104 protein-coding genes, 3 tRNA genes and 1 pseudogene (2 of these 108 only partly in view) are annotated in these 113,771 nt (G+C 70.5%); 65 read left to right on the top strand and 43 right to left on the bottom strand.

Annotated features, from left to right (window positions below; all coding sequences use genetic code 11):
* Both Q0Z83_RS11440 and Q0Z83_RS11435 read left to right on the top strand, forming a co-directional pair.
* Window positions 1–1,404, top strand: partial view of a hypothetical protein gene (locus Q0Z83_RS11440; RefSeq protein WP_317793836.1) — the 3' portion only. 129 nt of this gene lie to the left of the window's left edge; the window shows 1,404 of its 1,533 coding nt (coding positions 130–1,533); its start codon lies beyond the left edge, outside the window; its stop codon occupies window positions 1,402–1,404.
* A 22-nt stretch (window positions 1,405–1,426) separates the two neighbouring features.
* Window positions 1,427–1,831, top strand: coding sequence for a hypothetical protein (locus Q0Z83_RS11435; RefSeq protein ID WP_317793835.1), 405 nt, complete (start codon window positions 1,427–1,429; stop codon window positions 1,829–1,831).
* Window positions 1,832–1,854: 23 nt separating this feature from the next.
* Here Q0Z83_RS11435 and Q0Z83_RS11430 read toward each other — a convergent pair whose 3' ends face one another.
* Complete coding sequence (locus tag Q0Z83_RS11430) at window positions 1,855–2,895, bottom strand: ComEC/Rec2 family competence protein (RefSeq protein ID WP_317793834.1); 1,041 nt, start codon at window positions 2,893–2,895, stop codon at window positions 1,855–1,857.
* Window positions 2,889–5,573 carry a hypothetical protein gene (locus Q0Z83_RS11425; protein WP_317793833.1) on the bottom strand — a complete coding sequence of 895 codons (2,685 nt, stop codon included), beginning with the start codon at window positions 5,571–5,573 and terminating at the stop codon, window positions 2,889–2,891. The genes Q0Z83_RS11430 and Q0Z83_RS11425 overlap by 7 nt, the downstream gene beginning before the upstream one ends.
* A gap of 125 nt (window positions 5,574–5,698) precedes the next feature.
* On the opposite strand from Q0Z83_RS11425, the gene Q0Z83_RS11420 reads away from it, so the two are divergent.
* Window positions 5,699–9,298 carry a trypsin-like peptidase domain-containing protein gene (locus tag Q0Z83_RS11420; protein WP_317793832.1) on the top strand — a complete coding sequence of 1,200 codons (3,600 nt, stop codon included), beginning with the start codon at window positions 5,699–5,701 and terminating at the stop codon, window positions 9,296–9,298.
* A gap of 261 nt (window positions 9,299–9,559) precedes the next feature.
* Window positions 9,560–10,213 (top strand): hypothetical protein, encoded by a 654-nt coding sequence (locus tag Q0Z83_RS11415; RefSeq protein WP_317793831.1) that lies wholly within the window; start codon window positions 9,560–9,562, stop codon window positions 10,211–10,213.
* Between the two features lie 432 nt (window positions 10,214–10,645).
* Here the strand turns inward: Q0Z83_RS11415 and Q0Z83_RS11410 are convergent, their stop codons facing one another.
* The 3 genes from Q0Z83_RS11410 to Q0Z83_RS11400 are packed head-to-tail and all read right to left on the bottom strand — an operon-like array spanning window position 10,646 to window position 11,810.
* Window positions 10,646–10,954, bottom strand: coding sequence for a hypothetical protein (locus Q0Z83_RS11410; protein ID WP_317793830.1), 309 nt, complete (start codon window positions 10,952–10,954; stop codon window positions 10,646–10,648).
* Window positions 10,954–11,448, bottom strand: coding sequence for a LysR substrate-binding domain-containing protein (locus tag Q0Z83_RS11405; RefSeq protein WP_317793829.1), 495 nt, complete (start codon window positions 11,446–11,448; stop codon window positions 10,954–10,956). Before Q0Z83_RS11405 ends, Q0Z83_RS11410 begins: the two co-directional genes overlap by 1 nt.
* Window positions 11,400–11,810 (bottom strand): LysR family transcriptional regulator, encoded by a 411-nt coding sequence (locus tag Q0Z83_RS11400; RefSeq protein ID WP_317793828.1) that lies wholly within the window; start codon window positions 11,808–11,810, stop codon window positions 11,400–11,402. The genes Q0Z83_RS11405 and Q0Z83_RS11400 overlap by 49 nt, the downstream gene beginning before the upstream one ends.
* A 71-nt stretch (window positions 11,811–11,881) precedes the next feature.
* Between Q0Z83_RS11400 and Q0Z83_RS11395 the strand changes: the two genes are divergently transcribed.
* Window positions 11,882–12,478 carry a short chain dehydrogenase gene (locus Q0Z83_RS11395; RefSeq protein ID WP_317793827.1) on the top strand — a complete coding sequence of 199 codons (597 nt, stop codon included), beginning with the start codon at window positions 11,882–11,884 and terminating at the stop codon, window positions 12,476–12,478.
* A 23-nt stretch (window positions 12,479–12,501) separates the two neighbouring features.
* Window positions 12,502–13,530, top strand: a complete 1,029-nt coding sequence (locus Q0Z83_RS11390; protein ID WP_317793826.1) for an FAD-dependent oxidoreductase — start codon at window positions 12,502–12,504, stop codon at window positions 13,528–13,530.
* A gap of 15 nt (window positions 13,531–13,545) precedes the next feature.
* On the opposite strand, the gene Q0Z83_RS11385 is transcribed toward Q0Z83_RS11390, so the two are convergent.
* From Q0Z83_RS11385 to Q0Z83_RS11375, 3 genes are all read right to left on the bottom strand, one after another.
* A complete protein-coding gene (locus tag Q0Z83_RS11385; RefSeq protein WP_317793825.1) occupies window positions 13,546–14,025 on the bottom strand; it encodes a VOC family protein in 480 nt (159 codons plus the stop codon).
* Window positions 14,026–14,074: 49 nt separating this feature from the next.
* Complete coding sequence (locus Q0Z83_RS11380) at window positions 14,075–15,112, bottom strand: lysylphosphatidylglycerol synthase transmembrane domain-containing protein (protein WP_317793824.1); 1,038 nt, start codon at window positions 15,110–15,112, stop codon at window positions 14,075–14,077.
* Between the two features lie 63 nt (window positions 15,113–15,175).
* Entirely contained in the window at window positions 15,176–16,048 is an 873-nt protein-coding gene (locus Q0Z83_RS11375; protein WP_317793823.1) for an NAD-dependent epimerase/dehydratase family protein, read from the bottom strand.
* A gap of 87 nt (window positions 16,049–16,135) precedes the next feature.
* Between Q0Z83_RS11375 and Q0Z83_RS11370 the strand changes: the two genes are divergently transcribed.
* From Q0Z83_RS11370 to Q0Z83_RS11360, 3 genes are all read left to right on the top strand, one after another.
* Complete coding sequence (locus tag Q0Z83_RS11370; RefSeq protein ID WP_317793822.1) at window positions 16,136–17,056, top strand: AraC family transcriptional regulator; 921 nt, start codon at window positions 16,136–16,138, stop codon at window positions 17,054–17,056.
* Between the two features lie 41 nt (window positions 17,057–17,097).
* Window positions 17,098–17,811 carry an AraC family transcriptional regulator gene (locus Q0Z83_RS11365; protein WP_317797065.1) on the top strand — a complete coding sequence of 238 codons (714 nt, stop codon included), beginning with the start codon at window positions 17,098–17,100 and terminating at the stop codon, window positions 17,809–17,811.
* 61 nt (window positions 17,812–17,872) lie between these two features.
* Window positions 17,873–18,733 (top strand): ATP-grasp domain-containing protein, encoded by an 861-nt coding sequence (locus Q0Z83_RS11360; RefSeq protein ID WP_317793821.1) that lies wholly within the window; start codon window positions 17,873–17,875, stop codon window positions 18,731–18,733.
* Here the strand turns inward: Q0Z83_RS11360 and Q0Z83_RS11355 are convergent.
* From Q0Z83_RS11355 to Q0Z83_RS11330, 6 genes are all read right to left on the bottom strand, one after another.
* Window positions 18,730–20,460: a polysaccharide deacetylase family protein gene (locus Q0Z83_RS11355; RefSeq protein WP_317793820.1), complete on the bottom strand. Its 1,731-nt coding sequence runs from the start codon at window positions 20,458–20,460 to the stop codon at window positions 18,730–18,732. The genes Q0Z83_RS11360 and Q0Z83_RS11355 overlap by 4 nt on opposite strands.
* A 324-nt stretch (window positions 20,461–20,784) precedes the next feature.
* A complete protein-coding gene (locus Q0Z83_RS11350) occupies window positions 20,785–22,875 on the bottom strand; it encodes a M14 family zinc carboxypeptidase (RefSeq protein ID WP_317793819.1) in 2,091 nt (696 codons plus the stop codon).
* A 68-nt stretch (window positions 22,876–22,943) separates the two neighbouring features.
* Window positions 22,944–23,570: a hypothetical protein gene (locus Q0Z83_RS11345; protein WP_317793818.1), complete on the bottom strand. Its 627-nt coding sequence runs from the start codon at window positions 23,568–23,570 to the stop codon at window positions 22,944–22,946.
* 58 nt (window positions 23,571–23,628) lie between these two features.
* Window positions 23,629–24,303, bottom strand: a complete 675-nt coding sequence (locus Q0Z83_RS11340; RefSeq protein WP_317793817.1) for a response regulator transcription factor — start codon at window positions 24,301–24,303, stop codon at window positions 23,629–23,631.
* 4 nt (window positions 24,304–24,307) lie between these two features.
* Window positions 24,308–24,706, bottom strand: a complete 399-nt coding sequence (locus tag Q0Z83_RS11335; RefSeq protein WP_317793816.1) for a hypothetical protein — start codon at window positions 24,704–24,706, stop codon at window positions 24,308–24,310.
* A 35-nt stretch (window positions 24,707–24,741) separates the two neighbouring features.
* Window positions 24,742–25,962: an RNA-guided endonuclease InsQ/TnpB family protein gene (locus tag Q0Z83_RS11330; RefSeq protein ID WP_317793815.1), complete on the bottom strand. Its 1,221-nt coding sequence runs from the start codon at window positions 25,960–25,962 to the stop codon at window positions 24,742–24,744.
* A gap of 38 nt (window positions 25,963–26,000) precedes the next feature.
* Here Q0Z83_RS11330 and tnpA point away from each other — a divergent pair, with 38 nt between their 5' ends.
* The 5 genes and pseudogenes from tnpA (at window position 26,001) to Q0Z83_RS11305 (ending at window position 29,425) form a co-directional block, all read left to right on the top strand.
* On the top strand, window positions 26,001–26,204 hold the full coding sequence (gene tnpA, locus Q0Z83_RS11325; RefSeq protein ID WP_317793814.1) for an IS200/IS605 family transposase: 204 nt from the start codon (window positions 26,001–26,003) through the stop codon (window positions 26,202–26,204).
* Window positions 26,205–26,323: 119 nt separating this feature from the next.
* Window positions 26,324–27,217, top strand: coding sequence for an IS982 family transposase (locus Q0Z83_RS11320; RefSeq protein ID WP_317793813.1), 894 nt, complete (start codon window positions 26,324–26,326; stop codon window positions 27,215–27,217).
* Between the two features lie 30 nt (window positions 27,218–27,247).
* Window positions 27,248–27,436 (top strand): annotated as a pseudogene (locus Q0Z83_RS11315) (IS200/IS605 family transposase); the annotation flags it as partial.
* Window positions 27,437–27,603: 167 nt separating this feature from the next.
* Window positions 27,604–28,047: a hypothetical protein gene (locus Q0Z83_RS11310; RefSeq protein WP_317793812.1), complete on the top strand. Its 444-nt coding sequence runs from the start codon at window positions 27,604–27,606 to the stop codon at window positions 28,045–28,047.
* 28 nt (window positions 28,048–28,075) lie between these two features.
* Complete coding sequence (locus tag Q0Z83_RS11305) at window positions 28,076–29,425, top strand: sensor histidine kinase (RefSeq protein ID WP_317793811.1); 1,350 nt, start codon at window positions 28,076–28,078, stop codon at window positions 29,423–29,425.
* Here Q0Z83_RS11305 and Q0Z83_RS11300 read toward each other — a convergent pair.
* On the bottom strand, window positions 29,400–30,479 hold the full coding sequence (locus tag Q0Z83_RS11300; protein ID WP_317793810.1) for an alpha/beta hydrolase: 1,080 nt from the start codon (window positions 30,477–30,479) through the stop codon (window positions 29,400–29,402). The genes Q0Z83_RS11305 and Q0Z83_RS11300 overlap by 26 nt on opposite strands.
* Window positions 30,454–31,350, bottom strand: coding sequence for a hypothetical protein (locus Q0Z83_RS11295; RefSeq protein WP_317793809.1), 897 nt, complete (start codon window positions 31,348–31,350; stop codon window positions 30,454–30,456). The genes Q0Z83_RS11300 and Q0Z83_RS11295 overlap by 26 nt, the downstream gene beginning before the upstream one ends.
* Window positions 31,351–31,486: 136 nt before the next feature.
* On the opposite strand from Q0Z83_RS11295, the gene Q0Z83_RS11290 reads away from it, so the two are divergent.
* Genes Q0Z83_RS11290 through Q0Z83_RS11265 form a run of 6 tightly spaced genes read left to right on the top strand, consistent with a single transcriptional unit; the run spans window position 31,487 to window position 36,291 of the window.
* The gene (locus Q0Z83_RS11290) at window positions 31,487–33,193 is read left to right on the top strand and encodes a phosphatidylglycerol lysyltransferase domain-containing protein (protein WP_317793808.1); all 1,707 of its coding nucleotides are present in this window, start codon (window positions 31,487–31,489) and stop codon (window positions 33,191–33,193) included.
* Between the two features lie 23 nt (window positions 33,194–33,216).
* A complete protein-coding gene (locus Q0Z83_RS11285; RefSeq protein WP_317793807.1) occupies window positions 33,217–33,870 on the top strand; it encodes an SGNH/GDSL hydrolase family protein in 654 nt (217 codons plus the stop codon).
* Between the two features lie 16 nt (window positions 33,871–33,886).
* The gene (locus tag Q0Z83_RS11280; RefSeq protein WP_317793806.1) at window positions 33,887–34,222 is read left to right on the top strand and encodes a hypothetical protein; all 336 of its coding nucleotides are present in this window, start codon (window positions 33,887–33,889) and stop codon (window positions 34,220–34,222) included.
* Between the two features lie 36 nt (window positions 34,223–34,258).
* Window positions 34,259–34,480 carry a hypothetical protein gene (locus Q0Z83_RS11275; RefSeq protein ID WP_317793805.1) on the top strand — a complete coding sequence of 74 codons (222 nt, stop codon included), beginning with the start codon at window positions 34,259–34,261 and terminating at the stop codon, window positions 34,478–34,480.
* Between the two features lie 16 nt (window positions 34,481–34,496).
* The gene (locus Q0Z83_RS11270) at window positions 34,497–35,312 is read left to right on the top strand and encodes a class I SAM-dependent methyltransferase (RefSeq protein WP_317793804.1); all 816 of its coding nucleotides are present in this window, start codon (window positions 34,497–34,499) and stop codon (window positions 35,310–35,312) included.
* A gap of 1 nt (window position 35,313) precedes the next feature.
* The gene (locus Q0Z83_RS11265) at window positions 35,314–36,291 is read left to right on the top strand and encodes a Gfo/Idh/MocA family protein (RefSeq protein ID WP_317793803.1); all 978 of its coding nucleotides are present in this window, start codon (window positions 35,314–35,316) and stop codon (window positions 36,289–36,291) included.
* Window positions 36,292–36,297: 6 nt separating this feature from the next.
* On the opposite strand, the gene Q0Z83_RS11260 is transcribed toward Q0Z83_RS11265, so the two are convergent.
* From Q0Z83_RS11260 to Q0Z83_RS11250, 3 genes are all read right to left on the bottom strand, one after another.
* Window positions 36,298–36,370: transfer RNA gene (locus tag Q0Z83_RS11260), tRNA-Val, on the bottom strand.
* Window positions 36,371–36,379: 9 nt separating this feature from the next.
* A tRNA-Val gene (locus Q0Z83_RS11255) sits at window positions 36,380–36,452 on the bottom strand.
* 6 nt (window positions 36,453–36,458) lie between these two features.
* Window positions 36,459–36,529, bottom strand: a tRNA-Gln gene (locus Q0Z83_RS11250).
* A 234-nt stretch (window positions 36,530–36,763) separates the two neighbouring features.
* Between Q0Z83_RS11250 and Q0Z83_RS11245 the strand changes: the two genes are divergently transcribed.
* The 18 genes from Q0Z83_RS11245 to Q0Z83_RS11160 all read left to right on the top strand — a co-directional run bounded on the left by Q0Z83_RS11245 (window position 36,764) and on the right by Q0Z83_RS11160 (window position 58,312).
* Window positions 36,764–37,102 carry a hypothetical protein gene (locus Q0Z83_RS11245; protein WP_317793802.1) on the top strand — a complete coding sequence of 113 codons (339 nt, stop codon included), beginning with the start codon at window positions 36,764–36,766 and terminating at the stop codon, window positions 37,100–37,102.
* A 187-nt stretch (window positions 37,103–37,289) separates the two neighbouring features.
* Window positions 37,290–37,838: a molecular chaperone GrpE gene (locus Q0Z83_RS11240; protein WP_317793801.1), complete on the top strand. Its 549-nt coding sequence runs from the start codon at window positions 37,290–37,292 to the stop codon at window positions 37,836–37,838.
* A 3-nt stretch (window positions 37,839–37,841) separates the two neighbouring features.
* Entirely contained in the window at window positions 37,842–39,449 is a 1,608-nt protein-coding gene (locus Q0Z83_RS11235; protein ID WP_317793800.1) for an Hsp70 family protein, read from the top strand.
* A 13-nt stretch (window positions 39,450–39,462) separates the two neighbouring features.
* A complete protein-coding gene (locus Q0Z83_RS11230) occupies window positions 39,463–42,105 on the top strand; it encodes a fibronectin type III domain-containing protein (RefSeq protein WP_317793799.1) in 2,643 nt (880 codons plus the stop codon).
* 2 nt (window positions 42,106–42,107) lie between these two features.
* Complete coding sequence (locus Q0Z83_RS11225; protein ID WP_317793798.1) at window positions 42,108–43,313, top strand: hypothetical protein; 1,206 nt, start codon at window positions 42,108–42,110, stop codon at window positions 43,311–43,313.
* 2 nt (window positions 43,314–43,315) lie between these two features.
* Window positions 43,316–45,691, top strand: a complete 2,376-nt coding sequence (locus Q0Z83_RS11220) for a GTPase-associated protein 1-related protein (RefSeq protein WP_317793797.1) — start codon at window positions 43,316–43,318, stop codon at window positions 45,689–45,691.
* A gap of 29 nt (window positions 45,692–45,720) precedes the next feature.
* Entirely contained in the window at window positions 45,721–47,256 is a 1,536-nt protein-coding gene (locus tag Q0Z83_RS11215) for a TRAFAC clade GTPase domain-containing protein (protein ID WP_317793796.1), read from the top strand.
* Window positions 47,256–47,438 (top strand): hypothetical protein, encoded by a 183-nt coding sequence (locus Q0Z83_RS11210; protein WP_317793795.1) that lies wholly within the window; start codon window positions 47,256–47,258, stop codon window positions 47,436–47,438. Before Q0Z83_RS11215 ends, Q0Z83_RS11210 begins: the two co-directional genes overlap by 1 nt.
* The gene (locus Q0Z83_RS11205) at window positions 47,435–48,532 is read left to right on the top strand and encodes a TerD family protein (RefSeq protein ID WP_317793794.1); all 1,098 of its coding nucleotides are present in this window, start codon (window positions 47,435–47,437) and stop codon (window positions 48,530–48,532) included. Before Q0Z83_RS11210 ends, Q0Z83_RS11205 begins: the two co-directional genes overlap by 4 nt.
* 8 nt (window positions 48,533–48,540) lie before the next feature.
* Entirely contained in the window at window positions 48,541–51,204 is a 2,664-nt protein-coding gene (locus Q0Z83_RS11200; RefSeq protein ID WP_317793793.1) for a CHAT domain-containing protein, read from the top strand.
* Between the two features lie 12 nt (window positions 51,205–51,216).
* Window positions 51,217–53,085 carry a hypothetical protein gene (locus tag Q0Z83_RS11195; protein WP_317793792.1) on the top strand — a complete coding sequence of 623 codons (1,869 nt, stop codon included), beginning with the start codon at window positions 51,217–51,219 and terminating at the stop codon, window positions 53,083–53,085.
* Between the two features lie 145 nt (window positions 53,086–53,230).
* Window positions 53,231–53,884 (top strand): hypothetical protein, encoded by a 654-nt coding sequence (locus Q0Z83_RS11190; protein ID WP_317793791.1) that lies wholly within the window; start codon window positions 53,231–53,233, stop codon window positions 53,882–53,884.
* An 82-nt stretch (window positions 53,885–53,966) separates the two neighbouring features.
* Window positions 53,967–54,242 carry a GNAT family N-acetyltransferase gene (locus Q0Z83_RS11185; protein ID WP_317793790.1) on the top strand — a complete coding sequence of 92 codons (276 nt, stop codon included), beginning with the start codon at window positions 53,967–53,969 and terminating at the stop codon, window positions 54,240–54,242.
* Between the two features lie 4 nt (window positions 54,243–54,246).
* A complete protein-coding gene (locus tag Q0Z83_RS11180; protein WP_317793789.1) occupies window positions 54,247–54,636 on the top strand; it encodes a protease complex subunit PrcB family protein in 390 nt (129 codons plus the stop codon).
* A 40-nt stretch (window positions 54,637–54,676) separates the two neighbouring features.
* Window positions 54,677–55,324 carry a DUF4291 domain-containing protein gene (locus Q0Z83_RS11175; RefSeq protein ID WP_317793788.1) on the top strand — a complete coding sequence of 216 codons (648 nt, stop codon included), beginning with the start codon at window positions 54,677–54,679 and terminating at the stop codon, window positions 55,322–55,324.
* Between the two features lie 20 nt (window positions 55,325–55,344).
* Window positions 55,345–56,763, top strand: a complete 1,419-nt coding sequence (locus tag Q0Z83_RS11170) for a Fic family protein (RefSeq protein WP_317793787.1) — start codon at window positions 55,345–55,347, stop codon at window positions 56,761–56,763.
* Between the two features lie 35 nt (window positions 56,764–56,798).
* Window positions 56,799–57,719 carry a hypothetical protein gene (locus tag Q0Z83_RS11165; RefSeq protein ID WP_317793786.1) on the top strand — a complete coding sequence of 307 codons (921 nt, stop codon included), beginning with the start codon at window positions 56,799–56,801 and terminating at the stop codon, window positions 57,717–57,719.
* 50 nt (window positions 57,720–57,769) lie between these two features.
* Window positions 57,770–58,312, top strand: a complete 543-nt coding sequence (locus tag Q0Z83_RS11160; protein WP_317793785.1) for a hypothetical protein — start codon at window positions 57,770–57,772, stop codon at window positions 58,310–58,312.
* A 3-nt stretch (window positions 58,313–58,315) separates the two neighbouring features.
* On the opposite strand, the gene Q0Z83_RS11155 is transcribed toward Q0Z83_RS11160, so the two are convergent.
* Entirely contained in the window at window positions 58,316–58,747 is a 432-nt protein-coding gene (locus tag Q0Z83_RS11155; RefSeq protein WP_317793784.1) for a hypothetical protein, read from the bottom strand.
* 163 nt (window positions 58,748–58,910) lie between these two features.
* Between Q0Z83_RS11155 and Q0Z83_RS11150 the strand changes: the two genes are divergently transcribed.
* The 5 genes from Q0Z83_RS11150 to Q0Z83_RS11130 all read left to right on the top strand — a co-directional run bounded on the left by Q0Z83_RS11150 (window position 58,911) and on the right by Q0Z83_RS11130 (window position 62,223).
* Window positions 58,911–59,915 (top strand): hypothetical protein, encoded by a 1,005-nt coding sequence (locus Q0Z83_RS11150; RefSeq protein ID WP_317793783.1) that lies wholly within the window; start codon window positions 58,911–58,913, stop codon window positions 59,913–59,915.
* A 56-nt stretch (window positions 59,916–59,971) separates the two neighbouring features.
* Window positions 59,972–60,304 carry a hypothetical protein gene (locus Q0Z83_RS11145; protein WP_317793782.1) on the top strand — a complete coding sequence of 111 codons (333 nt, stop codon included), beginning with the start codon at window positions 59,972–59,974 and terminating at the stop codon, window positions 60,302–60,304.
* Window positions 60,305–60,395: 91 nt separating this feature from the next.
* Window positions 60,396–60,857 carry a GNAT family N-acetyltransferase gene (locus Q0Z83_RS11140; protein WP_317793781.1) on the top strand — a complete coding sequence of 154 codons (462 nt, stop codon included), beginning with the start codon at window positions 60,396–60,398 and terminating at the stop codon, window positions 60,855–60,857.
* Window positions 60,858–60,894: 37 nt separating this feature from the next.
* A complete protein-coding gene (locus tag Q0Z83_RS11135) occupies window positions 60,895–61,602 on the top strand; it encodes a hypothetical protein (protein WP_317793780.1) in 708 nt (235 codons plus the stop codon).
* Between the two features lie 3 nt (window positions 61,603–61,605).
* Window positions 61,606–62,223 carry a hypothetical protein gene (locus Q0Z83_RS11130; RefSeq protein WP_317793779.1) on the top strand — a complete coding sequence of 206 codons (618 nt, stop codon included), beginning with the start codon at window positions 61,606–61,608 and terminating at the stop codon, window positions 62,221–62,223.
* A gap of 8 nt (window positions 62,224–62,231) precedes the next feature.
* Here the strand turns inward: Q0Z83_RS11130 and Q0Z83_RS11125 are convergent, their stop codons facing one another.
* Window positions 62,232–62,852, bottom strand: coding sequence for a hypothetical protein (locus Q0Z83_RS11125; RefSeq protein WP_317793778.1), 621 nt, complete (start codon window positions 62,850–62,852; stop codon window positions 62,232–62,234).
* A gap of 59 nt (window positions 62,853–62,911) precedes the next feature.
* On the opposite strand from Q0Z83_RS11125, the gene Q0Z83_RS11120 reads away from it, so the two are divergent.
* Entirely contained in the window at window positions 62,912–63,304 is a 393-nt protein-coding gene (locus Q0Z83_RS11120; RefSeq protein WP_317793777.1) for a TIGR03668 family PPOX class F420-dependent oxidoreductase, read from the top strand.
* Window positions 63,305–63,385: 81 nt separating this feature from the next.
* Here Q0Z83_RS11120 and Q0Z83_RS11115 read toward each other — a convergent pair whose 3' ends face one another.
* A complete protein-coding gene (locus Q0Z83_RS11115; RefSeq protein ID WP_317793776.1) occupies window positions 63,386–64,012 on the bottom strand; it encodes a TetR/AcrR family transcriptional regulator in 627 nt (208 codons plus the stop codon).
* A 71-nt stretch (window positions 64,013–64,083) separates the two neighbouring features.
* Here Q0Z83_RS11115 and Q0Z83_RS11110 point away from each other — a divergent pair, with 71 nt between their 5' ends.
* Both Q0Z83_RS11110 and Q0Z83_RS11105 read left to right on the top strand, forming a co-directional pair.
* A complete protein-coding gene (locus tag Q0Z83_RS11110) occupies window positions 64,084–65,097 on the top strand; it encodes a hypothetical protein (protein ID WP_317793775.1) in 1,014 nt (337 codons plus the stop codon).
* A 137-nt stretch (window positions 65,098–65,234) separates the two neighbouring features.
* Complete coding sequence (locus Q0Z83_RS11105; protein ID WP_317793774.1) at window positions 65,235–65,957, top strand: hypothetical protein; 723 nt, start codon at window positions 65,235–65,237, stop codon at window positions 65,955–65,957.
* 28 nt (window positions 65,958–65,985) lie between these two features.
* Here the strand turns inward: Q0Z83_RS11105 and Q0Z83_RS11100 are convergent, their stop codons facing one another.
* Both Q0Z83_RS11100 and Q0Z83_RS11095 read right to left on the bottom strand, forming a co-directional pair.
* On the bottom strand, window positions 65,986–67,011 hold the full coding sequence (locus Q0Z83_RS11100; RefSeq protein WP_317793773.1) for a LacI family DNA-binding transcriptional regulator: 1,026 nt from the start codon (window positions 67,009–67,011) through the stop codon (window positions 65,986–65,988).
* Between the two features lie 86 nt (window positions 67,012–67,097).
* Window positions 67,098–69,113 (bottom strand): cellulase family glycosylhydrolase, encoded by a 2,016-nt coding sequence (locus Q0Z83_RS11095; RefSeq protein WP_317793772.1) that lies wholly within the window; start codon window positions 69,111–69,113, stop codon window positions 67,098–67,100.
* Between the two features lie 242 nt (window positions 69,114–69,355).
* Here Q0Z83_RS11095 and Q0Z83_RS11090 point away from each other — a divergent pair, with 242 nt between their 5' ends.
* A complete protein-coding gene (locus tag Q0Z83_RS11090) occupies window positions 69,356–69,823 on the top strand; it encodes a GNAT family N-acetyltransferase (RefSeq protein WP_317793771.1) in 468 nt (155 codons plus the stop codon).
* Between the two features lie 50 nt (window positions 69,824–69,873).
* Here Q0Z83_RS11090 and Q0Z83_RS11085 read toward each other — a convergent pair whose 3' ends face one another.
* Window positions 69,874–70,338 (bottom strand): SRPBCC family protein, encoded by a 465-nt coding sequence (locus Q0Z83_RS11085; protein WP_317793770.1) that lies wholly within the window; start codon window positions 70,336–70,338, stop codon window positions 69,874–69,876.
* A 199-nt stretch (window positions 70,339–70,537) separates the two neighbouring features.
* Between Q0Z83_RS11085 and Q0Z83_RS11080 the strand changes: the two genes are divergently transcribed.
* Window positions 70,538–71,548: a carboxypeptidase-like regulatory domain-containing protein gene (locus tag Q0Z83_RS11080; protein ID WP_317793769.1), complete on the top strand. Its 1,011-nt coding sequence runs from the start codon at window positions 70,538–70,540 to the stop codon at window positions 71,546–71,548.
* 4 nt (window positions 71,549–71,552) lie between these two features.
* Here Q0Z83_RS11080 and Q0Z83_RS11075 read toward each other — a convergent pair whose 3' ends face one another.
* Window positions 71,553–71,783, bottom strand: coding sequence for a hypothetical protein (locus tag Q0Z83_RS11075; RefSeq protein ID WP_317793768.1), 231 nt, complete (start codon window positions 71,781–71,783; stop codon window positions 71,553–71,555).
* A 91-nt stretch (window positions 71,784–71,874) separates the two neighbouring features.
* Here Q0Z83_RS11075 and Q0Z83_RS11070 point away from each other — a divergent pair, with 91 nt between their 5' ends.
* A complete protein-coding gene (locus Q0Z83_RS11070) occupies window positions 71,875–72,468 on the top strand; it encodes a GrpB family protein (protein WP_317793767.1) in 594 nt (197 codons plus the stop codon).
* A 2-nt stretch (window positions 72,469–72,470) separates the two neighbouring features.
* On the opposite strand, the gene Q0Z83_RS11065 is transcribed toward Q0Z83_RS11070, so the two are convergent.
* Window positions 72,471–74,660 carry an AAA family ATPase gene (locus Q0Z83_RS11065; protein WP_317793766.1) on the bottom strand — a complete coding sequence of 730 codons (2,190 nt, stop codon included), beginning with the start codon at window positions 74,658–74,660 and terminating at the stop codon, window positions 72,471–72,473.
* A gap of 147 nt (window positions 74,661–74,807) precedes the next feature.
* Here Q0Z83_RS11065 and Q0Z83_RS11060 point away from each other — a divergent pair, with 147 nt between their 5' ends.
* Window positions 74,808–78,464 (top strand): S8 family serine peptidase, encoded by a 3,657-nt coding sequence (locus Q0Z83_RS11060; RefSeq protein ID WP_317793765.1) that lies wholly within the window; start codon window positions 74,808–74,810, stop codon window positions 78,462–78,464.
* On the opposite strand, the gene Q0Z83_RS11055 is transcribed toward Q0Z83_RS11060, so the two are convergent.
* Window positions 78,465–79,643: a hypothetical protein gene (locus Q0Z83_RS11055; protein ID WP_317793764.1), complete on the bottom strand. Its 1,179-nt coding sequence runs from the start codon at window positions 79,641–79,643 to the stop codon at window positions 78,465–78,467. It abuts the gene before it with no gap.
* Window positions 79,644–79,894: 251 nt separating this feature from the next.
* Here Q0Z83_RS11055 and Q0Z83_RS11050 point away from each other — a divergent pair, with 251 nt between their 5' ends.
* Together Q0Z83_RS11050 and Q0Z83_RS55760 are read left to right on the top strand one after the other, a co-directional pair.
* Window positions 79,895–81,535, top strand: a complete 1,641-nt coding sequence (locus Q0Z83_RS11050) for a glycoside hydrolase family 9 protein (protein WP_317793763.1) — start codon at window positions 79,895–79,897, stop codon at window positions 81,533–81,535.
* 112 nt (window positions 81,536–81,647) lie between these two features.
* Window positions 81,648–83,120: a M20/M25/M40 family metallo-hydrolase gene (locus Q0Z83_RS55760; protein ID WP_378079043.1), complete on the top strand. Its 1,473-nt coding sequence runs from the start codon at window positions 81,648–81,650 to the stop codon at window positions 83,118–83,120.
* 9 nt (window positions 83,121–83,129) lie between these two features.
* Here the strand turns inward: Q0Z83_RS55760 and Q0Z83_RS11035 are convergent, their stop codons facing one another.
* A complete protein-coding gene (locus Q0Z83_RS11035) occupies window positions 83,130–83,975 on the bottom strand; it encodes a helix-turn-helix transcriptional regulator (protein WP_317793762.1) in 846 nt (281 codons plus the stop codon).
* A gap of 147 nt (window positions 83,976–84,122) precedes the next feature.
* On the opposite strand from Q0Z83_RS11035, the gene Q0Z83_RS11030 reads away from it, so the two are divergent.
* Window positions 84,123–84,668, top strand: a complete 546-nt coding sequence (locus tag Q0Z83_RS11030) for a YbhB/YbcL family Raf kinase inhibitor-like protein (protein ID WP_317793761.1) — start codon at window positions 84,123–84,125, stop codon at window positions 84,666–84,668.
* A gap of 11 nt (window positions 84,669–84,679) precedes the next feature.
* Here the strand turns inward: Q0Z83_RS11030 and Q0Z83_RS11025 are convergent, their stop codons facing one another.
* Window positions 84,680–85,282, bottom strand: a complete 603-nt coding sequence (locus tag Q0Z83_RS11025) for a TetR/AcrR family transcriptional regulator (RefSeq protein ID WP_317793760.1) — start codon at window positions 85,280–85,282, stop codon at window positions 84,680–84,682.
* A gap of 73 nt (window positions 85,283–85,355) precedes the next feature.
* Between Q0Z83_RS11025 and Q0Z83_RS11020 the strand changes: the two genes are divergently transcribed.
* The 3 genes from Q0Z83_RS11020 (at window position 85,356) to Q0Z83_RS11010 (ending at window position 91,044) form a co-directional block, all read left to right on the top strand.
* Complete coding sequence (locus Q0Z83_RS11020) at window positions 85,356–86,783, top strand: MDR family MFS transporter (protein ID WP_317793759.1); 1,428 nt, start codon at window positions 85,356–85,358, stop codon at window positions 86,781–86,783.
* Window positions 86,784–86,856: 73 nt separating this feature from the next.
* Complete coding sequence (locus Q0Z83_RS11015) at window positions 86,857–90,714, top strand: NACHT domain-containing protein (RefSeq protein WP_317793758.1); 3,858 nt, start codon at window positions 86,857–86,859, stop codon at window positions 90,712–90,714.
* 39 nt (window positions 90,715–90,753) lie between these two features.
* Window positions 90,754–91,044 (top strand): GNAT family N-acetyltransferase, encoded by a 291-nt coding sequence (locus Q0Z83_RS11010; protein WP_317797064.1) that lies wholly within the window; start codon window positions 90,754–90,756, stop codon window positions 91,042–91,044.
* A 43-nt stretch (window positions 91,045–91,087) separates the two neighbouring features.
* Here the strand turns inward: Q0Z83_RS11010 and Q0Z83_RS11005 are convergent, their stop codons facing one another.
* The 6 genes from Q0Z83_RS11005 to Q0Z83_RS10980 form a co-directional block, all read right to left on the bottom strand.
* Complete coding sequence (locus Q0Z83_RS11005) at window positions 91,088–91,801, bottom strand: hypothetical protein (RefSeq protein ID WP_317793757.1); 714 nt, start codon at window positions 91,799–91,801, stop codon at window positions 91,088–91,090.
* Window positions 91,802–92,533, bottom strand: coding sequence for a hypothetical protein (locus Q0Z83_RS11000; protein ID WP_317793756.1), 732 nt, complete (start codon window positions 92,531–92,533; stop codon window positions 91,802–91,804). It abuts the gene before it with no gap.
* Entirely contained in the window at window positions 92,523–93,587 is a 1,065-nt protein-coding gene (locus Q0Z83_RS10995; RefSeq protein ID WP_317793755.1) for a hypothetical protein, read from the bottom strand. The genes Q0Z83_RS11000 and Q0Z83_RS10995 overlap by 11 nt, the downstream gene beginning before the upstream one ends.
* Window positions 93,587–96,895, bottom strand: coding sequence for an acetate and sugar kinases/Hsc70/actin family protein (locus Q0Z83_RS10990; protein ID WP_317793754.1), 3,309 nt, complete (start codon window positions 96,893–96,895; stop codon window positions 93,587–93,589). Before Q0Z83_RS10990 ends, Q0Z83_RS10995 begins: the two co-directional genes overlap by 1 nt.
* A 1-nt stretch (window position 96,896) precedes the next feature.
* A complete protein-coding gene (locus Q0Z83_RS10985; RefSeq protein WP_317793753.1) occupies window positions 96,897–99,311 on the bottom strand; it encodes a hypothetical protein in 2,415 nt (804 codons plus the stop codon).
* 152 nt (window positions 99,312–99,463) lie between these two features.
* Complete coding sequence (locus Q0Z83_RS10980) at window positions 99,464–99,661, bottom strand: hypothetical protein (RefSeq protein WP_317793752.1); 198 nt, start codon at window positions 99,659–99,661, stop codon at window positions 99,464–99,466.
* Window positions 99,662–99,907: 246 nt separating this feature from the next.
* Between Q0Z83_RS10980 and Q0Z83_RS10975 the strand changes: the two genes are divergently transcribed.
* The 3 genes from Q0Z83_RS10975 to Q0Z83_RS10965 all read left to right on the top strand — a co-directional run bounded on the left by Q0Z83_RS10975 (window position 99,908) and on the right by Q0Z83_RS10965 (window position 105,080).
* Window positions 99,908–101,227, top strand: a complete 1,320-nt coding sequence (locus Q0Z83_RS10975) for a helix-turn-helix transcriptional regulator (protein ID WP_317793751.1) — start codon at window positions 99,908–99,910, stop codon at window positions 101,225–101,227.
* Window positions 101,224–104,040, top strand: coding sequence for a TIR domain-containing protein (locus Q0Z83_RS10970; RefSeq protein WP_317793750.1), 2,817 nt, complete (start codon window positions 101,224–101,226; stop codon window positions 104,038–104,040). The genes Q0Z83_RS10975 and Q0Z83_RS10970 overlap by 4 nt, the downstream gene beginning before the upstream one ends.
* A gap of 449 nt (window positions 104,041–104,489) precedes the next feature.
* Complete coding sequence (locus Q0Z83_RS10965; RefSeq protein WP_317793749.1) at window positions 104,490–105,080, top strand: hypothetical protein; 591 nt, start codon at window positions 104,490–104,492, stop codon at window positions 105,078–105,080.
* Between the two features lie 114 nt (window positions 105,081–105,194).
* Here Q0Z83_RS10965 and Q0Z83_RS10960 read toward each other — a convergent pair whose 3' ends face one another.
* Window positions 105,195–105,665 (bottom strand): RipA family octameric membrane protein, encoded by a 471-nt coding sequence (locus tag Q0Z83_RS10960; protein ID WP_317793748.1) that lies wholly within the window; start codon window positions 105,663–105,665, stop codon window positions 105,195–105,197.
* A gap of 233 nt (window positions 105,666–105,898) precedes the next feature.
* Here Q0Z83_RS10960 and Q0Z83_RS10955 point away from each other — a divergent pair, with 233 nt between their 5' ends.
* A complete protein-coding gene (locus tag Q0Z83_RS10955; protein WP_317793747.1) occupies window positions 105,899–106,363 on the top strand; it encodes a DUF6924 domain-containing protein in 465 nt (154 codons plus the stop codon).
* Window positions 106,364–106,448: 85 nt separating this feature from the next.
* Here the strand turns inward: Q0Z83_RS10955 and Q0Z83_RS10950 are convergent, their stop codons facing one another.
* Complete coding sequence (locus Q0Z83_RS10950; RefSeq protein ID WP_317793746.1) at window positions 106,449–107,312, bottom strand: AraC family transcriptional regulator; 864 nt, start codon at window positions 107,310–107,312, stop codon at window positions 106,449–106,451.
* 122 nt (window positions 107,313–107,434) lie between these two features.
* On the opposite strand from Q0Z83_RS10950, the gene Q0Z83_RS10945 reads away from it, so the two are divergent.
* Genes Q0Z83_RS10945 through Q0Z83_RS10935 form a run of 3 tightly spaced genes read left to right on the top strand, consistent with a single transcriptional unit; the run spans window position 107,435 to window position 109,409 of the window.
* Window positions 107,435–107,731: a putative quinol monooxygenase gene (locus Q0Z83_RS10945; protein WP_317793745.1), complete on the top strand. Its 297-nt coding sequence runs from the start codon at window positions 107,435–107,437 to the stop codon at window positions 107,729–107,731.
* Window positions 107,731–108,651 carry an alpha/beta hydrolase gene (locus Q0Z83_RS10940; RefSeq protein WP_317793744.1) on the top strand — a complete coding sequence of 307 codons (921 nt, stop codon included), beginning with the start codon at window positions 107,731–107,733 and terminating at the stop codon, window positions 108,649–108,651. The genes Q0Z83_RS10945 and Q0Z83_RS10940 overlap by 1 nt, the downstream gene beginning before the upstream one ends.
* 2 nt (window positions 108,652–108,653) lie before the next feature.
* Entirely contained in the window at window positions 108,654–109,409 is a 756-nt protein-coding gene (locus tag Q0Z83_RS10935) for an SDR family NAD(P)-dependent oxidoreductase (RefSeq protein ID WP_317793743.1), read from the top strand.
* A 111-nt stretch (window positions 109,410–109,520) separates the two neighbouring features.
* Here the strand turns inward: Q0Z83_RS10935 and Q0Z83_RS10930 are convergent, their stop codons facing one another.
* The 3 genes from Q0Z83_RS10930 to Q0Z83_RS10920 are packed head-to-tail and all read right to left on the bottom strand — an operon-like array spanning window position 109,521 to window position 111,487.
* Entirely contained in the window at window positions 109,521–110,087 is a 567-nt protein-coding gene (locus Q0Z83_RS10930) for a hypothetical protein (RefSeq protein ID WP_317793742.1), read from the bottom strand.
* Window positions 110,088–110,099: 12 nt separating this feature from the next.
* Window positions 110,100–111,014, bottom strand: a complete 915-nt coding sequence (locus tag Q0Z83_RS10925) for a pyridoxamine 5'-phosphate oxidase family protein (protein ID WP_317793741.1) — start codon at window positions 111,012–111,014, stop codon at window positions 110,100–110,102.
* 29 nt (window positions 111,015–111,043) lie between these two features.
* Window positions 111,044–111,487, bottom strand: coding sequence for a VOC family protein (locus Q0Z83_RS10920; protein ID WP_317793740.1), 444 nt, complete (start codon window positions 111,485–111,487; stop codon window positions 111,044–111,046).
* A 140-nt stretch (window positions 111,488–111,627) separates the two neighbouring features.
* Here Q0Z83_RS10920 and Q0Z83_RS10915 point away from each other — a divergent pair, with 140 nt between their 5' ends.
* Window positions 111,628–112,173, top strand: a complete 546-nt coding sequence (locus Q0Z83_RS10915; protein ID WP_317793739.1) for a CGNR zinc finger domain-containing protein — start codon at window positions 111,628–111,630, stop codon at window positions 112,171–112,173.
* Here the strand turns inward: Q0Z83_RS10915 and Q0Z83_RS10910 are convergent, their stop codons facing one another.
* Both Q0Z83_RS10910 and Q0Z83_RS10905 read right to left on the bottom strand, forming a co-directional pair.
* Window positions 112,174–112,896 carry a mycothiol-dependent nitroreductase Rv2466c family protein gene (locus tag Q0Z83_RS10910; RefSeq protein WP_317793738.1) on the bottom strand — a complete coding sequence of 241 codons (723 nt, stop codon included), beginning with the start codon at window positions 112,894–112,896 and terminating at the stop codon, window positions 112,174–112,176.
* Between the two features lie 108 nt (window positions 112,897–113,004).
* A complete protein-coding gene (locus Q0Z83_RS10905; RefSeq protein ID WP_317793737.1) occupies window positions 113,005–113,508 on the bottom strand; it encodes a hypothetical protein in 504 nt (167 codons plus the stop codon).
* Between Q0Z83_RS10905 and Q0Z83_RS10900 the strand changes: the two genes are divergently transcribed.
* Window positions 113,507–113,771, top strand: partial view of an RCC1 domain-containing protein gene (locus Q0Z83_RS10900; RefSeq protein WP_317793736.1) — the beginning only. It continues 1,430 nt past the right edge of the window; 265 of the gene's 1,695 nt are visible here — the first part of the coding sequence; the start codon lies at window positions 113,507–113,509; the stop codon falls past the right edge of the window. The two genes, Q0Z83_RS10905 and Q0Z83_RS10900, sit on opposite strands and share 2 nt — an antisense overlap.

Genomic DNA, 113,771 nt, shown 5'->3' with positions numbered 1-113,771 from the left:
ATGCAGAGCGGCGCCGTCTACCAGACCGACCTGTCCGCGCCGGCCATCATCGCCCACGAACTCGGCTGCCTCGCCGACTTCCGCTACCCGACGTACGGCGGGCCCGGCGGCCTGCCGCTCAACATCGAACTGCTGCTACGGGTCCTGGAACAGCGCCACGGCACCGACCTGAACCTGCTCGAACTACCGTTCGCGCTGTTCACCGGCCGGCAATGGCTCGACGGACTGGAGGACTACTGGGAACGCGGACCCGGCTCGGCCATCCCCCGCACCACCGGCGTCCCGCACAACCTCGCCATGTACGGGTGGGACCTGCGCGACGCCCTCGACCAGACCGTCGACCGGTTCCTGGCTCGGCTGAGCACCCCCACCGACGACTTCCTCCAGCAGCGGGTCCAGAACGACTCCGAACGGGCCGCGCTGCGCATCTATCCCACCGAACCCGAGCACGCCCGCAACCGCTCGGTCTTCGACCTGGCCGAAGAACTCGGCAAGGAGGGCTCCCCGCACGGCATCGAGACCCTGGTGGTGTTCCTCGGCGCCAACAACGCGGTCGGTGCGGTCACCAGGCTGAAGGTCGCCTGGAGCGGCGACGACTTCCGCGACCTCGATCGGAAGAACGCCTACACGGTCTGGCGGCCGGAACACTTCGCCGCCGAACTGGCCGAGGTCGCCGGCCGGGTCCGCGACATCGGCGCCCGGCACGTCATCTGGTGCACGGTGCCGCACGTGACGATCGCCCCGATCTGCCGGGGCGTCGGCGGCAAGATCGCGCCCGGTTCGCGCTACTTCCCCTACTACACCCGCCCGTGGATCCGGGACCGGGACTTCGACCCGGCCCGCGACCCGCACATCACCGCCGCCCAGGCCCGCGCGGTCGACGAGGCGGTCGACGCCTACAACGACACGATGACCGAGCTGGTACGGGCGGCGCGCGAAAGCGGCCAGGACTGGTACCTGCTCGACATGGCCGGGATGCTGGACCGGCTCGCCGACCGCCGCTATCTGTCCGACGTGGCGGCCCGGCCACCGTGGTGGCGGCCGTATCCGCTGCCCGCCCCGGTGGCGGCCCTCGATCCGCCGTTCACCTCGGACTTCCTGACCTCCGACGGGCGTGGCGGCCGGGCCACCGGCGGCCTGTTCTCGCTGGACGGCGTGCACCCCACGGTCACCGGGTCGGGCATCCTGGCCCACGAGATCATCCAGGTGATGGTTCGGGCCGGGGTCGAGTTCCGCACTCCCACCGGCATGCCCCGTACCGGCCCGATCAGCGTCGACTTCGACCGGCTGCTGCGCCGCGACACTCTGGTCACCCGCCCGCCGCAGAACATCGGGTCGGCCCTGACCAATCTCGCCTGGGCGGACGAGGCCCTCGACCTGCTGCGCATCGCCCTGCCGTTCTGACCTTTCCGGAAGGAGTACCACCATGTCCATCGACCCCCGCTCCGACGAGGGCCTCGACTTCGGCATCGACTCGATGATCCGCGACGAACCCGGTTACCGGATCGGCTTCACCGTCGAGGCGCTCGGCAACGACGACAGCCTGGAGATCGTGCTGCGTACCATCGACCGGATCACCTGGTGGAAGTCGCTGAGCTACTTCATGTTCGTGCAGGGCAACCGGGGCACCGGCCCGGAGATCCGGATCGAGACCGAAGACGACACCCACGAGGCCCGCCAGTTCCTGTTCGGACCGGCTCTGACCAGCATCGCCACCCTCGAACTGTGGAAGGGCGGCATCGGCGGGTTCGGCGCCTTCGCCGGCAGCCTGCCGATCAACGCCTGGGCCAACCAGGGCCGTCGGATCATCTTCACCTGGCACCAGGACTGACCGCGCGCCCGCCGGGTGCCGGGTCAGAGTCGCACCAGCAGGTGACCGTCCACGTCGCCGAACACCGTCTCGTACCGCCAACGCCGACGCAGACGCGCCGACTCCCACGGTTCGAGACTCGGCGTCCGATAGTTGAACTCCAGGCGGCTGCCGGGGATGCGGGTGACGATGCGCGCTATCGCGGTGCGGTCCGGATGGCCGTAGATGGCACCGTTCGTGGAGAAGACGAACCGCCGGCAGTCGAGGATGTCGAGCAGTTCGCCGCTGACGTTGCCCGCCGAGCCGTGGTGTGGCACCTTCAACGCGCCGGCACTCACCCGGCCGTTGCCGGCAGCGAGGCGGCGCAGCCCCGGTACGAGCACACCGCAATGCGCGTCACCGGTGAGGATGACGCTTCGGCCGTCGAACTCGGCCAGGAAAGCGATGCTGGATCCGTTCGCCTCCGAGTCGTCGGGGGCGAACGGGGCCGCGGCGAGCGCATCGGGATCCAGCGGCTTGTCACCCAGTCGGTCCGGTTGCACCGGGCGCTCGTGCACCGGCGGTGGGCCGGCCGGCTCGGCCTCCTCTACCACCTCCTTCCAGGCCGGTCGCAGGTCGGCGAGCGCCTGACGGGTGGGCGACAGCAGGGTGAGCCGCAATCCGCCGGGCAGTTCGCGCACCGGGAGCGGACCGGTGTCCGGGACCATCACCGCGCCGCCGTCGAAGGCCGCGTTCCACGGCAGCCGCCGTTTCCGGATGGCCTTGCTGAGGCGTTCCCCCTGTTTCACACCGAGCTGATCGCTCGGCAGATGATGCCACCCGTTGAACCAGACGTCCCCGATCCGGTCCGGCAGGTCGCCGTGTTCCAGCATGCGCAGCACACCGGTGATGTGGTCGGCGTCGACGTGGGTCACCACGAGGAGGTCGAGCCCGCGCACCTGCCGGAGGGCGGCGGCGATCGCCTCCCTGGTGATGTTGCTGCGGGGACCACCGTCGACGAGGACGTGATGGGGCGTGTCCGGCGGGCCGTACTCGAGCAGGAGCGCGTCGCCGTGCAGCGCGGGCAGCACCCGTAGCCTCAGCACGGCGTGCCGTCCGTGGTGATCAGCCAGTCCGCGTCTCCGAAGGCGGCCAGCGCGAGAACAGTCAGGTTGCCCTCGGCGAGCAGGCGCCGGCGTAGCGCGAGCATAACCTCGCCGAGCCCGTGCGGCTTGCGACGGCACGCCTGATAGATCTCCTCGACCAGCGAGGCGGCGACCGGCGCCGCATACCGCCCGAGGACCTCGGTCAGGGTGGCGATGACCACCTCCGCGCCGGCACCACGCAGCAGGCTGGGGAAGTTCTCGTAGCTGATCCGTCCGGCGCACGCGGTCTCGCAACCCAGCAACGCGACGATCGCCGGTCGCCGGTCCGGCAGCAGATCGCTGGTGATCTTCCACAGCCGCGCATTCGCGCCGATCTCCAAGCCGTACCCGTCGTACCTGTCGGAGTACACCGTGTGCGGTAGCACCATGAGTACCGCCGGATGATGCCGGGCGACCGCGGGTGGCCAGTCCTCCCACGTGGCGACCTGCCACACGGTCGGTGACAGCCGCCGCAGTGTGGCCGCGAGCAGGTCGACCGACCCACCGGCGAACCCGTCGACCCGGTCGCTCGCGGCGAACAGGATCGGGCCGAGCGGTATCCGGTTGCGGTCGCGGGCCGGACTGCCCCGGAGCTGGAACTGGTCCGCCGCCGGCACACCGGGCCGGAACGCCTGCCGTTCGATCACCTTGGTGATACCCCAGAACCCGAAGGGGCAGACCACGTCGGCGTGGTGCGGTCCCGGGCAGCCGGAGGCCGGATCGTCGACGCCGAGCGCCTCGACGGCATGCGGGCAGAGCCGGGCATTCACATCCGGCATGGCGAAGTCGTACGCGAGTTCCAACGGCAGGAAGGCCTCCGCCTCCGCCGAGACGATCTGGAGGTACGTCGACCCGCGCAGTGACGCGTTCAGGTTGGCGGCGTCTCGCTCGATCGCCTGTCGCAGCAGGAAGCCGTGGTAGGCCAGGAAGATCAGCAACTCGACCGCGGCCGGGTCGGCGAGGCTCCCGACCTGCTGATCGCTCATGATCACCTCGGCGAGGCGGCCGCGGATCCTGCTGGACGCCGTGTCGACCGCGTCGCCGGTGAACCTGATCGTCGCGGCGTTCCCGTCGGCCACCGCGGTCAGCGTCGTCTCACCCTCCGGCCCATGACCGGCCATCAGGGCGGCGTCGAAGGAGCGCCGCTCGTGGAGTTCCGCGGTGGTCGGGCTGACGGTCGCCTCCGGCCGGACCGGCGACTCGAAGCTGGTCTCGGCCGGGCCGACCTCGGTCGGCAGCCGGGCCGCCTGCAGGACCCGATTGCCGCTCAGGACGATCAGGCGCGCGTCGACGGAGGTCGTGTCCGGGAGTGTCGTCAGTTCGAACGTGACCGCATCGCTGTCGCCGGTCGGCGGCAACTCCACCTGCTGCACCTGCGGAACCGCGAGAAGGTCGTTCTCGGTCAGCACGATCAGCAGCGGTCGCCGCCCGCCGGTTCCGGGCTCGTCCGGGAAGGCCGCCCGCGCGCCGAGCCAGTCCTGCCGGCCGGATCCGATGAAGACGTCGATCCGATGCCGGGTGGCGGGTCGGAACCGCCGTAACGGCATTGCGGTGCCGTCCTGATCGGTGATCCGGGCATGCAGCCGGCGGCGGCCGACGCTGTCTCGGATCAGCGGCGCGGCGCGGCGCTCCAGGTCGAGAAGATCGGTCGCCTCCCCGCCCTCGCTCTCGAAGAGTCCCCAGTCGGCGGCGAATTCGAAATGGGCGGCCAGCTCCTCCGGTCCGTCGTTGAAGCCACTGATGGCGGAGCAGGCGCCGCCGGCCAACCGATCGCCATCGGCGGCGATCCCGCGGAGAATCGCCGCGGTGTCCCGCGCCCGACGCGCGATGGTGCCGCTGCCGATCGACCGCGCGTCCGCGATGATCATGGCCGGTGCGGGTGACGCCGCCCGGACAGCGCCATCGAACGGCTTGTCGTGCGACAGCTCCCGGCAGATCTCGACGATGCCCGCCGCGGTGGGCGGCGCCGGCAGGACGCCGATCGACCAGGCTCCCACCTGCCGGGCGAGAGTGGCCCACGGCCCATCGGCGCCCGAGACCAACAGTGCACCGGCGCGCACCTCACGCGTGCGGTCGATCGTGGCCTGCGTGGACGCCACCGACCCGGGCAGCGCCAGGATGTCGCAGGCGATCCGTTCACGACCGACGACGACCGGCTCGATCAGCTCGCTGCGCCACGGATGGCCCTCGAACGACCGCAGGAGATCGCCGAGCAGCCGGCGCCCGTCCTCGTCGTCGAGCACGCCGATCCGGATCGGCACCCGCCACGGCTCGGCCACTCGGATGGACTCGAACGGCAGGTACGGGTCCGCGCACCTGGTCAGCGTCTCGACCGTCCACAGTGTCGCGGGATCGGACGGGTCCAACTGCAGGGCGAGAGCCGGGCGTTCTTCGAAAGGCACGCGCCGCCAGGCTGCGGCCCACTCGGCCACGGTCGGTGTCGCCGCCGTCTCCCCATCGCCGATGTCGACGGGATCGGTCCAGATGTAGTGGTCCCGACCCGGCGCGAGGGCCTGCCGTAGGAAGGCCATCGGTGTCAGCTCGCCTCCGCTTGCGGCCACACCGGCGGCGGCCAGCGCCGATGCCAGATCGGCGTCGCCGGCCGAGGTCGCCCAGTCGCCGTAGCGTTCCCGGCTCATCCTGGCAGCACAGCACAGCCTGACCCGTCGGGGCCGCGTTGTGTCCCTGATCCGCCATCGACCACGTCCTTGCTGATCACTCAGCGCGACCCGTACGGTACTCACTGGCGGGAAGGGAGCGCCGGATGGCAGACGAGCGCCAGACCGACGAGACACCCGGCCACCACGACCACGTACCGATGATCGTCGCGGGCGACGGCGCACCGATGGACGAACGCCGGCTCGAGGCGCAGATCGACCGGACCAACACGTGGCACAGCCCCGCGCAGTGGCGCGCCAGACTCGCCGAGATCGAGAACCAGGTGTGCCGCATCGAGTTCCCGTATCGCGGCAAGACCCACCGGGGAACCGGCTTCCTCGTGGGCCCGGACCTCGTTCTGACCAATCACCACGTCGTCGCGCCGCTGTTCGCCGACGACGCCGACCGGTCGAGGGTACGACTGCTCTTCGACGACGCCTACCAGCAGGACGGCAGGACGCTGCTCCCCGGCCCGGAGTACCGACTGGCGGCCGATTGGTGTGTGGACTCGAGCCCGAGGAGCCCGGCCGACCTCCAGGCGGATCCGGTGGTCGAGCCGAGCCTGGAGGAACTCGACTTCGCGCTCCTTCGCGTCGCCGGTGACCCGGGCGACGAGGCGGTGGGTGAACGCGCCCGCGGCTGGATCCTGATGCCGCGGGACGACCACGAATTCGAGTTGAGCAGGACACTGCATATCGTGCAGCACCCCGAGGGGCAACCGATGGTGATCGCGTTCGACACCAACGCCGAACCGAAGCTCAACGGAGCCGGCACCCGGTTGCGCTATCGGACCAACACCAAGCCGGGATCGTCCGGCGCCCCCTGCTTCGGCTCCAGCCTGGAGTGGGTCGCCCTGCACCAGACCGGCGACCCCGACAAGAACATGCTCGGGTACGCCCGGTACAACCAGGGGATCCCGGTGGCCGCACTGCGCGGACGGCTCACGGACCTACTGCCCAGCGCCGCGAAACACGAGAGTGCCACCGCGGTCCGTCCCCGCGCCGGCCAGGTCCGCCGGGCTCCGCAGGGTGCGGCACTCGCCTATGAGTTGGAGCAGTTCCTGGCCCGGTCGGCCCTCACCGAGAGCAACGCGTTGCTCCTCGTGGCGACCCCCGACGCCACCGGTCCCGAGTCACCGTGCCGAGCGGAGATCGAGAACGCCTGTGCGCAGGGTCGGACCGTCATCGCGATAGTCGACGACATCACGGCCGAACGATCCGGTTGGGCCGGCGAACTGAAGGCCGAAGATGGCCGTGACGGCTGGAGGAACCTGGAGCAGCGCCTGCGGGATGCGACGCCGGTCGAGCGTCGCCGATCCGGTGCGCCGCCCCGATTCGTCCGTGCCGGCGAGAAGGTCGAAGTGGTCGGTGACGAGGTCCAGGACCGCAGGTACTACCTCGACCGGCTGATCGAACTGCTCCAAGGCCCGGAGCCGGGTGCGATCTATCTGCGGGGTCCGAGCGGGATCGGGAAGACCGGCGTGGTGGCCAAACTCGGCGACGAACTCGAGGCCGGCCGGATCGACACCGAGTATCGGGGCTTCGCCTACCTACCGGTCTTCGGGTACCGCCCGGTGAACGCCGCTGCGCTGGTCCACGCGATCACCGACATGCTGCCGGACGGCGAAGCCGCCGACCTCGTGCGCCGCGCGTGCCGGTCCGCGCAGCCGTGGCGAGACATCCTCGACCTGGCTCTCGACGGACTGGCCCGCACCGCGGTGCTGGTCGTCGTGGACAACGCGGACGAGCTGCTCGACGGCGACGCGACCCTGAGCGACCCGGAACTGCGCGAATTGGTCGATCACCTGCTCAGCCGCCACGATCACGGCGCACGGCTGCTGCTCGTCGGCGGGCCGGTCGGCAGCGGCCCGGACCACGTTCCGGACTTCTGCGAGCCGGTCCCCTTGGACGACGGTCTGCCCGAACCGGACGCCCGTGACCTGCTGCTGCGACTCGACGCCGCCGGACGCGGCCGGCTGAACCGCGATCCGGAGGATCTGGTGCAGCACTTCACCAGGTTGACGGACCGATCGCCCCGCGCGATCGAACTACTCGGCGCCCTGGTCAATCTCGAGCCGGACCGGACACTTCGCCAGTTGATCGACGATCTGCGAAGCAAGACGACCGCGGACGCCGCCAACGATGTCCGGCGCCAGGTGCTCAAACAGCTGGAACGCGACGCGGTGCTGATCCTGCAGGCTTTGGCGGTCTTCGGTCGCCCGGTCACTCCGGAGGCGGTCGACTTCCTGCTCGCCCCCTACCGGGCGAGTCTGCGCAGCGCCGCCCCACTGCTGAGGCTGCACCGCCTGCGACTGGTCCGCCGCAACGACGACGGCCGGTTCTTCCTCCCGCCGAGAGACGATCAGCGATGGGCGCTGGCATCGATCGACAACGGAACGGTCTTCACCAGGAACGCCCTGAGCAGCCGGGCCGCAGACTATTTCAAACAGCGGATCGACGTGGGCGAACCGCCCCGGGACATCCACGACCTCGACGACCACCTGCATGAGATCGATCTGCGAATCCAGGCCGGCGAGCACGAACAGGCGATGCGGCTGATCCGCCACCTCAACAGCACCTACCTGATGCGTTGGGGACGCGGCGGTGTGGTGCACGAACGCCTCAACCGCCTGGTGGGCAAACTCTCAGATCTCGACGAGTACCACCGGCTGTGTGCTCTGACCTGGATGTTCACCCGGCAGGGGCGGGCCGCGGAGGCGGCGCAGCAGGCCGATGCCGCCCTGCGGCTCGCACACCGGCGACGGGAGGCCGCACGCCTGCTGGTCAGCCGAGCACACGCGGAATTCAGCCAGGGCCTGCTGGACGAGGCCATCACGACCTACCGGCAGGCACTGCGGAAGATCCCGCTCGGCTTCATTCGCGGTCGAGCCATGACCCGGGCCGCGATCTACGTCGGACTCTCCCAGGTACACGTCCAGACCGGCGGGTTCGACACGGCACTGACACTGCTGGGAAAGGTCGAACCCCTGCTGGCCCTCACCTTCGACAGCCGGAGCGGCGACGCCTACCAGCTCCGGGTCGCCGCGGCCGGGAACCGCGCCGTCATCCACCTTCGACGTGACGAACGGCCGGAGGCCGAACACTGCCTCGACCACTTGCGGCGCACAGCCGAGCGGGCTGAACTCCGGCCGGAGCTCGCGGCGGCACACCTTCACCTCGCCAACCTGCGCATCGCACAGCAGGAATGGCGCGCCGCGGAGGAGTCGGTCGCGGTCGCCGGTGAGATCGCGGCCGAGACCGGCAATCTGCACCTGCGCCGGGACGCGCAAACCGTCCTGGCCATGGCCGCTCTGTGCCGCGATGAGCTCAAGCAGGCCGGTGACGCGATCCGCATCGCGGTACGACACGACCCGACCGCCGAGATCCTGATCCTGCAGGGCACCATCGCGCTGCAGAAGCAACAGCGACAAGAGGCCCTGACCGCCTTCCGGCAGGGGTGGGACCTGCTTCCGGCACGACCGGGTCGCGACTTCCACCTGCTGGACGCACAGGGCCTCATCCTCACTGGACTGGCGTTGTGCACCGATCAGCCGCACCACGTCGACGATGCGGTCGCGGCGTTCCGGGCGGCCCGCGCGCTCACCGAGGCCACCGGCGTGGTGAACCGGATCAAACTGTTGCTGACACGACTGGGGACGCCGGCAGCGCCGGTCCCGGCCGAGGTTCTGGCCGCTGCCGGCTGCTGACCACGAACAGGCAGAACACCACCACGATCAACACCACCAGGGCACCAAGGCCACCGAACAGACCCCGACGACCGCGACTGGAGTCACTCGGATCGATCTGCGGACCGAAGTATCGCCTGGGAAACATAGGCCTCAGCCGATCACTCAAGGTGTGCGAACGAATGCCCTGCGTGCCCTGCGGACGTTAGCCGCGCCCAGCCGAACGGGTCCATGACGCATCCGCTCAGTCGGTGTCCCGCACCGCGATGGCAGAACCCTGACATGCCTGTCGATGTGCTGGCGGAGGAACGACGTGTGCACGAAGATCAGGCGATGATTCTCCGGGTCGCCGTCGTCGATCCGTTACCGATGTTCCGACACGGCATGATGGCGGTCATCACCGCGGCCGGATACGGCGCCGAGGAGATCGACGACGCGGTGTCCTGGGCCGCCGTCCCGGAACGGCGGATCGTCGTGTTGACCGTACAGACCCTCGCCGACTGGACCGAACTCGACGCGATCTGCCGGGGATCGGCGGGCAACGGCGTCATAGCGGTTCTCGACCGCCCGGAACCGGCCGCGTATGTCCGCGCGCTCCGGGCGGGCGCCGTCGCCGCCATCCCCCGCGAGTCGCCGCCCGAGGCGCTGCGAGCCGTCCTCAACGCCGCCGCGGCCGGGCAGAGCCTGATCCCCACCGACGCCCTGCGAGGCTTGACCGAGCCGGAGAGCGACACCGACGCGGACCGCTCGCCGTCCCCCGACGAGGTCGCCTGGCTGCGACAACTCGCCCGGGGCGACAGTGTCGCCGAGGTGGCCGGCCGCTCCGGCTACTCCGAACGCATGATGTTCCGCCTACTCCGAGAGCTCTATGCCCGACTCGGCAAACGCAACCGCACCGAAGCATTGATCCACGCCCAGGAACGCGGCTGGCTCTGAGTCCTCGCCCGGCCCACCGGTGTACACGATGACGCGACACCCCACGAGCTTCCCCTGCCCACGGTGAACGATCGCAGGGCCGGCCTGTGGGCGGCGATGGCCGCGGAGTTCTGGTTGGAGGCGACGCCGTCATGGTCCGGGGCGCCGATGAAGGCCTGCAGCGCCGCGAACGTGGGCTTGTCGATCACGCCCGGCCGGGGACGGCCGAGTGCGCCCCGCAGTCTCCGCGCGGACTCGGCGCCGATCACGCTGTCCACCTCGAGCGCGCCCGGGTTCACGACCGTCGGGGACGGCGAGGTCACCGGCCCCGCGGCTCCCCCGAAACGCAGCACACACGACGCGCCCTTCGGCCGGTGGAGACCATCCTTCCCACACGCTGCACCCGCCGCAGGCGGCCGGACATCGGATGATCGACCATCGACGATGCGCTGGTCAGCCTTCGTCCCATCGGCCGATTTCGGTGCCCCACACGGCCGGGGCCACCTGGCGCAGCCGCTCCGGGGTCATCGACGTCAGGTCGGTCAGGCGGAACTTCACGACCGGGACGTCGAAGGGGAACTCCACGTTCGTGCCGTCGTCGAAGGACACCGTCACGTGCGTGTCGGGGCCGGCCGGATGGTTGTCCTCCCACTGCACGTGGACCACCTCGTCGGTCAGGGAACCGTCCGGGCGTACCAGAACGAATCCCTCCAGGTCGCCCTGGGCGACGTCGGCCTGATGCCGGGTCTCGATCTTCGCCATCAGCCGAGGTTACCGACCGCGCGACGGACGTGGTCGACGAAGTCGGTGGTCGCGGGATGGGTCGGGACGCGGGGCCAGAGCAGCCACACCGTCACGGTGCCGCCGTCGGTGATCGGCAGATACCTGATGCCGGGGTACGGATGGCTGCGCTCGGTGCCCTGGGCGGTCACCCCGACCGCCTCGCCGGTGGCGATAGTGGTCAGCCACTCGTCGACGTTCGCCACGTCGAACGTGTGCGGGCGCTGCTCGCGCGGCCACAACCGGCCGGTGGTGGCCGAGGTCGAGCAGAGCACGACCCGCTGGTCGCTGAGGTCCGCCAGCCGCACCGACGACAGGCGGGCGAGGTGATGACCCTCCGGGACGGCGGCGAGGCGGGGCTCACGGTAGAGCTCCACCGCCAGCAGATCGCCGGGCGGGGACGGCATCAGGCGTACGATCGCCGCGTTCAGCTCTCCCCGTCGTAGGGCGGTCTCCGGATCGTCGCGGCGGTGCACCCGGACCGGCGCCGTCGGATGCCGGTCACGCCACGTCCGCAGCAGGCCGACCGTGTGGTCACCGAGAGCCGCCCAGGCGAGCCGACGTGCAGCGGCTGTGGCTCGGCGGCGGCTTCGGCCAGCGCGTCGTCGACCTGGTTGAGGATCAGGTGGGCGCGTTCGTGCAGTCGCCGGCCGGCGTCGGTGAGGGCCAGCCGGCGGGTGGTGCGCTCCACGAGCGTCGTGCCGATCCGCCGTTCCAGCTGGTCCAGGGTGCGCGACAGGGCGGGCTGGCTGATCCGGAGCACGGCCGCGGCGGCGCTGATGGTGCCTTCGTCACCGATGGCCGCCAGCGCCCGCAGGTGCCGCAACTCCACATTCATAACCGTCAAGCATAGATACCTGCGTGGACGGCATTTCCCCGGCCGACGGCGGCGGACCTAGCGTCGTGGGCATGAGGATTCTGCTCGCCGGAGCCACCGGCACTCTCGGCTCGTTCCTGCACAAGGCACTGTCGGCCCGCGGCCACGACGTCGTCTCCGTCGCCCGCAGTGGCGGCGACCTGCGGTACGACATCACCGACCCGGCCCAGGTCGACGCCCTGTACGGGGCCGTGGGCCCGCTGGACGCGGTGGTCAGCGCCGCCGGGCATGTGCCGTTCAAGCCGGTCACCGCGATGACCCCGGACGACTACCGGTCGGCGTTTCACGGCAAGGTGCTCAGCCAGATCGAACTGGTCCGCCAGGGGCTGCCACACGTCGCCGCACGTGGCTCGTTCACGCTGATCACCGGGATCCTGGCCCGGGAGCCGATCCCCACCGGCAGCGCCGCCTCGATGGCCAACGCCGCGGTGGAGGCGTTCGTGCGGGCCGCCGCCATCGAGATCGCCCCACAGCGGATCAACGCGGTCAGCCCGAACGTGTTCACCGAGAGCCTGCCCGGGTACGGCAACCTGTTCCCCGGCATGGGATCGGTCGACCTCGCCGACGTCGCCCAGGCGTACATCAGGTCGGTCGAGGGGGCACAGACCGGACAGGTCTACCCACTCTGAGCCGTTCTCGGCAGGATGGGCTTGTGGCCGTACACAAGGTGATCGTCATCGGTGGTGGTGTCGCGGGAACCGCGACCGCGCTCGCACTGCGGGAGGCCGGGATCACCGCCGAGGTCTTCGAGGCGCATCCCTCCGGCGCTGCGGACGGCGGAGCGTTCCTGACCGTGATGCGCAACGGGATGCTGGCGCTGGCCGAGATCGACGCGGCCGAGGCGGTCGAGGCGGTGTCGTTCCCGGCACGGACGGTGGCGCTGGCCGATGAGGAGGGTCGGCGGCTCGGGCACCGCCCGATCGAGGGGCCGGCCCGGACGCTCACCCGGGCCGCGCTCTACCGGGCATTGCAGGACCTGGCGGTCGCGCGCGGGATCCCCATCCGGCACGGCATGCGGATGATCGGGGCGACACCCGGGCCGGACGGTGTCGAGGTCGAGTTCGCCGACGGCCGGCGCGTGACCGGGGACGTCCTGGTCGGGGCGGACGGCATCCACTCCCGGACCCGCCGGTTCATCGACGCGGCCGCGCCCGAGCCGCGTTGGTCCGGGCAGCACATCGTCTACGGTTACACACCGGGCAATCCGGCCGATCTCGACGCCGACGAGTATCTGATGATCCGTGGCGACCGGGCGTTCACCGGCCTGACCGTGCCCCGCGGGGACGGCCGGACCTGGTGGTTCGCCCGGCTGCGGAGCACCGGACCGGCCGCCGGACTGAGCCCGTCACAGTGGCGGGACCTGGTCCTCGAACAGTGCCCCGCCTCCGCCTACGAGGTGATCACCGCCACCGGGACGGACGTCCTGGGCACGGACTCCTACGACATCCCGACCACGCCACACTGGCACTCCGACCGGATGGTGCTGGCCGGTGACGCCGCGCACGCTGCGGTCCCGGCCGCCGCCCAGGGCGCGTCGATGGCCGCCGAGGACGCGGTGGCGCTGGCCGCGGCACTGCGTGAGCATGACGAGCCGGCGGCCGCGTTCGCCGCCTACGAGCAGCGGCGCCGGGCCGAGACCGAGGAGACGGTCGCGGAGAGCGCCCGGCTGAGTTCCCCATGAGCGCCCCCGATTCCGTCAGAGCCGCATCGCCGTGTCGAAGGACTGCTGGGCGTACCGCATGATCTCGATCTCGGTCGGATCACCGAAACGCTCGCGCATGGTTTCGGCGTCGACGTCCTCGAGGTGGGTCTGGATCCACCAGATGTTGCCGACCGGATCTTTGATCCGGCCGCCGCGGTCGCCGATGATCCGGGAGGTACGGATCTCGCTGACCAGGGTGGCGCCGGCGTCCAGGGCCCGGGCGACGGCCTCGTCGGCGTCGTCGACGTAGACGCTCAGCAGGCTCGGGGTGTGCGGCCACTCCGGGCGCGAGTCGAAGACCATGATCACCGACTCGCCGATCCGGACCTCGGCGTGGCCGATCGTGCCGTCTTCGTTCAGCACCCGCATGGCACTGTCGGTGGCGAACACCGTCTCGACGAACCGCAGGAACCGTTCGGCGCCCTTGGCCGCCACATACGGGGTCACCGTGGACTTGCCGCCGGGAATGCGCATCGCTACCTCCGCCTTGTTCGCTGGAGGTCCAGCATCGCGCGGTAAGCGGTCAGTTTCCGGCCGCTATGTGGAGGCGGTGCCGGCGGCGCATGATCAGCCACGAGATCCAGCCGACGCCGATGATGAACCCGAAGCTGATGATCCGGTAGAGGACCACCGCGGCGATCGCGGTGGATGCCGTGACCCCACCGGCCATCAGCCCCAGGATCAGAGCGCTGTCGATGATGCCGAGCCCGCCCGGGACGATGGTGACCGTGCCGGCGGCCATCCCGGCGCAGAACGCGAGCAGCAACTGGGCCGGGTTGATCGGCTCGCCACTCACCGCGCGCACGCACATCCACAGGCAGACGGCGTCGAGCCCCCAGTTGAGCACGGCGAAGACGGCGGCGGCGATGCCGCGGCCCGGGGTGAGACGGGCCCCGCCGAGCTGGCCCACGAAGGCGCGGACCTGCTCGAGGCCGTGCCCGGCCGGGCGGCGGCGGAGCCGGTTGACCAGCGCGAGGACGGCCGTGGCGGCCGGGTCGACGATCGCCGGGCGGCTGCTGACCCGCTGAACGCCGGCGACCAGCAGCAGGATGACCGCGGCCAGGCCGGCGAGGCTGAACCAGTGCACCTCGCCGTCGGAGGCCAGCGCGCTGACCGCGGTGACGACGGCCAGTGCGGTGGTGGACAGGATCCCGGACAGGGCGATCGCCCAGGACGCGACGGCCGGGGTGGCGCCGAAGCGGCGTAGCTGCTGGTAGTTGAAGCTGGTGGAGAACGCCGGTCCGCCGGGCAGGGTCTCGTTGAGCGAGTGTGCGGCGTAGGCGAGGGCGACGTTGCGGTAGAGCGGCACCCGTAGTCCGGCGGAGCGCAGCAGGGTGTGCTGCATGCGGGCGTACATGCCCATCGCGGCGAGCCCGGCGAAGACGGCGGCCGCGAGCCAGCCGGCGTGCGGGGCCTGCAACTGCGCGACGGCCGACGACAGTGCCGGCCAGCCGACGACGAGCTCGGCGGCGAACAGCACGATAAGGGCCGCCACCAGCACGTGTTTCATCCACCGGTGGCGTCGGGCCACCGGCGCGGGGCGTTCGAGGGCCACGGCCATGCTCTCTGTTTCGGTTCGCACGGCCGCGGCTTGACGATTCATCACCTCGAACACGTTCTCAATTTAAAGCGAACGTTCGTTCGGCACAAGGTGCCCGCAGATCCCGCCCGACCCGTCCCCGGTCCGCGACGTCCAGCCCAGGCCACGGAGCCGGCCCGCGTCGAGTGCCGCGTCGACGGCCAGGTGACCGGCGAGCGGGCCGTGCACGGCCAGCGCCTCAGCAAGAGCCCAGGACGCCACCGGCACACCCGCGGCGGCGCCGATCGCGGTGACCAGGTCGGCCATCGTGACCGGGACCGCGTCGGCGCAGTGGAACACCCCGGTCGCCCCGGTCTCCAGGATCAGCGCGTACGCCTCGGCGAGGTCGTCGACATGCACCGCCGACCACCGGTTCTGTCCGTCGCCGACGTATCTGGCGACGCCGTCGGCCCGGGCCCGGTCCACCAGACCGGCGACCGGGCCGCCGCCACGGCCGTACACGATCGGCGGCCGGACCACCGCGCCGCGCACCCGGGCCGCGGTCAGGACCCGGTCCTCCGCGTCGGCCAGCCAGGCGAGCGGGCCGGACGGATCGGCGGTGTCGTGCTCCACGACCGGCTCCCGCGACGAACGGGCCCGGGGTGCTCCGGAGGTGGCGATGAACGCGCCGGCCGTCATCGCGGCGAGCATCGCCCGCACCGCGGCGGCATCGGTGGCCGGACGGTCGTCGCCCGAACCGGCGGCGGTGTGCACCACCGCGTCACCGGCGGCGGCCGCCGCGGCGAGCACCGGCGCGTCGGCGAGACCGCCCCGGACCGGCTCCGCGCCGGCCTCGCGGACCAGTTTCTCGGCGGTGTCACTGCGGGCCAGCCCACGCACTGAATGCCCGCGGGCGACGAGGGCCCGGGTCACCGCCGAACCGATGTAACCACTGGCACCGGTCACGAAAACGTCCACGTCGAACTCCTGGCTGAACATCGAATGGGATGCCGTCGACGCTAGGCGGGAGGCGGTGGTGCGGGTATGTGACAGAGTGCGGATGCCATGCGTGATCGTTCAGCCCCCGACGTACCCGCCGCCCTGCTCCGACACGTCCGGATCACCACGAGCCACGTCGCTCGGGTCGAGCTCGGGGCACCTTGGGGCGTACGCCTGCGGCCCCGCGACACCGTGTCGCTGCATCACGTCCTCACCGGTGAGGTCTGGCTCACCGGCGTCGGCCGGGAGACCGTCGCCCGCAACGGTGACCTGCTGGTCCTCGCGCACGAGACGGCGTACGAACTGCGTCACCGGCCGGGCGCCCGGGTCTCCGACGAGCCCGCCTGGCCGCACCCCGCTCCCCTGTCGGCACGCCATTTACATGGTGGGCCGGGCGAGCGGACCGTCCTGCTCTGCGCCGAGTTGAGTGTCACCGGCGCGGCCCGGGCCGCACTGGTCCGCGCGTTACCGACGGTCGCGCACCTGCCGGCCGGGACGGTTCCCGGTCTGGACGCCGTCCTCGATCTGCTGCGCGCGGAGGTACGCACGGCCCGACCCGGCGCCGAACCGGTCGTCGCCCGGCTCACCGAACTGCTGCTGGTACAGGGCATCCGCGCCGAACTGGACCGCCGCCCCGAACCGGGCACCTGGCGGGCCGCCCTCACCGACGACCACATCGCCCGCGCGCTCGACGCCATGTACACCACCCCGGAACACCCGTGGACCCTGGTGACCCTGGCCCGCACCGCGGGACTGAGCCGGACGACCTTCGCCACCCGGTTCCGCGCACTCGTCGGCGAGACCCCCTTCGCACACCTGACCCGCTGGCGGATGGCCCTGGCCCGGGACCTGCTCCGCGAACAGCCCACCAGCACACTCGCCACCATCGCCGCCCGGGTGGGCTACGCCGACGAGTTCGCGTTCAGCACCGCCTTCCGCCGCGAGGTCGGCGAGCCACCCGGCACCTACCGCGCCGCAGACCGCTGAGGTGACGCAGGGCCGTGGCTACAGTTGGGTCGGTGCAGGTCATGGTGGTCACGCCGCGGTGGGGAGGGTTCCCTCCGCACAGCCACGACGAGTATGTGATCAGCGTCAACGTCAACGGCTGGGAGAAGGTACGGCTGGACCGCGCCTCGTTCGAGGTCGGGGTGGACGAGGTCACCGTGTACAACCCGGGGCAGGTGCAGTCGTCGGTCACCGAGACCGACGGTAGTCCGTGGTCGTGCGTGAGCCTGTACGTGCCGGTCGCGCGGATGCTGGCGCTGACCGGTGGGGAGTTCGTCGATTTCGCGGAGCCCGTCGTCGTCGACCCCGCTCTGCGGCAGCGCATCCTCGGGCTGCCGGCCGCCGGGGACGCGGATCTCGACAGTGTGGTGGTCGACATGCTGGGTCTGGGGCTGCGCCGGGGAGACGGGCCTCAGCCCCAGGACCCGCGGATCACGCAGGTCCTCGGACGGCTGCGGGAGGATCTGTCGTCGGCGGCCGACATCGCCGAGGTGGCCACCGAGGTCGGGCTGTCGCGGGAGCAGCTGATCAGGGCCTTCACCAGGCGGGTCGGTTGTTCCCCGTACGCCTGGCAATTGCAGGCCCGGCTGGCTCACGGACGTCGGCTGCTCCGCGATGGTGTGCCGATCGCGGACGTCGCGACCGCCGTGGGTTTCGCCGATCAGGCGCATTTTCACAAACATTTCCGGGCCGCGTACGCGATCACGCCGGGCCGATTCCGCCGCGTCAACATCTGACAAGACAGGCCGCCTTCTCACCGGGCATGCTGCCGGGTGATCCGGAGGGAAGAGGTGGCTGATGGTGGTACGGCTGGCGTGGGTGTCGGCGCATGAGGCGCTCGGGCTCGACGAGGACGAGGCGACGGCGTTGCCTGCGCTGCGCGACGCCGGTGTCGAGGTCGACGTGGTGGTGTGGGACGACCCGGCGGTGTGCTGGGACTCGTACGACCGGGTGGTGCTGCGTTCGACCTGGGACTACCCGCAGCGGCTCGGCGACTTCCTGGCGTGGTTGGATCGGGTCGCCGCGGTGACCGATCTGCGCAACCCGGCCCCGATGGTGCGCTGGAGCCTCGACAAGCACTATCTGGCCGACCTGGATCGGGCCGGCGTGCCCATCACCCCGACGACGTTCGTCGAACCGGGCGACGAACCGGTCTTTCCCGCCGACCGGTTCGTGGTGAAGCCGGCGATCGGCGCCGGCAGCCGGGACGCGGCCTGGTACGACCCGAGCGACCAGCCGGCGGCGCGTGCCCATGTGCGGCGGTTGCACGAGGCGGGCGCGAGTGTCCTGGTCCAGCCGATGCTGAAGTCGGTCGCCGCGGACGGCGAGTGGCCGCTGGTGTTCTTCGGCGGCCGGTACAGCCACGCCGCGAGCAAACGGGTGGAACTGCCCCGGGCCGGACTGGTCGAGGACCTGTTCGCCGCGGAGACGAACGTGCCGTACCGCGCCGAACCCGAACAGATCGCGGTCGCCCAGCGGGCCGTCGACCTGGTCACCGAACGGTTCGGCGTCCCGGTGTACGCCCGTGTCGACCTGGTCCGGGACGACGACGGGAGGCCGTGCGTGCTGGAGGTGGAACTCGTCGAGCCGTCGCTGTTCCTGCCGCAGGCGCCACCCGAGGCGGCCGCCCACCTCGCCGAGGCGCTCCGGGACGCTTAGGTCAGGGCGACGAACTTGAGGCCCTTGGCCTGCAGCGCCGGGATCACCTTCTTCAGGGCGGCCAAGGTCTGGGAGCGGTCGCCGCCGCCGTCGTGGCAGAGCAGGATCTGGCCCGGCTGGGCGGCCATCATCCGGTTGGTGATGTGGGCGACCCCGGGCTGGGCCCAGTCGCGCGGGTCGTTCGTCCAGTCCATCGGGATCACGCCGCTCTGCGAGACCGCTTGAGCCAGCCCGCCGGACCAGGCGCCGCCCGGGGCACGGAACAGGCTCGGTGTCGCCCCGGTGGTGCTGTAGATCTTGTCCTGCGCCCGGTGGATCTCCTTGATCATCTTGTGCGGCGGCAACTTGGCCAGGTCGATCGGGTGGCTCCAGGTGTGATTGGCGATCTGGTGGCCGTCGGCGGCGACGTCCTTCGCCGTGCTCTCGTGGCCGAGCACCTGGTTACCGATCATGCAGAACAGCGCCGGTACGTGATGCTTCTCCAGCAGGCGCAGGATCGGCGGCGTCCACACCGGGTGCGGGCCGTCGTCGATCGTCAGCGCGATGGCGTCACCCGGGAACGCGTCACCCGGCACCAGCTTCCGGAAGTCTTTCAGGGTGTGCACCGGAACCTGGATGACCGGGGTCGTCGGCTGCGGTGAGGTGGGCTTCGGAGACGGGAGCTGCGCCGGCGGCGGCTCGCTGACCTGCAGGTTGGGAGCCTTGCCGGCCTCCGGCTCGCCGCGGCCGGCGAGGGCCGCGATCGTCCCGCCGATCAGGGCGGCGCCGGCCACGGCGGGGATCGCCCGGAGCAGACGACGGCGATTGATCTTCGGGGGTACGGCAGCAGGCGCGACCGGTGCCACAGGTGCGACCGGCAGCGCGATCGTCGGTTCCGACGGCGGCGGGGTGACGGTCGGCGCGGGCCGCTGGGCGGGTACCGACGGCAACGAGACGGTCCGCTGGGCGGATGCCGACGGCCGGGCGACGGTCCGCTCCGGCGTGGTCCGGGGTGCGGGCGGGATCGGCAGGGCGATCGTCGGTTCCGCGTCGGGCGTGGCGGCACGTTTGAGCGGCAGGGCCACCTTCGCGTCCGGCGAGATCCGGGGCTTGGGCAGCGCGATCGTCGGCTCAGCCGCGGCGGAGATCACCGTGGTCGGCTCGGACTCGTCCTCGGCGTCGGCCAACGCCCCGGTCGAGAGAGCAACCGTCTTCTCGTCATCGTCCTGCACCACCGACAGCGCAACCGTTTCGTCGGCGTCCTCCCCCACTGCGAGGGCCACCGTCTCGTCGGCATCCGCTGCCGCCGGTTCATCGGCGTCCTCTGCTGCAGTCAACGCCACCGTCTCGTCGGCGTCCTCCGCCGCACCCAACGCCACCGTCTCGTCGGCGTCCTCGGCCGCAGTCAACGGCACGGTCTGGTCGGCATCCTCTGCCGCGGTCAACGCCACCGTCTCGTCGGCGTCGTCTGCCTTTTCGGCGATCTCGACCGCGGACAACGCGACAGTAGGTTCGGACCCGTCGTCGCCCGAGGAGTCACTCGAGGCGGCGCGCGGAGCGGCGTCCGAGGCCGGAGCGTCCACCGACAGGTCAGCCGTCGGCTCGGATCCCGCGGAGACCGACGAATCGGCTGTCGGTTCGGCGGTCTCCGCGACCGTCGACTCGCTCAACACGACCGTGGGCTCGGCCGATTCATCGACCTCGGGCGTGCTGTCCTGGGCTGCGGGGGTGGGCCTATCGGTGTTCATCGGTGGGATTGTCGCGCCCGCGGTCAAATCGGTCTTGGTCTGTGTCTCAGCTGTGAATCGGAGCCGTCGGCGCGATCCGCGCGCCCTCCCACCAGCGACGAAAACGATAGGTGATCATGCGCTTACCACGCATCTGGACCGCCCTGGGGGCAACGGCCGGCAACGACGATTTTCGTGGCGTCCGCCACACCTGGGCCGCCCCGGTCTGGTGACTTCGCGGCGGAACGTGGCGCCCGAAACCCGCAGGGTCACCGACGAGCGGGGCGAGGCACGGTGCGGCCGGGTGGCACCAGGCCGGTGAGGGCGGTGCCACCCGGTTCGGGATCAGGGTGCGGTCGCCTGGTCCCGGGCGATGCGGACCAGTTCGACCAGGCCGCCCGCGTACTCCTGGGACTCGGCGTGGGCCTCGTCGAACGGGGGCTGGAAGCCGACGCCCTCCCACTGCTGGGTGGCGTCGTTCCAGAGATCGTTGCCGACCTCGAAGTTCCACGCCGTGATGCCGAGGTCGTAGTACAGGTGGTCGGCCGAGTTGCCGGCCGCCGAGTAGAGCACGTCAGCGACCGGACCGGTGTAGGCCGGCCACGTCACGGTGCCGCGCTCGGCGGAGATGGCGCCGACGATCCGCTTGGCGCTGTCCAGGAAGAACTTGGACTCGTCGATCGACGGCCGGGGCAGGGTGACCCGTCCCGGGCTCTTGTAGGCGCCGGGCGACCACATGAAGTAGCCGCCGTAGCTGTGCACGTTGAGCGAGAACCTGATGTTGCCGTGCTGCGACGCCAGCGCGACCACGTTGCGGCTCTCCGCCTCGGACAGCTCCGCGGTGCCGGCGTAGGTGCCGGACAGGCAGTTCGCACTGGCGCCGACGTAGCCGTCGAAGTAGGAGCCGACCGCGTAGTTACGGTTCACGTCGACGCCCCACGAATCCCGGTAGCGCGGATCGCGGGTGGCGCCGGCACAGTGGTTGACCAGGTTCTTGCGCTGGAAGTTGTAGTCGTTGAACGAGTAGTTGGCCCCGTCCGGGTTGACCGTCGGGATGATGAACACGTCGGTCGAGTCGACCAGTGCGCGGGTGGCCGGGTCGGTCGCGTAGTTGGCCAGCAGCCGCTCCGCGAACTCCAGCGTGACCAGCGGTGTCGCCCACTCCCGGGCGTGTTCCTGCGAGTAGGTGAGCACGCCCGGTTTCGACCCGTCCCGGTACTTGCCGATCCGCAGCGCCTGCACGGTCTGCGGACCGCGCGGCACCTCGGTGCCCTCCAGTCCGTCGTCGAGCCGCACCGGGGCGACGACGGGCATCGGCAGCCCGGCCGAGCCGTCCTCGACGACGGCCCGGAACCGCTGCGGGAAGCGGGCGGTGATGAACGCGGCGACCTCGTCGGTCGTGCTGATCACTTTGCCGCCCGCGTCGGTGGCGAGATTCACGGTCAAGACCCGGTCGCGGTACGAGGCGGACAGCACCCGATTCGGCCGGCCGGGGTCGACCGTCCGCACCTGGACGCCGTTCATGCCCTGGTCACCGAACTTGACCGACTCGACGACCACGGCCGCTGCCGCCGGGTCACCGAGGTACGCGACCGCGGTACGCCGATAGCCCTGGGTCTTGTTGGGCAGTTTGATGACGTCGACGAGTGCCGGGTATTGGCGGTGGAGGCGCCGGATCCGGGCGTTGATGTCGGTCGGCGTCATGTAGGCGGTGACGAAGTCCTTCTGGTATCCGCTGGGCAGGGCCGGTGGGGTGGCGCCCGGCCAGGGCTGCGGGGTGACCGCCCGGGTCTGGCCGCCGAGGCTGGAGGCGGCGGTGAGAGTCACCGGCTGTGCGGGCAGCGGCTGGGGCAGCGCGTAGTGGTACTGGTATTCGCCGGCGTCCTCGAACCGGATCAGCGGGTAGGAGCCGGTGGTGCCGTCCGCGGTGCGCCAGGTGACGGTGATCTCGACGTCCGGATCGTCGGTGGCGGTGGTGGCGACCTGGGTCTGCAGGAAGGTGCGCCCGTTGCTGGTCCACCAGTAGGCCTGCAGGAACTTGAGGGTGTCGGCGGCGGCCGGTGCGACGGTCCGGCTCTCGGCGAGGCGGCGGGCGCCGTCGGACTCCCGCTGGATCAGCTGGACGGCGGTGGCGCCCTGGCCGGTCAGGGCGGCGAGTTCCCGGTCGTCGACGACGATGTCGAGCAGGATCGCGCCGGGCACGACCCGTGGGCGCGCGGCGACGTCGGCGCCGAGGGCCAGCAGCCGGTCGACGGCCGCCTCGTCGGGAAGCTGGAACCGGATCAGGGCCCGCTCACCGGTGGCGAGCGTGATCGGCGCGACGGCGGGCGCCTGGGCCGGGGCGGTGACCGGGCCGGCCGTGGCCGGTGTGGTCGTGAGCAGTGCGGCGGTCAGGACGGTGGCGGCGGTGGCCGACCAGCGATGTCCGGACGACATGGAACCTCCTGCGGCTGTGAAGGATGTCGTCGTCCAACGCAACGCAAAGATCGCTGTATGTCAATACATCACTGGCCGGATTTCCGGATGTGCCGGGCCGCCACACGTCCGAGAAGCCGACCACCGGCCCACGTCTGCCAGATCGAAAGCCCACCAGGGGTGCTCTCCTTACCGTCCACGAACGGCCACCACGACGCGAAGACGGTCCCGGCCCGGCACTCGATGCTCCGGCGGAACTCCCCGGCCAGGGTCTCCTTCAGAGCCGGAGACCCCAGCAGATCCGCTCGGACGAAGAACGGATCCGTGACGAATCCCTGCGGGCTCACACCCTCGCGCAGTTCCGAGGGCGTGGGCAGGCACGCTTCGATGCCGATGCCGCCGTACATCGGGCGGGTCCGTTCGACGACCGCCACCAGCAGGCCGGTGAGGTAGCGGGCGAAGGCGGCGGTCTCCCGGCGAGTGGTGTCGGGATCGTCGAGGGCCCCGGCCGACATGACGATCTCGACCGGACCGGCGAGGTCGAAGCGCGGCGACCGGTCGACGTACATCCGCCGACGGCGTTCGATGAAATGGTTCTCCCCGTCCGGCCGGGCGCCCCGTTCGAGCAGCAGGTCGCAGACGGTCTCGAAAACGTGATCGTCGCCGGGCTCGGGAAAGATCGCGATCGTCACGTAGGGGGCTTCCATCTTCGTCACGGCGCAAACGGTAGGCGCCACCGCGACCGGCGGACAGTGGATTCGGGGGCGCGGAGGTTCACGCCTGCGGGTCGAGGCGGTAGCCCGCTCCGCGCATGGTCTGGATGGTGGTGCGGCCGAACGGCCGGTCGACCTTGTCGCGCAGGTAACGGACGTAGACGTCCACCACGTTCGAACCGCCGTCGTAGGCGAAGTCCCACACGTGCTCGATCAGATGGGTCCGGCTGAGGGTCTCCCCGGCCCGGCGCATCAGTTCGTGCAGCAGCGCGAACTCCTTCGCCGACAGCGGGATCGCGGTGCCGCCACGCCGTACCGTCCGGGCGGCCGGATCCAGCTCCAGGTCACCGACACGCAGGGTGGCCGGGCGTTGGGCCGGCTCGCGGCGCAGCAGTGCCCGCACCCTCGCCATCAGCTCGTCCAGCACGAACGGCTTGGTCAGGTAGTCGTCGGCCCCGGCGTCCAGACCGCGCACCTTGTCGTCGGTGCCGTCGCGGGCGGTGAGCATCAGCACCGGCGCCCACCGGTCGGCGGCCCGGATCCGGCGGCACACCTCGATGCCGTCCGGGGCCGGGATCATCACGTCGAGCACGACCGCGTCGAAGTCGGTCTCGGTGATCGCCCACACCGCGTCGTCGCCGGTGCCGACCGTGTCGACGGCGTAGCCGGCGCGCCGGAACGCCCGCTCCAGCATGGCCGACATCGCCGGGTCGTCCTCGGCGATCAGGATGCGCATCGGTTCAGCGTATGACGTCGTGCGGGCGCGGCTGCGCGGCGATCGCGGTCTGGGCGGCGAGCCGGGCCACCTCCTGATGCAGCCGGGCCAGCTCGTCGCGCAGGTCCCGGGCCAGTGCGGCGGCGCCGCGTTCGGCGCCGAGCTGGTGCAACGCGACCTCGGCGGCGATCCGGTCGGCCCGGCGCAGGGCCGTCAACACCATCGCCGACTCGAGGACGGCCAGCACGGACAGCGCCAGTACGGCCATCGTCGCCGCACCGGAGTGCCGGAAAAACACCAGCACCCCCACTCCCCCGGCGATGATCACACCCAGCAGAAGGTTGGCCGCGTGGTCGGTGGCACGCGACCGCCGCCCGGCACGTACTCCGGGATGCCGTGTCCACAGCGCAGGGGTCGACGTCATATCGCCGATCCTGGCCCGTCCATGATGAGAGCATCTTAACGATCCCCACGGATGAATCCGGGGGATTTTCCTCCGGGGCGAGGCCCTGGATTTCCAGCTCGGACCGCATTCGACCAATCCTCCCGGAAGGAGGCGATCTGATGTCTTACGTCGTCGGCACTGGCACGGTCGCGTTCAGCCGTGGCGAGGATCGTCCTCGCGGCGTTGAGGTCACGGTCTGCGGTGTAGCCGCAGGCCGTGCACTCGAAAATCCGTACACCCAGTCCGAGGCGGAGATTGGTTCTCTCGCCGCACCCGGAGCAGGTCATCGTGGTGTAGGCGGGCGGCACCGGCACCACTTTCCGGCCCGCCCGCGTACCACGCTCGATCAGTTCTCGTTTGCACGCGCCGATCGCGTTGTCGGCGGCCTTGCGGGCCATGCCGGTCTTGGCCAGGAACTTCGGTTTGAAGTCCTCGACGGCGATCAGCGCGTGGTGCTCGACCACGGTCTTGGCCCAGGCGCGGGCGTCGTGGGCGTTCTGCCGGGCGGCCTTCTTCGCGATCCGGGCGGCCTGCCGCTTCGCGGTCAGGTAGCCCTTCGACGCCTTCTGCTCCTTGGGCCGCCGTCGGCGGGCCATCTTGCGCTGGGCCTTGGCCAGTTCGGCGGCGCACCGGCGCCGGTGGCCGAGATGCGGCAGGTCGAAGGCCGGATCGGTGGTGGTCGCGGTGGTCCTCACGCCCCAGTCGACACCGATGCCCGGCAGGTCCGCGTCCGACGTCTCGGCCATCTCACGGCGGACCACGAACGACGCGTACCAGTGGCCGAGACTGTCGCGGTAGACCCGGACAGACGACGGGCCGGACGGCGGTTCCCGGGACCAGACGACCGGGACGAACACCTTGCCGGGCAGCCGCAGACGGCCGTCGACCAGTCTGAACCCGTTACGGGTGTACTCCAGCGACGGCAGGGCGTCCTTGAGCCGCTTCACCTTCGGCCGGCCTCGGCCCTTGACCTTGAACGAATCGTTCAGGGCTGCACCGTAGGTCCGCAGGGCCTGCTGCTGGGCGACCTGCGAACCATCGCGCAGCCAGCAGTTGCGGGAACGCGCCTCGGTCAGCAGCTTCGACAACTTCCCGAACGTCGGGTTACGGCCGGTCTTCTGCTGGTGGACGGCTTCGTTCCACAGCCAACGGCACCTGCTCCACTCGGACAGCAGTGCGACCTCCGCGATGCGGCCGGGCCGCAGTCGGTAGGTGTAACGCACCGTCTCGTCCACATTGAACAGCATACAAATCGAAGCCACATGCTGCGGCGGTGGACGAGACCAGAACGAACGACAACGTCGTACACCGCTGCACCTATCACGTCGTCTGGCGCCCGAAGTACCGACGCAAGGTCATCACCGCAGACGTCGACACCCGGCTCAAACAGATCATCCGCGAGGTCTGCGACGAGCGGAACGCACCCGTCACCGAACTGGAGACCATGCCCGACCACATGCAACTGCTGGTCACCTAGACGAGTAAGTCCTAACTCCCGGCTAGGAACGTGACGGTGTACGGGCGACTACCGGACAGTTGGCCCGTACATCTGTGTGGTTGGCCGGAGTAAAGGTGAAAGGTGTCGATGATCTGTTTGTGACGACAGACATCCACACCCTTCTCACCGCACTCTACGTGAAGATCGACGACTGGCTCGGCAAGCCCCGCCGGACCGGCCGGCCACCGAAGCTGTCCGACGCCGAACTGATCACCATGGCCGTCGCCCAAGCCCTGCTCGGGATCCGATCCGAGGCCCGCTGGCTGCGGTTCCTTCCCCGGCACCTGCCCGGCGCGTTCCCGTATCTGCCCGGTCAGTCCGGCTACAACAAGCGGCTGCGGGCCGCGGTGCCGCTGTCGAAGAAGGTGATCAGGCTGGTCGCTGCGGACACCGATCTGTGGTTCGACGACGTCTGGGTCACCGATTCGACCCCGGTCGAGTGCGGCCGTTCCCGGCCGACGGTGAAGCGGTCCGACCTGGCCGGCTGGGCGGTCTACGGCTACTGCTCGTCACACTCACGGTTCTTCTGGGGCCTGCGACTGCATCTGATCTGCACACCGTCGGGCCTACCAGTCGCCTGGTCCCTGGCCGATGCCAAGGCCGACGAACGGCAAGTCCTGGCTGCGGTTCTGGAAGAGGATCCGAGCCTGCTCGCCGCCCGGCCGGGCCAGCTGATCATCGCGGACAAGGGATACGTCTCCGCCGAACTCGACCGCCGGCTCGCCGAACGCGGAGCCCGACTCCTGCGGCCGTCCTACCGCAACCGGACCCCACGACCCGGCGAACACCTGCTCAAACCCGTACGCCAACTGATCGAGTCGGTCAACGACACCCTGAAAGGCCAGCTCGACCTGGAACTGCACGGCGGCCGCAGCATCGAGGGCGTCGGCGCCCGCATCGCGCAACGCCTCCTCGCCATGACCGCCGCGATCTGGCACAACCGCACCACCGGACAGCCCGTGACCAGGTCATTGATCGCCTACGACCACTGACCTGGGTTAAGGACTTACTCGTCTAGCGGCCCCCAATACGGCATCCACCGCCTGGTCAAGCAGATCAAGAGCCGATCCTCGCGGCTCATCCGGCAGGAGTTCCCCGAGCTCCGCACCCGCATTCCGACCCTGTCGACCAACAGCTACCACGTCGCCACCGGCGGCGGCACAACCCTGGAGATCGCGAAGAAATGTGTTGAGAACCAGCGCAACGTCTGACCACACGCCCTCCCTGACCCGCTCCGCAGGAAATCCGGTTCCTCCCCACGGCTAAAGCCGGGGGGGTTCCACGGAGGCTTCTCGATGAAAGACCGACCACTCCCCGGAGTGTGCCAATCACACAAGGTCATCGGGGTGGCTGTGGTGCCCGGAGGACCGTCGTCGGCATGAACAGACTCGCAGGTACCGTCACCGCCCTCGCGGTCGCCGGCACGGCCGTGCTCGCGCCCGCCACCTCCGCTGCCGCCGCCCACCCCGCCGCCGCCGGCGCATGCACGCCGACCCGACCCGGTACCGGCTTCTACGCCGGTGGCCGCGTCGCCTCCGCTCCGGTGACCGTGCCGAAGTCGGGGTGCACCACCATCGCGGTCTCGCACATCCGCGACATCCGCCACCCGGACGACCACTGCCAGACGTTCCTGCTGGCGTTGCTGCCCGCCGACGGCGGCGACCCGACCTACACCGAGCCGGTGCAGGCCTGCTCCACCCCGCCCGGCCACCGCACGGTGCTGGCCACCGGCGTGCCCGACGGCACCGTGTTCCGCGTGCTGTACCAGGTCGACTACATCGAGCCGGAGATTCAGACCGTCCGCTTCACCGTGTGGCGCTGACTGGATAATCTGACCGACGGAGGTGACGGTGGCACGGCTCGTTCCCTCCTCCCTGCGCACCCGTCTGGCCCTCACGTTCGGGATCGGCACCTCACTCGTACTCCTGGTGGCTCTGTCCCTGCTGTATGTGGCACTGGACCGGCAGCTCGACGCCGCGGTCGACGCGGACCTCACCGGCCGGGCCGACGACCTGCTCGCCGGCATCCTGGCGCGGGATCCGGGCGCGGTGCGCGGCGACCCGATGGCCCAGCTGTACGCCGCCGACGGGACACCGGTCGCGTCGGCGACCGCGCTGGGCGGGCGGGTCCTGCTACCGCCCGACCAGGTCCGCGCGGTGGGCCCGGAGCCCGTCCGCATTGTGCTGCTCCTGACGGTGCGGCCGGGCGAGACACCGGAACGCGTCCGGCTGCTCGCCCGCCCGGTCGGTCGCGACGGCGAGATCCTGGCCGTCGGGCAGCCGCTGAGCACCGTCGAGGGTGCCGGTGACCGGCAGCTGATCGTGCTGGCGGTCGCCACGCCGGTGCTGATCGCGGCGCTGTGTGTGCTCGGCTGGCTGCTGGTACGGGCCGCGTTGCGGCCGGTCGACCGGCTGACCCGGGAGGCCGCGGCGATCTCCACGCTGGACAGCGACCGGCGCCTGCCCGCGGTCGCCGGTGACGACGAGATCGCCCGGCTGGCCGCGACACTGGACGGCATGCTGGCCCGGCTGGCGGTGGCGTTCGCCCGCGAACGGGCGTTCGTCGACGACGCCGGCCACGAACTGCGGACCCCGATCGCGATCATGCGCGGCGAGATCGATCTGGCCCTGCAGGCCGTCGACGACCCCGAGGAGGTACGCCGTTCGCTGTCGGCCGCCCAGCGTCAGGCCGCCCGGCTGGGCCGGCTGGCCGAGGACATGCTGTTGCTGGCCCGGGAACGTGCCGGGGCCCTCGGGGTGCTGCGGGCACCGGTCGACCTGACCGACCTGGCCCACGCCGAGGCCCGCGCGCTCGGCCCGGTCACCGACCTCACCATCGAGGTCCACGGCGACCCGGTGATCACCGACGCGGACGCCGACCGGATGCGGCAGGTCCTGGCCAACCTGGCCGCGAACAGTGCCGCCGCCGGGGCCCGCACGGCCCGGGTCACGGTCGGCACCGACGGCACCGACGTGCGCATCGAATGGGCCGACGACGGGTCCGGCTTCCCACCGGACCTGCTCGACCGGGCGTTCGAACGGTTCGTCCGCGGCGACCCGGCACGCACCGCACCGACCGGCGCCGGGCTCGGCCTGTCGATCGTCCGGGCCGTCGTGACCGCCCACGACGGCACCGCCGAACTGCGCAACGGGCCCCCGCTGGGCGGTGCGGTGGTCACCGTCCGCCTGCCGGCGACCTGACGGCGGCCGGTCCAGCCGGCTCCGGATCCGCCGGGATCGGCCGGCCCAGGGACGTCGACAGCCAGTCGAAGGCGGGCGCCGCCAGCGCCTGCCACGTACGCATGTTGTGCCCGCCGCCGCCCAGGTAGGCGGTGGTGACCGACAGCGGCGGCCGGGCCGCGGCGGCCAGCGCGACGGTGTCCCGCATCGGGATCCGGTCGGTCCGCGCGCAGCCCAGGTAGAGCGACACCGCCGGCACCGGCAGATGCGCGAGCCGCCACAGGTCGTCGTACTCGGTGTTCTCCGCGCCGTGACCGACCCGGATGCCCGGCGTGGCGTACCCGGACAGGCCGGCCCCGGCCGCGTACTCGCCGGGGTGGCGCAGCAGCAGGTCGGCCGCGCAGTAGCCACCGGCCGAGTAGCCGATCAGCCCCCATCCGGCGGCGTCGGTGCGAACCCGGAACCGGGCTCTGGCCACGGCCGGCACGTCGGTGGTCAGGAACGTCTCCGTCTGCGGGCCACCGGCCAGGTTCGTGCATTCGGTGTCGAGCGTCGGGTCCGGCGTCTGGTAGGGGAACAGCACCACGGTGGGCGCCATCCGCCCCGCGTCGATCTCGGCGTCCAGGACCGTGGCCGCGTGCAGCCCGTTGAACCACTGCACGGGTGACCCGGGGTAGCCGTGCAGCGCCTCGACGACCGGATAGCGGGTAGCGCTCTGCCGGTCGTAACCGGGCGGCAGGTAGACGTACATCGGCAGGGTCAGTCCGCTGGCCGGGCCGGTGACCGTCACCGTGGTCACGGTGCCGCGCCCGGCGCCACCGCCGGTGCCGACGGGCAGGGCCGTGGCCGGTTCGGAGCCCAGCAGACTGGCCCACGTCGGGTAGGTGTCGACCTGCCGGTTCACCCAGATCAGGGCGGTCGCCGCGGCGGTGACCAGGCAGGCGGTCACGGCGGCGGCACGGACGGCGATGCGCCTGCCGCCCCGGCCGCGGTGCCAGAGCGGACCGGCCAGGACGGCGGCGACCACCGCGGCGGCCAGCGCGAACAGTTCAGAGCCGAGGCTGTCCGGGGACACGGCTTCCTCCGGTACGGGTCGGGGCCGAGGTGGCCGGCCGGTGCGGACGGCGGTGCACGGGCAGCCAGGAGACCGGCGGCACGGCGGCGGCCAGGGGCGGCGGCGTCTGCTGCGCCGCCCACGCGACGGCGTCGGCGAGCCCGTCGCCGGCACCGACCGTCACCCCTGCCAGTGCGGGGGTGCCGCCGGAACGGTCCACGATCAGCGCGGCGGCGGCCGACCGGCCGCGGACCACCGCGATCACCGGATACCGGCCCGGGACCGCCGCGGCCTGGTCGGCGAGCGCGACATCGGAAGCCGGGGTCACCAGCGCCCAGCGACGCCCGGTGACCCGCAGGTCATGGCCCAGCCGTGCGGGCAGGTCCTCGGTCAGCGTCGCCGCGGTGGTGGCCGCCGTGGTACGGGCGTACACCACGACGGTCTGCTCGGCACCGGCCGGTGGATCGGTCCCGCCGTCGCCGAGGACGACGACCACGGAATAGCGCAGGTCGGAGTGGTCCAGATAGTCCGCCGGAACCACGACCGTGGGCGCCGCGGCCAGATGCCAGTCGGCCCAACCGGAGGGCTGCCAGGTGAACGTGCCACCGTGGGAACGCAGCCAGCCGTCCAGGGCACCGGGCTGCGTCGCGGCCCGGGGCGCCGCACCGTCCGACGACTGCAACAGATCCGACCAGGACGGATAGAACAACTCCGACCGATTGACCACCAGCCCGATCCCGACCAGCAGCAGCGCCTCGGTGACCAGGATGCCCACCGGCCGCACCAGCAGCCGCGGCCGCCAGTCGCGCCGCCAGGCCGACACGGTCACGGCCGCGGAGACGATCACCCCGCACGCCACCACGAGGATCAGGGGTAGGCCGGTCAGCGACATGCGTACTCATCTCGTCGAAAGCACCGCGGTCGACGACAATCTGCTCCACGACTCATGAGAACCGGGTGAGAGCCGGTCTCATCGTTCTCTCATCACGGCGCTCCTAGGTTCGGCCGAGAGATCGAAGGAGCAAATCATGACCGTAGGCACGTGGCGCCCCCGGCCACCGCTGTCCCGAGCCGCCGTCGCCCGGCTGGTCCAGCTCAACGGCGTGTTCAACGTCGTCACCGCGGTCCTGCCGGCCCACCACGGACGGATGGCGGCGCTCGCCGCGTTCGTGCCGGCGGCCGGGATCCTGACCGCCCGGGCGGCCACCGCCGCCGCCGGGGCGCTGCTCGTCTACCTGGGCGCCGGGCTGCGACGGGGCCGGTTGCGGGCCTGGCAGCTGGCGGTCGTCGTGGCCGCGACGGCGATCGGGCTGCATCTGGTCAAGGGACTCGACCTGGTGGCGGCGGCGGTGTCGGGTGCGCTGCTGGCGCTGTTGGTGGCCGTACGCCAGGAATTCAACGCCCTTCCCGGGCCGCGCAGCCGGTGGCGCGCGGCGACCGCGCTGATCGGATTCGCCGGCGCGGGTTTTCTGCTCGGCCTGTTCGAGATCGCCGTCCGCGCCGACCATCTGATCGGCACGCCGGGGGTACGGGCCTGGGCTGAACACGCGGCACTCGGGCTGATCGGCGTCACCGGGCCGGTGGAGTTCGCCCGGCCGTGGGCGGCCGACACGGTCAGCTACACCACCGGGACGTTCGGGTTGCTGGCCGTGCTCGCCGCGGCCGTCCTGTACCTGCGGCCGGGTGAGCCGCGGCCGGAGCGCACCGCCGTCGACGAGAGCAGGCTGCGTCACCTGCTCACGCGGTACGGCGGCGGTGACTCACTCGGCTACTTCGCACTGCGGTCGGACAAAGCGCTGATCTGGACGCCGTCGGGCAACGCGGCCGTCGCCTACCGGGTGGTCCGCGGGGTCAGCCTCGCCGCCGGTGACCCGATCGGGGCCGAGTCGGCATGGCCGGAGACGATCGCCGCCTGGCTGGCCGACGGGGAACGTCACGGCTGGACCCCGGCCGTCCTCGGCTGTGGCCGGGCCGGTGCCGCCGCGTACGCCCGGGCCGGTCTCGACGTGATCGAACTCGGCGACGAAGCGGTCCTCGACGTCGGCACGTTCAGCCTCGACGGCCGCGCGATGCGTTCGGTGCGGCAGGCCGTCCACCGGATCCGCCGGGCCGGCTACACGTGCACTGCGATCCGGCAGCGGGACCTCTCCCCCGCTGACCTGGCCGCCGTCGTCGACGCCGCCGTCCGGTTCCGGGACGGTGACGTGGAGCGTGGTTTCTCGATGGCGCTGTCCCGGCTGGGTGACCCGGCCGACGGCGACTGCCTGATGGTGCTGGCCCACGACGAGGACGGCCGCCTGCGCGGGTTGCTGCAGTTCGTGCCGTGGGGCGCCGACGGGATCTCGCTCGACCTGATGCGCGGGGACCGTACCGCACCCAACGGCCTGACCGAGCTGATGGTGGTGACCGCGGTCGAGGCCGGTCCGGAGTTCGGGATCCGCCGGGTGTCGCTGAACTTCGCGGTGCTGCGGTCGGTGTTCGCCCGCGCCGAGCAGCTCGGCGCCGGGCCGGTGCTGCGGCTGTGGCACCGGCTGCTGCGGCTGTTCTCCCGGGTGTGGCAGATCGAATCGCTGTATCGCGCGAACGCCAAGTACCTGCCGATGTGGCAACCTCGTTACCTGTGCTTCCCCACCGCTCGGGATCTGCCGCGGATCGCGGTCGCGGCGCTGACCGCGGAGGCGTTCCTGCCCGCCCGTCAGGTCGTGACCGCGCAGCCCGCCCTCGCCACGCGTTGACACCGTGGCGGGTCGCGGCGGTCATGCTGCTGCTGAGCGGCTGCTCGTCACCGGCGCCCTCGCCGGCTCCGCCGGTGGTGGTCACCCTGGGCGACTCGGTTCCGGCCGGGACCGCCTGCGCCTGCACGCCGTTCCCCGACCTGTACGCGAACCTGCTGTCCCCACGGGCCGCGTCGATAAATCTGGCCCAGCCCGGTTTCGAAACGACGGACGTACAGCAACAGGTCGGCGCGGACGACATCCGCGCCGACATCCGGTCGGCGAGCGTCGTGGTGGTGATGGCCGGAGCCAACGACATGGCTTCGGCATTCGACGACCACGACGACTACCCGGCGACCGCCCGCGTGGTGGAGAGCACCGTGACCTCGATCGTCGACACGGTGCGCCGCGAACACGGCAGCCCGGTCGACGTCCTGGTGCTGGGCTACTGGAACGTGGTCGAGGACGGCGAGGTCGGTCTGAGCACGTACGGCCCGGACGGCCTGGCCGAGGCCAAACAGGCCACCCGCTACTGCAACGACGCGCTGCGGCGAGCCGCCGAACACAGCGGCGCGACCTACCTCGACACGTCGGTGGCGTTCGCCGACGACCCGACCGGCCTGCTGGCCCCGGACGGCGACCACCCGAACGCCGCCGGCCACGAGGCGATCGCCGGAATGCTGTACGACCACCGGTGACCTACGATTCCGAACCATGCGTACCGACCAGAGACACGGAGATCTGGGTGAGGTCTCCGCGTACCTGGGGATCTTCTTCGTGCTCTTCTGCCTGGCCGTCTACACGCTGTTCTCGTCGGCCTTCCTCTTCTCGAACGCCTGCATCGGCCCGGACGGCCAACTGCCGATCTGCCCCGCGAACGGCCCGGACTGGGCCCGGCCGCTGCCCGTGTACGCCACGATCATCGGCACCCTCATCGGCCTCGGCGGCCTGCTGTACGGCCGGCCCGTCCGCACACCCGCCCTGGCCCTCGGCTACCTGCTGACCGTCGGCGCCCTGATCGGAATCCGTCTGCTGGCATCGCCGGGCTGACGTGCGCCTGATCGGCGGCATCCGCCGGATGAAATCATGGGCGGCGTGACACCTGAGGAACACGCCGCCCGCGCCGCCGAACTCATCGCCGAGGCCGAGCGGCTCTACCAGATCTGCCTGGTCGACTACGAGACCAACATCAACGAAGACGATCATTCCGAGGAGCCGTACGTTCCCGGCGCCGACCTGGCGATGCTGACCGCGACGACACAACTCGCCCAGGCGCACGCCGCGCTGGCACGGCTGGGGCCGCGGTAGGCGTACCGTCAAGGTCGTGGATGGCTCTGAACTCGTCGGAGTGCAGAAGACTCTCGCTCCGGTGCTGAAGGCGAAAGCCCTGGACAACCGGCTGCCCGACCCGATCCTCGGCGACCAGTGGGCCGAGCAGGTGATGCGCCGCCTCGATCCCGGGTACGACCAGGGCCGATTCGCGACCAGCCAGCTCGGGCTGGTCGCCGTCGTGCGCAGCAAGGCCCACGACGACTGGGCCCGCGCCTTCCTCACCGACCACCCGGACGCGGTCGTGCTCCATCTGGGCTGCGGCCTCGACGCGCGCGTCCACCGGATCGATCCGCCCGCCACCGTCGACTGGTACGACCTCGACTACCCCAACGTCATCGCGCTACGGGAACGGCTCCTGCCGGCGCGCGAGCACTACACCCCGATCGGTGCGGCCGTCACCGACCTGGCCTGGCTGGAGCCGATCCCGCGGGGGCGACCGCTGCTGATGATCGCCGAGGGCCTGGTGCCGTACCTGACCGAAGCCGACCTCAAGCGACTGCTGACCAGTGTCGTCGACATGTTTCCGACCGGGCAGATCCAGTTCGACACGGTGCCCGTCTGGGCCTGGCGCACCTCCCGTTGGGACCCGACGCTGCGTAAGTACGATGCCGAGTTCCACTGCGGCTTCGACGATCCGGCGCGACTGGCCGACTGGCATCCCCGCCTGCGGTACGTCGACGAGGCCCCGATGAACGACTCCCCGCTCCTGACGGCCAAGGCCCCCGCGGGCACCCGCCGCCTGTACCGGCTGCTCAACCTGGTGCCGGGCCTGAAACGGTCGACCAGGATCGTGCGGTTCCGGTTCTGACATGGACGACGAATCCCGGCCGATGCGCATCGGGGTGCTCGGGGCGGCCCGCATCGTCAAGAACGCCCTGCTCGACCCGGCCCGCACGATCGACGGTGTCGAGGTCGAGGCGATCGCCGCCCGCGACCCCGACCGGGCCCGGCGATACGCGGACCGCCACGGCATCCGGTTCGTGCACCGGTCGTACCGGGAGCTGCTGGCCGACCCGGTCCTGGACGCCGTCTACATTCCACTACCCGCCGCCCGGCACGCCGAGTGGACCGTCGCGGCCATCGAAGCCGGCAAGCACGTGCTCTGCGAGAAGCCGTTCACCAGCAACACCGCGGCCGCCGAAGAGGTCGCCGAAGCCGCCGCCGCGTCGGACTGCGTGGTGATGGAGGCCTACCACTCCCACCACCATCCGCTGCAGGCCCGGCTGCGCGACATCCTCGCCTCCGGCGAACTCGGGCCGATCGTCACCGCCCGCGCCACGTTCTGCGTGCCGATCCCACCGGGCCGCGACATCCGCTGGAACCTCGCACTCGGCGGCGGCGGCCTGCTCGACGTCGGCTACTACCCGGTACGGCAGTTGCGTGCCCTGTTCGGTGACGCACCCGAGGTGACCGCCGCCCGTGCCTGGCAGCGCGGCGGCATCGACCGGCTGATCACCGCGACGCTGCGATTCGAATCCGGCGTGGAGGGCCGCGTCGTCTCCTCGATCTGGTCACGGCACCTGCTCGGCGCCGAACTGGAGGTGACCGGCACGGACGGCCGGATGCGGGTGTCCTGGCCGTACCATCCGCATCTGCGCGGCCGGATCCGCATCCGCGGCCGGCACGGCGACCGGAGCGAGACGACCGACAGACGGTCGACGTACGCCTACCAGCTGGAGGCGTTCCGCGACGCCCGAGACACCGGCACCGGCCCGGCGGAGGCGGTAACCCAGATGCGCACCCTGGACGCCATCTACCGAGCCGCGGGCATGTCCCCACGCCCGTGAAAATCGTACCCGAGCCGGGACTCGAACCCGGGACAGCCGGTGTGTAAAACCGGAGCTCTCGCCGCTGAGCTACTCAGGCGTAACTGCGTGTTCCGGCCTGGAATCGAACCAGGGACCTCCGTCTTGTCGAGGCGGTGCTCTACCAATTGAGCTACCGGAACGTGATGCTGGGGGTGCGGGATTCGAACCCACACAGCCGAGGTCAAAGCTCGGTGGCCTGCCATTAGCCGAACCCCCAAGAGCACTATTCAATTAAGACCGAACGTTTCTGTGAAAAGCATTCCGGCTGTTCTGCTCACCGTCGTTGAGGACACTCTGCCCGATCCGCGAGCGCCCCGCGAGCCATTTATCCGCGCCTTATCTCGCTCGACCGGGGTGGACAGGTCGTAGGCCGCCATCCACCGATCGGTTGGTGGCACGCACCGACCACCGTGGGATGAAGTGGCCGCGCAACCCGGCGACGATGATTCCCATGACGACGAACAGCGCCCGCCCCGCCCGAAACCTCCTCTCGTACCGGTCGAGCGGCTCCATCCTGAGCATCGGCTCGACGGACTCGGTGCTGTCCATCGGTTCCGTCGGCTCGGTCCTGTCCGTCGGCTCGTTCGGTTCGGTCCTGTCGGTCGGTTCGGTCGCCTCGTTCGGGTCGGTGCTGTCGGTCGGTTCGTTCGGCTCCCTGCTCGCGATCGGCGCGTTCGCCTCGAAGCTCACCGTCGGGTCGGTCGCGGTCGGTCTCGGGGTGGCGGCGGCCGTCGCCCTCGTGGTGTTCCTGGCCGGCCGGATCACCCGCGCCACCGGACCGGCGGAGTAGTCCACGCCGCCGTCTCGCCGGGTCTCCGCAGCATGCGGGGCCCGGCTATGTCGTTTAAGCAGATCGGGTCAGCCGGACAGACGAGTCCATGGGCCGCGCGGTCGGTGTGTTCCGGATCGACGCTGATTAGCGTCCGAACCAGACAGTGACGCCCGGTGAGGGCGCGATCCCGAGGGCGAGGGGCTCCGTGGACGAAACCATTCAGCAACCCCCGGATCCGGTTCTGGACCGGCTGGAGCGGGTGGAGGCGCAGCTCGCCGACTTCCATCAGCGGTCGGCTCACCGGGAGTCGGTGATCGACCGGTTGCACGCGGAGAACCAGGAGTTCCGCGAGGGGCTGCGGCGGGTCGTGCTGGAGCCGGTGGTGAGCGATCTGCTGCGGCTGCACGACTCGATGGTGCGTGAGGCGGTCCGCCTCGGTGGTGCCGAGCCGGTCGCCGCGAAGCTGCTGGACAGTTACGCCGACGAGGTCGGGCTGGCCGTCGAGCGTTGCGGCTACGAGCTGTTCTTCGCGATTCCGGGAGAGCCGTTCACGGCCGGTCGGCACACACCGGCCGGAACCGTGCCGACCGCCGAACCGGACTCGGACAACACCGTCGCCGAGGCACTGTCGGCCGGGCTGCTGGAGATCGAGACCGGCAAGGTCCGCCGCCCGGCACGGGCCCGATTCCACCGGTTCGACGCCGTCGACCCGGCCCCGGACAGCTCCGTATCAGACCCCGTCGGAAGTGAGTGACCCATGGCGACCTTCGGTATCGACCTCGGCACGACCTACTCCTGTGTCGCCTCGATCGACGACACCGGGCGGCCCGCGATCATCAAGAACGCGGTGGGTGAGGACACCACGCCCTCGGTCGTCTACTTCGAGTCCGACGACAACGTGGTGGTCGGCAAGGACGCGAAAGCCAACGCGAAACTCAACCCCGACCTGGTGGTGTCGCTGATCAAGCGGCAGATGGGCCAGACCTTCGAGATCACCGCGCACGGCCAGACCCACTCCCCCGAGTCGATCTCCGCACTGATCCTGCGGGAGCTCGCCCGGGCCGCTGCCGAGAACAGCGGCGAGCAGGTGAAGGACGTCGTCATCACGGTGCCGGCCTACTTCGGGGTCGCCGAGCGGGACGCGACCCGTAAAGCCGGCGCGATCGCGGGCCTGAACGTGCTGAGCATCGTCGACGAGCCGGTCGCGGCGGCGCTGCATTACGACGCGGTGTCCGGTGGTGGCACCCGCACGCTGTTCGTCTATGACCTGGGTGGTGGCACGTTCGACACCACGGTGATCAAGGTGTCGCCCGAGGAGATCCAGGTGATCTGCACCGACGGTGACCATCATCTGGGTGGCGCCGACTGGGACGACCGGCTCGCCGAGTATCTGCTGGAGGCGTTCCTGGCCGAGCACCCCGGTTCCGAGGCCGCCGACGACGAGGAGTTCCTGCAGGAGCTCGCGGTCGGTGCCGAGGACATCAAGAAGCAGCTGAGCAGCATGCAGACGCGCCGGTTCAACGCCCGGTTCGCCGGTGACGTGTCGAAGATCGAGGTGACCCGGGAGAGGTTCGAGGAGCTGACCTCGGAGCTGCTGAAGCGGACGTTCGTGATCACCGAGCGGACCCTGGCGACGGCCCGGGAGAAGGGTGTGACCTCGTTCGACGAGGTGCTGCTGGTCGGTGGGTCGAGCCGGATGCCGGCGGTCACCGCGGGGCTGGAGGCGTTGGGTCTCAAGCCGCGGATGCACGACCCGGACCTGGCCGTGGCCAAGGGCGCCGCCCAGTACGCGCTGATCGAGTCGATCAAAGTGCAGCTGCCGGCGGACGGTTCCCCGGCCCCGGACGCCGCCGTGCAGGACGTCGCGAACCAGCTCGGTGTGACGACCGAGAAGGTGCGGGCGCTGGCCGGCAAGAAGGTCGCCACGGTCGTACCCCGGGCGTTCGGGGTGAAGGTCGTCGACATCGACGACCGGGGCAACGAGGAGTTCCGGATCGTGCACGTGCTGCGCGCCAACACGCCGCTGCCGGCCCGTACCGATGCCATGCGGTTCGGCACCGCCTATGACCGGCAGGTGGCGATCTCGGTGGAGATCTGGGAGCAGTCGGGATCGGTGGAGTCCGACGTGGTGGCCGACAACCAGCACATCGGTGACGGCCAGATCAGTGGTCTGCCGCAGCTGTCGAAGGGCTCACCGATCGACATCAGTTTCGAGATGGAGACCGACGGCCTGTTGCGGGTCCACGCGGTGGAACTGACGACCGGCAAGGACCTGAAGATCGAGCTGGAGATCAAGGCCGGGCTGTCCGACGACCAGGTGGACGAGGCCCGGTCGGCCGTGGCCCGCTACAGCGTCTCGGCGTAAGCGCGGAGGTCCGATGTTCGACCAGGACAAGTACCGCCAGGAGGTGCTCGATCCGGCCCGGCGCAACGGCAACGTCGCACCGGCGGATCTGTTCACCAGGTACGCGATGAGCATCGACCAGATCCCGCGCGGCGACAGGTTCCCGGCACATCTGGCCGAGGTCCTCAAGTACTGGCAGTCGCTGACGCAGCGGCGGGCGTACCTCCGGCTCGCCGAGACGTTGATCTCGGCACACCGGCAGCTGGATCAGGCCGGCCGGCTCACCGCCGAGCACTTCGCGGCCGAGCGGGACCGGCACACCGCCGAGACCAGTCAGAAGATCAAAGAGGTGGTCGACGACATGGTCTCCGGTGGCCAGGTCGTCGCGGCCACCACGGTCGCCCGGGTGGCGGCCGGGCTCGGCGTCGGCGCTGAGGCGGACCTGCGGCGTGAGCTGACCAAACTCCGGGTCCGGATCCTCGACGAGCTGTGGCCGCTGCCCGAGACCGCCCCCGGCAAGGGCCGCGACGTGCTGCGCGACAAGCGGCTGCTCGGCCTGCGGCTGGCCGTCGACGTGCTGGCCACCGACCCCGGCAGCCCGGCCCGCCCGGTGACGCTGCGCAAGGGCCTGCGGCTGAACGGCCAGGCGGTGACCGCTCAGATGTTTCGTGAGGCGAGGGACCGGGCCGAGCGCCGGGCACAGGACGACCGCAAGACCGCCACCGAGAACCTGCTGGTCAACCTGGGTGACGCGGTCCAGCGGGGCAGTCTCGACCAGCTCGTGTTGTGGGAGCTGACCGAGGTGATGCGCGAGGCCGCGGAGATGCCGATGGCCACGGTACGGCGGGTGTCGCGCGAGGCGGTCCGGGTCGGCCTGGACTCCAACGAGGCCGAGGAGCTGGCACTGGCTCTGCTGATGGCCCGGGAGGGTACCGCGGCACCCCGGAATCCGACGGCCGAGGTGGAGGAGCTGTTCGCGGCCGGGTCGCTGCGGGCGGCCGAGCGGCTGATCGCCACGCTGCCCGCCGAGGAGGGCGTGGAGCTGCGGCAACGCATCCAGGAGGCGGTACGGAAGGTGGCCGGGCTGGTCACCCGGGCTCAGCAGGAGATCGCGGCGGGCCGTCCGGAACACGCGGCCGAGTTGCTCACCGAGGCGGTCCGGGAGGCCGCCGACGACACGGATCTGGCCGGGCGGCTGCGTATGCTGGCGCCGCCCGCGGTCCCGTCGGCCCGGGTCGGCGCGGCGTCGGGTGATCACGTGACGGCGAGCTGGACACCCAGCCCGGCACGCACCGGCGGCGTGGCCTACCAGGTGGTCCGCACCCGACAGCGGCCGGCCGGCTCGGCCACCGACGGCGAGGTCGTCGGCCGTACCGATGGAAACGAGATCGTCGATTCCCGGCCGCCGGCCGGCGACGACCTGTACTACACGGTGTTCGCCACCAGGTCGGACGGTGTCTGGTCGCCGGGCACCAGCGCCGGCCCGGTCACGCTGCTGCCCGAGGTCACCGACGTGTCGGTGACCGCCGACGAGACCTCGGTGCGGGTCGGCTGGCAGGCCCGGTCCGACGCGACCCGGGTGACCGTGGCCCGCGCCGACGGCAGCCTCGTGGCCTGTTCGCGCGGCGGTTTCACCGAGGAGGGTCTGCAACCGGGCCGGGAGTACCGGTATCTGATCCGGGCCGGATACGACGCCGGGAACGGTCGGGTCATCGAGTCGACCGGGGTGACCGCCACCGCCATGCCGCAGCAGGCGCCGCGGGCCGTACCGGATCTGGTCGTCGAACCGCTTCCCGGCCAGGATCCGGGCAGGCTGCGGCTGGCCTGGACCGCACCGGCCGCCGGCACGGTGCGGCTGCGGTCCGCGCCGCACCGGCCGCGCTGGCAACGCGGAGCCGAACTCACCGAGACCGAACTGGACGGGTACGGCTCCGAGCTGGTGGCCCGGGCCGAGCCGGCATCTGACGGCCGGTTCGCGCTGACCGTACCGATGGCGCAGGGCCGGATCTTCGTGACCGCGTTCAGTGTCGGCGCGGGCCGCGCGGTCTGCGGTCCGACCGTGTCGGTGACCAACACCGCGCCGGTCGCCCGGCTGCGGGCCCGTCGGATCGGCACCCAGGTCAGGCTGAGCTGGGAGTGGCCGCCGGGTATCGGACTGGTCCGGGTGCGGTGGTGGTCGGAGGGCGCCGAGGGGCACGTCGAGGAGACCGACTGCTGGCTGCGGTCGTACCGCGACGACGGTGGTCTGGAGATCCCGGCCGGGTCGGGTGCCGTGCACGTGTCGGTGGCCACGGTCAGCCGGGACACCGAGGGTGAGGCGGTCGGCAGCCCGGTGTCGGTACGGGTGGCCGGCACCGGGATGCGGGTGCGATACCGATTCGTGGAGAGCAACCGGCTGTTCCGCCGGCGCACCCGGATCGAGGTCAGTGCCGAGCAGGTGTGCCCGCTACCGGAGCTGATCGTGGTGCAGACCGCGGGCCGGATCGCGCCGCTGCGCCCGGACCAGGGAACGACCGTGGCGCGGGTGCCGGCTCAGCGGCTGGAGCCGGGCCGGCCGGTGTCGGTGGACGTCGAGGTACGCGATCCGCGCGGCCCGTACCGGCTGGGATGTTTCGTCGACGACCACGGGACCGGCGGGTCCGGCGTGGTGCTCATGGGAACGCCGGGAGGGCACTGACCGTGAACAAGCTGACCTGCCCGTACTGCTACGGGAAGTTCGCCGAGAAGGAGATCACGTTCCGCTGCGGCGGTCTGCGCCCGATCGAGGGCGACCCGTGCGCCCCCGAACGGGACCGGGTCCGCGAGCAGATCCTCGGCGACAACACCTACCAGCTGCCGGTGGTCGCGGGTAACGGCAAGCGGCTGTCGGCGCGGTGCGGCAAGTGCCACAACGAGACGACGATCCAGATCTGCCCGCACTGCCACAGCCAACTGCCGGTGCACTACAGCAAGATCGACAACCGCATGGTCGCGATGATCGGCGCCAAGTTCAGCGGCAAGTCCGTCTACATGACGGTGCTGCTGCACGAGCTCATCCACCGGGTCGGGCGGCGCTTCGACGCGGCGGTCACCGGCGCCGACGAGCGGACCCGCAAGGAGTTCAGCAGCGAGGAACGCACCCTCTACACCGAGGGCGTGCTCCCGGTCACCACCAGGACCGCGGCCGCCGACCGCGGCCGCGCGCCGTTCGTCTTCCGGGTGTCGCTCGGTGAACGCAAACGGTTCCGCAGCACGCTGCGGCACACCGTGCTCTCCTTCTTCGACACCGCCGGCGAGGACCTCGAATCCGACAAGGGCGTGGCCGAGAACGTGCGGTATCTGAGCTGCGCGGACGGCATCATCGTGCTGCTCGACCCGTTGACCGTACCCAACGTGATGGAGAAGTTCGGTCTTGATCCGAGCGTCCTGCCGTCGGCCGCGCAACGTGAGGCGGCCCGGTCGGACAGCCCGATCAACATCCTCACCCGGGTCACCGAGGTACTCCAGAAGCTGCCCGGCGCCGGACCCAACAAGATGATCGACATCCCGGTGGCGGTGGCGTTCTCCAAGGTGGACGCGCTCTGGGAGGGTCTGCCCGAGGACAGCCCGCTACGGCAGCCCGCGCCCGGCACCCCGTATTTCGACGAACGCGACGGCGAGGCCGTCCACGCGCACGTGCAGGCGCTGCTCTACGACTGGGAGGGCGGCCAGATCGACGCGCTGCTCACCAAGAACTACCGCACCTTCCGCTATTTCGGCCTCTCCGCACTGGGCGCCGTGCCGCCCGCGCTCGCACCGGGCCAGCAGCGGCAGAAGGTCGGCGGAACCATCCAGCCGCACCGCGTCGAGGACCCGTTCCTGTGGCTGCTGAGCCGGCTCAAGGTCGTCGCGACCGGAAAGGACTGAACATGGGTGCGCCGCAGATGTACTACACCTCCTGCGAGTCGGGCCTGGCCGGCTACCCCGGCTTCCAGTTCAACGCCGCCACCCCCGGCGTCGGCGACGACGTCCTGCGCCGCGTCGAGCAGGCCACGTCGTACGAGCCGCCGCGCTCGCTGGGCTACCAGCCGACCTCCGAGCAGATCGCCGGCTGTCCGGTGAACCTCTGCTACCTGCCCGGCACCGACGACCAACCGGCCGTCCTGGCCCGTACCGTCTTCGTCGGCAACGACTACTCGCAGCGGTTCGGCAACTACTTCGTGCACGCGCTCAGCCTGCCCCCGGGCCGGGAGGAACTGGACGGCGCACTGCCGATCGACTTCTGGTCGGCCGGTTTCTGGTCGGCCACCCAGTCCCCCGGCACCGAACTGCCCGAGCTGCGCCCCACCCCGGCGGCGGTCTTCGGCCGGGCCTCGGCCGAGGCGTTCCTGCAGGACGCGGGTCGGCTCGGCTGGGTGCCGCGGCTGCTCACCGCGGTCGAGCGGGCCATCGTCGCCGACGAACGGTCGGTGATCGTGCTGGAGTCCGACAGCGAGAAGGTGGCCCGCTGGATCTCCGCCGTCTGCCACCTGCTGCCGCCGCCGATGGCCCGCCGGTTGTCCTTCGCCACCTACAGCTACCGGCCCGGACGCGGCACCGAAAACCTGGTCGGGACGGTCCCGGAAACCGACTTCACCGCCGACGAATCAGCGCTGCGCAGCTACTTCCTGCTCGACGCGGTCGGCGGACAGATCTCCGACGGCGCGGTGCACCCGCTGGCCGAGATGCTGGCGGCGCTCGGCCCGGAGGACGCCCAGACCGTCTGGTCGCTGGCCGAGCCGCTGGCCACCGGCCGGGAGCCGGACTTCGCCGCCTGGTATCCGATCGCGGTGGCCGGGGCCCTGCGCGCCGACCTGCCGCTCGAACCGGACGCGCTGGCCACCATGCTGCGCTGGCTGCCGTCGGCCGCCGAACGGCTGCGGCCACGCCTGGTCGCCGACCTCGTCGAGCGCTGCCTCGACCACGACACGCTGACCCTCCCACACTGCCTGTCGCTGATCGGGGTCGCCACCGGGACCGGTGACGAGAACCTGCTCGCCGACACCGAGGTACGCGCGTTCGACCTGCTCCTGGACGAGCCGTCGGTGGTCCCGGCACGGGTGCCTCGGCCGGCCACCGACCGGGGCATCGCCTACGGCGTCGAACAGATCACCGCCGCGCTGAGCCGCGCCGCTGATCGCCCCCACGACACGCTCGCCCTGATCGCCGTGGCCCTGGACGCCCGGCTGCCGCTACGACCGGCCGGGCTGGCCGGATACGGGCGGGACCTGGTGGCACCGATCCTGCTCGACGACCCCGACCAGCCGATCCCCGACCTGCTGGCGAAGGCCCCGGACGTACGCCGTGGTGTGCTCGACGGCCTGTCGGCGGCCCTGTCCGGCCGGGAGACCGCGGTGCTGGCGGTGGCGTCCCGGCTCAGCGACGTGGTGGGCGACGACGAACTCGCGGCCTACCCGGACCTGAGCCGGATGGTCCTGCTGGCCCGGGCCGCCCGCCGCCCGCAGGACCGCCTCGACACGCTGATCCGCCTCACCGGCAAGGGCGTCCCGGAACGATCGGTGATCACCGGGCTCTGGCCGCGGGAGTGGACCCTCGACGAGGCCGCCGAGATCGTCCGCGGTGCGCCGCAACACTACTGGGAGTCCGACCACCTGCTCGACCGGCTCGACCAGGTGCTGGCCCGCGACGACGAGCCCCGCGAAGCGTGGGGACCGTACTTCGTGGTCACCCAGTTCGTCGAGGACCGCAAGCTCGGGCCACGGCTGTCCCCCGCTTCCGAGGACCGCGCCCGCGGCATGGTCTGGTCGCGCCAGCAGATCCGCTCGGCGGACCGGGTCCGTGGCCGGCAACTCGACGAACGTGTCCACAAGCTGCTCGGCATGGTGGGTCACGGCGAGCGGCCGGTCGCCCGATGGCTCACCGGCCAGATCCACGTGCTGTTGCTCCGGCTCGACCCGGAACACCTGGTCGCCCTGCTACCGACGGTCGACCCGACGATCCGGCGGCACTATCGCGAACATCTCGCCGCCACCCTGGGCAAACGGCCCGACGACGAAGTCATGGCCATCGCCGCCCGGACGTTCGAGACGCGTACCCGCCTGGCCCGCAAGGACCGGGCGATCGCCGACGAGCTCGACCGGGCCTTCGCCGGCACCGTCGCCCGGTGGAAGACCCGGGACCTCGATCACCTGGAGAAGATGCTGGCCGGCTCCAGTGCCAAGAACGTGCCGGCCGCCTTCACGAAGTGGCGCGAGGCCGAGGTGCCCCGCGGTATCGGCCGGTTCCTGCCCCGCCGACGGCTCTGACCGCACCGACCACGGAGAGCGAGCATCCGATGTTCTACCTCATCTATCTCATGTTCCTCCTCTGGTGGTACCTGCTGATCGGCAGCATCTTCCTGACCCTGGCCATCCCGGCCGTGCTCGGCTCCAGCGGCTACTTCCTGGTCCTCTACCTGGGCGCCTACCTGCGGGCCAGCGGACAGGCACTCGGCTTGCGCACGCCGGGCCAGGCCGTACCGATCGCGCAACCCGGCCTGGACCCGCCCGCCTACCTGCACTACCTCTCCGGCCCGGCCGGCCGTGACCTGCAGCAGGTGGCCCGCCTCTCCTGGCAGGGCATGAAACTGGAGGGACGCAAAGCCAACGACAAGGTCAAAGGCCGCTGGTTCGGGTACGGCACCGGCAAGTACCGCAAGGCCGTCGGGTTCTTCCTGAGCGCCGGCCTCTGGCTCGGCTCGGCCCTGACGGCGTTCGTGCTGGGCATCGCCGTAGTCGGCGCGGTCATCCTCTGGGGCACCCTGTTCGTGCTGGCCAAGGCCCTGCTCTATACGCTGCGCGGCATCGACGCGGGCCTGTCGGCGATCCGCCGCATCCGGCTGAGCTGCCCGGTCTGCCACCAGCCGATGGCGTACCCGGCCTACGAGTGCCCCACCTGCGCGGTCAAACACCACAACGTCCGCCCCGGCCGGTACGGCGTGCTCCGGCGCATCTGCCGGTGCGGCACGAAGATGCCCACCCTGCTGCTGCTCGGCAGCCACCGCATGAGCGCGTTCTGCCCGCACCCCAACTGCGGCACGCCCCTGGCCGAGGGCGCCGGCACCGCCCGCGAGGTGGTCGTGCCCATGCTCGGCGCCACCACCAGCGGCAAGACCCGGATGATGCTCGCCCTCTCGGCCGCCCTCGTCGACGGCGACCCGCTACCGGGCCTGTCCGCGTCACCGGCCGACGACGCCACCAAGAAGAAGATCGACCAGTTGCAGCAGGCGCTACGCAGCAAGGGCGGCACCGACAAGACCCTGGCCGGCGACGCCATGCGCGCCTACTCGTTCAACCTCGACGGCCGCGGCGGGGTCAAGCGGCTCATGCACATCTTCGACCCGCCCGGCGAACGCCTCAACGAATCGGCCCGCCTGCACGAACTGCGGTTCATGCGGATGGCACACAGCTTCGTCTTCATCGTCGACCCGCTGGCCATCCCGGACGTGTGGAACTCCCTGGACAGCACCGCCCAGCAGGCCAACCAGCAGTACCGGTCGGCCCAGCCACCCGACTTCATCTTCTCCCAGGTCCTGCAGAACCTGGAAGGCATGGGTGTGCAGCCGGGTAAGAAGGCGATCGCCGTCGCCGTCACCAAGAGCGACCTCACCGACGGCATTCCGATCTGCGCCGAACTCGGCGACGGCGGCAACGACGTCGTCCGCGACTGGCTCAACGACCGGGCCGGCATGGACAACATGGTCCGCGCCATCACCAAGGCCTTCGGCGACGTCCGCTACTTCCACACCACCGCCCGCTTCACCGACGGCGACGTCGACGACAACGTCCGTGCCCTGCTCCTGTGGACCCTCGGCCGATACGGAGTGAACTGATGAGCAGCCAGACCGGCCCGTACGACAGGTGGCGGCGGATCGTCTACTACGGCGCGGCCGGCGCGATCGGTTTCATGACCTTCCTCGTCCTGCTCACCCTGCTCGGTTGCCTGCTCGGGTTCTTCGGCATCGGCATGCAGGTGCAGACCGGCCCCGGCACCGGAACGGGCTACGGCCCGTGACCGCGCTGACCGAGGTGCCCCGGCACCCGATGACCGGCGACACGGCCGAGGTCCGCGTCGCCGCCACGTCCGGCAAGGCCCAGCCGATCGCTCTTCTACTCGACCGCCGGGGCCGGGTGACCTCGGAGTACGACCTGGTCTTCGCCGGCATGCCGGCCCATCCGACGGGCGCGGCGCAGTACGCCGGCGACACGCTGCGGCTGACGCCGTCAGCCGCGGGCGAGGACATCAGACGGATCACGGTCGGCCTGCTGCGCGGTCCGGAGGCCACCACCGAAGCCGAGATCCACATCTTCGGTACGCCGTTCCGGCACCGCGCCGGCGCCGCCGAACCCGTGGTGCTGCTGGCCGAGTTCGTCCGCGAGCCGGACGGCGGCTGGAGTTACCAGCGGGCCGGATACGGGCTGGGCTCGGCGGCCCTGCTCGTGTCCCGCTTCCGCGCCGAGCCGGACGGCACCCTGCAACGGCGGCTCACCACCCACCTGGCCGCCCTGTATCCGGCCGCGGCCGCTCCGATCGCCGCGCCACCGTCCGGCCTGATCGTCGGCAGCGTCTCCCTGGACCAGGGCGAACACGCGTCGGTCGCCCGCAGCGCGTCGTTGCGGGCGGCACTCGACTGGAGCATGCGGGCCAAGGATCTGGACCTCTACGCGTTGTACGTGGACGTTTCCGGCCGCTCCGGTGTCTGCTACTACCGCGATCAGGGTTCGCTGAGCGGCCCGCCGTACATCTGTCTCACCTCGGGTGACTCCCGCGGCCGCGAAACCCTGCAGGTGAGCCGCACCGACCAGTTCCGGTACGTGCTGATCTGCGCGTACTCGGCGGTCGAGAACGGGTTCGGCTCGTTCGCCGCCTTCCACGCCTTCGCCGAGATCGACAACGGCGACGGGTCAGTGGTGCAGACGCCGCTGCGGCACCGCAACCGGTACTCGTACTGGGTCGCGATCGCGCTGCTCGACCTGACCGCCCCGGACCGGATCTCGGTACGCCACGTCGAGCGCTACTCCAAGCCGCGCAGCGAGGCCCGGCCCGCCCTGTACCCGGACGGCACGTTCCAGATGGACGCCGGGCCGGTCGAGTTCAAGACCCGGTGAGGCGGACCATGGACGACGTACTCCTGCTCGGATACGCGGGCGTGGCACTGGCCGCGTCCGGTCACGGCGACGTGGACGCGGCGATCGACACGGTGCTGGCGCTGCCGGACGGCGCACCGGGACGTGCCCATCTGGCCGCGGCGCTGATCGCGGCGATCGTCCGCGACGGCAAAGTCGAACCGACCCGGATGAGAAGTCTGAACGGACTGGTCGCAGCGGCCGACGCCGACCCGCCGCAGTCACCGACGTGGCCGGCTCTGCGGGCCGGGGTCACGGCGATGTGCATCACGTTCGCCGCCGCGTATGGCGAGGTGCATGATCCCCGCACCGCGCTCATCGAGGTCGAGAAGCTCGCCGCCGAGGCCGGCCCCGGTTCGCCGGCCGCGATGCTGCTGGACTCAGCGCGGCACGGTCTCGGTTTTCTGACAGCGCTCCGGGAGGGCGATGAGTCCTCGATCCAGCAACTACCCGAGCGGGTCGCCCGGCTCCGGGAACAGGCCGCGACCAGCATGCCGCAGGCGCTGCCGACGGCGGACGTCCTCGTCGCGCTGAGCGATCTGGCAGTCGCCAATCGAACCGGCGCCGACCTCCTGGAACCGATGCGACGCCTCCGGGTGGCGACCGATGCCCTGGCCGCCGACGATCCTTTACGCGCCATGGGGAAGGACACGTTGAACTCGATCGGCCCGCTCATCGGTCTCGCCCCGGAGGACCTGGACGATCCGCGCGGAACAGACGGGTTCGACGAGGTGTACGGCCTGGCGATTCGCCTCAACCACGAGGCGATGAAACTACTCGACGGCGGGGAGGAGACCGATCCGGCCAAGATCGAGCAGGCCATCGGCAAGATGCGTGAGGCGGTCGCCTCCCTCGGCCCGGATGACCCGCAGCGCCCCTTCCACCTTTCCGGGCTGGCCCTGACCATCCTGCGGCGCTCCGAGGTGACGAACTCGATCGCCGGACTGCCGGAGGCGCGGGACCTGCTGCTCGAGGCACGTGAGTCGGCCGGGGGCGCCCACCACGCGCAGTGGGCATGGATCAACCAGATCTACTCCGCCGTCGAGCAGCGGCTCACCGGCACGGGCACCGCGCACCAGGACGCCGTGATGGACGCGCTGCGCGGGCACATCTACCAGGTGATGGTCCAGATCGACCTGGCCGGCGCGACCGTGGCCGCTCGCGAAGCCTCCCGGGAGGCCGCCGACGCCGCCCGGTGGGCCCTGCAGGCCGGCGACCCGGCCGGTGCGATCGCCGCCCTCGACATGGGACGCGGGCTGGCTCTCTTCGCCGCCACCGAGGTCGGCACGATCGGGCGACGGCTACGCGAGGCCGGGCACCCCGAGCTCGCCGGGCGCTGGGATGCCGCGGTCGCCTCCGGCGAGCCCGACCGACTACCCACGGCGTTACGACGGGAAGCACTCGCCGCGCTCACCCACAACGGCGAGACCGCGCTTCTCGACCCACCCGAGTTGGGCGAGATCCAGAACGCGCTACAGGCACTCGACGCCGACGCTCTCGTCTATCTCGTTCCGGGTCCGGACGACATGCCCGCGATCCCGGGGTACGCCGTGGTCGCCCCCGCCTCCGGGCCGCCGAGCTACCTGCACCTCACCGGCCTGCGGACCGCCGATCACGACGTCGAGCGGTACCTCGCGGCGTCCGCCCGGCGTGACCTGGACGTGATCGACGACGAGCCCGCGCCGGACGCCGCGTTCACCGGCAGCCTCGACAGACTCTGCGACTGGGCGTGGCGGGCCGCGATCGGGCCGCTCGTCGAGAAGTACCTGCCCCGGCTCGGCACTCCAGCCGACCGGCCGCCGCGGATGGTGCTCGTGCCGATGGGCAACCTCGGTCTCATCCCGTGGCAGGCGGCCCGGCGCGGCGACGGCCGGTACGCGGTCGAGCTGGTCGCCATCTCGTATACGGCGTCGGCCCGCATGCTGTGCCACGCGGCCGGGCAGAACGCGGTACCGCCGGCCCCGACCGGTCTGATCGTCGGCGATCCGGGCACCGGCGGCCGGACCCGCTCGCTGCCGGCCGCGCGCGCCGAGGCGTACGCGATCCGCCGCTCCTTCTACCCGGGCGCCCGTTACGTCGGCCGGCGAGCCGACGGCAGCCCCAGCGCGACCGGCCCCGGCAGCACGGCCGAGGTCACCGCCTGGCTCAGCGACACCGGCCCGGGCGCCGGGGCGATGCTGCATCTGGCCTGCCACGGCTTCATGGCGACCGAGGGGGTGCCCACCGCGTACGTCCTGCTGGCCGACGGGGATCGACTCACCGCCGAATCGCTGGGACCACTGATGGCCCGCACTCCGCAGCGACAGATCGGGCTGGTCGTGCTGGCGGCCTGCCACACCGGACAGGCGATCAACGGGTACGACGAGGCGTACAGCCTGGGGACCGCCTTCCTCGCCGCCGGGGTCCGATCGGTGCTCTCCACCCAGTGGAGCGTGCCCGACAGTGACACGTCGGTGCTGATGTACATGTTCCACCACTTCCGGATGGACCGGCGACGGCCGGTCTGGGCGGCGCTGCGGGACGCCCAGTTGTGGATGCTCGACCCGCACCGGCAGGTGCCCGACCGCATGCCCGCCGAACTCCGCCACCAGCTGCGCACGGCCGACCCGGCCGCGGTCGTGTCGTGGGCCGGGTTCCTGCACTGGGGCCGATAGAGGGGATCTCCGTTGATCGACGACGCCGACCCGCTGCGCCGGAGGCTGGCCGGTCTGGCCGGGCCCGCGCGCACACAGACCCTGTGCGAACTGGGGCAGTTGCTGGCCGACCGCTACTGGCGGACCGGCCCCGGCAACCCGAAGGGGCTGCCCGACCTCGAAGAGTCCATCGGGCACCTCGACGAGGCCTACGGCTACTTCCAGCCGGGCGACGGGCTGCGCGGAGCCGTGGCGGCCCAGCTCGGATCCCTGCTGACCGCCCGGTTCTCCGGGCACGGCGGCGCGGAACGTGACCGGGAGTCGGCCATCGCCTTGCTGTCGGAGGGGCTGGACTCGCCCCGGCTGTCGCCGCCGATGATCGCCGGAGCCCACGGCATGATCGGCCAACTGCTTCTCAGCCGATGCGGCGCCGGTGCCGGCATCTCGCCGGCCTTCGGGCGGGGCAGCCCGGCACAGGTGGACTCGGCTCGGCAGGCGGTCGAGCATTTCCAGACGGCACTGGCCGGACCGCAGCTCACCCCGGAGATGACCGAGCTGTTCACGGCCATGCTGGCGATGGCCGAAGGCACCGCGAAGACGCTCAGCGGGCAGGGCGGCTTCGCCATGAGCGGGATGATCCAGGCCATGCAGACCCTGCGGCGGCTGCAGAAGCAAGGGCTGGGGCCAGGTCTGGGCGCGATCTTCACGATGAACCAGCCGATGTCCGAGACGGATCCGCTGGACCGTGCCGTGCCGGTGTTCGACGGTCCGATACCGGCACCCCGCGCCCCCGGGCCGGCCCCTCAGGGCCCCCCGCACACCTCTCGGAGCGCCGCATCCGTTCCTCCGGCACCTGACGCCGACCTCGCTCGGCACGCCTTCCGGGAGCGTCTCGGGACCGGTGACCCGTACACGCTGCTCACCGAACTGCTGGTGAAGGCCGCCGACGTGGACGTCGCCGATGACCTCGTGGCGCTCGCGACCACCGTGGTCCACACCGGGCCACCCACACCGGCCGACCACCTGTTCCTCGCCGCGGCACTGATCCAGCGGGGCCGCGCCACCGGCGGACCCGAGGCGCTGGATGACCATGCCGACGCCCTGACCAGCCTGCGCGCGGCCACCGCCGGGCCGGGTGAGCTGCCGGACGCGGCACTGCCCCTGGTGCTGCGGGTCGGTGCGGCGCTCGGTGACTCGATCGACGCACCGGTCTTCGCCCGGCTCACCGCGGCCTTACGCGCGGTCGGCGCCGACGCGCTCGCCTGCCCGCAGCCGGACACGGTGCTGCTGCTGCACGCCTCCTCGGGCCGGGTCGCCGCGGGAACCGAACGCAACCTCCCCCGCCGGACCCTGATCGCCGCGGACCGGCCACCGGCCAGCGGGATCTCGATCGTCTCGACCCTCGCGGGGCCCTCCCAGCTGCTCACCCTCGCCGGCCGCAAGCGCCCCCCGGTGGACCGCAATCCGGCGTTCGTGGGCACCGGACCGGAGATCGCCCTGTTCCGCTCGTGCTACTCCCGCAGCGAACCGACCGATCCCACGCTGCTGCACTTCGCCGACGTGCCGGCCGTCGTGGCCACGCCGGGTCTGGTGATCCTGCCGCCGAAAGCGGAGTTCCCGACGCTCGCCGACGCGTTCATCGACGCCGGCTGCACCGGCGTGATCGGCTGGTTGCGTCCGGTGCCGGCGAGACTGGCCACGGTGACCTACCTGGCCCTGCACCACCGGATGGGCCGCGAACGGATGGAGCCTGCCGTGGCCGTGCAGTCGGTGCGGCGCTGGCTGCGCACGGCCCAGCGGACCCCGCTGCCCGGCCTGCCGGACGACCATCTCGCCGACCTGGCCGCCGCCGAGCCGTCGCTGCGGGACATCGCGGCGGCCCTGGTGCACCGGGGAATCTGAATCGGCCGGCACCCATCGGGGCGAGCAGGTCGCACACCGGCCGGCGGGTCCCTCCGGTTCACTTCCGGCACTCGTCCCCCGTACCGCGGGAGATGTGGTTCTTGATCGGCCTTCGCCCTGGCCCGACGATCGATAGCCTTACGGGATGGGTCAGTTCGTGACGGTGTCCGCGTTCCGTGTCGGCGACACCGCGAAGGTGAAGGACGCGGCGATGAGCTTCTTCGCGGCGCGGTCCTGGCCGGCCGAACTGGTCGCCGCCGGCGAGCCCGTGGTGGCCGAGGATGTCCTGATCTACGCGCCGGTCAGCGGCTGGACGGTGATCGTCTGGCCCGGTTACTTCACCGAGCTGGCCGCCGTGGAGTTCATGTCCCGCGAGCTGAACGCCCTGGCCAGCACGGTGCGGATCCACGACGGCGACTACTGGAGCCACACGCTGCTCCGCGACGGCGACACCCTGGACCGGTTCGCCACCATGCCCGACTACTTCACCGACGAACCCGCCGAGGTCGAACGGCTCCGCGCCAAGTACGCCGGCCGGCCGGCCGTGGTCGCGGAGACAACCGGGTCGCCGATGGCCGACGTCGCGCCCTACCTGGTGCAGGCCGATCCGGTCGACGAGTCGTCAGCGGGCAAGGCTTTCGTCGACGACGAGTTCGACCTCGACGACCCGTGGGTCTTCGTCGACTTCTGGCGGCGCCTGGGCCCCCGGTACCCGGACGACATCTCCGCGCATCAGGCCCGGATCCGCCCGGCCGCCGACTGGGTGAACAAACTGTCCGGCGGCGACGCCGAACTGTGAAGCGATAGTCTGCACACCGCTCACACCCGCCGATCTGGACGCTGTCGTCGACCTGTCGCTCCTCGCGTGGGAGCCGGTGTTCGTGTCGTTCGAGACGATTCTCGGATCAGCGGTCTTCGACCTGCTGTATCGCCCGGACTGGCGGACGGCACAGGCCGTCGGTGTTCGAACGCACTGCCTCGCGGCCGGCGCGGAATCGTTCGTCCTGTCCCCGGCCGACGGCGTCGTCGCCGGTTTCGTGGTTCTCCGGTCGGATCAGAACGAGTCGCTGGGAATCATCGAGATGATCGCCGTGCACCCGGAGCATCAGCGCCACGGCTACGGCCGGGCGGCCACACCGCGGGCGGCGGTACATTGAGCCGATGGTCGAGCCGATTTCCAGGGTTCTGCTGCCATTCCGGACCGTCGACATCAGCCTGCCCCGCGACCTCTCCGAGGGTCTGCATGTCGTCCGCGGTGAGGACGACTGGGCCGGTCCGCCCAATGACCGGGCCGCCGTGGACTGGCAGACCGAAATGTGCATCGTCTTCGCGCTCGGGAGCCGTCCGAGCGGCGGCTATTCCGCCCTCATCCAGTGGATCATGGCGGACAGCGAACGGGTGCATGTCGTGGCGTGGGAGATCCGGCCCGGCAACTGTGCGGCGACCCGTAACGTCACCCATCCGTTCCAGACCGTCGCGGTGCCCGTCCACCCCGGCCCGGTCGAGCTGATCAAACGCATCGCCGACGAGGATTGCGAAGCCGCCCGATAGGCCGGCGACAGCGAAAACGATTCGCCGTCCGGCGGCCGGCATGGCAGAGTTCGGCATCGATCAGATCTTGCTGGACGTACGGGGTGAACCGATGCCGTTGCTGCGCCGGATCCGTGCCGATTTCGACGCCGAGACGATCGTGATGTACCAGGCGTTCGGACCGGCGATCGCGGATGCGGCACTGGCCGCCGGACGATTCGTGCCACCATTCTCGTTCACCCGGATGACCTGGATCAAACCGTCCCTGCTATGGCTGATGCACCGCAGCAACTGGGCTCGCAAACCAGGTCAAGAACGCATTCTGGCGGTACGGATCACCCGCGCCGGTTGGGAGCGGGCTTTGTCGCAGGCCGTTCTGACCGCACCGGTGCCCGCGATCCACGGCAGTGCGGACGCGTGGAGCCGAACGTTCGACGCCGCGAACGTGCACGTGCAGTGGGATCCGGAACGGTCGGTGCGTGGTGCGGCGCTCAATCACTACAGCATTCAGATCGGCGTCGGCCGTACCCTCATCCGCTCTTTCGCCGAAAGCTGGATCGTCGGCCTCACCGATCTCACGCCCACCGTGCACCGGATCGACGCACTGATCCGAAGCGGTCAGGCCGCCAAGGCCCAACGGCTGCTGCCGCCGGAACGCCCCTACCCACTCGACCCGCAGACCGCTCGCCGCATCCACGCCGACGGCTGAACAACGGACCTTGGAGCATCTTGACGATCGACCCGGACGACCGACGGCTGCGGATCGACACCCTCACCTGGGCGGACGTCGACCCCGCTCGGCAACCGTTCGACCCACGGACCGTGCTCGACGTGGTACGAGCGGTGGCCCCGGAAGGCGGCGTGCCGAAACCCCACCTCCACTACGTCGAGAACGACAGGCGCTGGAACTGGCAGCGGGCGATGACCGTGGCCCTCGTGGAGCACTACGGCTCCTGGGCCGCCGGCTGGACCGCCCAGATGGCCGGGCGCACGACCGACGGCGCGCTGATCGTGCGATGGAGCGGCGCCCGGTATTCGATCACCACCCCTGAGGAGACGCTCGGCGCGGTCGCCGGGGCACTGCGGGACTGGCGTACGTTCCTCGAGGACCTGGCCGTCCTCTTCGCACAGCACCTGCCGCTGCCCGCCGAACCCCGCGCGGCGTCGATCGCCTGGGAGGCCACCACCGCGTCCCTGGTCGCGGCGGTCGCCGCGCGGTCCGGCGCCGACGAGCACTGGACCCCCGTCTGCGGCCTCGTTCTCAAGTGGTTCCTCACCGTCGCCGACGTGCCGGGTGAGGAGCACGCCACGCTCATCGACACCGCGATCGGCGGGCAGCACTGGAGTTACGTCTCCCCGCTGGGCGCCGAGGTCGCCGACGCCGCGGAGTCCCTGGCCGCGGCGCTCACCGGTGTCACACCGCCATCCGAGGACGTGTGGCCCGACATCTGGCCGCAGGACTGGCCGAGCCGGCGCAGCACCGAACTGCCCACTGCCGCCAGGGCTCTGCGAACCTGGCCACCGGCCGGACCGGACGCCCTCACGACCTGGCGGCAGGTCCGGCGAGCCGCCCGGTGGGAACAGGCGACGGAGCACGTCACCGGCCCGGTGCGCGCCGCCCGGGACGGCATCGCCGAGCACCTCGCGAAACAGAAGTACAGCCCGGACCGGATCCTTGCCGCCCTGGATCTGGTTCGCGCCGACGCGGCCGAGGGCGGCCCGCTCACGTTCCCGCGGCTGGAGGCCTGGCAGCGTAGGGTGCTCGCGGTGGCGGCCGCACCGTTCCGTACCACGCATGCCTGGGCATTGGCCGGACGCGAACGGTACGGGTACCGCGAAGGGCTGCCCGAAACGTTCGAGGCCTGCCTCGCCGAGGCGACCGACCCGGAGGTACCCCTGCCGTCCCGCGCCGCCCGGGTGTACCTGGACCTGGTGCACTTCCACCCGTTCACCGACGGCAACGCCCGGTCGGCGGCGCTCGCGCTGTACTTCGTGCTCGCCCGCGACGGCGTGGTGCTGGACCGGGCCGCTCCGCTGCTGATGATGCGCTGGCCGGCGGCCGACACCCACGGCGCCGAGAGCCTGGCCCGGCTCGTCGCCCTGCTGATCGAACAGACCCGCCGACACGGCGATGATCGATATCGTTAGCCTGGCCCCTCGTGAGCTACTACGGCACCACGGTGATGACCCGGGCCGACGTGATCATGACCAGCCTGCCGGGACTCGCCACGATCGGGTTCCGGCACCGGCGGCTGCGTGACCTCGGCGACGGCTGGCAGATCCTGGACACCTCGGGCGCGAACGACCCGCCGAACCTGGAAACGGCTGTCAGCGCGGCGGCCGAACGGTGGAACGCCCCGGTCCTCGGCGTTTATATCGCCGACTGCTGCGCCCAAGTGCACGGCGCGGCGCCCGGCCGGGCCACCTGGTCGGGACATCTGCCGGACGCCACCGACACGGAATGCGGGATGGTTCACCGGCCGCCCGTCTCCCCCGGCGGCACCCTGGACGACCTCGAGGCTCACATGCTCGAATGGGCCGGCGCGGCCGGTCTCAAACCGAGTACTGCGCGGCTGAGCCGCGCACTGCGATACCTGTATTCCTGGTCGGACGATTCCGACGGCCCCTACATCTTCCAGTTCGAGCAGATCTACGAATTGGTACGGGCATTCGGCTTACCCATCTTGCCGGAACCCCGGCCATACGCGTTCGACCCTCACGAAACACCTCTCGCGAAGGTGACCACCCGCTGGGGATTGGCCGCGTTGGCCCGCGAAGCCGCAACCTCCCGCGCCAACGGGGGCCGAGAGGACGAAGCCGCGATCTGGGAGGAGGAAGCGCTCGCGCTGGAGTCGGACGTCTTCGCCTCGCTGTACGGCGGCGGGCATCCACTCGAACAGTTGAACGCACGGGCCGAGTGGATCAACGCGGCGTATCGCGCGGCGCGAGAGGGCACGCCACCGCCGGAACGGATTCACGACCTGGGTTCGACAATGATCTCCGACCGGTTGACGGTAACGGGGGCGGAGAATGACGAGACTCCGAACGGCAGCGATTCCGACGACCCGACAACCGGTCCCGGCATCTGGCCCGAGCCGGCCTGACCGGCGCGCCGATCGTTGGCACCAGCCCACCTGACAGGGAGAGTGACACCATGACGTGCATCGTCGGGATCACGGACGGGCGGACCGTCACCATCGGCGGGGACTCCGCGGGCAGCGACGGATGGCACGTCGCGGTCCGGTCGGATTCCAAGGTGTTCCAGGTGGGGCCGTACCTGATGGGTTTCACGACCAGCTATCGGATGGGTCAGCTGCTGCGATACTCGCTGACCGTCGGTGAGCCCGACAGCTGGGACGTGGACAGGTTCATGGTGACCACGTTCATCGAGGCCGTCCGCGAGTGCCTGTCCACCGGCGGCTACGCGAGGACCCAGGACGGTCAGGAACAGGGCGGGCAGTTCCTGGTCGGCATTCACGGCCGCCTCTACGTCGTGGGTGACGACTATCAGATCGGGCACACGATCTCCGGTTATGCCGCGGTGGGTTCCGGTTATCTGGTCGCGCTGGGGTCGCTGCACTCCACGGCCCGGACACCGGAGTTCAACAGCCAGCAGCGTGCGGTGATGGCCCTGGAGGCGGCAGCCGAGCTCACCGAGGGGGTACGGCCACCGTTCACCGTGGTCCAGTCGGAGTGAATCTCACCTGGAGCGGCTCGTCCGCCCGAACAGGTAACTACCGGTGACCGTCCCGGCGATGCCGGACACCAGGAAGAAGAACCATCGCGGGGCCTGTTCGACAGGCACGTACGTGTCGCAGTACCCCGGGGTCCAATCGACCTGAATCCGCGCATCGAGCGGAGGCAGAACACCATCGGGGAATTGACTCTTGCCCATGCTGCAATTCACCGTGCCGCGCGAGGTGACCGCCCGGACCGACACGTAATACGGCGTCCCGAGACCGTCGGGCACCACGACCTCGACCATGGCGGGCACCAGTTCGCCCCTCGGCGGGCTGGGCGCCAGGTCCTTGAACAGACCGACCAGCAGAAAGCCGACGGTCAGGACGACGCCGCAGACGACGAACGCGATGCGCCCCCGTACCTCGAAGTGCCCGGGTTGGTAGAACGGCATGAGAAGAGATTAACGATCGTCACCACACCGCCCCGATCAGCAGAATCGACCCGCGCACCTGAATTCATCGCCACCCGATCGGGTGGGCTCGCAACAGGAAACCGGTGATGCCCCGCCCGCGTCCGATCATCGGTATGGTCAGAGCGACCCCACGGGAGGGGCAATGCACAGCGTGGTCAGGTGGGTCACGATCGTGACAGCGGCGGGACTGTCGGCCGCGTGTGCCCGCCCGGCGGACCCCACGCCGGTGGCGTCGGCGCAACCGCCTTCGGCGGCGGAATCGGTCGGCGGCCGGCCGGAGCTACCGGCCGGCTGGCGTTGGGAGTCGTTCGGCGGTGTCCAGGTCGGTGTGCCCGCCGACTGGGGGTGGGACAATCAGGCGATCCGGCTGGACGCGTGGTGCATCAAACCGGGCAACAATCCGCCCGCGGTCTCCCGCCCCGGCGCTGGGGTCCCGGCCATCGGTTGCGGCGTCGAGCAGGGCCCGCCGGGCGAGTTCCTGATCAAGAACACCGGGTGGACGGTCGGCTTCGAGCGTACGGACGAAGGCGACGGCACCGACGACGCGGGCGACCGGACGACGGTGCGCCGGGACGGCGTCGAAGTGATCATTCAGGCGCCGAAGGAGTGGCGGGACCGCATCGCCGCCACCATTCATCAGGTGACGGTCGACAGCGCCGGCTGTCCGACCGGTCATCGGATCAGTACCGGTCCGGACCTGCGTCCCAGCCCGCCGGTCGACGTCGCGGCACTGCGTGACGTGACTTCGATCTCCGTCTGCAAGTATCCGCTGCCGGACGGGTTCTCCACCCGGTCGCCGTCGCCGCGTCTGCTCTCCAGCCTGCGCCTGGACGGCCCGGCGGCAGCGGAGGAGATCCGGCAGATCGCCGCGGCGCCGGTCGGTCACAGCCTGGATACACCGGCCGACTGCCTGCCGGAAGTGGCGCACGGCGACCAGATCATCCTGCTGCTGGTACGGTCCGCGACCGGCACCTCGGAAGTCACGATGCGTTACGCCGGCTGCGTGCAGAACGGCTTCGACGACGGCACGACCGTTCGCGAACTGACCAAGACCGCCGTGGTTCCGCTCATCGCCGGCCCCAATCGCGTGTACGGCGGTTTCTCCGGTCAACCCGAGAAGAACGAGATGCTGCTGCCGGACGAATGAGCGGGGGCCGGGGGTGACGATGGACTCGCCCCGCCCGTTCACCGATCATGAACCTCATGGTGAACGAGCAGGCAACGATCATCACGCTCTGTGGCTCGACCAGGTTCGAGGCCGAGTTCGCGGAGGTGAACCAACGACTCACACTGGCCGGATGCGTGGTGATCAGCCTCGGCATGTTCCGGCTCCCCGACCTGCCGGACTACGACTGGACAGTCGACGGCTCGGATCTCAAGGGTCGGCTCGGCCGCGTGCACTTCCAGAAGATCCGGATGGCTGACGAGGTGTACATCGTGGATCCGGGCGGCTACCTCGGTGAGTCGACCCGGCGCGAGATCGCCTACGCGGAGTCGCTCGGCAAACCGGTCCGGTACCTGAGCCAGGAGCCCTGAGCGTATCGGCCGGCTTCCTCGGATGGACGATCCCTGGAGCGACCGGCGTCAGCGGAACCGGGGTACTGGAGCGGACCGGCACACTGTCTTGATGAAGACTGTCATCGACATACGGCCGGCTCGTGGCGACGAGGCCGGGCTGCTGAGTGGTCTGGCGTTCAGGTCGAAGGCCCATTGGGGGTACGACGAGGCGTTCTTGGAGGCATGCCGTCCGGCACTGACTCTCCGGCCCGACGAACTCGGCGCGCGTCGGGCGACGGTGGCCGAGGCGCGTGGCACGGTCGTCGGCTTCTACACCCTCGACTGCACCCCGCCGGTGGGCGAACTCGACAATCTGTGGGTCGAGCCGGCCGGCATGGGTGACGGAGTCGGTCGACGCCTCTGGGCGCATGCCATGGCCACGGCAGCCGCCTCGGGCCTGACCGAAGTGCTGATCGAGGCGGACCCGTACGCCGAAGGTTTCTATCTCGCGATGGGCGCCGAACGCATCGGAACCGTGCCGTCGACCGTGACCCCCGGACGGCTCCTGCCGCGGATGCGGTATCGGCCCTGACCGCCGCCGGGTCGACCACATCGGACATCATCACAGCGTGGGTGACCTTCTGATCAATCTGTTGGCGAGCATCATCGCCGGTACGTCGGTGTGGCTGGCCGGTTTCCTGGTGCGCCGCCGCAAGCTGGGTCGGGAGCGGGCCTTCTTCGGGCTCACCGCCGGAACCAGCTGCCTGATGGTGGTGTCGCGGCACGCGTCGTCGCCGAGCGAGTTCAGCGTGCATCGCCGTGACGTCGCGGCGCTGGTGGAGTTGGCGACCATCGCCCGCGAGTGCGGGGCGCACGCCGACCGGGTCGGTGAGGGTCAGCCGACGGGCGAGATCGGCCGGCTCACCGAGTTCTGCGTCGGCGGCCCGGGCGAGGCCAACCCGCGGGCCGCCACCCACTTGCGGACGATCCTGCGCGGTGTGCGCTACGCGGTCTACAACGAGGAGAAGCGGCGCCTGTCGTTCACCGTCGGCGGCACCGAGTACACGCTCACCCCGGAGATCAGTTACGTCCTGCTGGCCCGTTTCTGGGGTCCGGCCGGCGGGCACCCGGTGTTCTTCCTCGGCGGCCTGAGCGCGGGCAGCAACCTGGCCGGCGCCCGCTACCTGGCCGCGCACCACATCGCCCTGCACCAGAAGTACGGCGCCGACCGCCCGTTCGCCCTGGTCCTGAAGATCGTCGAGCCGGCCGCCTACGGCACCGACTTCACCGAGTTGGTCGCCGACGTGTCCGACCGGGCCTTCCAGCCCGGAGAGTAGCCGATGACCGCCTACGAGGACTTCTACCTCCGCCTCCTCCAGACCGCCCCGGACTCTCGCCGGGCGTGGCTCGACGAGCACATCCCGGCCGGCGCGGCGCCGGTCCCCCACTGGCTGCCGCTGATCGAGTCGGCGATCTCCGACGTCCGCTACGAGCGGCGCGGATGGCCGACGACCCGGCCGCGCGCGGACGCCGTACTCGCCGGGTCCTTGATCGAATGGGCTTTGAAACGCGGTTATCCCATCCATCTCGCGATCGGTCACCTCATCGAGCTCAGGGACCTGATGCCACCGACCGGCGGCCTTCCGGCAAACCTTCAAACCGATCATCTGGTACGCCTGACGCTCGCCGGGATCACCATGACGCGGTCACACGCGCTCACCCGTGCGGCGCAACTCCGCGCCCTCCCGGCCGACGAGGACAGCGCCAAGACCCTGGAGGCGCTCCAGGCCACCGACGACTACCAGGACTATCACCGCCTGATGGACATCCAGGGGATGCTCGCCGACCTCGCCCCGCTCGCCTCCTCGGTGACCGACCCGGTCCTCGCCGCCGACCTCGCCGAGTGGCTGCGCATCACGAACCGACTGGAGCCGTTCCCGACGACCGAGATCACCTAGAGCGTGGATCAGTTCAGGAGGCGCTGCGCCCAGTGGACCCGGCCGTCGGCGCCGACGCAGATCAGGGCCACCAGCATGTCGTCGGTGGTCACGGGTGCGGTGGCGACCCGGTGTTCGGGCGGGGTGTCCGGGCGCGCGGGGTGCAGCACGGTCTGGAACGTCACCGGGGACGCCTGCGTCGACGACACCGTGATCATGCTGCCGGCGTTCTCACTGGTTGCGGTGGCGGCCAGCCAGTCGTACCGCTGCTGGGCCAGATCGAGAGATCCGTCCATGCCGGTGCCGATGCTCTGCGGGTCGGGTGCTTTCGCGGTGAGGAAGCCGGGCAGCAGATGGCGGCGTTTGTCGAGCAGGACGATCCGGAGTGACGTGCCCTGCGGGGATTGCGGTGCGGTCCAGGAGACGGTGCCGAGCAGGATCTGGTCATCGTCGCCGGTCGGGATCTCCGCACCGGCCGGTTCGAGGGCCGCGTCCGCGGTGGCCTGATCGACCAGCCGCAACGTCGCGGAGGCCCGCAGTGCCTCCGGCCCGTACGGTGCCCGGCCCTGCCACCAGCGCCACCCGGCCACCGCGGCGATCCCGGCGAGGAGCACCACCACACCCAGGATCAGACCCGCCCGTTGCCGCATGGTCAGCAGTAGAACATGCGACCGCAACCCCGGACCGCCTGCCGCAGTACGATCGGGTGGTGACGTCGGCCGCCGAACTGTTCGCGTCGGCGAGGGTCGCCCGGCTCGCCACGGCCGATGCCGACGGCGTCCCCCACCTGGTTCCGATCGTGTTCGCGATCGTCGGCGACACCATCCACACCGCGGTCGACGGCAAACCCAAACGCACCCGCAACCTGCGCCGGCTCACCGACATCCGGGCGAACCCGCACGTCAGCGTGCTGGCCGACCATTACGAGGAGGACTGGTCGGCCCTGTGGTGGGTGCGCGCCGACGGCACGGCCCGCATCGTCGACCTCTCCCCCGAGGGCCTGGCCGCACTGTCCGCCCGCTACCCGCACTACCGGGCCACGCCGCCACCCGGGCCGTTCCTGGAGATCACCGTCGACCGCTGGTCGGTCTGGCGTCCCTGATCCCGCGTCGAGCGATCCCGCCCGCCGCGACATCGTCGCCGCGGTCCTCGACCGGTCGCCGACGCGGCGGTCCCGGGCGGCTCAGGGAGCGTCCGGTGACACCGCCCAGGTCAGGACCGCCTCGACCTCGCGGGCGTAGACCTCGGACGGGCTGGGAACCATCAGCGCCAGGTGGCCGTTGACCTCCAGGGTGATCAGCCCGTGCAGGCGGGCGAGGAACCGCACGGCTGTCTCCCGCAGCTCGTCGCCGCCCGCGCCTCGGGCCTCATGGATCAGCCCGATGATGATCACCAGGTTCTCCCGGGCGAGCGGCCCGGTCTCCGGTGGCGCCTGGTATCCGGGGAGCGGGCGCCCGTACAGCAGATCGAACAGGGCCGGCCGCCGGATCGCCCAGGCGCGGTACTCCAGGGCCACCCGGCGCAGGATCGCCAGTGCCGGCAGGTCGTCGGCCCGTGCCGCGGCGACGGTTTCGCGCATCCCGTCGAGGACCTCGCGGTAGGTGTCGAGCAACAGCTCGTCCAGGAGCGCGTCGCGGGACGCGAAGTAGTGGTAGAGCGACGGCCCGCGCATGCCGAGTTCCCGGGCGATCCCGTTCAGCGACAGGCCGGCCGCTCCGCCGGCGGTGTCCAGCTGCCCTTTCGCCGCCTGCTTGATCTCGTCGCGAAGTTGCTCGCGGTATCTGGCCCGCGGCGATCCGGTGGCACCCATCAGGCCATCTTGACAGCTCTCCAGTTCTCTATAGGTTGTAGACGAATCTATAACCGGTAGAAGAGAGTGCCATGACCACCGAATCCCGCACGATCGGCCGGCTTCTCCGGCAGCGCAGCGTGCAGATCACCGCCGCCCTCTGGGTGCTCGGCAGCGCCACGGTCTTCCTGCTCGCCGCCGACGGGCTGCCGATCCAGCGCGGCCACCACCCGGAGACCGCCTCCGGCGCGGTGATCAGCGGGCAGATCAATCTGGTGCTGCCCCTGATCCTGGTCGCCGTCACCCTCGCCCTCACCCGGCGACGACCCCGCATCGACTTGGCACAACGCTCACCCGAGCCGACGGTCGCCCGCCGGGAGACCTACACCCTCATCGGGTACGGCGTACTGGTCGGCATCGGCGGCCTAATGATCGGGAAGCTCGCCGGTGAACACGCGTACAGCCTGCATCTGCCGGGCACCATCTACGGCCTGCACGGCGAGACTCTGCACGCGGGCTGGGTCGCCGGCTGGGTGGCGTACAACCTCATCGGTTTCGCGGTGATCCCCTATCTGGTGTTCCGCCGCCGCGGTTACACGACCACCCAGCTCAGCCTGCGGTCCTCCGACCGACGGGGCGACGCCGTCCTGATCGTCGTCATCCTGGCGATCGAGACGGTCGCCGAACTGGGCGGGCTGAGCAGTGCGATCTTCGACCTCAGCGCCCGGGACCTGCTGATCGGCATCCCGCTGGCGTTCACGGTCAACTTCTTCGGCACCGTGCTGCCCATCATGATCTTCATCTATGCGATCCTGCTGCCCCGGTTCGCCCGCCTGACCGGCTCTCCGGCCACGACGGCGATCCTCGGTGGCGTCGCCTACGCGGTCATCCACGTCTTCGAGTCGTGGGCGGTCTACGACACCGCCGACGCCGCAGTGCTCACCGTGATCCTGCTGTTCCTGCAGTACCTGGGGCCGGGCATCATCAAGGCGGTGCTGACCCAGCGCACCGGCAACGCCTGGGTCCACGTGTGGGCGTACCACGCGATCGCCCCGCACGTCACCATCGACACCGTCAACCTGCTGGACAGCCTCCGGTTGCGGTGAAACGTCGCCCGACCGGCCCGACCAGGCGGCCCGCCGGTTCCGGAACCCGGTGGCGGCGTCTCGAGTCGTGTGAACTGATTCGGTCAGGGTACCTCCGATGCTCTACCGCTGACACCGGCCGCAGGAAGGAGCGGAGGATGGGATTCCCACTGACGCAGACTCCGATCAGCACACGTCCGCCGTTGGCCCAGGCACTCGTCACGCTCGCCGAGACTCCCGACGACATGCCCGAAATCGGCGACCGGCTGCAGGTCGTGGCCCGGCTGGCCGCGCACCGGATCGGCATCGTCACCTACGCCGCGATCACGCCCCGGCCGGACGACGGCAGCAGCACCGTGGCCACGAGCCCCGACCTCGTCGAGGCGATCGACGACGCCACGCCCGATCTCCCCGGCGAGCCGGCACCGCACGTCGAGCCGGGCCCGGCCGCCGACGGACTCGCCGCGACGATCGAGTGGCCCGGGTTCCGGGACACCGCGGCCGGCATGGGGATGGGAGTCGTGTCGGTTCCGCTCTTCACCGGCAGCGGGACCACCGTCGCGACCCTCGACCTGTACGGCCCGGACCCCGCCACGATGGCGCCGATCGCGGCCGGAATCCGTGCGGCCTACGATCCCGACCTGCCGTGGCCGGACGGCTCCGAGGACGGATCCACGTCGGATCCCGGCGTCGACGAACTCGTCGAGGGCGTCGCGGAGGCGCTCTCGACGAGATCCACCATCCAGCTCGCGCTCGACATGATCAGAATCGGTACGGCACCCGGCGCCACGGACGCCTACCTGACGCTGCGACTACTCGCTGCCGACGATTCCGTCTCGTTGCTCGACGCGGCGACCACCCTGATCGCGGGCCGGCCGTAGCCGGTCGGCGCCCAGGACCGGCGCAAGGTCAGTCCCCGAGCGGGGCGGTGCTGGACCGGATGGTCAGCGTGGTGGCGATCTCGACGCCGCGTTGCGGGGGCTGCTCGCCGCGGCCCAGGGCGATCGCCAGCTCGGTCGCGGCGACGGCCATCTCGCTCAGTGGCTGGCGGATCGTGGTGAGCGGCGGATCGACCAGCTCGGCGACCGGCAGATCGTCGAATCCGACCACGCTGAGGTCGGCCGGGATCGCCAGCCCGATCTCGCGGGCGGCCTGGTAAACGCCGAGCGCCTGTAGGTCGTTGGCCGCGAACACCGCGGTGGGCCGGTCGGGCAGGCGCAGCAGTCGGGTCGCGGCGGCGAATCCGGCCTCGCGGGTGAGCGGCGCATTGAGGATCAGGTCGGGGTCGGCCGGCAGCCCGGAGGCGGCGAGCCCGGCCCGGTAACCGTCCTGCCGGGCCCGGCAGCACAGCACGTGCTCGGGTCCGCCGATCATCGCGATCCGCCGATGCCCCAAATCGGCCAGGTGGCGGGTGGCGGTCCGCCCGCCGGTCCAGTTGGTCGCGCCCACGAACGGCACGTCGGACGGCAGCTCGACGGTCGGGTCGAAGACGACGAACGGGATGTCCTTGGCCGTCAGCTCCTCGCGCTCGGCGTCGGACAGGTGCGCCACGGCCAGCACACACTGCGGGCGCCGGGAGACGGTGTCGTCCCAGGTGCTCTCATCGGACTCGTCGAGACCGGACTCGGAGACGGTGACGCCCAGTCGGTGTCGGCGGGCCACCTGCTTGACACCGCGGATGATCTCGACGGCCCACATGCTCTCCAGGTCGCGGAAGACCAGCTCCAGCACGTTGCGCCGCTGGCCGGCGGTGGCCTTGCGGTAGCCGTGCTCGTAGATCAGGCCCTCGACGCGGGCCCGGGTGGTCGCGGAGACACCGGACCGGCCGTTGATCACCTTCGACACCGTCGGGATCGACACCCCGGCCGACTCGGCGATGTAGGCGATCGTGACGGGCCTCGACGACGGGTCACCGCCGTGTGGTGTCTCGGCCACCTGTCCGCCCTCCCGCCCGCCCCGCCCGACCACCGATGGGCGGTGATCGATACTAACGCCCGAGCCGGGCGGGGCACCGCGATCCCTCAGACCGGAGCGCCGGTCACGGTCGTTCCCGATCTGCTGATTCTGTACGTGGTGCTGGCGCCACTCCAGAAGTGGAAGGTGAGCGTGACCGGGCCATCGTCGACCTCGGCGAAGAACGCCTCCTTCAGGATGATCACGTTCGCGGTGTAGTCGGGCTGGAAGTGCTCCCAGAACTGTTTGTAGGTCGTCCAGTCGGCCGGTCCGGCGGGGCTGCCGTCGGCGTACACCGCCTCCATGGTCTGCAGTTGGTCGCCCTTGAACTGGGTGGGCACGGTGGTGGAGGTGGTCGTGCCGGTGGTGGCCGACTGGGTCGGCTGGTCGGACGAGATGATGCTGATCGGCCAGGCCGTACCGGCGGAGAAGCGGGCCTCGACGGTGGCGTTGACGCCGTGGGCGCGGTCGCCGGCGAGCCGGGTCAGCGCCGCCGCGGTGAGGGTGAGCGTGTCGCCCGAGACGGTGTAGTCACTCGCGGCCAGCGCGCCGCCGTTCTGGTAGAGGCCCTGGAACGTGGTGCCGTTGAGGTTGAGGGTCAGCGACTTCGCCGGGATGGCGCCGGCCTTCGGCAGGTAGATCTGGTCGGACGAGGCGGTGGCCGAACGGGTGGTCCAGCCGGCCTTCATCATGTCGGCGACGACCTGGTCCCGCCAGGTGAGGGTGGTGCGGTTCAGGAACTGCCCGGCGTCCCAGACCATGGTGGTGACCCCGGTGGTGCGGGCCCGGTGGTTGAACTCCTCGATGAACTTGAGGAACTCGCCGCGTTCGATGACCCCCGGGCGGTTGTGGTCCCAGTTGAGCAGCGCCCACTCCCCGACGATGACCGGGATGCCGCGGTCCAGGAAGGAGGCCTTGACCCGGTCGAAGGTCCCGTTGAGGTCGGCGCGGACGTCGGCGTTGTACCGCACGCCGCCGGCGATGTTCACACTGAACGGCCACCAGCCGTAGAAGTGGACGGTGGCGGCCAGGTAGGGGTCGTTCAGCGCGGTGAAGGTGGCGTTCAGTGCGTCCAGGCGAGGCTGTTCGGCGTTCGTCCACAACGTCGGCAGGACCAGGACACGCGTGGCATTGTGGCCGCCGGTGGCCCGTACCAGCTGAACGAATCTGGTGTTGAGGGTGTTGAGCAGTCGGTATTTCTGCTCGTCGGTGACTCCGGTGAAGTCGGGCTCGTTGATGCTCTCGAAGACCAGTTCGGCCGGGTAGTCGCGGAAGGTGCTGCTCAGCTGGGTCCACACGGCGGTGTACCGGTCGAGGACGGTGGCGTCGGTCGGGTAGGTGTTGATCCATCGCCACGAGTCGTGGTGCAGGTTGATCAGCACGTGGAGGTCTTCGCTGAGTGCCATGTCGACGACCTGCTTGACCCGGGCCAGCCAGGTGGCGTCGATCGTGTGGTTCGGCGCCGCGCCGAGGTGATCGGCCCAGGTGACCGGGATCCGGATACTCCGGTAGCCCTCGGACCTGACCTTGTGCAGCAGCGCCCGGCTGGTGAGCGGGTTTCCCCAGCTGGTCTCGTCGGGGATGGCGTCGAGGGTGTTGCCGAGGTTCCAGCCGGGCTGCATCGCGGCGACGGTGTCCCGGGCGGACGGCGCCGGTGGCGTCGAGGTGCCGCCGGTGCACGCGACGCCGTTGAGCGTGAAGGAGGCGGGCACCGGGTTGCTGCCCGACCACGAGCCGTTGAACCCGAACGACACGGTGCCGCCGGTGGCGATCGAGGCGTTCCAGCTCGCATTGGTCGCGGTGACCGCGCCGCCGGAGGCGACGACGTCGGCGCCCCAGGACTGGCCGACGGACTGGCCGGCCGCCGGGAAGGTCCAGGTGAGCTTCCAGCCGTTGATCGCGTCGCCGAGGTTGGTCACGGCGACGTCGCCGGTGAAGCCGCCCGGCCACTGCGCGCCGACCGTGTAGGCGACGCGGCATCCGGTGGCGGCCTGGGCGCTGGTGGCCGTTGTCGCGGTGCCGGCCAGCAGGCCGATCACAGCGGCGGCGACGACCAGCGATCGTCTTCTGAATCGCGGGGTCATGGAGTGTGCTCTCCTCGTGCCGGGGATGGACGTGCGGCGCACCTGGGGAGAGTGGCCGCGGTCCGCAGGACGAAAGTTTCCAGGCACGAGGCTATGTTTAACAACGAAACTCGTCAATGTCTTCGCTTGAGTCGACCTTACGTCACCAGCTCACGCCCCTCGCGTCTGAAACTTTCCGATGCAGATCTCGATGACGGAGAGAAACATTCGGAACGTTGCCCACGTCCACCAGGATCACCGGCATGGCTGAAATCGATGTGACGGTGCGCCGGGCCTCCGATGCCGATGCACCCGCCCTGGCCGGGTTGCGCTGGCGGCGGGCCACCCAGGACCACGGCTATGCCGGCGACAACCTGGACGAATTCGTCGCGACACTCGCCGACTGGATGCGGGATCATCCGCAGCACCTGGCGTTCGTGGCCGAGGCGGCCGGCGAGGTCGTCGGGATGGCCTGGCTCGCCGTCCTCGACCGGGTGCCCACCGCGGACCGGTACACCCGGCGCGGCGGCGATGTGCAGTCCGTCTTCGTCGTCCCCGAACTACGCGACCGGCGGGTCGGCGCACTGCTGATGTCCGCCGTGCTGGACGAGGCCCGCCACCTGCGGCTGGAACATGTGACGGTGCACTCCAGCCCACGCGCCGTGCCGTTCTATGAGCGCAACGGCTGGGAACACGACCCGGAATGGCTCAGCTGGGCCGCCGGGGCATGACATGACGCAGCGGCCGGCGCTCGACGCGCCGGCCGCTGCCGTGTCGTTGATCAGATACCGGGGCGCTCGACGTCGCCGCGCCACGAGCCGGTCGACGTACCACGGCTCTCGATGAACTCCTTGAACCGCTTCGCGTCGGCCTTCACCTGGTGGCTGTCCACACCCACCGCGCTGCCGACCTTCTCGGCGATACCCTCGGGCTCCCAGTCGAGCTGGATCGTCACCCGGGTCTCGGCGTCGGCCAGACGGTGGAACGTGACCACGCCGGCGTGCTTGGTGTCGCCGCCGGTGCTCTTCCACGCGACCCGCTCGTCGGGGTGCTGCTCGGTGATCTCCGCGTCGAACTCGCGGGTCTGCCCGGCCACCTTGGTCACCCAATGTGTGCGGCGGTTGTCGAGCTGGGTGATCGACTCAACGCCGTCCATGAACTTCGGGAAGTCCTCGAACTGGGTCCACTGGTTGTAAGCGGTGCCGATCGGCACGTTCACGTCCACGGACTCGGTAACGGTGCTCACGATACTTCTCCTCACTCAGGGTGTTCGTGAACTACCCGGCGCGGGCGGGCCGAAACGAACGGCGGAGGAACGGTTCGTGTGGTGGACATCGCGTTTCCGACGGATACCGGGCACGAAGCGCCTCCCCGGGTCGCGGAATCCGCCCGAACACGGCATAGTGTCGACCGCTGTTGCCGGACCGTGGAGAAGGTGGATGGACGTGACGACGAGCCCCCGTGCCCGATGGACCCGTGCCGTCGCACTGCTCGCGCTGGCCGCAGGCACCCTGGCGGTGTCGGCGGCACCCGTGGCGGCCGCACCGAAACCGATCAGCATCCTGAGCGTGTCGGCGGAGAACGTCGAACCCGGCGACACGGTCCGGGTCCGGTTCCGCGTCACCAACACCGGGTCCGCGGCCGAGACCGCCATCGTGGTGGTCGGCGGCGGCCTGCCCTGCCGAACCGGCTGCCGGGCCGAACCGAGCCTCGGCCCCGGCCGCAGCAAGGACTTCACGGCCACCGTGGTGGCACCGCCCGCCGCCCCGGGTGAGACGACCGGTCTCAACATCTCGGTCGCGGTCCGGCTCGCGGGACAGAACAACTTCGACTTCAAGATGGTGTACGTCCACGGCGCGGGCGCTTCCACACCGGGCACCGGAACACCGGCCGCCCAGGTGGACCGGGTCACCGGCCGGGTCCGTGATGCCGACGGCGAGAATGTCGGCGGGGTGGCCGTGACCGTCAAGGACGGCGCCGGCCACGAGTACCGGACGACCAGCGGCCCGAACGGCCGGTTCGCGATCAGGTCGACCGACGCCGCGCCGATCTCCGCGGGCACGATCGGCGTCGTCGCGACCAAGAAGGGCTACCGCACCGCCCGGGCCACCGTGCAGGGCACCGCCGGTGACACCGCGACCGTGCCGGTGACCCTCACCGCGCTGGCCGAGCTCACCACCAAGGCGTCACCGTCGGTGTCGGCTACACCGTTCGTCGCGGACCCGGACACGCCGGCGCCGAAGGCGAGCGTCGACGCCCTCGCCGCCCCCGACTTCGACGCGGTCAGCGACGAGGGCAGTGGCCCGCTGCCGTTCGCCCTCGGTGGCCTGCTGGTCGTCGTGGGACTGGGCGTGCTGGCGCTGGTGGTGGTCCGCCGCCGCAACACCCGCCCGGTCCCGGCGCAGCTCGCGGCGACCCAGTTGCTGCCGATCCAGGACCGCGGCCGGTCCAGGTGAGTCCTCAGTAGCCGGCGGAGGCGTCGAAGCCGAGTAGCCCGAACGCACCGGCCACCGCATACGCGATGACCATCGCCGTGCCCAGCAGGACGACCGCACCGACCCCGGTGATCAGACCGGTCCGGCCCAGGATGACCATGCTGTCGACGATCTGCCGGCCGAGGCTCGGGTAGGTGACCCGGCAGGTGAGGTCGGCGGCGGGCATCGGCTTGATTTCGGCGGGGGTGATGTTCATGTCCCAAAGAGTCGCCCCACCCCCTCAAGGCAACCTCCAGCCCCCGTAAAACCCTCCGCAAGCCACCAGCCCGCGACGGTACCGTTTCGGCGTGCGCACACCCCCGCTTCCGCCGCCGTCCGTGTTCGCCACACCGGAGCAGATGGCGCAGCGCGTCGTCGGCGACCGGTCTCCGGACAGGCCGTCGGCCCCCATCACCCTCAGCCCTTACGACCCGGACTGGCCGGCACGGTACCGGCGTGCGGAGGTCCGGATCCGGGCCGCCCTGCAGGACCGGGTCCTGCAGCTGGACCATGTCGGCTCCACCGCCGTACCGGGGCTTCCCGCGAAGGACCGCATCGACATCGACCTGATCGTGGCCGATCCCGCCGACGAGGACGCCTACGTCCCGGACCTGACCGCCGCCGGCTACCTGCTCCGAGCCCGCGACCCACACTGGTATCAGCATCGATGCCTGTGGACCGCAGATCACGACATCAACCTGCACGTCTTCGGCCCGGACTGCGACGAGCACCTGCGCCACATCGTCTTCCGCGACTGGCTGCGCTCCCACCCCGAGGACCGCGACCTTTACGCGGCAGAGAAGAGCGCCGCAGCCGCTCGGAGTCCGCTCTCCACCGCCGGCTACATCCAGGGCAAGACCGACGTGATCGTGGCCATCCTCAGACGCGCGGGACTGCGCTGAAGTCAGCGCGGCACCGGGGACAGCAGGCGGGTGGCGTCGCGACCCCACGCGGGTAGGCCCTTGGCCTGGACCAGGGTCAGGGCGGCTGCGGCCTCGGCCCGGCCCTCGGCGTCGGCTCCTCGGGCGAGCAGCACCTCGGCGAGTGCCGTGCGGGCCGGGATCAGCGGCCACGCCGCGCCCACCCGGGCGGCCTCGGCGATCACCTCGCGCAGGCCCTGTTCGGCGGCGGATGAATCGCCCTGGCGGTGGCGCAGCCGGGCCAGATACAGGCGTGCGTCGGGCATCGCCAGCGGCAGCCGGTGTGGCCGGGCGAGGAAGCCCAGCAGGTTCTCCACCAGTCCGTCGCGCCGGTCGAGGGCCAGGTCGAGACCGAAGGTGGTCAACTCGACGAGCGGACGCAACCGTTCGTAGTCGGCGTCGTCGACCAGCCGACGGCCGGTGGCCAGCATCGACGCGGCCAGCGTGATGTCGCCGACGTGCAGGGCGCCCTGGGCCCAGTTGAGGCAGGCCCGGGCGCGTTCCCGCGGATGACCGGCCAGCCCGGCCGCGGCGGCGGTGATCGCCGGACCGGCCGTCGGATCACCGCTTTCCAGCAGCAGCGACAGGCGGGCGATCTCGACCGCGAGGACCGCCGACGGCTCCCCCGACTCGGCCGCGGCGAGGGCGGCCTGTGCGCAGAGCGCCTGATGCTCGCGGAGATGCCGGTCGACGACGGTGTCCGGCGCCGACAGTACGGCCAGGGCACGTGCCCGGCGTCCGGCCTGACGCAGGTACGGCACCGCCCGCTCGATCTCCGCGTAGCCGGCCCGGGCCTCACCCTGCTGGCGCAGCATCCGCCCGAGCGCCAGCCCCAGCTCACCGCGGGCGCCGGGCGGCAGACGACGGTCGGCGATCAGGGAACGCAGCACCGGGATGGCCGACGTCTGGGCCACGCTCTCGATCGCCGACCGGCCGAGTTTTCCGGCCAGCCGGACCCGGATCGGGCGGGGCAACCCGGCGTGTGACACCGCGTCGAGCAGGAACCGCACGGCGGTGCCGTCGTCACCACGGGCAACGGCCAGGTCGGCGGCGGCCTCCGCGTTGCGGACGTGATCGGCGGGGCTGTCGGCCTGACGGTAGTGGTGGGCGAGTCGCGCGTACGGCCGAGGTTGTTGATCTTCCAGTAGGCGGGCCGTGCGCAGGTGCAGCAACCGCCGGGTGATCGGCGGCAGCAGCTCGTGGACGACCTGGCGCGCGAGGGTGTGCCGGAACCACAGCCGCCCGTCTCGCTGGTGGAACAATCCGATCGCCCGGGCCTGCTGGAGCGCGGCGGTGATCGTACCCTCGCCGGTTTGAACGATGATGGAAAGCGGTCGTGCGTCTGCTGCCTGGCCGAGGACGGCGGCCGCGCCGAGGATTTCGCGGGTGCGTTCGTCGAGGTGGTTCAGGCGCGCTACGAGCACGTCACGCAGTAGGGCCGGGACCGCGGAGTCGGCCAGCGTGTCCGGCTGCCGGCGGATCGCCTCCAGATCACCGTCGGTCAGCAGCGACCGCACGACCTCTTCGACCAGGAACGGGATGCCGGCGGTGCGTTCGTAGAGGTGGGTGGCGAGGGCGTCGGATCCGGCGAGCAGGGCGGCGGCGAGCCGGCCGACCTCGGCGCGGGTCAGCGGCGGCACCCGCAGGCGTTTCACGGCCGGTCCCGGCTGCCAGCCGGGCGGCGACTCGTTGCCGCGCACGGTGATCAGAACCTTCAGTCCCGGTACGGGGTGCGCGCCGAGATGATCGATCAGTTGCAGGGTGGCCGGATCGGCCATCTGCAGGTCCTCGACGGCCAGCGCGACGGGCGCGAGCCGGGCCAGCAGCGCGGCCGCCGAGCGCAGCAGCCGCGCGCGTTCGGCGTCCGGGTCCGGCAGGGCGGGCGGCAGCAGCTCGTTGAGAGCGTCCGTGGCGTGCGCGACGCGGAGCCCGTCGATCAACGGCCCGAGCGGCTGTGGTTCACGCAGGTCGTCGCAGTGGGCGACGATCACCGGCAGCCCACTGTCCTGAAGCGACTCGACCACCAGCCGACTCTTGCCGACTCCGGCCTCCACGCTGAGCAGCACCAACGCCGACGGCCGGGCGAGTTCGGCGCGCAGGGTGCCGAGCAGCCGGCGCCGCCCGACGAACGGGCCGGGCGTGGGCAGGGCGAAGAACGCGGTCAGCGGAGACACCAGAGAGGACGATAGTTCACCGTGTTTCCAGTGACTGCGCATTCGGTTTCGTGATCATTAACGGCCAAGATCGACAGCGCTCGTATCGATCAGCGCGCTTGTAGCGTCACCGGCACTTCAGGCCTCTGATCGAGTCGAGGTAACACGTTGAGGATCTTCCCCATCGGCGGCATCGTGCTGGTGTTGACCGCGGTCGCGGTGACCCCGCCCGCGGCCGCGTCCGCATCCCCGCCGGCGCACAGCGCCCCCGCCACCAGCACCACGATCACCCTGATCACCGGCGACAAGGTGACCGTCCGGCCCGGCGGCACCGCGGTGCAGGGCCCGGAGGGCTCGCACATCACCACTGTCGGCCCGGACACCTACGTCTATCCGGACGGCGTCCTGCCCTACGTCGCCGCCGGCCGTCTGGACAAGCGGCTGTTCAACATCACCTACCTGCTTCGCGAGGGCTACGGCGACGCCGCCACCGATCGGCTGCCGGTCATCCTCGGGTACTCCGCGAACCTCGCCAAACGTGCCGAGGTCCTTCCCGAGGCCGCCACCGAGGTACGGGCCCTGCCCAGCATCAACGGCCGTGCGGTGGACACCGACCGGGCCCGAGCCAAGGACTTCTGGTCGTCGCTGACCGGCGCGCCCCCGGCACCCACCGGACGAACGGCCGGCGCGGCCCCGGCACTCACCGGACAAACGACCGGCGCGGCCCCGGCACTCACCGCACCGACGACCGGCGCGGCCCCGGCCTTCGCGCACGGCATCGACAAGGTCTGGCTGGACGGCCGGGTGCACGCCACCCTGGCCGACAGCGTGGCCCAGATCGGCGCCCCAGCGGTGTGGTCGGGTGGTGACACCGGCGCCGGCATCGACGTCGCCGTCCTGGACACCGGCATCGACGCCGGCCACCCGGACCTGGCCGGCCGCATCGAGTCGACCGCCAGTTTCGTGCCCGGTGAGGACGTCACCGACGGCCACGGCCACGGCACCCACGTGGCGTCGACGATCGCCGGCACCGGCGCCGCGTCCGACGGCCGGGAACGCGGTGTCGCCCCCGGCGCCGACCTGGAGATCGGCAAGGTCCTCGACAACGGCGGCTCCGGCCAGGACTCCTGGATCATCAGCGGCATGGAGTGGGCCGCCCGCGACCGCAGGGCCAAGGTCGTCAGCATGAGTCTCGGCGGCGGGCCCACCGACGGCACCGACCCGATGAGCGTGGCGGTCGACCGGCTCAGCGCCGAGACCGGCGCCCTGTTCGTGATCGCGGCCGGCAACAGCGGCCCGACCGAGACCACGGTCGGCTCGCCCGGTGCCGCCGACGCCGCCCTGACCGTCGGCGCGGTCGACGCCGACGACCGGCTCGCCGAGTTCTCCAGCCGTGGCCCGCGCCTGGTCGACGGCGCGCTCAAACCGGAGATCACCGCACCCGGCGTCGACATCCTGGCCGCCCGATCGCAGTACTCGTCCGAGGGCGAGGGCTTCTACCGGACGATGAGCGGCACCTCGATGGCCACCCCGCACGTGGCCGGCGCCGCCGCCCTGCTCGCCGCGCAGCACCCCGACTGGACCGGCGGGCAACTCAAGGACGCCCTGGTCAGCACGGCCCGGCAGACTCCCGACTTCGGGCCGTACGAAGCCGGCAGCGGCCGCCTCGACATCGCCGCCACCAGCAGCGCGACGATCTTCGCCTCGGCCACCGCCTACCTCGGCATCCACCCGCTCACCGACGAGCCCACCGGCACGACCGAGCGGCCGATCACCTACACCAACACCGGCACCGCCACGGTCGAACTGGACCTGACACTGGACGGCCCGGACCTGATCGAACTGTCCGCCACGCACGTGACCGTGCCGGCCGGGGGCACCGCCACCGTGACGGTCTCGGCCGACCTCGGCAGCGTGACCGAGAAGGGCCGGTTCACCGGCGACGTCGTCGCGAGCACCGGCGGCACCCGGGTGGCCGACACGGTCGTCGGGCTCAGCACCGAGGACCAGCCCCGGCACCTGACGATCACGCCGACCGGCCGCAACGGCGAGCCGATGCCCGGCGAGATCATGCTGCTGCGCGACGGCGACCCGGCCGGTGCCTACTACAACTTCGTCACCTACGACGGCCGCCCGATCGACGTGCTCGTGCCGCAGGGTCGCTACGCGGTCTGGATGTGGGGTCAGGTCGAGGGCGCCCGCGGACCGAACTCCCGCGGCATGGCCCTGCTCAGCGAACCCACCGTGGTCGTCGAGAAGGACACCGCGATCGCGTTGCGGGCCGCCGCGACCCGCGAGGTCCAGGCGATCACCCCGAAGCCCACGGCCACCGCCGAACTGCGCCTCGACTACCACCGCGAGCTGGGCGAGACCGCCGAGGCCACGGACGCGTACATCCTGCCCCGCTTCTACGACAGCGTCTGGGTGGTGCCCGGCCAGAAGGCCCGCGACGGCCGGATGTCGATCACCGCCCGCTGGCGCAAGACCCAGCCGGTCCTGTCGCTCGGCGACGCCTTCGACGACCTGATCCTGCTGCCCGGCTCCACCCCACCGACCGAGGGCGTGCATCAGATGCAAGCCGTCTTCGCCGGCCAGGGCACAGACCTCAACGGCAAGATCGCGGTGGTACGGCGAGGCGACCTCGACGATCAGGTGTCGGCCGCGGAGAAGGCCGGTGCGGCGATGCTCGCGATCGTCAACACCGAGCCGGGGCGCTACTTCGACGCCACCAGCCGGACGAGACTCGCGGTGGTGTCGCTGACCAAGGACCGCGGCGAACAGCTGATCACCCGGCTCGCCCGGGGCCCGGTCACCCTGCGCGTCGACTCCCAGCCGACCACCGACTACCTCTACGACCTGGTCCGCTACTGGCCGGACGGGGTGCCGAAGTCGGTCACCTACCGCCCCGCCGAACGTGACCTCGCCCGCGTCGACGTCGACTTCCAGAGCACCTCGGACCGGGAGATCTCCGAGAAGCGCTACGACTACCACCCGGACATGCCGGTGAAGGTCGGCTCGACCACGCTGATGCGCTCCGATCGGTTCCGCACCGACTGGGTCACCGCGCAGCCGGACGTCACATGGTCGACCGACATGGACGACCGGTACTCGTTCCAGCTCGGCGGCAGCACCGCATACCGGCCGGGCAGCCGCACCCGGGAGACGTGGCTGGGCGCGATCCAGCGGCCGCGGATCAACGACGCGGTCACGCTGCCACACCGCGACGGCGACCGGATCGTGGCCGAGATCCCCGGCTGGGGCGACTCGGGTGCGAACCACGCCGGGGTGGCGTTCCCGGACGGCGGCGAGATGACCGCGACCCTCACCCAGGGCGGGAAGGTCATCGAGCAGAACGAGTACAACTGGATCGACCGGAACTCCGGACTCAGCCCCCAACGGCTGCCGTACCGCCTGGTCACCACCACCTCGCGGGACTCCACCTCGTATCCGTACTCGACGCGTACCCGTACCACCTGGGATTTCGTCTCGGACGCGAAGTCCAGCCGGATCCCGCTGATCCAGCTGGACTACCGGGTGGACACCGACATCACGCACTGGGCCGCCCGGTCGGCGCCGATCACGGTCACCCCGTCGCACCTGCCCGGGGCACCGAGCAGCCGGTCCATCACCTCGGTCACGCTCGACGTGTCCTACGACGACGGCGTCACCTGGGTCCGTCAGCGCCTGCACCGCACGCCCGACGGCTGGACCGCTGACCTGAAGGCGCCGCGGAACGCCCAGCACGTCACACTCCGCACCACCGCCGCGGACGCGCACGGCAACCGCGTCGAACAGACGATCACCCGGGCCTTCGGCCTGAAGTGATCACGGTGCCGGGTCGCGACGCCCATCGTCGCGGCCCGGCATCGTCGGCACCCTGGTGCGGACGAGCACGATGAGGTCTTCAGCCAGCTTTCGTGATTGCACAGCGAGGATGGGCAGAAGCGTGGACGCCACACCGAGGAAGGCACCGATCAGGAAGATCAGGTTCTGGTTCTGATCCTCAACCACCATGTCGACGATGGATCCGCGGGGTGCGATCGAAGAGGCATCGGCTTCCGCCCATGCCAACTTGCCGGGGAGGGCGGGCTCCGGCGAAACGGACTCGACCCGGTCCCGTGAGCTCAGGTCACGGTAGATAAGGGTGACGTCGAGCTTCTCGGGCACGTACGTCTTCGGCTCGCCCGGCTTTCCGTAAGGAATTCCGGCCCGATAACCGGGCGGCAGGTACGACGTTCCGACCTTCGGCAACGAGAAGTAGGTCCGTTTACCGCCCTTCTCGATGAAGTCGTCGTCGGACCACAGCCACACCTCGGTCATCATCTGGCCATCAGCGTCTCGCCGGATGGTGCCGGTGATCACCTGGGACTCGACGAGTGCATCCGAGGTCGAGTAACCCGGGCCGGGCGGCATTCGAGTGTCATGGCAGCGCGGCACGAGGCCATAGAAGCCATCGATGCTGTCCCAGCAACCGTTCACCGTGTCCCTGGCGGTGCCCGCCGGATACACTTCGGTCGCCCTGCCTGCCCCGGTGGCGACGAACATGAATCCAAGTTCGCCGCTCTCACCGGATTTCGACACATTGATGAAGTATCTGGACTCACCGAAGCCGGTGCGCCGTTCATCGACACGCACTTCCAGCCGCGCTTCGACACCCGGCCGGTCGAAGTACAGGAGCACGCTGCCGGCCTCACGTTGAGGTTCGGGCACCGCCGTCACCTCGCCGTACTTCACGTAGCCGATCAGGAGGCCACCGGCAAGCAGCAGCCAGCCGAGGACGCACGCCACGAGGCGGGCGACCACAGATGCTTTGGCGGGCCTGAGCTGCGGTGCACTACCCTCCAGTTCCGGTGCTGTGTCCGATTGCGGTTCCGGCTCCGGTCCCGGCGGCGCCGTCCGCGCGTCGCGCACCGGCAACGGCGTCGCTGTCATCGATCTGTGCCGGATCGACATCCCCACCGCCCCCAGGACGACGCCGGCCACAAATGATCGAAGGTTGCGCACACGCTCAGTATGTCGATCGTCCGCATCAGACCGATGATTCATTGCGGTGCGCGCAACAGCGCAGGTGCCGCCATGCCGATTCCTCTACCACCGGTCCCGCCAGACCGCGCATCCGGCGCCAATCGTCGATCATCCGGTGCGACACGGTATGCCGCCGCAGCAGCCGGTGGCCGGCTTGTCATGCCGCGCACGATAGGCGCACCCCCTGACAAGTTTGACAGCCGACGCCGCGGCTGGGAGCGTTCCCAGGCATGTCTGTCGTCGCGGTCAACCAGGTGGGTTATCTACTGTCCGGACCGAAGCGGGCCACTCTGGCCACCGCCGCGGTCGAGCCACTGACCTGGCGACTCGCCGACGACCGGGGACGGATCGTCGCGGACGGGACGACCGCTCCGCACGGCACCGACATCTCCTCCGGGCAGAACGTGCACACCATCGACTTCAGCACCCACCAACGGCCGGGCACCGGCTTCACGCTGACCGCCGACGGTGCGACCAGCCATCCGTTCCGCATCGGCACCGGCCTCTACCGGCCGCTGCTCACCGACGCCATGAGGTTCTTCTACTGCCAGCGCAGCGGCATCGAGATCCGCGAGGACCTGCGGCCGGGCTACGGCCGCCCGGCCGGGCACCTCGGCGACCGTGACGTCCCCTGCGCCCCCGATGCCGGCGATCACCGGCTCGACGTGCGCGGCGGCTGGTACGACGCGGGCGACCAGGGCAAATACGTGGTCAACGGCGGCATCACGGTATGGCAGCTGCTGCACGCCTTCGAGCACCGCGGCGGTCTCGACCAGTTGCCGCTGGATCTGCCGGAGAGCGGCAACGGCGTACCGGACCTGCTCAACGAGGTCCGCTGGGAGCTCGACTTCCTGCTGCGCATGCGGGCGCCGAGCGGCCTGGTGCACCACAAGATGCACGACCTCGAGTGGACCGGCCTGCCGACGCTGCCGCACCTCGACCCGCAACCGCGGGTGCTGCGCCCGGTGTCCACGGCGGCGACCCTCAACCTGGCCGCGGTGGCCGCCCAGGCGTCACGGATCTATCGCAAGTACGACGCGGACTACGCGGACCGTCTGCTGGCTGCCGCGCGGGACGCGTTCACCGCGGCCGGGACACATCCGATCCGGTACGCGCCGGTCGCGGACACCATCGGCGGCGGACCCTACGACGACGATGACGTGGGCGACGAGTTCTACTGGGCCGCGGTCGAATTGTTCCTGACCACCGGCGAGCCGGAGTACGCCGACGCGGTGACGGCCTCGCCGCTGCACACCGCGGACGTGTTCGGAACGTACGCCTTCGACTGGGCGGCCACCGCGGCCGCCGCCCGCCTCGCTCTGGCCCTGACCCCGAACGAGCTGCCCGGCCTCGACGACGTGCGCGCGTCGGTGGTCGCCGGCGCGGACCGTTACCTGGCGATCCAGCGGGCGCACCCGTACGCCGTCGCCTATGCCCCGCCCGGCAATCAGTGGCACTGGGGCTCCAACAGCATGGTGCTGAACAACCTGGTGGTCCTGGCCGTGGCCTACGACCTGACCGGCGAGGCTCGTTACCGTGACGGCGTCCTGGAGGGCCTGGACTACATCCTCGGCCGCAACGCACTGAACCTGTCGTACGTGACCGGCCACGGCACCGACTACGCCGAGAACCAGCACAGCCGCTGGTACGCCCACCAGCTCGACCCGAGCCTGCCGCATCCACCGAAGGGCACCCTGGCGGGCGGCCCCAACTCGGGGCTGCAGGACGAGGTGGCGCAGGCCCGGCTGGCCGGGCGGGTGGGCCAGTTCTGCTACGTCGACGACATCCGGTCCTGGTCGACGAACGAGCTCACCATCAACTGGAACGCCCCACTGGTCTGGATCGCGGCCTTCGTCACCGAACTCGGGTAACCGGACCGTCCTTACCGGACGGTCGGGCCATTCCTGCCCCTCGGAGGTGCGCGTTACGTTCCGCATCACCGGAGTTACGACAATCAATCGATCTATCGGTCCGGGGGGGATCATGCGCACCAGTCTTCGCAGAGGGCTTGTCGGCGCCGTTTCGGTGGCCACGACCCTCGCCCTGTTACTCGCCCAGCCTTCACCAGCCTCCGCCACCTCACTCGACGACGTGTTCGCCAAGATCCTGGTCAAGCAGGTCACCGGAGCGAACGCCCAGAAGCACCTCACCAGACTTCAGGCGATCGCCGACGCCAACGGCGGGACCCGCGCGGCCGGCACACCGGGCTACCGGGCGTCCCGGGACTACGTCGCCGACAAACTGCGCCGTGCCGGCTACAAGGTCACCCTCGACCCGATCAACTTCATCGAGGGCTGGGTCGAGAACAGCCCGCCCACCCTGGAACTGACCGCACCGACCAGCAAGGCCTGGGTGCCCGACCAGGACTTCGTCACGTTCGCCCCCTCCCCGCCCGGCGATGTCACCGCCCAGGTGCAGGCCGTCGACCTCACCCTGCCGCCGACCCCGACACCCACGTCGACCAGCGGCTGCGAGACCTCCGACTTCGACGGTTTCGTCGCCGGCCGGATCGCGCTCATCCAGCGCGGCACCTGCCCGTTCGTCACCAAGATCCGCAACGCGGGATTCGCCGGCGCTTCCGGGATCATCGTGTTCAACGAGGGGCAGCCCGGCCGTACCGACCCGTTCCCGCTCGACATCGGCGAGTGGCGGGCCGGAGTCCCGATGGTCTTCGCGAGCTTCGCCGTCGGCAACGAGCTCGCCGACACGCCGGGGGCCACCGTGCGGCTCAAGGTCGACGCCACGCTGACGCTGGGCACCGACCACAACGTGATCGCCGAGACCCGTACCGGCAACCCGAGCAACGTCGTGATGGTCGGCGCCCACCTGGACAGCGTGCCCGAGGGCCCCGGTATCAACGACAACGGGTCGGGTACCGCCGCGATCCTGGAAACCGCCCTGCAGATGAAGCACGTCCCGGTCAAGAACAAGGTCCGCTTCGCGTTCTGGGCGGCCGAGGAACCCGGCCTGCTCGGCTCCGACCAGTACGTCGAGGGGCTGTCCGCCGCCGAGAAGGACCGGATCAAGCTGTACCTGAACTTCGACATGGTGGCCTCACCCAACTACGCCTACAAGCTCTACGACGGCGACGACTCGGACGCCGAGGGCTCGCCGGCCGGTCCGCCCGGCTCGGCGCAGATCGAGAAGCAGTTGGCGAAGTTCTTCGACAAGCGCGGGCTGGGCCACGTCGGCACCGACTTCGACGGCCGCTCCGACTACGGCCCGTTCATCGCCGTCGGGATTCCGGCCGGTGGCATCTTCACCGGCGCCGAGGGCATCAAGACGCCCGAGGAGCAGGCCCTGTTCGGTGGCACCGCGGGTGTCGCCTACGACGTCTGCTACCACCAGGCCTGCGACACCGTCACCAACATCAACGCGACCGCGCTCGACGTCAACGCCGACGCCATCGCCGACTCGGTGGCCCGGTTCGCCTTCAACACCAGCGCCATCCCGTAGTCGTACCGCTCAGTTCACCGCGCGCAGTCCGTGTCGCGGGAGCAGCAGCGAACGCAGGGCACTCTCGGTGGCCGCGTCCGCCGGGGTGATGACCGAAAGGCGCTGATCGGATCCGTCCTGGACGGCCAGGACGTCGTAGCGCAAGGTCATCATCCCGGCGACGGGATGCAGGATGCGTTTGGTCCCGTTCGTCCGCTGCTCCACGGTCTGGTCGTCCCACGTGACCGCGAAGTCCCGGCTGCCGCGGCGCAGCTCGTCGACGAGTGCCTGGAGCGGCGGGTCGTCCGGGTGCCGGGCCAGGTTGGCGCGCAGATTGCCGACATACTCGCGGGCGATCCGGGCCCAGTCCAGCTGGAGGTCACGGCTGCCGGGGTCGAGGAACAGCTCCCGCGCCGTGTTGGTGCCCACGGTGAAACCCGGGCCGAACAGCGACGTCGCGGCCGCGTTGTATGCGAGGACGTCGAACCGGAAGTCCACGATCCAGGCGGGGGTCGTGGGCATGCCGTGCAGCAGGGTCCGCAGCGACTCACTGGCCGGCGCCGGCACATGTCGGGGCGGCGGCGCCTCACCGCGGGCGATCAGGTGCAGATGGTGCCGCTCGATCTCGGACAGCTTGAGGGCCTGACTCACCGCGTCCAGCACGGCGGCGCCCGGGATGCCGACGCGGCCCTGCTCCAGTCGGATGTACCAGTCGATGCTGACCGCCGCGAGCTGGGCGACCTCCTGGCGCCGCAGGCCCGGGGTGCGCCGCCGGTCGGTCGGCGGCAGACCCACGTCGTCGGGCCGCAGGCGTGATCGCATCGCCCGCAGGAAGGCCGACAGCTCGGGCCGGTTCGTGGCTCTGGACGCTGGCACCGGCCCAGTCTGCCCCGCCTCGATGCCAGCGTCGACAGCTGAGGGTGGCACTGCGGGCACCAGGATGCCGAGGATCTCCCTGCCGTCGGGCGCGGCTTGCAGGCTGGTCGGCGTTCGCAGTTCACCAGCGCAGGGAGCAGCATCGCCATGACCGTTTCCGACAGCCCGTTCGTCCGTCTTCCGCAGGTGCCGAGTTTCGAGGTCACGAGCACCGTGGCCGCCGACGGCCGGCCCCTGCTCCCGCCGCAGATGTCCGGCGCCTTCGGGATCCCCGGCGGCGAGGATCTCTCCCCCGATCTGGCCTGGGCCGGTGCACCCGAGGGCACGAGGAGTTTCGCGGTGACCGTCTTCGACCCCGATGCGCCGACGATGTCCGGTTTCTGGCACTGGGTGGTCGCCGGCATCCCGGCCGATGTGACGGCTCTGCCCGCGGGCGCCGGTGACGGCGCGGGCTCGGGGCTGCCGGCGGGAGCGTTCCAGCTGCGCAACGACGCCGGTCTGGCGCAGTACGTCGGTGCGGCTCCGCCGGCCGGGCACGGCCCGCATCGCTACTTCATCACCGTGCACGCCCTGGATGTCGAGGACATCGGGGTGCCGGCCGACGTCACCCCGGCCGTTCTCGGGTTCACGATGGCCGGGCACATCCTCGGCCGGGCCACCATCGTGGCCACCGCCGAGACTCCGGCGGCCTGACCCGAGTCGTCTCAGAGGTCCGGAGGAGCGGGCCGCCAGCCGAGCAGCGGTAGCCAGATCTGATCGATGATCTCGATGGCGGTCTCGTCGGACGGCGGGCGCATGGTCATGAACATCTCGTGCCGGAACAGGTCGAAGGGCACGTTGACCACGCGGGGCGGGCGCGGCACGTCGGGCAGCTCGCCGCGCTGGACCGCCCGCTCCAGCAGCCGTTCGAAACCCGACCGCCGGCCGGGGATCAGCAGGTGCCGCCGCAGGTCGCTGAAGCTGGTCCCGGTGGCCCGGAAGTACTCGGCGAGCTGCATGCCGAGCATGGTCATCATGCCGGAGCGGCCCGCGCCGGCGTTGCGCAGGAAGCCGATCGCGTCGTCGCGGAGGTTGCCGGTGTCGGGCAGCTCGACCGGATGCGCCGCCCAGTGTTTGCGGATCGTGGCCAGCAGCAGATCCTCCCGCTGGGCCCAGCGCCGGTAGAGCACCGGACGGCTGGTCCCGGCGCGGGCGGCGATCGCCTCGTAGGTGAAGCCGGCGTAGCTGTGCTCGGTCAGCACCTCGAATGCGGCGTCGAGGATCGCGTCTTCCAGTTCGGTTCCACGCCGCCGGCCCTTAAGAGTCACTTGCGTATCTTATCGCAGGGGCTTACCGTCGACGCAAAGTTAGATACAGCTTCGTATCTTAAGGCGGTAGGTCATGTCACTCCCTCCGGCCCGGACGACCGATGACACCGCGATGCGTACGGCCATCGCGGTCCTGGTCGGCGGCATCGCCGTGATCCTCGACTCGACGATCGTCAGCGTGGCCCTGCACGAGCTGGCCGCCGACCTGAACGCCGACGTCAGCACCATCCAGTGGGTGAGCACCGCGTACCTGCTGGCCCTCGGTGTGGTGATCCCGACCGTCGGCTGGCTGCAGAGCCGACTCGGCGCCAAGCGACTGTGGATGGTCGCGCTGGCCGCCTTCCTGGCCGGTTCGGTGCTGTGCTCGATGGCCTGGAACGCGCCCAGCCTGATCGCCTTCCGGGTGCTGCAGGGCCTGGGCGGCGGCGTGATGATCCCCCTGATGACCACGATGATCATGCAGGCGGCCCAGGGCGCCGACCGCAACCGGCTGATGTCGGTCATCGCCCTGCCCACCGCGCTCGGCCCGATCCTGGGGCCGGTGATCGGCGGGCTGATCCTCGGCGCCGGCGACTGGCAGTTGCTCTTCCTGGTAAACGTGCCGCTCTGCGTGGCCGGCCTGGTTCTCGCCCAGCGGATGATCCCGGCCGACCGGTCCGGCCGCCGCGTCAAACTGGACGTGGTGGGCCTGCTCCTACTCTCCCCCGCCCTCGTCGCCCTACTCTGGGGCCTGTCGAACGTCACCGGCGGCGGCGGATTCACCCAGCCCGACGTCTATCCGCCGCTGGCCGGCGGCGCGGTCCTGCTGGCCGCGTTCGTCGTCTGGGCGCTGCGCCACCGCGGTGACGCGCTCGTCGACCTCGACGTGCTGCGCTCGCGGCCGACCTGGGCCGCGACCACCCTGATGTTCCTGTCCGGGGCCGCCCTCTACGGCTCGATGCTGCTGCTACCGCTCTACTGGCAGGAACTGCGCGGCGAGGACGCGCTCGGCGCCGGTCTACTGCTGATCCCGCAGGGCGTGGGGTCGCTGATCAGCCGTACCGTCGCGACCCGCATGCTGGACCGGATCGGCGCCCGCTGGGTGGTCTTCCTCGGCTTCCTGCTGGTCGGCGCGGCCACCGTGCCGTTCGCCTTCGCCGGCACCGGCACCACGACATGGCTGCTGCTGGTCGCGCTGTTCGTCCGCGGCCTGGGCCTGGGCATGGTGATGATTCCACTGATGACGGTCGCCTTCGTCGGCCTGGACCGGGACGAGATGCCGCACGCCGGCATCGTGACCCGGATCGCCCAGCAGGTCGGCGGCTCGGTCGGGGTAGCCCTGCTCGCGGTGATCCTGGCGACGTCGACGACCGGCTCGGGCTCGACGACCACGGCGTTCCACGCGGCGTTCTGGTGGACGACCGGCTTCACCGGCCTCGCCGTGCTGCTCTCCTTCGTCCTGCCCGGCGGCACCACCGCCCTGCCCGCCCCCACCCCGACACCCGCCCACGCCTCCGCCTGACGACCCACCCGACGGGGCCGGCAATGCCGACCAAGCGACATCCGTCGTTGCCGAGCACTCCTACGCTCGCATGGTGGATCTGCTCCCCGGTCTCGATGTCCTGGACAAGGTCGGTTCGGTCGTCAGCGCGGTATGCGCCGTACTCGGCGCCTTCGGCGTCGCCCTCGGCCTCGGATGGCTGCGGGGTACGCGTTCTCGGCGACGGTGGCTACCAGCGGGAAGACTCCCCGCGCCCGTGGTGCGGCGACTACTCGAAGCGCAGCGAGTCACGGCAGAGCAGTCCGCATACGAGCCGTGGTCGATCGGCCAGCCACTGATCGGCGACACCTACGTCGAACTGCAGACCGAGAAGACGGTGTCGGAGCGCTCGTCGGGGGAACCGACATACTTCGACGCGCACGAGATGCTCACCGAATTCACCGACGTCGTCATGGTCGGCGGGCCCGGCACGGGAAAGTCGACACTCGCGAAGAACATCGTCCGCGAGTCCGCCGAGTTCTGGTTGAACGCGGGCTGGTTCCGGCGGACGGCGGCACCGGTGAGCAGCACGGTCGCGGTACGAGTTCCCGCCGCGGGCCTCGCCGAGGCCCACGGGGAGACGCTGGCGGAGGCACTCGCCGACCACTTCACGGAACGGGGGGTGTCCATCGGCGCTGACGTCTTTCGGCGACGACCGGCCCGGGGCGCCGAGTGGCTGATCATCATCGACGGTGTCGACGAGATCCTGTCGTCGACCGAACGCAGCCGACTGCTCACCCTGATCCGCCTTGAAGTCACGAGCCGAAGCCGAACGATGCGGCTCGTCATCACCAGCCGATCTCCCCTGGACGCCGGCGTTCCGGCTACCGAACTGCGACTATGCGTGTTCGATGACGGGCGCCTCGAGCTGTTCGCCGAGAAGTGGTTCGCTTACCGCCGTAATCCCGATCCTCGAGGCGAGGCGAGGCGGTTCCTCACCCGCTTCGGGACCGGGCCGCTGGCGAACCTGATCCGAGTCCCCCTGATGGCGGCCATGGCCGCGGTGATCCACGAGTTCGACCGCGCAGCTCGTCTTCCGACCTCGCGGACCGAGCTCTACGAGCAGTTCGTGGAACTCCTTCGCCGGTCACGTGGACAGCTGCCGAGCCTCGCCGTCCAGGAGGCCGAGGTCTGGCTCGCCGACAACATCGACCACCTTCTGATGGTCGCCGCGACGGCAACGGTCCAGTCGGGGCCCGGTGCGCTCTTCCGGTCGGTAACCGACTATTGCACCGCAGAGGCACCCACGTCGGTCCGGTCATGGCTCAACTCGGCCGAGGGCCGCGAGGCTCTACGCGAGAGCCTGACCGCGACCTCGTTGGTGGTGTCGGACGGCACGGCAATCGCCTTCATTCATCACAGCGTGGCGGAGTTTCTCGCCGCCCCGGCGCAGCCCGTCGACCTGTCGCGCCGGCTGAGCGAGCTCGACGATCCGAACACCAGAAGCTTCGCGTTGTTCTGTATCGCCCGAGCCGGCCTGGCGGAGACAGCGATCCACAGCCTTCTCGGCGGGCCGGTGAGCGACCAGATGCGAGCCGGTCACCTTCTCCTCGACGGTGCGACGGTGGATCCCGATGCTCAAGGCCGGGTGGTGACCGCACTGGGCACCTGCCTGTTGAGTGACGGCGCCGCCGCAGGCGAGGCCCTCATGCTCCTCGCAGGCCTGGCAGTCATCGACGATGCGGTGTGCCGGTGGCTCACCACCATGGCAGAGTCACCACAGACGCCGCCATGGCCTCGAACGTTGATCAGCGACAAGATCGCCGACATCGACGCCGCGCTGGGGGAGCAATTGCTGGTCGCGGTAGCGTCCGACCGCCGGATCGGAACTCCCTGCCGACGCTGGGCCGCCCGTCGTTTGACAAGCCGCGGCAATCGGATGGGTGGCCACCTGCTCAAGGGAGTGGACAACTGGGTCGGATCAACGGCACCGGTGGACGAAGCCGGTACCTCGCTCACGGTGGTCGCTGATCAGCAGATCGCGATGGATCAGCGACATACCCTGGACGTCCGAGCCGAGGCGACCCTGCGGCTTGTCGACGATCACTTCGACGTGGACCCACGCCTTCAAGACGTGTTGGAACGCATATGCCGCGATGGCGGCGCGCCCGTCGACATACGGTGCAAAGCCGCAGCAGCCGTGGCCCGGCGCCGTGGAACGGACGGCATCCGCGTGATCCAGGATCTGCTCCGCGAACCGTCGACTCCCCCGGACACCGTCGCCGTCATGGTCGAAACACTCGCCACCCGAACCGACGGCGCGGCCGCCGACCTGCTTCACGCCACGGCAACGGATCGGACCGTCCCGCTCGCCACCCGGACATCGATCCTCGCGAGCGCCCGGCACAACTACAACTGTCGCCTGCCAAGCGACCTCGCCCTCGACCCGACGGCGGAACCGGATCTGCGTACCGAGGCCATCCGCTTCTTCCGAAACCACGGGGGCGGTCACGGCGTGATGCACGCTCTGTGCGTCGACCGAAGCGCTCCGCGCCCGACCCGCGCCCTGGTCATCGACACCATGCGTCACGGCTCATGCCGGGACGATCCACGGCTGCTCCTGCAGGTCGCGACCGATCCCGACGAGGACGGCATGCTCCGCCTGGACGCCGCGAGGGCCCTGCTGGATCGCAACGACCCGGCCGCCCATCGCATTCTGCTCGACCTGGCGAGCGACCAGAGGGCCGAATGGTGGCCCCTACCCGGGGCGGCGGCGGTACGGCGATACCTTCACCCGCGAATCTCGTCGCCGGCCGAGGAACCCTCCCGGTCCACACCCGACCCGGTCGAACAACCAGACCTCCCCGACGAACTGCCGGCCGATCCGGAACAGTTGTGCCGGCTCGTTTCTCGAGCCGCGGTCGCTCTCGGCCACCGCAAGGCTGCCGCGACTCGTCTGCTCGCTGTGGCGGACAGCCCCACGATGGACTGGCTGATCTCGTTCGCTTGGACCCGCAACGGTGACGACACGCGCGGCCCGGACGACCTCGGCTGGCTCCGGAACCTTGTCGTCGACCATCTGGTCGGCCCGTCCGGCTCGTTGGACCGCTGCCGGGCCATGGTGCTCGATGCTCGTTACGACCCGGGAACTCGCGGGCGCCTGATCATTCATCTGGTCCGAAACGGAAACCAGTCCGATCTGTCCCGCGTACGGCGGCTGGCCCTCGCTCCGGAGATCGACGTCCGCGCGCGGGAGATCCTCCTGGATCGCCTGCTTCAACGGCACGATCCGGAGGACGTCGTCGTCCTCATCGACACGGCACTCCAACCACACGATTCGCGACTCGCCGGGCCGGTCGTCCGGAAACTCCTGGCTGTCGGCGAGCACCAGGCCGTGCGCCGGCTGTGGCCGTCGATGTGGGACGACCGGATCGGCTACGAGACGCGTCTCGTGATCGGAGAGACACTCGCCTACGCCGGCAGCCCCGCCGATCACGACGAAGTGCGACGGCTGATCTCCGCCGCGGTGATTCCGCCTGCCATCCGACTCCGGCTCGCCGAGATCCTCAGCCACCGCGGCGACAGGCTGGCTCGCGAGGCGCTACGCGGTCTCGCCTGCGACGACGAGCTCGACGGCCAGACACGCGCCAAGGCTCTGGCCTTGATCGCGGTCCCCCGTGAACCGGCCGATCTCCTCGCGATCCGGCGAGTAGCACTGGGCTACAACGCGCCGGGAGAACTACGCGAGTCAGCGATGAGAAGCCTCGGAAGCATCGGAACAGCCGGCGCGCTCGGCGTCATCAAGGCGATCGGCCAAGATCCGAGCAACTCCATCGAGCTGCGGCGCTCGGCCGGCGAGACACTGGCACAGCTCGGCGATCAGACCGGCTTGGTGATACTCGACCAGCTGGCCTCGCCCGACTCACACTCCGGACGACCGTTCCGGCACCTGCCGGAGATCGCCCGTCGGTGACGGCGCGATGTCACCACCGCTCGCCGACGCCCCTGGCCGATCGGCCATGTCCTGCTCCGGAGAGGATCCATGAACCGCCCGGCCGCCGTCGGAAAGGTCGACCTCGGCTACTTGTTTCTGCCGCGGGCGTGGGGATTCGGGTATGCCGCGGAGGCCTGCGTGGCGGCACTCGATTGGTTCGACGGCGTCCTTCCCGGCGAGCCGGTCGTGCTGGCCACGCAGAGCGCCAACGCCGGTTCGATGCGCTTGGCGGCGAAGTCGGGGTTCACCGAGATCGAGCGGTTCCACGCTTGGGGCGCGGAGCAGTGGCTCGGCATGCGGTCCGGGTGACTCCATCCACGCCGACTGGTCAAGGGGTGGCCGGATATCAGGTCTACAGCGCCACCTCGGTGGTCCAGCGCATGCCGGTGTAATCGCAGTCCGTCGGCTCGTCGGTACTGTCCACGTCGAAGGTCGCGGTGATCCGGACCGGTGTCCAGCCGCCGCTGACGCTGTATCGCGCCTCGGCCACCGTCGCCCGCAACGTCCAGGTGGCGGGCAACCGGTCACCGGCGCAGCTCAGCTTGTCGGTGCTCAGGCCGCCGTCGGCCCGCCATTCGAGGCCGCCGAGTTCCAGCCGTACCGGATCGGTGACGCCCCAGTCCGGCACCATGACACACGGAAATCCGTCGCAACCGACGAGGGTCACGGTGACGGTCTGCCGGTCCGGGCAGTCGTCGTCGGCGACGCAGATCGTGATCGGCAGGTCGAACGTCGCTGCGTCGATGCCACCGAGAGCGGCGGCCACGCTCTCCCGCGTGACCGTGACGGTCTTCGCCGCCGACGACGCGCCGCGCTGCTCGGACTCCGTCAGGTCCGCCCGTACCCCGGTGAGCTCGTCACGGACGCCGGCCAGGTCCCGTTCGGCACCGGCCGCGGCCCGGCCGGTCGCGGCGATCCGGATCCCGGCGCTGACGACCGTCGCGACACAGACGACCACCATCACGGCGAACAGCACGACGATCGTCCGGAGCGCCCGGCCGGGCGGCGGCCCGTCCGGCCGGGCCGCCCAGACTTCGCCCCATCGCAGCGATCGGAGGCGCCCCATCTAGATCACCCACAGCGCGACCAGGCCGGCCACGCACAGCGTCAGCGCGGCCGCCATCACCAGCGCGATGGTACGGACGGACCGCCCCCGCGCCGGAGGTTCGGCCACCACGACGGGTACCGGGTTCAGGTCGGTCAGCCGATCACGGAGGGCCTGTGCCAGCCGGTCGGCACCGGGAACGTCGCCGGGCGGATTCTCCCAGCCGGTCACCCGTACCGTGGCGAGCTGGTCGTCGGGAAGGAAGACCAGCCGCGGATCCGGACCGGCGTGGTGCAGGTCGAACCGGCGGGCCAGGTCGTCGCGCAGCGTGAGCCAGCGTTCCAGCAGGTTGCCGACCTGCTCCTCGGCGAGGGCGGGCAGGCGGTCGGCGAGGGTCGGGCCGGACTGCTCGGTGTGCACCAGGATCGGGAAGTCCTGCTCGTCGACGGTGACACCACCGTCGTACCAGCGTGGCACCACCACCTCGTCGGGCAGGCCGGTGAGCGCCGACAGGTGCCGGCAGCGGTCCCGTATCCCGTCGCCGGGTGGGCCGAGGAAGCAGTCGACGACGCGGGTGCCGCCGTCGGTGGACAGCCGGAAGGAGACGGCGGTGCCGGTTCCGGCGGCGGTCGGCCGGTTGTCCCGGCCGACCGCGAGCCAGCCGTCGCGGATCTCGTCGGGGTGGAAGGCCGCACGGGCGGCGGCCAGCCGGGAGACGTACGTGTCCCCGGTGCCGGGCCAGTCAGCTCGCATAGATCACCCGTCCAGGGCTCTCGGTGTCGTGGATTCTCGACCAGACGCGTACGCAGGCCAGGACCATCCCGGTGCTTTCCGGGACCTTGAGGGGGATGTCGTGGTCGGTCAGCGCCCGCGCCGCAGTGAACCGGGCGGGCGGCAGTTTCACCTGGCCGGTGGCGACTAGTCCGGCGCCGTCCCGGACGAGGGTGTGTGCCTGCAGCCGCAGCCCGCCCCACCAGCTGCCGTCCGGCGCCGGCGGGACGTGCACCACCGACACGACCGCCTCGTGTGCCCGGACCAGCGATTCCAGCCAGTCATCGGTGTACGCCCGAGCCGCCGCGACCGCCGCCACCCGGCTGACCATTTGGGCCCGCAGCCGGTCCTGTTCGCCGGTCGGAGCCAGTGACGCCAGTCCACGGAACTGCAGCACCTGCAGGCAGTGGGTGAGGTGACGGTCCCGGGTGACGAGTTCCATGACCGGTGCGATCAGCCGGATCAGGGCGGCCGTCTCGGCGCCGCCATCGCCGGGCAGGCCGGCCGGTGCCGGTGCGGCCGGGTCGGTGGCGAGTCCGGTGCTGAGCGTGCGGTCCCCGGACCGTAGGGAGGGGATCAGCGTCTCCCGGGCCGGGCCGGGTATCACCGTGGCGGGATCGCCGGGTTCGGCGCCTACGGCACGGGCCGCCGCCACCGCCCGGGTCGTCAGATCGGTGCGCTCGTCGGCGGAGATCCGCAGACCGAGCAGGTGGATCTCGTCCCAGAGCCGGCCGGGGTCGGTGGGCGGCTCCCCCGGGTTGCGTTCGGCGGTGATCGGGATCGCCCGCGCCCAGACCTCGGCCAGCAGCCGATCGGGACGGGCGGCGCGGGCGGGCGGGGCGGTCACCTCGGCCGGGCGTGGGGTGCCCGGCTCGGCGGCGGTCAACAGCCGGGTGATCGCCTCGTCGGCCTCCGGCGCGTCCGGTGTGACCTGGGCCAGTGCCTCCCGTAGGCCGGCGAGCATCCCGCGGGTGACGGCGGCGGGTGGCCCGCCGCCGTCGAGCAGCCGGCCGAGCGCGTCATCGAGGGAGGCCATCAGTGGGAGCCGTTGAACGGATCGAAACGGCGGTCCATGTCGATCTTGCCGGCCTCCATCGGCACCTTCAGCACCGAACCGGGATTCTCCAGGACGTCGGCCATCGAGGTGGCCGCCACGTACGGCACGTACCCGGAGACGGCACTGACCCGGCCGTACGCGTCGACGACGATCCGGGTGTCGGCGCCCCGGCCGTGCCGGATCGCCGGGATCGGCGTACCGACCTTGCGCATCAGTTCGCGGTCGTCGGGGTCCTGGCGGTACACCCACCAGAGGCCGTCGCGGGGCGCCCGACGCGGCAGACGGGCACTGATCCAGCAGGCCAGCCGTTCCGACTCGCCGCCCGGGACGAGGTAGCCGTCCGGTGTGCTGGACGGTTCGAGGAGGACCTCGGCGTGGTTGGACAGCCCGCCGGCGGCGTCCGGGTTGACGTAGAGCCGGGTGAGCAGCCGCGGGTCGCCGTCCGGGCCGGGTCCGGCCACCTCGGGGTTGCGCCGGCCGTCGGTCAGGTCGATCGCGTAGTCCGGCTCACCGAGGCAGAAGTAGGCGTGCAGCAGGTCGGTCTCGCCGATCTCGAACTGCACCTGAATCCTGGCGGCCCGCCACTCGTCCAGGCTGAACCGGTCCGGGTCCTCGTGGTCCAGCGCCCAGCTGGCCAGGTTCAGGTGTCCCCAGCGGGTGGCGACCTCGGCGGTGGAGAAGCCCTTGCGGTTGATCGTGAGGTCGGGCACGGCCCGGTACCAGCCGGAACGCAGGGTGCCCTCGCCCTTGGCGCCGACCCGCTCGAACTCCTGACCGGCGGTGAAGATCGGTATCGCGTCCATGCCGTGCGCCGACAGGGTCAGCCCGTAGGGCAGGACGTGCAGCAGGTTGTCGACGTCGATGTGGATCTCGGTGCGGCCCATCGCGACCCGCTGCCGGGCCGCTTCGCGGTCGGCGAAACCCTTCTGATCGATGTGGTACGCCCAGCAGGCCCCGATCGAGGTGCCGAGTTTGGCGAAGTCCGGGTCGTGGACGACACGCAGCGGATTCCAGTCGAGGGCGTCCCGGCGGTTCTCGGCGGTCTCCTCGGCGAAGATCCGGTGCAGCAGCTGCCGGGTCCGCGGCAGTGCGGAGGTGCCGCCGGACAGGATGATCGTGTCCAGTGGCTCCTTGCGGCCGCCGACCTCGGACAGCCGTTTACGGGCGACCGACAGTCCGATCTCGATGGACCGGACGAGGACCTTGTCGATCTCGCCGCAGACGTCCGCCCAGTCGATCGAGAACGTGGCCGGCAGGTCCCCGGTGGTCGGCAGCTGAAGCAGGTCGGCGATGTTGCGTACCGGATAGGGCTTTTGATCGGCGGAGGCCCGTTTGGCCCGCTCGGCCTCGTCCCAGAGCCGGCGGAAACGTTCCCGGGCGGCGCGTGCCTCGGCCCCGGTGCGCACCCCGGCCCACCTGGTCGGCACCGCCGCGTCGATCAGGTCGTCCGGGCCACCGGGTCGGGCCAGCAGGGAGCCGGGCAGATAGCGCCCGTTCTCCACGTAGTTCTCGTAGTCGCTGAGCACCATGCCCGGTGACGCGGTGAGCACCGCGTCGGCGAGCTTGACCTTCAGCAGCCGGAAGATGCCCAGGGTGATCCGGTCGCCGCCGAGCTGCAGGTCGCCGGCCTTGCCGAGCACGGTGGGTCGCAGCTCGTAGTAGCGGCCCTGCTGGTCGGGCGGGACGGTGGGGTCCCGCTCGGTGCAGTCGGCGAGGGTCAGGCCGAGCAGCGCCACGTCGGTGGATCCGCCGCCGATGTCGATGACCAGCGTGTTGTAGCGCCATTCCCGCTCGTGGACCGGTGTCTCGGTGTCCTCACCAGCGCCGGTGTCGGCGGGGATCACCGGGCGGCTGCGGGCCCGGAACGCCTCGATGCCGGTGGCGTGGTCGCCGGAGAACTGCCGCATCAGCGAGAACATGGCGGCCGCGGTGGCCTCGTCGAACCGGGTGTCGACGATCCGGATGCCGACCGAGCGGGCCAGTTCCTCCATGTCGAGACGGGTCTGCGGCGGGGCGGTGGTCGGGTAGGTCACCACCGCCCGGTCGATCCGGCCGGGTGAGTAGCGGTCCGGCTCCCGCTCCCGGAACTCTTCGATCTTGTGGAGCAGCCGCTGCCAGAGGGCGGTCAGCGCCTGCTGGGTGTCCGGCCGGTCGGTGCCGGACGGCAGGCCGGGCAGCGGGCGGGGATTGCCCAGGAACCGTTTGAGGCCGGGCTGCTGCTCGACGGCGAGCGGCACGTCGTCGTCGACGTCGGTCTCGCCGTCGTCCCACATCGCCAGTCGGAACGGTTTCAGGCCGAGCACGTGCGCGTCGCTGGAGATCGACGGCTCACCGGCGTGCAGGGCGATCGGGATGAGTTGCATCTCCTCGATCGGCGGATGGCTGAACACCTTGGCGCTGAGCCGTTCCAGCGCGGCGGCCAGTTCGTCGCGTTCCCGCTGTGGGGCGATCGCGGCCTGCCTGTCGAGTCCGAGCAGCACGTCGAAGACACCGTCACCGGCCATCGACAGTCGGACCTGTTCCAGCGGGGCGACACCGGACTGCTCGGGCCGGGCGGCGGCCAGTGCCCGGCCGACCGATTCCAGCACCCGCCGCCACTGGGCACGGTCCAGCCCGAAGTCGTCGCCCTCCTCGGTGAGCAGGTCGTTGAGCAGGTCCCGCAGCACCGCGGTCTGAGTCGGGGGCAGGCCGATCAGGGCCCGCTTCTGGCTCTGGTCGAACATCGTGACGGTGGAGTTGGACATGCCGTAATCGATGGCGATCCAGCCGTCGTGGACCGGCCCGTCCGGCACCGCCGCCGGTTCCGGCCGCGACTCGGGCCCGGCCTGCGGTTGCGGTTGCGGTTGCGTCGCGGCGGCGGGTTCGGGCTCCGGGGGTACGGCCACCGGCACCTCGATCAGGCACCGGTGACGGATCGTCTCGACCGCACGCAGCCGCCCGTCCGGCAGACGTTCGGCGACGGTGAGCGACCAGGCGTAGGCGACCCGGCCGGGCGGTACGTCGGTGGCCGGGATCTGCCGCCACGGCGCCATGTACCGGCCCAGCGCCGGAAGATCGATTCCGTGCGGCGGTACCTCCGGTTGCCAGGCGGCGGCGAACCGGGCCGCGGCGCCGGCTCGGTCGTCACCGGCCGCGACCACGGTGATCGCGGCGATGACCAACGGCCGGTTCAGCCGGTTGGACAGGATCGCGGTGGGCGGGGTGACCGGCCCGGCCGTGGGGTCGAGGGTGAACTGCCGGCGGGGCGTGCCGTCTCCGGCGGCGACGAACTCGAGTTCGACGTCCATGTCAGTGATCCCTCTCGGTTTCGTTCCAGAACATGCCCGAGGAGTCCTCCGGCGAACTCTGACGGACTCGTCTGATCATTTCGAGCAGGCCGGCGCGGGCCTCGTCCACGCCGGGCCGGGTCTCCGGCGGTTGTGCCCCACCTGCGATCCCGGTGAGTCGGGCGAGGGAGATCTCGGTGATCTCGGCCGCCCAGCCCCGGATCTTCTCGATCTCCGCCTCCACCAGGTGCACGGTGGTCGCGACCATCTCGTGACGCAGCCGGAACACGTATCCGGGGTGCACGCGGTGCCGCAGGTCGGCGTCGTCCGGGTCGCGGCCGTGGTCGGGCGGGTACGCCCAGACGAACCGGGAGCCGTACGGCAGCGGGAACGACTCGGCGTACTGCTGCGGCGACGGGGCCTGGTAGGCGTGCCGTTCACCCACCGACGCGGGCACGTTCGTCAGCATGCCGCGCCATCTGTTCGGCTGGGCCAGCACGGTCCATCGGCCGCCGTGCGTGGCCGCGAGGGCGTCGACCCGCGACAGCAGCCGCAGGTCCGGTGTGGGCGCGGCGGCGTCCCCGGCGGTCAGCGCCGCCCGTGCCGCGTCCAGCAGCGCGCTCTCCCATCGACGCAGCGCCTCGGCGCGAACCGTCTCCAGCACCGCCGCGCAGGTCTCGCCGAACGGTCCGGCCAGCTCGTCGGTGAGCTGCGGCCCACCACGGATCTCCCGGCCGTGTACGGCGTCGAGCATCTGCCGCCACTGTGGCCACCGGTTCACCTGCCGGGCCGTGGTCTCCTCGACGTACCTGGTGAACGAGATCTCGCCCGGTCCGCCGCCGCCGGACAGTTCCACCGTCAACACCCGCCGGGCCAGGCCCTTCACCCGCTCCAAGGCCTCCCGCAGCGCGGAGATGACCAGCTCGAACTCCTTCTCGGCGGCGGCCACCACACCGCCGTCCTCCGGGGTCCGCTCGACCGCCGCCTCCAGCTCGGCGACGAGTTCACGCAGCCGGGCATCCTCGTTCTGGACCCGCTGCCAGCGCCGGTACAGGCCGTGCGCGGACAGTTGCTGGGCGAGCAGCGCCAGCACCCGGCGGCGGCCGCCGTCCTCGGTCGCCGGCAGCAACTGGGCCCGCAGGGCACTGTCGGCGGGCAGGCCGAGCACGATCTTCTTCAGGGCCATCGCCGTCATCGCCTGGTCGTCGAGTCGATGGTCGAAAACGGAGGTGTCCGGTTGCGGCCGCAGGTTCTGGTAGGCGACCAGTCCGGCGTAGACGAACGGGTCGCTGTCCGGTGTCAGCGTGCCGGCGATCTGCAGCAGCCGGTCCAACGTCGGCATCACCTTGAACACGGCGGCTTCGCTGTCGAGCAGCCCCGCGGTGTCGAGACGGCCGGCCTGCGCACTGTCGAACACGTTGCCGATCCCCGCGATGGCGCCGCCTCCGGTCGCCTCGATCAGCCGTTTCAACTCGTCGGGCGCCGGGCTGTCCGGGTTACCGGCCTTGAGCAGGGCGATCGCCGAGTCGACGTCGTGCAGCAGCACCCTGGTCAGGCGGCGGTCACGTTCGTAGGAGACGCCGTTGCTGATGCCCGGGAAGTCCCACAGCTCCAGCACGGTGCCGGCGCCGAACTCGCCACCGGCGATTCCGCCGCCGGTCTGGATCATCGAGCCGGCCGCCGCCAGGTCGGTCAGGTCGAGCACCGACACCGGCACGTCCAGGACCAGCTCCATCTGCCGGACCAGCCAGAACGGGTCGGCCGTGGGACGCCTGTCGGCGGTGATCCGCAGCAGCTCGGCGACCTCGGTGTCGGCCACGTCCCGGGTGGTGCCGAGGATCGCCGGATACCGGGCGGCACTGTCCGCGACCGCGATGACCTGGGTGGCCAGCCGGATCAGTGCATTGTCGGCGTTTCGCTCGGTCGCCAGCCATGCCCGCAGACCCTCCGGATCACCGGCGATCGCCTTCTGCACCAGGTCGTCGAGTCCGGCGCCGACCGCACTGCTGTCGCGGACCTGCTGGGCGAGGTCCTCCAGGCACCGTTCGACCTCGGTACGGCTGAGGAACACCACCCGACGCCCGGCCACGACGGTCCGCTCGCCGTCGGTGACCGGCCGCAGCCGGAACCGGGTCACGTTCCCGGTGGTGGCCAGGTCGCCGATCGGCAGGTCCTCCAGGTAGTTGAGCAGCGATGCCACGAACAGGGTCTTGCCGGCGCCGTACTCGCCGATCACACCGACCTTGTAGGGCTCGCGAATCAGGGCCAGCTGCCGCCGCGCCTGTTCGTCGACGCGGGCCAGCGGCCGGATCAGGGCCGGTCCCACCTCGACGCCGGCCGTCAGCGACAGCACGTCGGCGGCGAATCGCTCGGCCTTGAGAATCGAATCTTTCCGAATGGAATTGTCGCCGGCACCCGCTGCGCGCCAGTTGTCCATGAACGCCCCTATGGTCGAGAGGAATGTCGCGTCCAGTTCAGACAGACGGTAAAGCCGAATCGAAACAGAATCCGGCATCCGTTCGAGCGGCACCGGCCGCTCTTCGGCGGGCCGCACCTGACCGAATAGCTGAACGAGCAAATGGGAATGATTTACCGGAATGTCTCACGTATCGATGGCCAGGCGGACCTGACCGGCTCCTGCACCTCCCGCCACAGCTCCGGCTCCCGGTCGTGCAGCCAGTCCAGGAATCGATCCACAGAGGACAGCAGGATGTCCTCGAAGACCGCGCTCTCCTGATCCAGCAGTCGGCGCAGCCGGGCGTGCTGGCCCGCGCTCAGCGCCGCCATGACCGCGCGACCACCCGCCGGCCGGGGACGATCTCCGCCCCGAAGATCAGATCCATTGATTTCGATTTCCTGGTTCCGTTCGTCTCGACGGCTACGACTTCTCGATTCGGCATGCATCCTCCGGGTGGCCCATGGCCGAGCGTCCGATGTGTTGTCAGAATGAGCGTCAACCGTTTCCGGGCGACAGCCGGTTGCGGTTGCCCGGTGTTTTGGCAACCCGGCAACCAATCCCCGGCGAATATCGAGGTGACCGACTTGGAGAAGTCCTTCGGTGCATATCTGCGGCAGCTCCGGCTGGCCGCCGGCATGTCACTGAACGATCTTTCGGCGGCCGCCCGCTACGACAAGGGCCACCTCAGCCGGATCGAGTCCGGCTCCCGGCCGCCGACCGCCGACCTGGCCCGCGCCTGCGACGCCGCCCTCGACGCGGGTGGCGCCCTGATCGCCCGGCTACCGGCCGCCACCCGACGCCGCCCACCGGCACCGACACCACCGCCGGCCACCACCGAACCGGCCGGCGACACCTGGAGCCTGACCCTGTGGCCGGACGGCGCCGGTTACATGTCGGCGCGCCGCTACGGCCATCCCGCCGCGACCGACGAACCGGCGGTGATCGGCTGGCCCCCGATGCGCCAGGCCGGTGAGCCGGAGGCCACCTCGATCGCCACGGTCTTCAGCGCGGTCACCGACCTGGGCCGGCGGCACAGCCCGGCGCTCGTCCTGCCGCAGGTCATCACCCTGCTGCAGACCACTCGGGGACTGGCCGCGGCGACCCGCGGCACCGACCAGGCCCGGCTGCTGCACCTCGCCGCCCGACTCGCCGAGTACGCCGGCTGGATGAGCCAGGAGACCGGCGACGGCCGGGCCGCCCGGTGGTGGACCCGGGCCTGCTCCGACCTGGCCCGGGAGATCGGCGACGACAACCTCGTGGCGTACACCAACGTGCGCCGGGCACTGCTCAGCCTCTACGACGACGACCCGCTGACCACGATCGCGGCCGCCGGGTCACTACGCGGCCGGCACGGGGTGACCACCCGGGTCCGCTGGCTGGCGGCGATGCGCGAGGCCCAGGGCCACGCCTTGGCCGGTGACCGCGACGGCTGCCGACGCACCCTGGACGAGGCCCGGACCCTGCACGACCGGATCGGTGACGACGAACCGGTCCGGCCCCTGGGCACCACCAGCACCCTGGACGTGACCGCCGCCGTCGAGGGCTGGTGCCTGCACGACCTGGGCCACCACGCCGAGGCCGCCGGGCACCTGGCGACCGCCCTGCACAGCACCACGAACCAGATCGCCGGGGCCGTCCCGGCCGAGCGCACCCCGGTCCGCTTCGCCGTACGGCGGGTGCTGGCCCTGACCGCCGCCGGTGACGTCGAAACCGGCTGCGCCCTGATGGCCGGCCTGCTGCCCGACGTGCTCCGGCTCGACTCGGCCACCGTCCGGCACGACCTCGGCGACCTGGCCCGGATGCTCACCCGATGGCAGCACCTGGAACCGGTCCGCGCGCTGCGCCCCCGGCTCGCCGCGGCACTGACCCGGCCCGACGCCGCGGCCGCCGGATGAGCGGCACACCGATCCGGCAGGGCGTCTTCATCAGCTTCCGCACCGGCGACGGCAACGCGCAGGCGGCCCACCTCGACGAGATCCTGACACCGGTGTTCGGCGCGGACCGGATCTTCCGGTCCAGCCGGTCCATCCCGCCCGGCGCCGCCTTCCCCGGCGAACTCGACGACGCCCTGGCCCGCAGCTGTGTGACCCTGGTCCTGATCGGCGAGACCTGGACGAGACGGCTGGGCGGGCCGGACGACTGGGTCCGTCGCGAGGTCGCCACCTCCCTGGCCGCCGGCATCCCGGTGGTGCCGGTGCTGCTCGACAAGACCACCATGCCACCGGCCGAGCAGCTGGCCTCGGACGTCCGCGGGCTCGCCGAACGGCAGGCCCTGCACCTGCGGACCAAGGTGATCGCCGCGGACCTGGCCGCCCTCGTCGCCGCGGTACACGAGATCGCGCCCGGCCTCGCCGCCCGGCACCTGACGGCACCGGCGCGAATCCTGCCCGACCGGTACGCCCCCAGCGCCCTGCTGCTGGCCGAGCACCGCATCGTGGACTTCGCCGGCCGCGAACCCGAACTGGCCCGGCTGGCCGACTGGCGCGACGGTCCCGAACCGGTGGCGGTCGCCCTGATCACCGGCCCCGCCGGACAGGGCAAGTCGCGCCTGGCGGTGGAGTTCTGTGACCGCAGCGGCTCCGGCTGGGTCGCCGGTCTGCTGTCCCCGGACGCACCGTCCACCGAGATCGCCCGGCTCGGCCCGGCCGGCATCCCGGCCCTGATCGTCATCGACTACGCCGAGACCGCCGAGACACCGACGCTCGCCCTGCTCACCGCCCTGGTGGCCCGCCCGGCGGGCGCCGCACCCGCACGCGTGCTGCTGCTGGCCCGCGGCGACGGGTTCTGGTTGGACCGGATGACCGCGGCGGCCACCGACGAACGAGCCGCCCTGCTGCTGATGGACCTACGGGCGACCGGCCACCTGAACCTGACCGGGCCGGCGCCGATCGACGTCGGCGCGGCCGCGCGGGCCTTCGCCACCCGTCTCGGCCGACCCGCGCCCGCAGCGGTCCCGGAACCGGACGACGCGACCATCCGGCCGCCGCTGGAACTGCTCACCACCGCCCTGGACGCCGTGTTACGCGATACGGCCGGGCCGTCGTTACCGTCCCGGGACCCGGTGATCCGGCTGCTGCACCACGAGCGGCGACACTGGCGTACCTCGGCCGACGCCTTCGAACTGCCCGACCCCAACTGGTTGCGGCTGAACGCGGCGGTCGCCGCCGCCACCCTGTACGGAGGCCGCCCCGACGCCGAGACCACGCTGGCCGCGCTGCCCGCGTTCCGGCAGGAGCAGCAGCAGATCGTCCAGCGCTGGGCCCGCTGGCTGCGGCACCTGTACCCACCCGGCGCCGACCCGGCCGGACACGACGCCCCGCACGCGCTGCGCCCCGATCGCCTCGGCGAGGAACACGTCACCCAGACCGTTCTCGATCAGCCGGAGATCGCCGGACCGGCAAGCGCCGCCCTGCCCGAGGCGAGCATCGCCCGCGCGCTGCTGGTCCTCGGCCGGGCCGCACCCCGCCACCCCGATCTGGTCGGCGTCCTCACCGGGCTGATCACCCCGGACCCCGGCAACCGGGCGATCCTGGCCGTCGGGGTCGCCTTCGGTCTCGACGATCCGGCACCCATCGCCCAGGCGATCAACGGCCTCTTCGACGGTACGGGCGGCCACGGTCCCGTCGCCCACCGGCTGATCGACGCGATACCCGCCGAACTACCGGCGTTCGCGCCGCTGCTGGCCACGGTGACCGCCCGGGTGCTCGAGGCCGAACACTCCAGCGGCCGACCGGACCTGCTCACCGTGGCACGGGTGGCCCAGCAGCGGGCCATCGCCCTGACCGCCGGCGGCGACCCGGCCGAGGCGCTCCGCTCGATCCGGATGGCGCAGGCCGCACTGACCGCCCTGCGCCAGACCTCCGCCGCCGACCCGGCCACCGCGACGTTGCTGGACCGGCTGCTGGGTCAGGCCCTGGCGGTGGACGCCGACTGTCTCCACGCCCTAGGCCTACCCGAGGACGCCATCGACGCCCTGACGGCCGCCGTGGCGCACGCTCCGTCGCCGGACGAGTCCATCCCGACGACCGATACTGATCCGGTGCCGGCCTGGCTCGACCACGTTCCGGAACGGGCCGCGCAGGCGATCAGCCGGGCCCGCCGCCACGGCACCGAACTGCCCGGCCTGCTCCGGCTGCTGGCGCACCGGTTGACCGAAGCGGGCCGCACCGACGAGGCCGAACCGGTGCTACGCCGATGGGCGGTGGCCGCACGGGCCGAGGCACGGCTGGTCGAGGAGACCCTGACCGCCTGGGCCCTGGACCGGTCCCGGTATCCGTCGGAGAAGGACGTGCCACCGCCGCCCGGCCTGCCACCGGCCGCGGTCCGTGACTTCCTGCCCCGGATGGGTGCGGTCATCGCCGCCGACATCCGGGTCCGCAACGACGAAGCGACCGCGGTCGCCGACGCCGCCACCCGCGCCGGAGTACTCCGCGGCCTGCTCCCGGACGCGGTGATCCCCGGCGAACACGGCGCCCGGACCCACACACCGGTGGTCACCCTGGCGACGCCGCACGGGTTGTGGGCGCTCTACCGGGAGACCCGCCTGGGCTGGCAGGTCGGCCCGCTGCGACTGGACGCCTACGGCGACTTCCAGGGGGTCGGCAGCCCACGCTGGATGCTGCCCGACGGCACGCCGGACGCCCTGATCACCGCCGCCCTGTCGGTCATCGGGGGCGCTCCCCCACCGAATTGGGGCCGGCTCGCCTGACCGCCAACGAGTGCATACCCGACACTCGACCGTCGACCGGCCCCGCCGTTCGGCTGCTCGGCGAGCATCATCGGCTTCGTGACCTGGCGACGGATCCGCAGGACTCGGTCGTCGCAGCGGAACGGCATTCCAGATGATCGACTACGACGGGCAGGTCCGTGGCGAGGCCCGATGGGCCGAAAACACGCCAGGTACCGGTACGAGTGCCTGGCCGCCTTCGGCCCGCACCACCTGCCCGGCCGGCGCCACACCCGGCCCGCCAAGAATCCAGGCCTCTGGCTCGCCGCTCTCCCACGGGGTGGCCCGGACCCGCCCGCCAAATGCGCAGCCGCTGATCAGTGCGGCTGAATCGTGCCCGGGTTCGCCCGCTGCATAGCGCTACAGCATGCTGGTCAATTAGCGCACGACATTGCCGAGTTGAGTGCGTTGGTCGGCTGTAGTGTTCGGCGATGAATGACGACCTGTCGCTGCTTCGCAGGATCGCCGAGGTACCCCACGTCTCAAGCGTCCTGAGGCATCTCGTCGATTTTGACGTTGAGGATGTGGCATCGGTTGACGGGTCCACCGCACGGCTGTCCTCGGGCAGGAGTCTGCACCTGATCGCCTGCGATGGCACCGCCGGACGATATTTCCTTGTCGGCACGAACGCGCCGTCGCGCCCCGTCCTGTACGCGACTTCGGAGGGCCAGGCCGGCATCATCGGCTTGACCCTGACTGTCGCCCTGACCATGCTTATCGCACTGCCGAACTGGCATGACGTGCTCGGTTTCTCTGGCGGCGGAAGCCTCGACCAGATGCGTAGAGCTCATGCCTACTTCGAGGTAGCACTTCGCCAAAGCCATCCCGACCTCGACGTGACACAGTCCCAGATTGTTGATGCGCTGGGATTGGATCTGCCCGAGGATCCGGTTCTGACGTTGTGGCAGTCAGTGCACGCTGCGGAGCCGCCGGAACTCTTCATCGACGATGAAGATGACGATGACTCGCCCTGGGATCCGCTCCTCGGTGCCTGGACGATCGAGCGCGTGGCCCGGCGCTGACACCCGGCAGCGCTGGATGCGCTCCGACCGGCACACGGCGGGCGGCCACACCGCGAGCACCCACAGTCGACTTTCTGACGTGCCGAGATGAGCGCATTCCGCTGAGCGGTAAATTTACGTCGCTATTAATACGATGGAGACGCACGCAGCCGAAAACCATACCGCCATAAATGCGGCAGGTACACTTAGCGCGAGCGTTTTTATCTCCTTAAGTGGCGGCTTGACGCGTGGATTTGTGTGACCCCGAACATAACGTGCGAGGATCGGCTCCTCGTCTGCCAGCGCCACCATGTCTGCAATCCATCTATTCTGATAGAAGTATGACATTCTGTGTATCTGCACCCACGATGTCGTTACAACAGTGCCAATGATTGACGGACCCAATGTCGCCCAAGGGCTTCTCAAGGCAACAGCTGCAGATAGGACGGCCATCAAGGCGGTGTTGCAATAAAGCATTACAGTGTACCGAGTCCACATGCGGTCAGATTCTTTTTCCGCCAACTCTACAAGTATCTTGAAGACCTCTAGATTGACCGGTTTTGCATCATTTGAAACGTTCGCACGAACTCGACGCTTCAACTCCATGTTGTCAACCCTAGGGAGTCGCGTCAATCTGACGCCAGCGCTAGATCTTCTGTGGAGTCTCGCCTCGGCGAAATGATCTCGAGAATGTGATCAAGCACGATCTCCCACAGGAAGCTATGGCGTTCTGATGGGCCGGTCCAGAGAACTCATGACTATTCGCTCTTGGGCGAGCGAGCCGGGTTCGGTCTTGCCCGAATCTGGACAAATAACACTTGCAAGATCGCTTAGCTCTCATGGCCGCCGATCGCGCACGTGCGCTGGTAGCGCGCAACACATGCAAGGATCTTCGCGTGCTCGTACTACCACAACCCGAGGACCTGCACTCACTCGTGCTCCGAATTGACTTCTCCAATGACACGGCATGGGCCGAACCGAGTGCGGCGTTGGCCAGCGAAGGTGCCTCACTCGTCAGTGAGCCTCGTTTCGCTGGCCTAACGGTCCAGGCGCTTGTCAATGCCGACGCGGAGGCCGGCGAGGACGACAAGCTGACCTACGTGTTCCTCGCGGACGCCACGACGATGACCGACGACGAGCATCCGCTCCTCGCTATCGATCTGTACGACGAGCCCGGTCGAGTGTCTCGTGTTCCGCCACGCCGATACGCCGACGTGTCCGCGAACCTCTCCATCGCGAACATGGACTTTCAAGAGTTCGCCGACGCGGCCGACTCCTCGGGCGTCTACCGCGGCTTCGAATAGCACCGACCGAACTTGCTGATCTGCCGCCGCGCGAGCACGTCGTGTCGGCAGGCTCTGTCGGTGGGTTGGTGGCGTGCGGCCGGGGTCAGCTCAACGAGAGGACGGTGTCCTGGCTCGGTGGCGTGCCGAACTGGCGACGATACTCACGGCTGAACTGGGACGGGCTCTCGTAACCGACGTGCCGGCTGACACCCGTCACGTCACCGGGGCGGGTGGCCAGCATCAGCCGCGCCTGCTGGAGGCGGATCTGCTTCTGGAACTGGATCGGGCTCATCGCGGTCACCGCCTGGAAGTTGCGGTAGAACGCGGACACACTCATTCCGGACAGCTGCGCCAGCTCCTCGACCCGGAATGCCGTCGGATAGTGGTCGCGGATCCACCGCACTGCCCGCGATACGTGCGTGAGACTGCTGTCGGCGAGGCCGAGCTGGCGTACCACCGAACCCTGCTCGCCGGTGATGACCCGCCACAGGATCTCCCGCTTGATCAGCGGCGCCAGCACGGCCGCGTCCCGCGGGTGATCCAGCAGCCGCACCAGCCGCAGTACCGCGTCGAGCAGCTCGGCCGGTGCGTCGCTGACCGCCACACCGGACGGCACCCCGGTGGCCGGCGGAAGATCACCGGGACCGGCCTGCAGCAGGATCTCGGCGACGACCGCCGGCCGCAGGACCAGCCCGAACCCGAGCGCCGGCCGATCAGCGGTGGCCCCGATGAAGTTGCCGGTGACGGGCATGTCGACCGACGCGACCAGATACTGCCCGGCCGAATACTCGTAGACCCGGCTGCCCAGAGCCAGCCGTTTCGCGCCCTGGACGATGACGGCCAACACCGTGCCGGTCATCGACGGCTGCGGTGACTCCGACTCCACGACCCGCGAGAGCAGCACGTCTTCGATGGCGGTGCTCCCATCGTGGCGGACGACCAGATCGCGCAGCTCGGCCAGACTCATAGGCCGATTCTCTCCACAACGAGAGGATCGGGCAAGTCACGACGAGCATCGTTCTAACGTTTGTGCAGTCCAGGTTGCTTTCATGGAGTGGACGAGATTCCACCCGATGAGAGGAACATCCGATGCACGGATTCCACGCCACGATGACCGCCCAGCCCGGCCGGGGCGCGGAGGTGGTGGCACTGTTGCTCAGTGCGCCGTCGCTGCCGCACCCCGACTGCGTCGTCTTCCTCGTCGGCCGGTCGGCCGCCGACCCGGACACCGTCCACGTCACCGAGGGCTGGACCAGCGAGCAGGCCCACCAGGCGTTCTTCGCCACCGGCCCGGCGCAGGCCCTGGTCGCCGCGTTGCAGCCGCTGTTGACCGGCGAGTCCAGCTACACCGACGAGGTGCCCGTCGGCGGCAAGGCGGTGTTCTGATGCGGCCCGCCTACGACCCCGACCTGGACGCTCTGCTGGCCGGCATGCCGGCGATGCCACAGCTCGACATCGAAACCCTCGATCAGATCCGGCCGTACGCCGTGGGCGTCCACCCGGGACGTGACGCCTACGAGGTCACCGTCCCGGCTCCGGACGGCACCCCGATCCCGCTGACCGTCCTGCGCCCCGGCGACACCACAGCGGCGCCGTGCGTCTACTGGATCCACGGTGGCGGCATGGTGATGGGCGACCGCTGGTCCCAGATCGACATCCCGCTGGAGTGGCTGGACCGGTTCGGTGCCGTGGTGGTCTCGGTCGACTACCGGCTCGCCCCGGAGGTGGGCGGCACCACCCTGGTCGACGACTGCTACCACGGTCTGGCCTGGGTCGCCGAACACGCCACCGAACTGGGCATCGACCCGGCCCGCATCATCGTGGCGGGCGCCAGCGCCGGTGGTGGCCTCGCCGCCGGGGTCGCTCTGCTGGCCCGTGACCGCGCCACCCCGTCGATCGCCGGGCAGGTGCTGATCGGCCCGATGCTCGACCACCGTAACGACAGCACGTCGAGCCTCCAGTTCTCCGGCGCACCCGGCGTGTGGACCCGGGAGATGAACGCCTTCGGCTGGCAGTCGGTGCTCGGTGGATCCGCGACGGTCTCCCCGTACATCTCCCCCGCCTCGGCCGACGTCTTGGACGGCCTGCCCGCCGCCTACATCGACGCCGGATCGGCGGAGGTCTTCCGCGACGAGTCGGTCGCCTACGCCGGCCGGATCTGGGCCGCCGGCGGCCAGGCCGAACTGCACGTCTGGGCCGGCGGCTGCCACGGCTTCGACGCCCTGTTCCCGACCGCCGCGATCTCCGTCACGGCCCGGCAGGCCCGCACCGACTGGCTCACCCGACTCCTCAGCAAGGGAAACTGATCATGCAGATCGCCATCGTCACCGGCGCCAGTTCCGGCATCGGCCGGAGCGCCGCCGTCCAGATCGCCCGGCGCGGCACCGGAGTCGTCCTCACCTACCAGGGCAACCGGGCCGGTGCGCTGGACACCGTCGCCACGATCGAGAAGGACGGCGGCACCGCGGTCGCGCTGCCGCTGGACCTCGGCCGGTCCGAGACCTTCCCGGCCTTCCGCGACGCGGTCACCGGTGCGCTGCACGACGTCTGGCAGCGCGACACATTCGACCACCTGGTCAACAACGCCGGCGCCAGCCGGATCGCGATGTTCGCCGACACCTCCGAAGACACCTTCGACACGCTGATGCGGGTGCTGCTCAAGGGGCCGTTCTTCCTCACCCGGACCATGCTGCCGCTGCTGGCCGACGGCGGCGCGATCGTCAACGTCACCAGCGGTGCCGCGACCACCGTCACCGAGCCAGGCTATTCGGCCTACGGCACCATGAAAGGCGGCCTCGTGGTGCTGACCCGATACCTGGCCAAGGAACTCAGCGGCCGCGGCATCCGGGCCAACTCGATCGCCCCCGGCGCCACCCGGACCAGGCTGGCCGACAACGCCTTCGAACGACACCCCGAGGTGATCCCCGGGCTGGCCGCCCGGACCGCCCTGGGCCGCCTCGGTGAACCCGACGACGTCGGCACCGTCATCGCGAGCCTGCTCAGCCCCGACCTGGCGTGGATCACCGCGCAGGACATCGAGGTATCGGGAGGTTACAACCTGTGAGGCATGCCGGCCACTGAAGACCGAGACCATCGACCGGTCGTGGTCCGACGGGCCGCCGCAGCAGGCCCGGCCGACCCCCGCCGCGTCCCCGGCCCGGCGTGCGGGCCTGATTCAGTCCCGATCGGCGGGCCGGAAGTGGAACGTCGAGTGGGAGACCGTCGTCGCCGGGTCCAGGCCCTCGGCGCTGGTGAACGTTCGAAGCCGGGCCAGTGCGGACTCCGCGGTCGTGACGTCGCTGACCGACACCCGGATGCCGTCGAACCGTAGCCACGCGTCGGCCGAGATCGGGTCGATGCCGAGGCCGTCGAGGTCGCCGGTCAGGGTGGCCCGGACATGAAGATCCACTCCACGTTGTTCGAGGATCTCCAGGTCGATCAGGTCGTACTGATGATGCTGGAAGTAGTAGACGCTGCACTCGGCAGGCTCGCCGAGGGCCTTGACCACCTGTCCGGTCATCGCGCGCCAACTCGGCACCGGCAGGGGCAGCCAGTCGACGTCGAGGAAGACGTCGCTGTCACCGAAGTCCCGTTGCACCTCGGCGAATGGGAACCGAAAACTCCAGGTCAGAGCGGGCGGCAGGCCGATGTTCGGGTTGTCGAAGAGCAGCCCGGCCCAGGTCCCGCCGGCGACCGGCACCAGATCCCGTGCGGTCAGGCCGTCCTCGTCGTCGTCGCTCACTCCGGGACTATGTCATGTCCGGTCGATTTCGAAGGACGGCGGCGGGTTGAAGCGGGAGTATTCGGGTCGGCTCCAGCGCAGCGGTGACGCGCCGTCGACGCGGACCACGTGCTCGACGGTGAAGTCGACGAGCCGTTGCGCGCCCGGTACGACGGCGGCGTGCTCCGGGTCCCAGTCGACGACCGCGGTGCCGCTGAGGTGCAGGAGCGTGCCGGTCACGAAGTCCGGCAGCAGCAGCCCGGCCCGCGAGTCGACCTGCAGGTTGCCGAACGTGTTGAACATCGAGTTGCCGGCGTAGTCGGGCCAGCGCAGACGGTTCGGGCCGAGCACCCGCAGGAAGCCCGGGTCGCCGCCGCGATGGGACGCGTCGGCGTTACCGTCCAGGTCGGTGGTGGCGATGAAGAACGTGTCGGCGATGCTCGCGAACCCCATCTCCTCGGCGGTCAGGCCGGTGCCGTGCCGAGGGGTGCCGGGTGTGGCCGTACCCATGGTCGGCATGCGTTTTTGGATGTATTTCGGGCAGTTGGCGTAGACCTGCTCCAGCTCGATGCGCAGCCCGCCGTCGGTGGGGTGGGCGGTGCCGTTCATCCGGACCCGGCGGCGGGTGCCGGGTTCGATGGCGATCATCCCGACCTTCGCCGGGCCGGTCAGTGTCTGGTGGAGCGGGTCACCGGCCGCGGGTGCGGCGGCGACCATCAGGGTGGACGGGCCGGTGACCGTGAGGAAGCCGGGTCCGCCGGTCAGCATGGTGGCCCAGAGGCGGCCGTCGACGCCTGCCGTGCCCAGCACCAGCATCGGTTGTGCGGCCAGGAAGTCGCGGGCGGCTACGGGGATCGCGGTGTTGAACATCCCGGACAGGCGTGCCGCTTCGGCGAGCAGCCCGGCCCGTTTCTGGGCGTCGAGTTCGCCGGCATGGTACGGGGACATCGTCGGCTCCTTTCGGAGGAAAAGGGAGATCAGAAGAATCCGCAGGTCGGTGCTTCACCGGCCGGGGCCGGCGCGCCCTCGGCGCCGGCCGGGATGAAGATCTCCAGCCGTACGCCGTCGGGGTCGGTGAAGAAGATGCCGCCGGACTCTGCGCCATCGGCGTGCGCGACGACGCCGTCGTAGGTGAGTTCGGTGCCGAGCTCGCGCAGGATCGCCTCGGCCGCTGCGAGGTCGTCGCGGGTGTCGACCTGGAACGACAGGTGGTGCAGGCCGGCGGTGGTGGCGGAGAACCCGTCCCGGCTCTGCTGCCAGAGGGTGAGCACGAGGTTGCCGCCCTGGCCGAGGAAGACCCAGCGGCGGTCGATGCCGCTGCCCTCGGCCAGGGCCTCGAAGCCGAAGACCCGCTGGTAGAACGGCAGCGAGCGGTCGAGGTCGGTGACGTTGAGGCCGATGTGGCCGGTGGTGAACTTCAAGATGGTTTCCCTTCGAACGCTTCCAACCGGTGAAAACAACTTTAGGGGTTGGGGCCGGGAAGCGTCAACCGGTGAAAGATGTTTTACCGGTTACACATGCCTGGTGTGGTGAGATGGATCCGGACGAAAGGGCACAACCGATGAGCACACCCACCGACCCCCGCCCCCTGATCGGGGAGCCACTGCCGCTCGACCTGCTGAACACCAGGTGGAGCGACGACGACGGGGCCTACGACCTGCTGGAACACCCGGGCGGCCTGGGCATCTGGCTGGCCTCGGCCGGGCTGGCCGGGGTGGCGCCGGAGTCACCGGGGACCCTCGGCGCCCTCGTCTCGACCCGGGCCGCACTGTTCGCGCTGGTCCAGCCGGGAGCGACGGACACCGCCCGGGAGGCGCTCAACGACACCCTGCGCCACGGCTACGTACGGCGGCTGCTCGGTCCCGACGGCCCGCAGACCACCATCGAGACCGACTCGCCGGACTGGATCGCCGCGTGGCGCGCGGCCGAGCACTATCTGCGGTTGCTGGAGGACCGCCCGGAGCGGCTCCGCAAGTGCGCCAACCCGGTGTGCTCGCTGCGCTTCTACGACGTGTCAAAGGCGGGGGCACGCCGGTGGTGCTCGATGGCGGCGTGCGGCAACCGGGCCAAGTACCGCAGTCACCACGCCCGGCAGAACCAGGCGTGATCACTTCTTGAGGCGGCGGCTCCCGGCGTGCCAGTCCTCGGTCCGGCCCGGCTCGGCCGTGGTGACGCCGAACGACGGCAGCTGCGGCCGCTCCCGCAGGCTGCGCTTGAGCTCGGCGAAGCCGGGGAACCGGGCCAGCCCGATCACGTGGTCCCATAACTGCGCGGCCTGCTCCTCGTCGGGCAGCCGGCTGATCACCGGGCCGAAGAACGCGACACCCTCCGGCGGCTCGAAATGCACGATCGGCGTGCTGACGTCCCGGCCGGTCAGCGACAGCGCCTCGTCGGACTCGGCCTGGATCTCCGCGTCACGCGACGTGTCGTCGAGGAACCCGGCCAGCGCGACCGGCAAGCCGGCTTCGGCCAGCGCGGCCGCGGCCGGCTCGGGCGTGCCCTGCCAGCCCGGCTCGCGGCCCTCGTCCGCGCGCTCCTCCATGATCCGGGCTCCGAATGCGGCATAGAGACCGCCGATCGCCTCACGACCATGCTTTTCGCGTACGGCCGACGCCACCCGGAGCAGCCGGAGCCCGGCGGTGTGCTGGGCCTCGTACTCGGGCGGGAAGTGGTTGTCGTAGTCGATGTGCGAGTTGATCAAGTGCAACGAGATGAACCGCCAGTCCACGTGGTAGTCCCGCTGGGCCTGCACGATCCGGATCCACTTGCTGGTCATCCATGCGAACGGACAGATCGGATCGAAGTAGAAGTTGATGTCAGCGGACCTCATGCAGCCCCTCCAAAGCTAACCAGTAAAACAGGTTTCAGCGGTTAACATCTAGACCCTGGGCACACACGTTCGCTCGCAACGGCTCAGCCGGAGCCGAGGGGTTGACGATCAGATCGAGGTGAGGTTCGTACGCCTTCTGGTGGCGTCCGCCGTGGGGACGGTGGCGGCCGCGACTTTCGCCACGCCTGTGCAGGCCGGCACGAAGACGGCGGTGACGCTGTCCGCTCCGTCGTCGGGCGTCGCGGACATAGCTGTGGCAGTCAAGGGGACGGTGCGCCCGGCCACCGCAGGCCGGCGCGTCCAACTGCAGGAATACATCGCGACGTCGGGCAAGTGGGTCACCCTCGGCTCAGGGAGGACCTCTCGGACCGGGGCGTACACGAGCACGTTCGACAGCCCAGCGGGGACCAGGACCATCCGTCTGTACGTACCGGGGTCCGGCAACCGCCCCGCCGGTACGAGCGCGGTCAAGAGGATCGTTTTCGTCCCGCAGGCGGTGTCGCTCACCATCTCGGCGTCACAGGCCAGGATGAACAGCCGGCCGACGGCGACCATCGCGGTCTCTCCGAAAGCCGTCCGGAGTGTCGACATCCAGCAGCGCACCTCGGACATGTGGACGACCGTAGCCACGATCAAGACGAACGCCACCACCGGTACGGCCGTGTACCACCCGCCGACCAGCATCCCGGGGGCCTACTCCTACCGGGCCGCCGTCGCTGGGAAAAGGCCGCTCAGGGCACTCGTCTCCTCCTCCCGTTCGATCACGGTCATCAATCCGGTGCAGATGACGCAGGTGGTGGTCGGCGGACTTCACACATGCGGGCGGGGCAACGACACCAACACCTACTGCTGGGGCGGCAACGCCGACGGTCAGC

The organism is Actinoplanes sichuanensis (assembly GCF_033097365.1).
Taxonomy (GTDB): Bacteria; Actinomycetota; Actinomycetes; order Mycobacteriales; family Micromonosporaceae; genus Actinoplanes; species Actinoplanes sichuanensis.
Note: the sequence above shows the minus strand (reverse complement) of the source record. Positions and strands in the feature narration are given on the sequence as shown.

What these genes read in the sequence shown, in the direction of transcription:
- Q0Z83_RS11285 (WP_317793807.1), top strand. Translation starts at nt 33,217, where the DNA reads ATGCTGCTGCTGAGCGGCTGCTCGTCACCGGCGCCCTCGCCGGCTCCG.
- Q0Z83_RS11215 (WP_317793796.1), top strand. Translation starts at nt 45,721, where the DNA reads ATGTTCTACCTCATCTATCTCATGTTCCTCCTCTGGTGGTACCTGCTG.
- Q0Z83_RS11235 (WP_317793800.1), top strand. Translation starts at nt 37,842, where the DNA reads ATGGCGACCTTCGGTATCGACCTCGGCACGACCTACTCCTGTGTCGCC.
- Q0Z83_RS11295 (WP_317793809.1), bottom strand. Translation starts at nt 31,350, where the DNA reads ATGTCGCTGACCGGCCTACCCCTGATCCTCGTGGTGGCGTGCGGGGTG.
- Q0Z83_RS55760 (WP_378079043.1), top strand. Translation starts at nt 81,648, where the DNA reads ATGCGCACCAGTCTTCGCAGAGGGCTTGTCGGCGCCGTTTCGGTGGCC.
- Q0Z83_RS11005 (WP_317793757.1), bottom strand. Translation starts at nt 91,801, where the DNA reads ATGGGGCGCCTCCGATCGCTGCGATGGGGCGAAGTCTGGGCGGCCCGG.
- Q0Z83_RS10970 (WP_317793750.1), top strand. Translation starts at nt 101,224, where the DNA reads ATGAGCGGCACACCGATCCGGCAGGGCGTCTTCATCAGCTTCCGCACC.
- Q0Z83_RS11245 (WP_317793802.1), top strand. Translation starts at nt 36,764, where the DNA reads ATGACGACGAACAGCGCCCGCCCCGCCCGAAACCTCCTCTCGTACCGG.
- Q0Z83_RS11155 (WP_317793784.1), bottom strand. Translation starts at nt 58,747, where the DNA reads ATGCCGTTCTACCAACCCGGGCACTTCGAGGTACGGGGGCGCATCGCG.
- Q0Z83_RS10915 (WP_317793739.1), top strand. Translation starts at nt 111,628, where the DNA reads ATGAGCACACCCACCGACCCCCGCCCCCTGATCGGGGAGCCACTGCCG.
- Q0Z83_RS11230 (WP_317793799.1), top strand. Translation starts at nt 39,463, where the DNA reads ATGTTCGACCAGGACAAGTACCGCCAGGAGGTGCTCGATCCGGCCCGG.
- Q0Z83_RS11370 (WP_317793822.1), top strand. Translation starts at nt 16,136, where the DNA reads ATGCGTGATCGTTCAGCCCCCGACGTACCCGCCGCCCTGCTCCGACAC.
- Q0Z83_RS10965 (WP_317793749.1), top strand. Translation starts at nt 104,490, where the DNA reads ATGAATGACGACCTGTCGCTGCTTCGCAGGATCGCCGAGGTACCCCAC.
- Q0Z83_RS11160 (WP_317793785.1), top strand. Translation starts at nt 57,770, where the DNA reads ATGACGTGCATCGTCGGGATCACGGACGGGCGGACCGTCACCATCGGC.
- Q0Z83_RS11130 (WP_317793779.1), top strand. Translation starts at nt 61,606, where the DNA reads ATGACCGCCTACGAGGACTTCTACCTCCGCCTCCTCCAGACCGCCCCG.
- Q0Z83_RS11030 (WP_317793761.1), top strand. Translation starts at nt 84,123, where the DNA reads ATGACCGTTTCCGACAGCCCGTTCGTCCGTCTTCCGCAGGTGCCGAGT.
- Q0Z83_RS11200 (WP_317793793.1), top strand. Translation starts at nt 48,541, where the DNA reads ATGGACGACGTACTCCTGCTCGGATACGCGGGCGTGGCACTGGCCGCG.
- Q0Z83_RS11400 (WP_317793828.1), bottom strand. Translation starts at nt 11,810, where the DNA reads ATGAATGTGGAGTTGCGGCACCTGCGGGCGCTGGCGGCCATCGGTGAC.
- Q0Z83_RS11115 (WP_317793776.1), bottom strand. Translation starts at nt 64,012, where the DNA reads ATGGGTGCCACCGGATCGCCGCGGGCCAGATACCGCGAGCAACTTCGC.
- Q0Z83_RS10990 (WP_317793754.1), bottom strand. Translation starts at nt 96,895, where the DNA reads ATGGACGTCGAACTCGAGTTCGTCGCCGCCGGAGACGGCACGCCCCGC.
- Q0Z83_RS11075 (WP_317793768.1), bottom strand. Translation starts at nt 71,783, where the DNA reads ATGAACATCACCCCCGCCGAAATCAAGCCGATGCCCGCCGCCGACCTC.
- Q0Z83_RS10985 (WP_317793753.1), bottom strand. Translation starts at nt 99,311, where the DNA reads ATGGACAACTGGCGCGCAGCGGGTGCCGGCGACAATTCCATTCGGAAA.
- Q0Z83_RS11355 (WP_317793820.1), bottom strand. Translation starts at nt 20,460, where the DNA reads ATGAACACCGATAGGCCCACCCCCGCAGCCCAGGACAGCACGCCCGAG.
- Q0Z83_RS11145 (WP_317793782.1), top strand. Translation starts at nt 59,972, where the DNA reads ATGGTGAACGAGCAGGCAACGATCATCACGCTCTGTGGCTCGACCAGG.
- Q0Z83_RS11290 (WP_317793808.1), top strand. Translation starts at nt 31,487, where the DNA reads ATGACCGTAGGCACGTGGCGCCCCCGGCCACCGCTGTCCCGAGCCGCC.
- Q0Z83_RS10945 (WP_317793745.1), top strand. Translation starts at nt 107,435, where the DNA reads ATGCACGGATTCCACGCCACGATGACCGCCCAGCCCGGCCGGGGCGCG.
- Q0Z83_RS11395 (WP_317793827.1), top strand. Translation starts at nt 11,882, where the DNA reads ATGAGGATTCTGCTCGCCGGAGCCACCGGCACTCTCGGCTCGTTCCTG.
- Q0Z83_RS10995 (WP_317793755.1), bottom strand. Translation starts at nt 93,587, where the DNA reads ATGGCCTCCCTCGATGACGCGCTCGGCCGGCTGCTCGACGGCGGCGGG.
- Q0Z83_RS11360 (WP_317793821.1), top strand. Translation starts at nt 17,873, where the DNA reads ATGGTGGTACGGCTGGCGTGGGTGTCGGCGCATGAGGCGCTCGGGCTC.
- Q0Z83_RS11365 (WP_317797065.1), top strand. Translation starts at nt 17,098, where the DNA reads ATGGTGGTCACGCCGCGGTGGGGAGGGTTCCCTCCGCACAGCCACGAC.
- Q0Z83_RS11380 (WP_317793824.1), bottom strand. Translation starts at nt 15,112, where the DNA reads ATGGCCGTGGCCCTCGAACGCCCCGCGCCGGTGGCCCGACGCCACCGG.
- Q0Z83_RS11090 (WP_317793771.1), top strand. Translation starts at nt 69,356, where the DNA reads ATGGCTGAAATCGATGTGACGGTGCGCCGGGCCTCCGATGCCGATGCA.
- Q0Z83_RS11275 (WP_317793805.1), top strand. Translation starts at nt 34,259, where the DNA reads ATGGGCGGCGTGACACCTGAGGAACACGCCGCCCGCGCCGCCGAACTC.
- Q0Z83_RS10905 (WP_317793737.1), bottom strand. Translation starts at nt 113,508, where the DNA reads ATGTCCGAGGTGCGCTGCTGGATGTCGACACTCCGGACGGCTTTCGGA.
- Q0Z83_RS10925 (WP_317793741.1), bottom strand. Translation starts at nt 111,014, where the DNA reads ATGTCCCCGTACCATGCCGGCGAACTCGACGCCCAGAAACGGGCCGGG.
- Q0Z83_RS11310 (WP_317793812.1), top strand. Translation starts at nt 27,604, where the DNA reads ATGAACAGACTCGCAGGTACCGTCACCGCCCTCGCGGTCGCCGGCACG.
- Q0Z83_RS11280 (WP_317793806.1), top strand. Translation starts at nt 33,887, where the DNA reads ATGCGTACCGACCAGAGACACGGAGATCTGGGTGAGGTCTCCGCGTAC.
- Q0Z83_RS11165 (WP_317793786.1), top strand. Translation starts at nt 56,799, where the DNA reads ATGACCCGGGCCGACGTGATCATGACCAGCCTGCCGGGACTCGCCACG.
- Q0Z83_RS11000 (WP_317793756.1), bottom strand. Translation starts at nt 92,533, where the DNA reads ATGCGAGCTGACTGGCCCGGCACCGGGGACACGTACGTCTCCCGGCTG.
- Q0Z83_RS11150 (WP_317793783.1), top strand. Translation starts at nt 58,911, where the DNA reads ATGCACAGCGTGGTCAGGTGGGTCACGATCGTGACAGCGGCGGGACTG.
- Q0Z83_RS11220 (WP_317793797.1), top strand. Translation starts at nt 43,316, where the DNA reads ATGGGTGCGCCGCAGATGTACTACACCTCCTGCGAGTCGGGCCTGGCC.
- Q0Z83_RS11435 (WP_317793835.1), top strand. Translation starts at nt 1,427, where the DNA reads ATGTCCATCGACCCCCGCTCCGACGAGGGCCTCGACTTCGGCATCGAC.
- Q0Z83_RS11050 (WP_317793763.1), top strand. Translation starts at nt 79,895, where the DNA reads ATGTCTGTCGTCGCGGTCAACCAGGTGGGTTATCTACTGTCCGGACCG.
- Q0Z83_RS10910 (WP_317793738.1), bottom strand. Translation starts at nt 112,896, where the DNA reads ATGAGGTCCGCTGACATCAACTTCTACTTCGATCCGATCTGTCCGTTC.
- Q0Z83_RS11410 (WP_317793830.1), bottom strand. Translation starts at nt 10,954, where the DNA reads ATGGCGAAGATCGAGACCCGGCATCAGGCCGACGTCGCCCAGGGCGAC.
- Q0Z83_RS11020 (WP_317793759.1), top strand. Translation starts at nt 85,356, where the DNA reads ATGTCACTCCCTCCGGCCCGGACGACCGATGACACCGCGATGCGTACG.
- Q0Z83_RS11105 (WP_317793774.1), top strand. Translation starts at nt 65,235, where the DNA reads ATGGGATTCCCACTGACGCAGACTCCGATCAGCACACGTCCGCCGTTG.
- Q0Z83_RS11095 (WP_317793772.1), bottom strand. Translation starts at nt 69,113, where the DNA reads ATGACCCCGCGATTCAGAAGACGATCGCTGGTCGTCGCCGCCGCTGTG.
- Q0Z83_RS10935 (WP_317793743.1), top strand. Translation starts at nt 108,654, where the DNA reads ATGCAGATCGCCATCGTCACCGGCGCCAGTTCCGGCATCGGCCGGAGC.
- Q0Z83_RS10955 (WP_317793747.1), top strand. Translation starts at nt 105,899, where the DNA reads ATGGCCGCCGATCGCGCACGTGCGCTGGTAGCGCGCAACACATGCAAG.
- Q0Z83_RS11340 (WP_317793817.1), bottom strand. Translation starts at nt 24,303, where the DNA reads ATGCGCATCCTGATCGCCGAGGACGACCCGGCGATGTCGGCCATGCTG.
- Q0Z83_RS11210 (WP_317793795.1), top strand. Translation starts at nt 47,256, where the DNA reads ATGAGCAGCCAGACCGGCCCGTACGACAGGTGGCGGCGGATCGTCTAC.
- Q0Z83_RS11420 (WP_317793832.1), top strand. Translation starts at nt 5,699, where the DNA reads ATGGCAGACGAGCGCCAGACCGACGAGACACCCGGCCACCACGACCAC.
- Q0Z83_RS10950 (WP_317793746.1), bottom strand. Translation starts at nt 107,312, where the DNA reads ATGAGTCTGGCCGAGCTGCGCGATCTGGTCGTCCGCCACGATGGGAGC.
- Q0Z83_RS11350 (WP_317793819.1), bottom strand. Translation starts at nt 22,875, where the DNA reads ATGTCGTCCGGACATCGCTGGTCGGCCACCGCCGCCACCGTCCTGACC.
- Q0Z83_RS11415 (WP_317793831.1), top strand. Translation starts at nt 9,560, where the DNA reads ATGCCTGTCGATGTGCTGGCGGAGGAACGACGTGTGCACGAAGATCAG.
- Q0Z83_RS11335 (WP_317793816.1), bottom strand. Translation starts at nt 24,706, where the DNA reads ATGACGTCGACCCCTGCGCTGTGGACACGGCATCCCGGAGTACGTGCC.
- Q0Z83_RS11180 (WP_317793789.1), top strand. Translation starts at nt 54,247, where the DNA reads ATGGTCGAGCCGATTTCCAGGGTTCTGCTGCCATTCCGGACCGTCGAC.
- Q0Z83_RS11175 (WP_317793788.1), top strand. Translation starts at nt 54,677, where the DNA reads ATGGCAGAGTTCGGCATCGATCAGATCTTGCTGGACGTACGGGGTGAA.
- Q0Z83_RS11125 (WP_317793778.1), bottom strand. Translation starts at nt 62,852, where the DNA reads ATGCGGCAACGGGCGGGTCTGATCCTGGGTGTGGTGGTGCTCCTCGCC.
- Q0Z83_RS11110 (WP_317793775.1), top strand. Translation starts at nt 64,084, where the DNA reads ATGACCACCGAATCCCGCACGATCGGCCGGCTTCTCCGGCAGCGCAGC.
- Q0Z83_RS10940 (WP_317793744.1), top strand. Translation starts at nt 107,731, where the DNA reads ATGCGGCCCGCCTACGACCCCGACCTGGACGCTCTGCTGGCCGGCATG.
- Q0Z83_RS11265 (WP_317793803.1), top strand. Translation starts at nt 35,314, where the DNA reads ATGGACGACGAATCCCGGCCGATGCGCATCGGGGTGCTCGGGGCGGCC.
- Q0Z83_RS11140 (WP_317793781.1), top strand. Translation starts at nt 60,396, where the DNA reads ATGAAGACTGTCATCGACATACGGCCGGCTCGTGGCGACGAGGCCGGG.
- Q0Z83_RS10960 (WP_317793748.1), bottom strand. Translation starts at nt 105,665, where the DNA reads ATGGAGTTGAAGCGTCGAGTTCGTGCGAACGTTTCAAATGATGCAAAA.
- Q0Z83_RS11425 (WP_317793833.1), bottom strand. Translation starts at nt 5,573, where the DNA reads ATGAGCCGGGAACGCTACGGCGACTGGGCGACCTCGGCCGGCGACGCC.
- Q0Z83_RS10980 (WP_317793752.1), bottom strand. Translation starts at nt 99,661, where the DNA reads ATGGCGGCGCTGAGCGCGGGCCAGCACGCCCGGCTGCGCCGACTGCTG.
- Q0Z83_RS11385 (WP_317793825.1), bottom strand. Translation starts at nt 14,025, where the DNA reads ATGCGCATTCCCGGCGGCAAGTCCACGGTGACCCCGTATGTGGCGGCC.
- Q0Z83_RS11190 (WP_317793791.1), top strand. Translation starts at nt 53,231, where the DNA reads ATGGGTCAGTTCGTGACGGTGTCCGCGTTCCGTGTCGGCGACACCGCG.